90 protein-coding genes and 4 pseudogenes (1 of these 94 running past the window's edge) are annotated in these 115343 nt (G+C 72.7%); 57 read left to right on the top strand and 37 right to left on the bottom strand.

The window, feature by feature from the left end; genetic code table 11:
• From FB157_RS16005 to FB157_RS15985, 5 genes are all read right to left on the bottom strand, one after another.
• A protein-coding gene (locus tag FB157_RS16005) for a B3/4 domain-containing protein (RefSeq protein WP_145880167.1) crosses the window boundary here: on the bottom strand, positions 1-639 show its 5' portion. The gene continues 72 nt to the left of window position 1, outside the view; only the first 639 of its 711 coding nucleotides appear in the window; the start codon lies at positions 637-639; its stop codon lies off the left edge, out of view.
• A gap of 10 nt (positions 640-649) precedes the next feature.
• Positions 650-1243 carry a transglutaminase domain-containing protein gene (locus tag FB157_RS16000; protein ID WP_145880165.1) on the bottom strand — a complete coding sequence of 198 codons (594 nt, stop codon included), beginning with the start codon at positions 1241-1243 and terminating at the stop codon, positions 650-652.
• A gap of 78 nt (positions 1244-1321) precedes the next feature.
• The gene (locus FB157_RS15995; protein ID WP_145880163.1) at positions 1322-2392 is read right to left on the bottom strand and encodes a low specificity L-threonine aldolase; all 1071 of its coding nucleotides are present in this window, start codon (positions 2390-2392) and stop codon (positions 1322-1324) included.
• The gene (locus FB157_RS15990) at positions 2389-3180 is read right to left on the bottom strand and encodes an SDR family NAD(P)-dependent oxidoreductase (protein WP_145880161.1); all 792 of its coding nucleotides are present in this window, start codon (positions 3178-3180) and stop codon (positions 2389-2391) included. Before FB157_RS15990 ends, FB157_RS15995 begins: the two co-directional genes overlap by 4 nt.
• A complete protein-coding gene (locus FB157_RS15985) occupies positions 3177-4574 on the bottom strand; it encodes a DUF6421 family protein (RefSeq protein WP_145880160.1) in 1398 nt (465 codons plus the stop codon). Before FB157_RS15985 ends, FB157_RS15990 begins: the two co-directional genes overlap by 4 nt.
• Positions 4575-4979: 405 nt before the next feature.
• Here FB157_RS15985 and FB157_RS15980 point away from each other — a divergent pair, with 405 nt between their 5' ends.
• On the top strand, positions 4980-5663 hold the full coding sequence (locus FB157_RS15980) for a glycerophosphodiester phosphodiesterase family protein (protein WP_145880158.1): 684 nt from the start codon (positions 4980-4982) through the stop codon (positions 5661-5663).
• Between the two features lie 27 nt (positions 5664-5690).
• Here the strand turns inward: FB157_RS15980 and FB157_RS15975 are convergent, their stop codons facing one another.
• Positions 5691-6230 (bottom strand): GNAT family N-acetyltransferase, encoded by a 540-nt coding sequence (locus tag FB157_RS15975; protein WP_145880427.1) that lies wholly within the window; start codon positions 6228-6230, stop codon positions 5691-5693.
• A gap of 89 nt (positions 6231-6319) precedes the next feature.
• Between FB157_RS15975 and FB157_RS15970 the strand changes: the two genes are divergently transcribed.
• On the top strand, positions 6320-6712 hold the full coding sequence (locus FB157_RS15970) for a VOC family protein (protein WP_145880157.1): 393 nt from the start codon (positions 6320-6322) through the stop codon (positions 6710-6712).
• A gap of 370 nt (positions 6713-7082) precedes the next feature.
• On the opposite strand, the gene FB157_RS15965 is transcribed toward FB157_RS15970, so the two are convergent.
• Complete coding sequence (locus FB157_RS15965) at positions 7083-7913, bottom strand: bifunctional 2-polyprenyl-6-hydroxyphenol methylase/3-demethylubiquinol 3-O-methyltransferase UbiG (RefSeq protein ID WP_145880155.1); 831 nt, start codon at positions 7911-7913, stop codon at positions 7083-7085.
• Between the two features lie 187 nt (positions 7914-8100).
• Between FB157_RS15965 and FB157_RS15960 the strand changes: the two genes are divergently transcribed.
• Entirely contained in the window at positions 8101-8865 is a 765-nt protein-coding gene (locus FB157_RS15960; RefSeq protein WP_145880153.1) for a VOC family protein, read from the top strand.
• Between the two features lie 78 nt (positions 8866-8943).
• On the opposite strand, the gene FB157_RS15955 is transcribed toward FB157_RS15960, so the two are convergent.
• The gene (locus tag FB157_RS15955; RefSeq protein ID WP_145880152.1) at positions 8944-9603 is read right to left on the bottom strand and encodes a MarR family winged helix-turn-helix transcriptional regulator; all 660 of its coding nucleotides are present in this window, start codon (positions 9601-9603) and stop codon (positions 8944-8946) included.
• On the bottom strand, positions 9600-11264 hold the full coding sequence (locus tag FB157_RS15950) for an FUSC family protein (protein WP_145880150.1): 1665 nt from the start codon (positions 11262-11264) through the stop codon (positions 9600-9602). Before FB157_RS15950 ends, FB157_RS15955 begins: the two co-directional genes overlap by 4 nt.
• A 177-nt stretch (positions 11265-11441) precedes the next feature.
• Here FB157_RS15950 and FB157_RS15945 point away from each other — a divergent pair, with 177 nt between their 5' ends.
• From FB157_RS15945 to FB157_RS15925, 5 genes and pseudogenes are all read left to right on the top strand, one after another.
• Positions 11442-12002 (top strand): DUF5134 domain-containing protein, encoded by a 561-nt coding sequence (locus FB157_RS15945; RefSeq protein ID WP_145880148.1) that lies wholly within the window; start codon positions 11442-11444, stop codon positions 12000-12002.
• 100 nt (positions 12003-12102) lie between these two features.
• Positions 12103-13039, top strand: a pseudogene (locus tag FB157_RS15940) (M56 family metallopeptidase).
• Positions 13040-13106: 67 nt separating this feature from the next.
• Positions 13107-13759 (top strand): annotated as a pseudogene (locus FB157_RS15935) (phosphatase PAP2 family protein).
• A gap of 10 nt (positions 13760-13769) precedes the next feature.
• A complete protein-coding gene (locus tag FB157_RS15930; protein WP_145880146.1) occupies positions 13770-14504 on the top strand; it encodes an HAD family hydrolase in 735 nt (244 codons plus the stop codon).
• Positions 14505-14618: 114 nt separating this feature from the next.
• Complete coding sequence (locus FB157_RS15925) at positions 14619-15284, top strand: TetR/AcrR family transcriptional regulator (RefSeq protein ID WP_145880144.1); 666 nt, start codon at positions 14619-14621, stop codon at positions 15282-15284.
• A 37-nt stretch (positions 15285-15321) separates the two neighbouring features.
• Here FB157_RS15925 and FB157_RS15920 read toward each other — a convergent pair whose 3' ends face one another.
• On the bottom strand, positions 15322-15822 hold the full coding sequence (locus tag FB157_RS15920; RefSeq protein ID WP_186581532.1) for a DUF6214 family protein: 501 nt from the start codon (positions 15820-15822) through the stop codon (positions 15322-15324).
• A gap of 195 nt (positions 15823-16017) precedes the next feature.
• Here FB157_RS15920 and FB157_RS15915 point away from each other — a divergent pair, with 195 nt between their 5' ends.
• The 3 genes from FB157_RS15915 (at position 16018) to FB157_RS15905 (ending at position 19353) form a co-directional block, all read left to right on the top strand.
• Positions 16018-17358, top strand: a complete 1341-nt coding sequence (locus FB157_RS15915; protein WP_145880142.1) for an FAD-dependent oxidoreductase — start codon at positions 16018-16020, stop codon at positions 17356-17358.
• Positions 17359-17492: 134 nt separating this feature from the next.
• Complete coding sequence (locus tag FB157_RS15910; RefSeq protein WP_145880141.1) at positions 17493-18854, top strand: nucleobase:cation symporter-2 family protein; 1362 nt, start codon at positions 17493-17495, stop codon at positions 18852-18854.
• A 280-nt stretch (positions 18855-19134) separates the two neighbouring features.
• Entirely contained in the window at positions 19135-19353 is a 219-nt protein-coding gene (locus FB157_RS15905; protein WP_145880139.1) for a hypothetical protein, read from the top strand.
• A gap of 26 nt (positions 19354-19379) precedes the next feature.
• On the opposite strand, the gene FB157_RS15900 is transcribed toward FB157_RS15905, so the two are convergent.
• On the bottom strand, positions 19380-20138 hold the full coding sequence (locus tag FB157_RS15900; protein WP_145880137.1) for a PaaX family transcriptional regulator C-terminal domain-containing protein: 759 nt from the start codon (positions 20136-20138) through the stop codon (positions 19380-19382).
• Between the two features lie 71 nt (positions 20139-20209).
• Here FB157_RS15900 and FB157_RS15895 point away from each other — a divergent pair, with 71 nt between their 5' ends.
• Complete coding sequence (locus FB157_RS15895; RefSeq protein ID WP_145880136.1) at positions 20210-21874, top strand: acyl-CoA dehydrogenase family protein; 1665 nt, start codon at positions 20210-20212, stop codon at positions 21872-21874.
• A gap of 143 nt (positions 21875-22017) precedes the next feature.
• On the top strand, positions 22018-23994 hold the full coding sequence (locus tag FB157_RS15890; RefSeq protein ID WP_145880134.1) for a HEAT repeat domain-containing protein: 1977 nt from the start codon (positions 22018-22020) through the stop codon (positions 23992-23994).
• A gap of 117 nt (positions 23995-24111) precedes the next feature.
• On the opposite strand, the gene FB157_RS15885 is transcribed toward FB157_RS15890, so the two are convergent.
• The gene (locus tag FB157_RS15885) at positions 24112-24699 is read right to left on the bottom strand and encodes a hypothetical protein (RefSeq protein WP_186581531.1); all 588 of its coding nucleotides are present in this window, start codon (positions 24697-24699) and stop codon (positions 24112-24114) included.
• 272 nt (positions 24700-24971) lie between these two features.
• Here FB157_RS15885 and FB157_RS15880 point away from each other — a divergent pair, with 272 nt between their 5' ends.
• The 4 genes from FB157_RS15880 to FB157_RS15865 all read left to right on the top strand — a co-directional run bounded on the left by FB157_RS15880 (position 24972) and on the right by FB157_RS15865 (position 28911).
• Positions 24972-26057: an exo-alpha-sialidase gene (locus FB157_RS15880; RefSeq protein WP_186581530.1), complete on the top strand. Its 1086-nt coding sequence runs from the start codon at positions 24972-24974 to the stop codon at positions 26055-26057.
• A gap of 139 nt (positions 26058-26196) precedes the next feature.
• Entirely contained in the window at positions 26197-26874 is a 678-nt protein-coding gene (locus tag FB157_RS15875; RefSeq protein ID WP_145880130.1) for a uracil-DNA glycosylase, read from the top strand.
• Positions 26871-27845, top strand: coding sequence for an N-acetylglucosamine kinase (locus tag FB157_RS15870; protein WP_145880129.1), 975 nt, complete (start codon positions 26871-26873; stop codon positions 27843-27845). Before FB157_RS15875 ends, FB157_RS15870 begins: the two co-directional genes overlap by 4 nt.
• Before the next feature lie 142 nt (positions 27846-27987).
• Entirely contained in the window at positions 27988-28911 is a 924-nt protein-coding gene (locus FB157_RS15865) for a sirohydrochlorin chelatase (RefSeq protein WP_145880127.1), read from the top strand.
• A 98-nt stretch (positions 28912-29009) separates the two neighbouring features.
• On the opposite strand, the gene FB157_RS15860 is transcribed toward FB157_RS15865, so the two are convergent.
• Positions 29010-30041, bottom strand: coding sequence for a lactonase family protein (locus FB157_RS15860; RefSeq protein ID WP_145880125.1), 1032 nt, complete (start codon positions 30039-30041; stop codon positions 29010-29012).
• Positions 30042-30605: 564 nt separating this feature from the next.
• The gene (locus FB157_RS15855; protein WP_145880123.1) at positions 30606-32096 is read right to left on the bottom strand and encodes an FUSC family protein; all 1491 of its coding nucleotides are present in this window, start codon (positions 32094-32096) and stop codon (positions 30606-30608) included.
• A gap of 249 nt (positions 32097-32345) precedes the next feature.
• On the opposite strand from FB157_RS15855, the gene FB157_RS15850 reads away from it, so the two are divergent.
• From FB157_RS15850 to FB157_RS15835, 4 genes and pseudogenes are all read left to right on the top strand, one after another.
• The gene (locus tag FB157_RS15850; protein ID WP_186581529.1) at positions 32346-32822 is read left to right on the top strand and encodes an Lrp/AsnC family transcriptional regulator; all 477 of its coding nucleotides are present in this window, start codon (positions 32346-32348) and stop codon (positions 32820-32822) included.
• A gap of 20 nt (positions 32823-32842) precedes the next feature.
• Positions 32843-33538, top strand: a complete 696-nt coding sequence (locus FB157_RS15845; RefSeq protein ID WP_145880120.1) for an HAD family phosphatase — start codon at positions 32843-32845, stop codon at positions 33536-33538.
• Positions 33539-33574: 36 nt separating this feature from the next.
• A pseudogene (locus FB157_RS48415) lies at positions 33575-33872 on the top strand (glycosylase); the annotation flags it as partial.
• A 249-nt stretch (positions 33873-34121) separates the two neighbouring features.
• Positions 34122-35624 carry an MFS transporter gene (locus tag FB157_RS15835; RefSeq protein ID WP_145880118.1) on the top strand — a complete coding sequence of 501 codons (1503 nt, stop codon included), beginning with the start codon at positions 34122-34124 and terminating at the stop codon, positions 35622-35624.
• 91 nt (positions 35625-35715) lie between these two features.
• Here FB157_RS15835 and FB157_RS15830 read toward each other — a convergent pair whose 3' ends face one another.
• Positions 35716-36507, bottom strand: coding sequence for a LysR family substrate-binding domain-containing protein (locus FB157_RS15830; protein WP_145880116.1), 792 nt, complete (start codon positions 36505-36507; stop codon positions 35716-35718).
• A gap of 58 nt (positions 36508-36565) precedes the next feature.
• On the opposite strand from FB157_RS15830, the gene FB157_RS47940 reads away from it, so the two are divergent.
• Positions 36566-36967: a DUF5997 family protein gene (locus tag FB157_RS47940; protein ID WP_145880421.1), complete on the top strand. Its 402-nt coding sequence runs from the start codon at positions 36566-36568 to the stop codon at positions 36965-36967.
• Here the strand turns inward: FB157_RS47940 and FB157_RS15820 are convergent.
• Positions 36967-37706, bottom strand: a pseudogene (locus FB157_RS15820) (DUF6519 domain-containing protein); the annotation flags it as partial. The gene FB157_RS47940 and the pseudogene FB157_RS15820 overlap by 1 nt on opposite strands.
• Before the next feature lie 206 nt (positions 37707-37912).
• On the opposite strand from FB157_RS15820, the gene FB157_RS15815 reads away from it, so the two are divergent.
• The 9 genes from FB157_RS15815 (at position 37913) to FB157_RS15780 (ending at position 54305) form a co-directional block, all read left to right on the top strand.
• Positions 37913-38767: a DUF4132 domain-containing protein gene (locus FB157_RS15815; RefSeq protein ID WP_145880114.1), complete on the top strand. Its 855-nt coding sequence runs from the start codon at positions 37913-37915 to the stop codon at positions 38765-38767.
• Positions 38764-43764: a PHP-associated domain-containing protein gene (locus FB157_RS15810; RefSeq protein ID WP_145880112.1), complete on the top strand. Its 5001-nt coding sequence runs from the start codon at positions 38764-38766 to the stop codon at positions 43762-43764. The genes FB157_RS15815 and FB157_RS15810 overlap by 4 nt, the downstream gene beginning before the upstream one ends.
• 49 nt (positions 43765-43813) lie before the next feature.
• Positions 43814-44983 carry an AAA family ATPase gene (locus tag FB157_RS15805; protein WP_145880110.1) on the top strand — a complete coding sequence of 390 codons (1170 nt, stop codon included), beginning with the start codon at positions 43814-43816 and terminating at the stop codon, positions 44981-44983.
• 5 nt (positions 44984-44988) lie between these two features.
• Entirely contained in the window at positions 44989-48504 is a 3516-nt protein-coding gene (locus FB157_RS15800) for a DUF5682 family protein (protein WP_186581528.1), read from the top strand.
• Positions 48501-50396, top strand: coding sequence for a hypothetical protein (locus FB157_RS15795; protein ID WP_145880106.1), 1896 nt, complete (start codon positions 48501-48503; stop codon positions 50394-50396). The genes FB157_RS15800 and FB157_RS15795 overlap by 4 nt, the downstream gene beginning before the upstream one ends.
• A gap of 242 nt (positions 50397-50638) precedes the next feature.
• Positions 50639-51421 carry a LuxR C-terminal-related transcriptional regulator gene (locus FB157_RS15790; RefSeq protein ID WP_145880419.1) on the top strand — a complete coding sequence of 261 codons (783 nt, stop codon included), beginning with the start codon at positions 50639-50641 and terminating at the stop codon, positions 51419-51421.
• 305 nt (positions 51422-51726) lie between these two features.
• Positions 51727-51897: a hypothetical protein gene (locus FB157_RS47305; protein ID WP_222440939.1), complete on the top strand. Its 171-nt coding sequence runs from the start codon at positions 51727-51729 to the stop codon at positions 51895-51897.
• A 135-nt stretch (positions 51898-52032) separates the two neighbouring features.
• Positions 52033-52248 (top strand): DUF4177 domain-containing protein, encoded by a 216-nt coding sequence (locus FB157_RS15785; RefSeq protein ID WP_145880104.1) that lies wholly within the window; start codon positions 52033-52035, stop codon positions 52246-52248.
• Between the two features lie 872 nt (positions 52249-53120).
• Positions 53121-54305 carry a type III polyketide synthase gene (locus FB157_RS15780; RefSeq protein ID WP_145880102.1) on the top strand — a complete coding sequence of 395 codons (1185 nt, stop codon included), beginning with the start codon at positions 53121-53123 and terminating at the stop codon, positions 54303-54305.
• A 183-nt stretch (positions 54306-54488) separates the two neighbouring features.
• Here the strand turns inward: FB157_RS15780 and FB157_RS15775 are convergent, their stop codons facing one another.
• On the bottom strand, positions 54489-56657 hold the full coding sequence (locus tag FB157_RS15775; RefSeq protein WP_145880100.1) for a SpoIIE family protein phosphatase: 2169 nt from the start codon (positions 56655-56657) through the stop codon (positions 54489-54491).
• Between the two features lie 297 nt (positions 56658-56954).
• Positions 56955-57377 (bottom strand): secondary thiamine-phosphate synthase enzyme YjbQ, encoded by a 423-nt coding sequence (locus tag FB157_RS15770; protein WP_145880417.1) that lies wholly within the window; start codon positions 57375-57377, stop codon positions 56955-56957.
• Positions 57378-58180: 803 nt separating this feature from the next.
• Between FB157_RS15770 and FB157_RS15760 the strand changes: the two genes are divergently transcribed.
• Complete coding sequence (locus tag FB157_RS15760; RefSeq protein WP_145880099.1) at positions 58181-59266, top strand: NAD(P)-binding domain-containing protein; 1086 nt, start codon at positions 58181-58183, stop codon at positions 59264-59266.
• Positions 59267-59278: 12 nt separating this feature from the next.
• Here FB157_RS15760 and mltG read toward each other — a convergent pair whose 3' ends face one another.
• Both mltG and FB157_RS15750 read right to left on the bottom strand, forming a co-directional pair.
• Positions 59279-60181, bottom strand: a complete 903-nt coding sequence (gene mltG, locus FB157_RS15755; RefSeq protein ID WP_145880097.1) for an endolytic transglycosylase MltG — start codon at positions 60179-60181, stop codon at positions 59279-59281.
• Between the two features lie 68 nt (positions 60182-60249).
• Entirely contained in the window at positions 60250-62052 is a 1803-nt protein-coding gene (locus FB157_RS15750; RefSeq protein ID WP_145880095.1) for an ABC transporter ATP-binding protein, read from the bottom strand.
• Positions 62053-62167: 115 nt separating this feature from the next.
• On the opposite strand from FB157_RS15750, the gene FB157_RS15745 reads away from it, so the two are divergent.
• Positions 62168-62617 carry a MarR family winged helix-turn-helix transcriptional regulator gene (locus tag FB157_RS15745; RefSeq protein ID WP_145880093.1) on the top strand — a complete coding sequence of 150 codons (450 nt, stop codon included), beginning with the start codon at positions 62168-62170 and terminating at the stop codon, positions 62615-62617.
• A 202-nt stretch (positions 62618-62819) separates the two neighbouring features.
• On the opposite strand, the gene FB157_RS15740 is transcribed toward FB157_RS15745, so the two are convergent.
• Together FB157_RS15740 and FB157_RS15735 are read right to left on the bottom strand one after the other, a co-directional pair.
• Positions 62820-64445: a peptide-N4-asparagine amidase gene (locus tag FB157_RS15740; protein ID WP_261386331.1), complete on the bottom strand. Its 1626-nt coding sequence runs from the start codon at positions 64443-64445 to the stop codon at positions 62820-62822.
• A gap of 173 nt (positions 64446-64618) precedes the next feature.
• Positions 64619-65353: a L,D-transpeptidase family protein gene (locus FB157_RS15735; protein WP_398946752.1), complete on the bottom strand. Its 735-nt coding sequence runs from the start codon at positions 65351-65353 to the stop codon at positions 64619-64621.
• A gap of 232 nt (positions 65354-65585) precedes the next feature.
• Between FB157_RS15735 and FB157_RS15725 the strand changes: the two genes are divergently transcribed.
• The 4 genes from FB157_RS15725 (at position 65586) to FB157_RS15710 (ending at position 70348) form a co-directional block, all read left to right on the top strand.
• Positions 65586-67415, top strand: coding sequence for an ABC transporter ATP-binding protein (locus tag FB157_RS15725; RefSeq protein WP_145880087.1), 1830 nt, complete (start codon positions 65586-65588; stop codon positions 67413-67415).
• On the top strand, positions 67412-69229 hold the full coding sequence (locus tag FB157_RS15720; protein ID WP_145880085.1) for an ABC transporter ATP-binding protein: 1818 nt from the start codon (positions 67412-67414) through the stop codon (positions 69227-69229). Before FB157_RS15725 ends, FB157_RS15720 begins: the two co-directional genes overlap by 4 nt.
• A 345-nt stretch (positions 69230-69574) precedes the next feature.
• The gene (locus tag FB157_RS15715) at positions 69575-70042 is read left to right on the top strand and encodes a DUF5709 domain-containing protein (protein ID WP_145880084.1); all 468 of its coding nucleotides are present in this window, start codon (positions 69575-69577) and stop codon (positions 70040-70042) included.
• 42 nt (positions 70043-70084) lie between these two features.
• Positions 70085-70348 (top strand): type B 50S ribosomal protein L31, encoded by a 264-nt coding sequence (locus FB157_RS15710; protein WP_145880082.1) that lies wholly within the window; start codon positions 70085-70087, stop codon positions 70346-70348.
• Between the two features lie 11 nt (positions 70349-70359).
• Here FB157_RS15710 and FB157_RS15705 read toward each other — a convergent pair whose 3' ends face one another.
• The gene (locus tag FB157_RS15705; RefSeq protein ID WP_145880080.1) at positions 70360-71154 is read right to left on the bottom strand and encodes a metal-dependent hydrolase; all 795 of its coding nucleotides are present in this window, start codon (positions 71152-71154) and stop codon (positions 70360-70362) included.
• A 145-nt stretch (positions 71155-71299) separates the two neighbouring features.
• On the opposite strand from FB157_RS15705, the gene FB157_RS15700 reads away from it, so the two are divergent.
• Both FB157_RS15700 and FB157_RS15695 read left to right on the top strand, forming a co-directional pair.
• Positions 71300-73813 (top strand): RNA helicase, encoded by a 2514-nt coding sequence (locus FB157_RS15700; RefSeq protein WP_186581526.1) that lies wholly within the window; start codon positions 71300-71302, stop codon positions 73811-73813.
• 19 nt (positions 73814-73832) lie between these two features.
• Positions 73833-74699 carry an acyl-CoA thioesterase II gene (locus tag FB157_RS15695; protein WP_145880076.1) on the top strand — a complete coding sequence of 289 codons (867 nt, stop codon included), beginning with the start codon at positions 73833-73835 and terminating at the stop codon, positions 74697-74699.
• Between the two features lie 10 nt (positions 74700-74709).
• Here FB157_RS15695 and FB157_RS15690 read toward each other — a convergent pair whose 3' ends face one another.
• Together FB157_RS15690 and FB157_RS15685 are read right to left on the bottom strand one after the other, a co-directional pair.
• Positions 74710-75639 carry a DUF6397 family protein gene (locus FB157_RS15690; RefSeq protein WP_145880075.1) on the bottom strand — a complete coding sequence of 310 codons (930 nt, stop codon included), beginning with the start codon at positions 75637-75639 and terminating at the stop codon, positions 74710-74712.
• Positions 75640-75761: 122 nt separating this feature from the next.
• The gene (locus FB157_RS15685; RefSeq protein ID WP_145880073.1) at positions 75762-76175 is read right to left on the bottom strand and encodes a roadblock/LC7 domain-containing protein; all 414 of its coding nucleotides are present in this window, start codon (positions 76173-76175) and stop codon (positions 75762-75764) included.
• 92 nt (positions 76176-76267) lie between these two features.
• Here FB157_RS15685 and FB157_RS15680 point away from each other — a divergent pair, with 92 nt between their 5' ends.
• Positions 76268-76696, top strand: a complete 429-nt coding sequence (locus FB157_RS15680) for a PPOX class F420-dependent oxidoreductase (RefSeq protein WP_145880072.1) — start codon at positions 76268-76270, stop codon at positions 76694-76696.
• Positions 76697-76699: 3 nt separating this feature from the next.
• Here the strand turns inward: FB157_RS15680 and FB157_RS15675 are convergent, their stop codons facing one another.
• The 5 genes from FB157_RS15675 to FB157_RS15655 all read right to left on the bottom strand — a co-directional run bounded on the left by FB157_RS15675 (position 76700) and on the right by FB157_RS15655 (position 81708).
• Positions 76700-77302 carry an ATP/GTP-binding protein gene (locus tag FB157_RS15675; RefSeq protein ID WP_145880414.1) on the bottom strand — a complete coding sequence of 201 codons (603 nt, stop codon included), beginning with the start codon at positions 77300-77302 and terminating at the stop codon, positions 76700-76702.
• Between the two features lie 197 nt (positions 77303-77499).
• Positions 77500-77913 (bottom strand): DUF742 domain-containing protein, encoded by a 414-nt coding sequence (locus tag FB157_RS15670; protein ID WP_145880070.1) that lies wholly within the window; start codon positions 77911-77913, stop codon positions 77500-77502.
• 17 nt (positions 77914-77930) lie between these two features.
• Positions 77931-78368 (bottom strand): roadblock/LC7 domain-containing protein, encoded by a 438-nt coding sequence (locus FB157_RS15665; protein WP_145880068.1) that lies wholly within the window; start codon positions 78366-78368, stop codon positions 77931-77933.
• Entirely contained in the window at positions 78365-80887 is a 2523-nt protein-coding gene (locus FB157_RS15660) for a nitrate- and nitrite sensing domain-containing protein (RefSeq protein WP_186581525.1), read from the bottom strand. Before FB157_RS15660 ends, FB157_RS15665 begins: the two co-directional genes overlap by 4 nt.
• 47 nt (positions 80888-80934) lie before the next feature.
• Positions 80935-81708: an MHYT domain-containing protein gene (locus FB157_RS15655; protein WP_145880066.1), complete on the bottom strand. Its 774-nt coding sequence runs from the start codon at positions 81706-81708 to the stop codon at positions 80935-80937.
• Between the two features lie 152 nt (positions 81709-81860).
• Between FB157_RS15655 and FB157_RS15650 the strand changes: the two genes are divergently transcribed.
• The gene (locus FB157_RS15650) at positions 81861-82460 is read left to right on the top strand and encodes a class I SAM-dependent methyltransferase (protein ID WP_145880064.1); all 600 of its coding nucleotides are present in this window, start codon (positions 81861-81863) and stop codon (positions 82458-82460) included.
• Between the two features lie 13 nt (positions 82461-82473).
• On the opposite strand, the gene FB157_RS15645 is transcribed toward FB157_RS15650, so the two are convergent.
• The gene (locus FB157_RS15645) at positions 82474-83229 is read right to left on the bottom strand and encodes an alpha/beta fold hydrolase (RefSeq protein ID WP_145880062.1); all 756 of its coding nucleotides are present in this window, start codon (positions 83227-83229) and stop codon (positions 82474-82476) included.
• 118 nt (positions 83230-83347) lie between these two features.
• Between FB157_RS15645 and FB157_RS15640 the strand changes: the two genes are divergently transcribed.
• A complete protein-coding gene (locus tag FB157_RS15640; RefSeq protein ID WP_145880059.1) occupies positions 83348-83881 on the top strand; it encodes a PadR family transcriptional regulator in 534 nt (177 codons plus the stop codon).
• Here the strand turns inward: FB157_RS15640 and FB157_RS15635 are convergent.
• Positions 83858-84763 (bottom strand): oxygenase MpaB family protein, encoded by a 906-nt coding sequence (locus FB157_RS15635; RefSeq protein ID WP_145880057.1) that lies wholly within the window; start codon positions 84761-84763, stop codon positions 83858-83860. The genes FB157_RS15640 and FB157_RS15635 overlap by 24 nt on opposite strands.
• Before the next feature lie 98 nt (positions 84764-84861).
• On the opposite strand from FB157_RS15635, the gene FB157_RS15630 reads away from it, so the two are divergent.
• Together FB157_RS15630 and FB157_RS15625 are read left to right on the top strand one after the other, a co-directional pair.
• Entirely contained in the window at positions 84862-85158 is a 297-nt protein-coding gene (locus tag FB157_RS15630; RefSeq protein WP_145880055.1) for a hypothetical protein, read from the top strand.
• A 139-nt stretch (positions 85159-85297) separates the two neighbouring features.
• A complete protein-coding gene (locus FB157_RS15625; protein WP_145880053.1) occupies positions 85298-86140 on the top strand; it encodes a hypothetical protein in 843 nt (280 codons plus the stop codon).
• A gap of 100 nt (positions 86141-86240) precedes the next feature.
• Here the strand turns inward: FB157_RS15625 and FB157_RS15620 are convergent, their stop codons facing one another.
• Positions 86241-86423, bottom strand: a complete 183-nt coding sequence (locus tag FB157_RS15620) for a hypothetical protein (protein ID WP_145880051.1) — start codon at positions 86421-86423, stop codon at positions 86241-86243.
• Between the two features lie 209 nt (positions 86424-86632).
• Here FB157_RS15620 and FB157_RS15615 point away from each other — a divergent pair, with 209 nt between their 5' ends.
• The 3 genes from FB157_RS15615 to FB157_RS15605 all read left to right on the top strand — a co-directional run bounded on the left by FB157_RS15615 (position 86633) and on the right by FB157_RS15605 (position 92236).
• Complete coding sequence (locus FB157_RS15615; protein ID WP_145880049.1) at positions 86633-89485, top strand: DEAD/DEAH box helicase; 2853 nt, start codon at positions 86633-86635, stop codon at positions 89483-89485.
• Positions 89482-90765, top strand: coding sequence for an SWF or SNF family helicase (locus tag FB157_RS15610; protein ID WP_145880047.1), 1284 nt, complete (start codon positions 89482-89484; stop codon positions 90763-90765). Before FB157_RS15615 ends, FB157_RS15610 begins: the two co-directional genes overlap by 4 nt.
• Before the next feature lie 130 nt (positions 90766-90895).
• The gene (locus FB157_RS15605; protein ID WP_145880045.1) at positions 90896-92236 is read left to right on the top strand and encodes an esterase-like activity of phytase family protein; all 1341 of its coding nucleotides are present in this window, start codon (positions 90896-90898) and stop codon (positions 92234-92236) included.
• A gap of 9 nt (positions 92237-92245) precedes the next feature.
• Here the strand turns inward: FB157_RS15605 and FB157_RS15600 are convergent, their stop codons facing one another.
• Together FB157_RS15600 and xylA are read right to left on the bottom strand one after the other, a co-directional pair.
• Positions 92246-92518: a hypothetical protein gene (locus FB157_RS15600; protein ID WP_261386330.1), complete on the bottom strand. Its 273-nt coding sequence runs from the start codon at positions 92516-92518 to the stop codon at positions 92246-92248.
• A gap of 332 nt (positions 92519-92850) precedes the next feature.
• On the bottom strand, positions 92851-94017 hold the full coding sequence (gene xylA / locus FB157_RS15595; RefSeq protein ID WP_145880041.1) for a xylose isomerase: 1167 nt from the start codon (positions 94015-94017) through the stop codon (positions 92851-92853).
• A 206-nt stretch (positions 94018-94223) separates the two neighbouring features.
• On the opposite strand from xylA, the gene xylB reads away from it, so the two are divergent.
• From xylB to FB157_RS15540, 10 genes are all read left to right on the top strand, one after another.
• Positions 94224-95669, top strand: a complete 1446-nt coding sequence (xylB, locus tag FB157_RS15590) for a xylulokinase (RefSeq protein ID WP_145880039.1) — start codon at positions 94224-94226, stop codon at positions 95667-95669.
• Positions 95670-95726: 57 nt separating this feature from the next.
• Entirely contained in the window at positions 95727-96935 is a 1209-nt protein-coding gene (locus tag FB157_RS15585) for an ROK family transcriptional regulator (RefSeq protein WP_145880037.1), read from the top strand.
• 249 nt (positions 96936-97184) lie between these two features.
• Positions 97185-98669, top strand: coding sequence for an APC family permease (locus FB157_RS15580; protein WP_145880035.1), 1485 nt, complete (start codon positions 97185-97187; stop codon positions 98667-98669).
• 102 nt (positions 98670-98771) lie between these two features.
• The gene (locus FB157_RS15575) at positions 98772-99785 is read left to right on the top strand and encodes an acetamidase/formamidase family protein (RefSeq protein WP_145880033.1); all 1014 of its coding nucleotides are present in this window, start codon (positions 98772-98774) and stop codon (positions 99783-99785) included.
• Positions 99786-99847: 62 nt separating this feature from the next.
• On the top strand, positions 99848-100450 hold the full coding sequence (locus FB157_RS15570) for an N-acetylmuramoyl-L-alanine amidase (RefSeq protein ID WP_145880031.1): 603 nt from the start codon (positions 99848-99850) through the stop codon (positions 100448-100450).
• A 79-nt stretch (positions 100451-100529) separates the two neighbouring features.
• Positions 100530-101837, top strand: coding sequence for a GAF domain-containing protein (locus FB157_RS15565; protein ID WP_145880029.1), 1308 nt, complete (start codon positions 100530-100532; stop codon positions 101835-101837).
• 56 nt (positions 101838-101893) lie between these two features.
• The gene (locus FB157_RS15560) at positions 101894-103417 is read left to right on the top strand and encodes an aldehyde dehydrogenase family protein (protein WP_145880028.1); all 1524 of its coding nucleotides are present in this window, start codon (positions 101894-101896) and stop codon (positions 103415-103417) included.
• Between the two features lie 484 nt (positions 103418-103901).
• Positions 103902-105122: a metallophosphoesterase gene (locus FB157_RS15555; protein WP_145880026.1), complete on the top strand. Its 1221-nt coding sequence runs from the start codon at positions 103902-103904 to the stop codon at positions 105120-105122.
• Positions 105123-105504: 382 nt separating this feature from the next.
• Positions 105505-106635: an agmatine deiminase family protein gene (locus FB157_RS15545; protein ID WP_186581540.1), complete on the top strand. Its 1131-nt coding sequence runs from the start codon at positions 105505-105507 to the stop codon at positions 106633-106635.
• 149 nt (positions 106636-106784) lie between these two features.
• Positions 106785-107636 (top strand): NmrA/HSCARG family protein, encoded by an 852-nt coding sequence (locus FB157_RS15540; RefSeq protein ID WP_145880024.1) that lies wholly within the window; start codon positions 106785-106787, stop codon positions 107634-107636.
• Positions 107637-107741: 105 nt separating this feature from the next.
• On the opposite strand, the gene FB157_RS15535 is transcribed toward FB157_RS15540, so the two are convergent.
• Together FB157_RS15535 and FB157_RS15530 are read right to left on the bottom strand one after the other, a co-directional pair.
• Positions 107742-108734 (bottom strand): class I SAM-dependent methyltransferase, encoded by a 993-nt coding sequence (locus FB157_RS15535; RefSeq protein WP_145880022.1) that lies wholly within the window; start codon positions 108732-108734, stop codon positions 107742-107744.
• Positions 108735-115265 carry a non-ribosomal peptide synthetase gene (locus FB157_RS15530; RefSeq protein ID WP_222440938.1) on the bottom strand — a complete coding sequence of 2177 codons (6531 nt, stop codon included), beginning with the start codon at positions 115263-115265 and terminating at the stop codon, positions 108735-108737. It lies immediately after the preceding gene.
• Positions 115266-115343: the final 78 nt, after the last annotated feature.

The following is a 115343-nucleotide window of genomic DNA, read 5'->3' as shown; positions in this document are numbered from 1 at the left end:
CTCGGCGAGTTCGGCGGCCGCCGCCTCCGCCTCCGGAACCGGCATCGGGGCGAGGGTCTCCAGCAGGAAGAGGCCGGAGACCGTCTCCTCGGTGAGGCGGGTGCGCGGGCCCTGGCGCCAGTTCCAGCGACGGCAGGTCACACCGGCCTCGTCGCGCCACACGACCTCGCCCGCGTCGGGGTGTTCGACGGTCTCCTCGCCGCCCGCGACTGTCACGAAGTCCTCTTCGCCCGTGGCGCGCACAAGCCGCATCTCGCCCTGGATGCGGTCGATGTCCTCGCCGCCGACGGGGACCAGGTGGGCGACGCTGATGGCGTTGTAGAGGTCCACGAGCAGGTTGATCCGGGGCAGGCCGCCGTCGGCGAGAGCCCGCTTGGCCAGCGCCTCGGCCGAGTTGCGGGTGCGCGACGGCTTGGAGCCGAAGGCGGTGTACGTCTCCCGCCAGGCCACCATGTGCGGGTCCTCGTGCGGCGCTCGTCCGTCCAGGCGGGCGGCCAGTCGACGGGCCGCGTCGTCCAGCAGCGCCGAACTCGCTTCGGTGCTGGGCCCGTTGACCAGGTCGTACGCCTCGATCACGACATGGGTGAAGCCGGGCGCGAGTGCGCGGACCTCGTCGGACACGGTGAGAGTGAGCGTCATCTGCCTCGCCTCAGAGAGTGCTGGGGAGCGTCTTCCACAGGGCCGGCCGGTCCGGGGCCGCTTTCAACGCGCTGAGGACGGCCGGGTGCGGTTCAGCATACAAGGCTGGGTAGTCCACCTCATTGGACGCCGGGTCGGGGATCCAGGCCAGCCGCTCGCCCTCCAGGGAGAACCGGGCGTCCACACCGGGCTTGTTCCCTCGCGGGTCCTGCCGGTGCCACGCCCCGCGAAAGCGTACGGCGATCAGGCCGTGCAGGGCGTGACCGCTGCCGTCGTCGTGCCTGAGCCGCTGATAGCACAGGGCGGTGGGGATGTCCTCGGCCCTCAGCAGGGCCGCCAGCGCGTGCGCCTTGGCGTGGCAGATGCCCGTCCGCTGCTCCAGCACGTCCGAGGCACGCCAGGTGACGCGCGGGTCGTCGGCGTCAGCGGAGTGCGGGACGGTGTCGCGGACGAACTCGTAGGCGGCGCGCGCATAGGCATACGAGTCGGTGACCGTCTCGGCCAGCCGGGCGGCCGTCTCCCGCACCACGGGGTGGTGATGGTCGATGACCTCGTCGGCGGCCAGGTAGGCGGACAGGTCGGCGGTGTTCTGGATCAGCTCCATGGCCGCAGAGCATAGGAATGCGATCACCCGACCGTCAATGACATTTCAGGTGACCGCATACCTATGCATATTCGGGGGCTAGCGCGCCATCTCCTCCTTGAGCGCCGCCACGAACGTGTCGACGTCCTCCTCCGTGGTGTCGAAGGAGCACATCCAGCGCACGACGCCCGCGGTCTCGTCCCAGAAGTAGAACCGGAACCGCTTCTGCAGCCGCTCACTCACGTCGTGCGGGAGCTTCGCGAAGACGCCGTTCGCCTGCACCGGGTAGAGGATCTCCACCCCGTGCACCGCGCGCACGCCCTCGGCCAGCCGCTGGGCCATCTCGTTCGCGTGCCGGGCGTTGCGCAGCCACAGGTCCCTGGCGAGCAGCGCCTCCAGCTGCACCGACACGAAGCGCATCTTGGAGGCGAGCTGCATGGACATCTTGCGCAGGTGCTTCATGCGGCCGACGGCGTCCTGGTTGAGGACGACGACCGCCTCGCCGAACAGGGCGCCGTTCTTCGTCCCGCCGAGCGAGAGGATGTCGACGCCGACCGCGTTGGTGAACGTCCGCATCGGCACGTTCAGGGACGCGGCCGCGTTTGCTATCCGGGAGCCGTCCAGGTGCACCTTCATGCCGTGCGCGTGGGCGCGCTCGCAGATCGCCCGGATCTCCTCGGGCGTGTAGAGCGTGCCCAGCTCCGTGCTCTGGGTGATCGAGACGACCTGCGGCATCGCGCGGTGCTCGTCCTCCCAGCCCCAGGCCTGCCGGTCGATCAGCTCGGGCGTGAGCTTGCCGTCGGGGGTGGGCACGGTGAGCAGCTTCAGGCCGCCCATGCGCTCGGGGGCGCCACCCTCGTCGACGTTGATGTGCGCGCTCTCGGCGCAGATCACCGCACCCCAGCGGTCGGTGACCGCCTGGAGCGCGACGACGTTGGCGCCGGTGCCGTTGAAGACCGGGAAGGCCTCCGCGCCGGCCCCGAAGTGGCTGCGGATGATCCGCTGGAGGTTCTCGGTGTAGTCGTCCTCGCCGTACGCCACCTGGTGGCCGCCGTTGGCCAGGGCCAGGGCGGCCATCACCTCCGGATGCGCCCCGGCGTAGTTGTCACTGGCGAAACCGCGGACCTGCGGGTCGTGGTGGCGACGCGCGTCGGTCTTGGGAGGGTTCACGGCTTCTCGGTCAGCCACAGACGGTTTCCGTTCACTTCGGCGGCGGACTTGCTCCAGACGCCCTCGACGGCCTCGGCCAGGTCCTTGACGTCCGTGAAGCCCGCGAACTTCGCGCTGGGGCGCTCGGCGCGCATCGCGTCGTGCACCAGCGCCTTCACCACCAGGATGGCAGCCGCCGAGCGCGGACCCGCCTCGCCCCCGGCCTTGCGGAAGCCGTCGGCCATGGCGAGCGTCCAGGCCTCGGCGGCGGCCTTGGCCGCGGAGTACGCGGCGTTGCCCGCGGTGGGCTTCGACGCGCCGGCGGCGCTGATCAGCACGTACCGGCCGCGGTCGCTGCGCTGCAGGCCGTCGAAGAAGGCCAGGGAGGTGTGCTGGACGGTGCGGACGAGAAGCTTCTCCAGCAGGTCCCAGTCGGCCAGGTCGGACTCGGCGAAGCTCGCGCTGCCGCGCCAGCCGCCGACCAGGTGGACCAGGCCGTCGACACGGCCGTGGTCCTTCTCGATGCGCGCCGCCCACTCACGGGTCGACTGCAGGCTGAGCAGGTCGACCGTCTCGCCGGTGACCGTGGCACCGCCGCCCGCGTAGCGGGCCGCGTCCACGGCCTCCGCCAGGCGCTCGGGGTTGTTGTCGGCACCGACGACCACCGCGCCGGCCTCGGCGAGCCGGACCAGCGCCGCGTGCCCGGCGGGTCCACCCGCGCCGGCCACCGCGATCACCGCACCGCTGAGAGACCCGTTGTTCCCCACGTTCTTCCCCTCTTGAACAGTGTTCTGGACGCGGCCGCTCACGCGGCGAGCCGCTCGGCGCTGTCCGCCGTGATGCCCTTGGTGGACGCGATCACATTCTTCAGCTTCTTGGACAGAGCCTCAAAGAACATGCTCAGCGGAAACTCGTCCGGAAGCACGTCGTCCACGAGCTTGCGCGGCGGCTGGGTCAGGTCCAGGGCGTCGGGACCCTTGGCCCACTTGGAGCCGGGGTGCGGGGCGAGGTAGGTGGAGACCAGCTCGTAGCCCGCGAACCAGTGCACGAGCTTGGGGCGGTCGATGCCGTCCCGGTACAGCTTCTCGATCTCGGCGCACAGCTGGTTGGTGACCTGCGGCGCGCGCTCCCAGTCGATGGTGAGCTTGTTGTCGGTCCAGCGGATGACGTCGTGCTTGTGCAGGTAGGCGAAGAGCAGCTGGCCGCCGACGCCGTCGTAGTTGCGCACGCGGTCACCGGTGAGCGGGAAGCGGAACATGCGGTCGAAGAGCACCGCGTACTGGACGTCACGGGCCTGCGGGACGCCGTCCGCCTGCAGCTTCACGGCCTCCTTGAAGGCGGTGAGGTCGCAGCGCAGCTCCTCCAGGCCGTACATCCAGAACGGCTGGCGCTGCTTGATCATGAACGGGTCGAACGGCAGGTCGCCGTGGCTGTGGGTGCGGTCGTGGACCATGTCCCACAGCACGAAGGCCTCCTCGCAGCGCTTCTGGTCGTGGACCATCGCGGCGATGTCCTCGGGCAGCTCCAGGCCGAGGATGTCGACGGCCGCGTCGGTGACCCGGCGGAAGCGGGCGGCCTCGCGGTCGCAGAAGATGCCACCCCAGGAGAATCGTTCCGGCGCCTCGCGCACGGCAATGGTCTCCGGGAAGAGCACGGCCGAGTTGGTGTCGTAGCCGGCCGTGAAGTCCTCGAACTTGATACCGCAGAAGAGCGGGTTGTCGTAGCGGGTGCGCTCCAGCTCGGCCAGCCAGTCCGGCCACACCATGCGCAGCACGACCGCCTCGAAGTTGCGGTCCAGGTTGCCGTTCTGCGTGTACATCGGGAAGACGACGAGGTGCTGCAGACCGTCCGCACGGCCCGCCGCGGGCTGGAACTCCAGCAGGGAGTCGAGGAAGTCCGGCACCTGGAAGCCGCCCTCGGCCCAGCGGCGCAGGTCCTTGACCAGGGCCTCGTGGTAGGCGACGTCGTGCGGAACCAGCGGGGAGAGCTGCCGGACCCCCGCGACGACACGCTCGACGGCCGCCTCGGCCTCGGCACGCTGCGGGGCGCCCTCGGCCTCGAAGTCGATCGATCCGTCCTTCGACTGCCATGGCCGGATCTGCTCCACGGCATCCTTGAGCTCGGGCCAGGCCGGGTGCTCAACAACCCTGGTCAGCGAAGGAACCTGTCCCTCGATACCCGCCTGCACAAGAATTTCCGTCATGTCCCATCCTCCACGGGAGAACCTCGCGTCAGGACACCGTATGCATACCCAGTTTCTCCCAGCAAGAGGCAGCTCGGGAAATTATTCTGCCGAGCCGCATGGTCACCGACATTTTTCCTGTCTATAGCCGTGACGACGGTCACTTTCGTCGCGAGCAGGGGAGATGAGTGACCTCTGAGTGACCGATCAGATCCAGCCGGTCAATACCGCCGGGGACTCGCCCACCCTCGGGTGACCGCACAGGCGCGTCCGAGCCAGCCGCCACCTGCGCCGCGCCCCGATCCGCCGCGCAGGTGCGGGTTCATCGCGGGAGCAGGCCATTAGGCTGCGACCTTGCCGCGCGGACACCGACGTCCCGTCGGGTTCGCGGGCGCCGAGCCGCCGTCGACGGAAGCGAGTTGAACCTTGAACTTCCTTACCATCGGTCACCGCGGGGTCATGGGTGTCGAGCCCGAGAACACCCTCCGTTCCTTCGTCGCCGCGCAGCAGGCCGGCCTCGACCTGATCGAACTCGATCTCCATCTGAGCAAGGACGGCGCCCTGGTCGTCATGCACGACGCGGAGGTGGACCGCACGACCGACGGCTCCGGCCCGATCGCCGAGAAGACCCTCGCGGAGCTGCGCGCCCTGGACGCGGGCCGCGGGGAGCGGGTGCCGGTCTTCGAGGAGGTCCTGGACGCGGTGAAGACACCCCTGCAGGCAGAGATCAAGGATGTGGCGGCGGCCAGGGCGCTCGCCGAGATCATGCACCGGCGGGACCTGGTCTCCCGGGTGGAGGTGTCATCGTTCCACGACGAGGCGGTCGCCGAGATCGCCCGGCTGGTGCCGGGCGTGCGCACCGCACTGATCGCGAGCCGCTACGGCACCGACGTCGTGGAGCGCGCCACCGAGGTGGGTGCCGGGACCCTCTGTCTCAACATCCGCCGGCTGACGCTGGAGGTCGTCGAACACGCGCGCGCGGCCGACCTGAGGATCATCGGCTGGGTGGTCAACACACAGGACCACCTGCGCATCGCCCGCGCCCTCCAGCTGGACGGGGCGACGACCGACTACCCGGAGATCAAGCGCACGGGCCGGTTCACCGCCTGACCCGGCGCGCGATCTCCCGGACGAACGTCACACCAGCGGCTTCACCAGCAGCTCGAACTGCAGGTCGTCGCGCTGCGGGATGCCGAAGCGCTCGTCGCCGTACGGGAAGGGCGTCATCTCTCCCGTGCGGCGGTAGCCGCGGCGCTCGTACCAGGCGATCAGGTCGTCACGGACCGAGATCACGGTCATGTGCATCTCGGTCACGCCCCAGGTCTGCCGGGCCAGCCGCTCCGCCTCCGTGATGACGACCTTGCCGAGGCCCGCACCCTGCAGCGTGGGGCTGACCGCGAACATGCCGAAGTAGGCGTGCCGGCCGCGGTGTTCGAGCTGGCAGCAGGCGACGATCCGGCCGTCCTGCTCGACGGTCAGAAGCCGGCTGTCCGGCGACTTGATGACCCCGAGCACACCCTCCGGGTCGGTCCGCTGACCCTCCAGGATGTCCGCCTCGGTGGTCCACCCGGCCCGGCTGGAGTCGCCCCGGTACGCCGACTCGATCAGCGCGACCAGCGCGTCGACGTCGGCGTCGGTGGCGTCTCGGAACGTCGGTCCGGTGGCGGTGGTGTCCATGGGGGCGGTGCTGTCCACGGGGGCGGTCTCCGATCTCGGGCGCGGCTGAGCCAGAGATGAGGGTAACTCTGCCACTAGAGTCCGGATGCATGGTGCACGTACTGAGCAGCCGGACCCTGCTGCGCCCCAGCGACCCCGAGCGGTCCCGCGCCTTCTACGGCGAGCAGTTGGGCCTGGCCGTCTACCGCGAGTTCGGCACGGGTCCGGAGCGCGGGACCGTCTACTTCCTCGGCGGCGGCTTCCTGGAGGTCTCCGGTCGCTCGCCGGCCCCGCCGTCGCCGGCGGTCCAGCTGTGGCTGCAGGTCGAGGACGTGACCGGCGCGCACGAGGAGCTGCTGGGCAAGGGCGTCGAGATCGTACGGCCGCCGGTGCGGGAGCCGTGGGGCCTGGTCGAGATGTGGATCGCCGACCCGGACGGAACAAGGATCGTCGTCGTCGAGGTACCCGAGGATCACCCCATGCGCTACCGCCCCGGCATCTGACGGCCTGCGGACGAGCGAAGCCGCTCTTGACGGCGAGACGTTTCCTCGAAGGCGCAGGCGCACAGCGCGATTTCACCGGTCACCGGAAATCTCCTCCGCTGCGGGGCTGTGTCGCACACCGGGTAACGGGCCCGTCAGGGCGCAGAATCGGAGAATGCAGGGCTTCTGCATCACCAGCCCCTCAGGCGGGGAGGTACACAGATGCCACAGACGACGCGTATCAAGCCCTACTTCGAACTGCGCATCGGCGGCTTCCGCGTCACTTCCGACCGGATTCCCGTGCGGGTCGTAACGCTCCTGTCCAGCGTAGTGACCGGCGCTGCCGCGTTCCTATGGAGACGCTGACCGGCCGGGACGGATTCCGACTTGTTCAGGCCCTGTTGCCCGCGGTGAGCAGGTGGCCGCTGATGCCGAGCAGCGACGGCTCCGACTCGGTCTGCCGCAGTGCGCGCAGGATCAGATCGCGGCGGGCGGGGTCGTCCAGCCGGTCGGAGAGGTCGCCCATCAGCCAGGCGGCCCCCTCCAGGCCGTACTGACCGTGCGGTGTCAGGCCGGCATCCGCGAACTCGGCCGGGACGTCGGCGGGCTCGTGGAAGTAGGCCGTCGTGAACAGGGACTTCGGTCCGCCGGTCGGTCGCATCCGGCCGTCACCGACCGCCGCCTCGATCTGCGGCCGGTGCTCGGGGTCGAAGTACAGCCCCGTGCTCAGGTTGTCGTGCAGGGCCGCGTACCGGTTGATCGTGGCGGCCACCACGAGGCCGCCGGGCCGCACCACCCGGCGGGCCTCGGCGAGTGCCCGGACCCGGTCCTCCCGCTCGGGCAGGTGGTAGAGGGGGCCGAGGAGCAGCACCACGTCCACGGACGCGTCCGGCACCGCCAGGGCCCGGGCGTCGCCGACGCGCGCGCTCACACCGGGCAGGCGGGCCGCGTGTGCGACGTGCAGCGGCACCGGGTCCACGAGTTCCACCGCGTGGCCGTCGGCGGCGAGCCACTGCGCGTGGACACCGCTGCCGCCTCCCACGTCCAGGACCCTGGCCGGAGCGGGCGGCAGGAGGCGGCGCAGGACGTCCTGGGTGCGCCAGAGCTCCAGACGTCCGGCGCCCGAGCGCAGCCTGCCGTCCTCCTGGTCCCGCTCGTAGTACTCCGCGATCTCCTCGGCGAGCGCGGGAGCCGCGGCTCCCGCTGCGTGATCCGTCTCCATCTCCTCAGCCTCGCGTCTCGTGCCGGGACCGGACAACCGATTTCCGCGTCGGCACACTCGACGGCTGCCGCCCGGGAGGGGCGAAGCGGTCTCCGGATGGCCGGTGCCCCTGGCCGCGACTAGCGTGCGAAAGGGAGCCCTCCTCGGTCTCTCGCACAGCGGGCCGGGGCGACCGGAAGGAGCTGTGATGAAGTTCGACAAGCCGGTGATCGGCGGCCCCTGCTGGACCGAGTTGGGGACCAGTGACCTCGAGAGGGCCAAGGGTTTCTACACGGAGCTGTTCGGCTGGCGGCCGGAGACGGATCCGCGGCAGGAGGCGGGCGGGTACACGGTGGCTCACCTGGGAGACGCCGCGATCGCCGCACTCACCCCGCTGTACCAGGAGTCCCAACCGGTCGCCTGGAACGTGTCGTTCGCGGTCACGGACGCCGACGACGCGGCACGGCGTGTGGAGGAGGCCGGCGGGACGGTGATCCTCGGCCCGACGGACGTCTTCGACGTGGGCCGGTTCGCGGTGGCCCTCGACCCGACGGGCGCGGCGTTCCAGCTGTGGCAGGCACGGGCCTTCGCCGGCGCCGGTCTGTTCAACTCGCCCGGCACGCTCGGGTGGGTGGAACTGGCGACCCGGGATACCGACCGGGCCCGGGACTTCTACACCACGGTGTTCGGCTGGAGCGTCAACGCCTCGGAGCGGTACACGCAGTGGGGCATCGACGGGGCTGACTTCGGCGGGATGGCCGACATGGGCGACCGGTTCCCGCCCGAGGTACCGCCGCACTGGCTGCCGTACTTCGCGGTGGACGACGTGGACGCGACGGCCCAGGTCGCCGAGCAGGCGAACGGCACCGTCGTCATGCCTGCCACGTCGGTCCCCGACGGCCCCCGGATCGCGGTGCTGCGGGATCCACAGGGAGCGGCGTTCGGCGTGTACGAGGCAGGCGAGGAGGGCTGAGCGGCGGTCGGCCTCGACGCGCGCGTCGCCGGCCAGGGGCTCTACGGGTCGAACCGCGGCACCGCGTGGAACAGGCGCTCAGGCCCCCGACGGGCCCAGCCGCCCCTCCAGGCCGCTGAGCAGGCCGGCGAGGAGTGTGGCCAGGTCGCCCTGGTCCTCGGGGGCGAGGACGGCCAGTACGGCGGTCTCGTACGAGAGTTGTTCGGGGAGGATGCCGTCGACCAGGTCGCGGCCGGCGTCGGTGAGACGGAGGTGGGCGACTCGGCGGTCGCGGGTGTCGCCGCGCCGCTCGACCAGGCCGCGTCCGGTCAGGTGCTTGAGCCGCTTGGTGACGGCGGCCCCGGAGGAGAAGGTCTCCCGGGCCAGTTCCCCCGGGGTCAGCTCGTGACCGGTGCGGCGCAGCGCGCCGAGCAGGTCGAACTCCGGGCGGCTGAGCCCGGCCCGGCGCAACGGGGCGTCCTCGGCCTGCTGGAGGAGAGCGGCACAGCGGTTGATGCGGCCGATGACCTCCATGGGCCCGGTGTCCAGCCCGGGGTGCACGGCCCGCCACTGCCGGACGACCGCGGCGACGGTGTCCCGCCGCGCCGGACCGGGTCCGGCCTCGCTCCCGTTCCCCGGCCGCCCCTCGCCCCGGGAATCCGCGTCCGGCTGCCTCCCCCCGGCCGTGCCGCCCCCGGCCCCCGCCTGTCCCCCGCCCGCTGCCTCCCCGGCCGGCGGTCGTCCGTTCGTCGGCGTCATGGCCGTACGTCCTCCGTTGTCCTGCCCGTGTCGTGGTCCAGGGGTGCGAGCCCCCGGTGTCGTGCCGTCGCGGCGAGCGTACGGTGTCCGGACTGTTCGGCGAGCACGACCCGCTCCGTGGGCAGGGCGCGCTGCCACCACTCGCCGGAGGCTGCGTCGGCCGTGGCGCGCAGGTCGGCCAGTGCGGCGGTAAGGTCGCGGCCGGCGGTCGTCAGGGCGCGGGGTTGCGGGTGCGGCTCGGCGAGCAGCCGGTCTGCGCGCTCGCGGGCGCGTTCGACCGTGGTCAGCGCGTGCTCGATGCGGTCACCGGCACGCCGGTTGGTGACGGCGACGGCAGCGACGAAGCCGACCAGCGCGCCGACGAGGGTGTCCGCGATCCGCTCGGTGATGAGGCGTCCGGGGTCCTGGCTGCGGGCGAACTCGGTGATGAGCAGGGCCATCGGCGTGACACACACGCTGCCGAGCCAGTAGTTGCGGCTGATCAGTGCCTCGGCGCCGAAGTTGAAGGCGAGGCAGAGCAGCACCAGGGCCGCGGGGTGCAGTTGGGCGAGCGGGGTGACCGCGGCGAAGACGAGGACGCCGACGAGGTTGCCGACGACGCGCTGGACGCCCCGGCTCCAGGTGAGGGTGACGTTGGCCTGGTAGAGGGAGGCCGCGGTGACCAGCGCCCAGTAGGGGCGCCCGACGCCGAGGGCGAGGGAGGCGTATCCGGCGAGGGCGCAGCCGGTCGCGGTGCGGACGGCGATGGGCGCGAGCGGGGCGAGCCGGTGCCGCAACGGCCGGCGCGGCAAGGCGAGTTCGGTGTCCACGCCGAGCAGTTCGCCGGTCGGGTCGTGGGGGGACCCGATCCCGGAGACGGGGCCTGCTCCCCGCAGGTCCCGGGCCCAGGCGCGCAGCCGTTCGGGGTCGGTGTCGGCGGGGGCGGCCAGGGCGACCTCGGCGCGGATCAGGAGCCGTTCGAGGGTGCGCCGGGTGCGGTCGGGGCGGGCGCCCGCGGCGAGCAGGGACTGCCAGGCAGCGTGGACGGCGGTGACACTCGCTGCGCGGGCCCGGGCGTGGCCCTCGGCCGTACCGCCCGTGGCGGCGTAGGCGGCGGCCGCGTCCAGGGCCTGGGCCGTGGCGCGCCGCTCGGGGCCGTGCGGGCGCAGCAGCCCGGGTGCCATGCCGACCAGCCAGGCCCAGGCGCCGGCGGCGAGAGCCAGCCCGGCATGGGCGGGGACCTGGCCGAGGCTCTGCGGTGCGAACAGGGAGGCGGAGCTGATGAAGGTGAGGACCACGTTGCCGGGCGGACCGATGCGGGTGGCGTCGCACACCGCCTTCTGCACGGCCGCCATGAGGGCCCCGACGGTGACCAGCACGACGGCGTCGGTGGTGAGCGACGCCGCGAGCAGGGCGACGGCAAGACCGCCGACCATGCCGAGCACCACCCGGGCGAGAGCCCGGGCCCTGGCGGCGTAGGGCCGGTTGTGGCCGTAGAGCGCGCACAGGGAGCCCGCCATGGTGTACATGGCGAGGTCGAGTCGGCCGAGCGCCAGCAGGGCCAGGTTGGGCGGGGCGACCGCGGCGACCGCGCTCAGCGCGGGCTTGAACCAGATGTCGGAGGGCCGCCCGAGGCGGAGCACGCCGGCAAGGGAGAGGCGGTGGCGGGTCGTACTGCTCATACAATCAATTTAGCATGTGTTTTACTAGTAAAAGATATCGCCCGCGGAATCGTGACCCGCTCCATCACCTGCTGTGCTCCGGCGAATGCTCCCCGTGTACATCCTTGCGCTCGTATGCGCCCCGCGTGCCGTGGGAATCGCATTCCTCGACCGACCGTCGAGCATGGAGGTGGGCGCGTGCACGGACCGGTGTCGGCCGCCTGGCTGCTGGTCGCGCTGTGCGCGGCGACCGGGGCGTACTGCCTGCTGCGGATGCGCAGCGGTGTCGAGGAGCAGCGCCGCTCGGCGGGCGGCGAGGCTCTCATGGGGTTCGGCATGGCCGCGATGGCCGTGCCCGCCGCGGTGTTCACCCCGCCGCGCTGGGCGTGGCCGCTGTACGCGGCCGTGTTCGGTGCGGCGGCGCTGCGCGCCCTGTGGGCCGCGCGCAGCGGCCCGCACCATCTGCACCATCTGGTGGGTACGGCGGCGATGGTCTACATGTCCCTCGTCATGGCGGCCTCACCCGCCTCGCCGGCCTCCCACCACCACCCGCACATCGGCGCCGGGGTACCTCTGGTGACGGGTGCGCTCCTGCTCTACTTCACCGGCTACGTGCTGCTGTCCGGCGCCCGCCTGGTGCCCGCCGCAGCCACGCCGGGCGGCACGAGGGCCGTGCGCTGGGGCGACCGTCCGGAGCTGGCCCGTGCGTGCCGGCTGTCGATGGGGATCGGGATGGTCGCGATGCTGCTGACCACGTGAACCGCCGGTCCTCCAGCGGCGGAAACGCAAACGTTGCCTGCGTCACTTCGGCACCAGCGACCGTACCCGTGAGCGGATCCGCGCTCATAGGGTGCTGCCCATGATGGTCCCCGTGGCACTGCTGCTGCTCGGCGCCGTGACCGCCGTCGTCGCCCCGCGCCTGCTCGTCCGGGCCGACTGGCGGGACCGTGAGCCGGTGGTCGCCCTGTGGGTGTGGCAGTGCGTGGTGGCGGCCGTACTGCTGTGCTGTGCGCTGTCGATGACGCTCAGTGCGGCCGCGGCCTGGAAGGCGGTGCGGGGGCATGTCTTCGGTACGGCCCCGCGCGCGGTGGTGGACGCGTACGCCCTCGGCACCGCCGGGCCGTGGGCGGCGACCGTCGCGGTGACGCTCGCCTGCGGCGGACTGTGGAGCCTCGCGATGCTGGTGCGCGAGGTCGTACGGGCCCGGGCGCGACGGCACCTGCGGCGGACCGAACTCCGCGTCCGGGCGCCGCTGTTGCCGGGTGAGGAGCCGGCGAGCGACCGGCTGGTGGTGCTGGAGGGCGAGCGTCCCGACGCGTGGTGGCTGCCGGGTACGGCACCCCGGCTCGTGGTCACGACGGCTGCCCTGCGCCGGCTGAAAGGGCGTCAGCTCGATGCCCTGCTCGCCCATGAGCAGGGCCACGACCGGGCCCGGCACGACTGGCTGCTGCACTCCTCGGCAGCGCTGGCGGGCGGCTTCCCGCAGGTGCCGGTGTTCGCCGCCTTCCGCGACGAGATGCACCGGCTGGTCGAGTTGGCCGCCGACGACACCGCCTCCCGGCGCTTCGGCCGGCTGACGACCGCGCTGGCCCTGGTCGAACTCAACGAGGACCGGGGCGTGTTCGGCCCCTCCCCCGCCCCGCACGCACACGTCCCGCAGCGCGTGCACCGTCTCCTGACTCCCCCGGACCGCCTCCCGGGCCCTGCACCGCCTGCGCCTGACGGCGGTGGCCACGCTGGTACCGGCGGTCCCGGTCCTGGTGGCGCTCGTGCCGGGGCTTCGGGCCCTGGGGTAGACGGGCGGGCGCGGACCTACGCCGGAGCCCCTGGCCCTCGTCCCGTCCCGTCGACGAAGACCGCCGCATGCGTCACCAGCCCGCAGGCTCTTCGCCCCGTCCGCCGGCCCACCGCACCGCGGCCGCCGTGCTCTCCGGCTGCTGCGTGCTGCTGCTGACGTTCGTCGCGACCCGGTGGCATCCGCTGCTCGGCCTGACCGGCGACGTCTCCCGCGCCAAGCACCGCCGGGCGGTGCGCGAACACGGTCTCACGCAGGTGTTCCGCGTCCCGACGGACTGGGTCCGGGACCCGCGGGCCATGCGCCTGGTGTGCGCGGCCGCCGCCGTCCGACGGCACTGTGACTGACGGTCACCGTCGCCCTGGCCACCGTCGTGCAGCAGTCGGTGAAGGCCGCTGTCGACCGGCCCCGTCCGGTCTGGCCGGATCCCGTCGACAGCGCGCACCACGCGGCGTTCCCGTCCGGGCACGCCATGACGGCCACCGTGGTCTACGGGCTCCTGCTGTGGCTGCTGCACCGCCACGGCGCGGGGCGTGTCCTGTGGCGCACGGCGGTGTCCGTGCCCGTCGTCCCGGTGGCCGGCGTCGGTCCGACCCGGGTGTGGCTGGGCGCCCACCGGCCTTGGGACGTCGTGGGCGGCCGGCTGTTCGGGGGGCTGGTGGTGGCCGTGGCCGTGGTGGTGTACGAGTGGCCGCGGGTCGCGCGACCGTCGCGCGGGTAGAGTCCGGCGCATGGCTGCCGTGCTCTTCGATTTCTCGGGAACCCTGTTCCGCGTCGAGTCCACCGAGTCCTGGCTGCGGGCCGTGCTGGCGGAGACCGGCCTGACGCTGTCCGAGCCCGAACTCGCCGACACCGCCAAGGCCTTGGAGGCGGCCGGTGCGCTGCCGGGCGGGGCGGACCCCGTCGAGGTGCCGGCGGACCTCGCCGGTCTGTGGGCGGTGCGGGACGAGAGCGCCGAGCTGCACCGGGCCGCCTACACCGGACTGTCGCGGTGTGTGCCGCTGCCCGCCCCGGGCCTGCACGACGCGTTGTACGAGCGGCACATGTCCCCCGCCGCCTGGTCGCCGTACCCCGACACCGCCGAGGTGCTGCGCACGCTGCGCGAGCGCGGCACCGGCGTGGGCGTGGTCAGCAACATCGGCTGGGACCTGCGCCCGGTCTTCCGCGCGCACGGGCTCGACGCGTACGTGGACGCGTACGTGCTGTCGTACGAGCACGGCGTGCAGAAGCCGGACCCGCGGCTCTTCTCGGCCGCCTGCGCGGCGCTGGACGTCGATCCGCGGCATGTGCTGATGGTCGGCGACAGCAGGGTGGCGGACGGCGGCGCCGCCGCGCTGGGCTGCCGTGTGCACTTCGTGGACCATCTGCCGGTGACACGGCGGCCCGACGCGCTGCTTGCAGTCCTGGATCTGGTGGACCGACCCGAATCCGCTCGGCGTCCCGGCGGACACACGCCGTCCGTCTGAGACGATCCCCCGCGTCGCCCCAGACGGACGGCAGCCCTGAACAGACATCGCACACGGCGGTGCCACCGCGTTGAGTATAGTTGGCTGGCAGCCAGTCAACGCAGGAGTTACAGGATGTCCCCGCGCAGCGCCTCGGTCAATGAAGAGTTGCGCCGCCGTTCCAGGGAGCGGCTGCTCCAGGCCGCCGTCGAGCTGGTCGACGAGCACGGCTTCGAGGCCACCACGCTGGCCGACATCGCGGACCGGGCGGGTTCGGCACGCGGACTGGTCTCGTACTACTTCCCCGGCAAGCGCCAGTTGGTGCAGTCCGCCGTGCACCGGCTGATGCACCGCACGCTGGAGGAGGCGCTGGAGCGGGAGCCGCACACCGACGACGGCCGCGAGCGGCTGGCCCGGGCCATCGACGCGATCCTGGGCCTCGCCCGCGACCGGCCGGTGCTCATGCGGCAGCACATGGCGGGGCTCCTCCAGGCCGAGGGCTTCGTGCAGTGCCCGGAGCAGCGGCGCCTTTCCGAGCTGCTGGGCGACACGGTCGCCCGGTACGGCTCCCAGGACGTCACGGCCGACTATCCCCTGCTGCGCGCCCTGCTGATGGGGGCGGTGTACGCGGCGCTGGTGCCAGGGGTGCCCATGCCCGTACCCGCACTGCGGGCCGAGCTGTTCCAGCGGTACGGGCTCGACTGGGAACTGGGCGTGCCCCCGGGGAGCGAGCCGGAAGCCGGGGCGGGCCGGACGCAGGACCTCTCACGGTTCTTCGCGACCGGGGAACGGGCCGAGTAGCGGCTCCCGCGGCCGACCTGTCGGCCGGTCTCCCCGGTCAGCGCCTTGCGTGACGAGGCGCCAGAAAGCCGGCGTCCCGCGCCTGGGCGATCAGCCTGAGGGAGCTCCGGCGGCTGTGCCCGGTCGCGCCCATCACCGCGAGGACCGGATCGACGCCGCTCTCCTGGGCCGCCCGGTACTCCCGGGCGATCAGCCGGCACCCCTCGACACCCCGCGGCCAGGCGGGGCGGGCGCGCCGCGGCCCCGCGTACGGAACGGCCTCCCGGCCTGGGCCTCCTTCCCGCTCCCCGACCCCGTCGTACGGCTTCCCCGGCTCCCCGCACGCCTCGGACAGCGGCCCCTCGATCCAGTCGGCGAGCACGGTCAGATCGGCCAGGGACAGCGCGGGCTGCGCCCTGACGTCCTCGACGCGGACGCACCCCTCGTCCACCACGGCCACGGCGTCCACCCGTGCGCCGTCCGGGAAGGCCAGCCGGACCTGGAACCAGGACGTGACGCTCCCGTGCTCCCGCACCTCCCACGCGGCCCGCACGGACACCGCGCCGTCCTCGGCGGGACGATCAGAAAGATTAAGAAGGGATGCTTCTAGCACACACGCAACGTAACCGCATCATCACACTCCATGAGAAGGGACACGCGTCGGGTCACTCTGCCGGCCTCTGCCGTTGCGGGCCCGGCGGTGCCATGCTGGAGCCGTCCGCACACCCTTCTCCTTCGGGCAAGGAGTTCCTCCGTGCTGCGTGTCGCCGTCGTCGGATCCGGGCCGAGCGGGTGCTACACCGCCCAGACCCTGGTCCAGCTGGATCCCGAGGTGCGCGTGGACGTACTGGACCGGCTGCCGTGCCCCTACGGGCTGGTGCGCTACGGCGTCGCCCCGGACCACGAGAAGATCAAGTCCCTGCAGGGCAACCTGCGCACCGTGCTGGAGCACGACCGGGTGCGCTTCCTCGGCGGGGTACGGGTGGGCGGGCCCGGCGGGCTGCCCGTGGCCCGGCTGCGGACGCTGTACCACGCGGTGGTGTACTGCGTGGGCGCCGCCGCCGACCGCCACCTCGGGATCCCCGGCGAGGAGTTGCCGGGGAGCTGGTCGGCGACCGAGTTCGTGTCCTGGTACAGCGCGCACCCGGACGCGACCGACGCGGGGTTCGTGCGCGGGGTACGGTCCGCGGTGGTCATCGGCGTGGGCAACGTGGCCGTGGACGTCACACGGATGCTGGTGCGGGGCGCCGGTGAGCTGCGGCCGACGGACATGCCGCAGGCAGCGCTGGACACGCTGACGGCGAGCGGGGTCGACGAGGTCCACATGGTCGGTCGGCGCGGTCCCTCACAGGCCCGCTTCACCACCAAGGAGCTGCGTGAGCTGGGCGCGCTGCCGGACACCGAAGTGAGCCTGGATCCTGCCGAGTTGGAGATGGACGCCGGATACGTCGACTCCGCCGCGCTGCCCGCCGTGCAGCGGCGCAACGTGGAGGCGCTGCGCGGCTGGGCGACGGCGCCGGCCCGGCAGGCGGCCCGCCGGATAAGGATGCGGTTCTTCCTGCGCCCCGTGGAACTGCTCGCGGACGGCGGCCGGGTGGGCGCCGTGCGCTTCGAGCGGACGGCGCCGGACGGGCGCGGCGGCGTCACGGGCACCGGACGGTACGAGGACGTGGCGGCCCAGTTGGTGCTGCGCTCGGTCGGCTATCGCGGAGTGCCGCTGGAGGGACTGCCGTTCGATGCCGCGAGCGGCACCGTGCCGCACGCGGAGGGCCGCGTTCTGCGCGACGGCGCCGTTTCCCCCGGCGAGTACGTCGCCGGCTGGATCAAGCGCGGCCCCACCGGTGTCATCGGCACCAACCGGCCGTGCGCCAAGGAGACCGCGACCTCCCTGCTCGCGGACGCACCCGCGCTCGCACGCCGGGAAGTGGCGCAGGACCCGCTCGATGCGCTGCGGGCCGCGGGTGTCGAACCGGTGCCGTGGGCGGGCTGGCAGGCGATCGAGCGCGCGGAGGCCGCACTGGGCGCGCGGCTCGGCCGGGGTGTGGTCAAGCTTTCCGACTGGGACGCGCTGCTGGGGGCCGCGCGGTCGGCCTAGGCACGGTCGGGACCGGCGGCTCCCGGAGGGCACGACACACACCGGCAACGCGATCGAAATCAACAAACTGTTCAAGGACCTTACGGTCTCGTGCTGTTCGGATGTCACTGCCCGCCCGCCGCTCTGGAGTCCCCATGGCCACGACCGCAGATGTGCACCCCGTCGACGAGATACCACCGGTACGCCGGCTCACGGCCTTCGGACTGCAGCACGTGCTCGCGATGTACGCGGGCGCCGTCGCGGTGCCGCTGATCGTGGGCGGCGCGATGAAACTGTCGGCCGCCGACCTGGCGTATCTGATCACCGCCGATCTGCTGGTGTCCGGCGTCGCGACGCTGATCCAGTGCGTCGGGTTCTGGCGGTTCGGGGTCCGGCTGCCGATCATGCAGGGCTGCACGTTCGCGGCCGTGTCGCCGATGGTGCTCATCGGGACCACGGGCGGCGGACTGCCCGCGATCTACGGCTCGGTGATCGTCGCGGGGCTCGCGATGGTGCTGCTGGCCCCGGTCTTCGGCCGGTTGCTGCGCTTCTTCCCGCCGCTGGTCACCGGCACGGTGATCCTGATCATCGGGGTCTCACTGCTGCCGGTCGCCGGCAACTGGGCCGCCGGCGGTGCCGGGGCGAAGGACTTCGGGGAACCGGGGAACCTGGCACTGGCGGCATTCGTGCTGGCCGTCGTGCTCGGCGTGCAGCGCTTCGCGCCGGAGTCCTTCGGCCGGATCGCCGTGCTGATCGGCATCGCGGTCGGCCTGGCGGTCGCCGTGCCGTTCGGGTTCACCGACTTCGGCGGGGTCGGGGACGCGGACTGGGTGGGGATCAGCACGCCGTTCCACTTCGGGATGCCGACGTTCAGGGCGTCCGCGATCGTGTCCATGCTGGTGGTGGCACTGGTGACCATGACGGAGACGACCGGTGACCTGATCGCGGTGGGCGAGATGACCGGCCGCCGGGTCGAGCCGCGCTCGCTGGCCGACGGCCTGCGCGCGGACGGCCTGTCGACCGTGCTCGGCGGGGTGTTCAACACCTTCCCGTACACGGCGTACGCCCAGAACGTGGGCCTGGTCGGGATGACCCGGGTGCGCAGCCGCTGGGTGGTCGCGGCGGCCGGCGGCATCCTCGTCCTGCTCGGCCTGCTGCCCAAACTGGGCGCGGTGGTCGCGGCCATCCCCGCGCCGGTGCTCGGCGGGGCCGGTCTGGTGATGTTCGGGACGGTCGCGGCGAGTGGGCTCAGGACACTGGCCGGCGTCGACTTCAAGGGCAACAACAACCTGACGGTGGTCGCCGTTTCGGTGGCGGTGGGCATGCTGCCGGTGGGTGTGCCCACGGTGTACGCGAAGTTCCCCGACTGGTTCCAGACGGTGATGAACAGCGGTATCAGCGCGGGCTGTCTGACGGCGATCGCCCTGAACCTGCTGTTCAACCACCTCCCTGTGAAGGCGGGTTCGGCTGGAGCGGGGGAGGTCGGTGCCGGAGTCGGCGACGAGAACGTCGCCTGAAAACAGCCGACTTGACGCCTCCGCAGTGAGCCCAGCGGCTAGACTCCCCCTGCACGGTCGGCCTCGCCGGCCGCGACGGGAATGGGTCCGGCGTCCCTTTCGGGCGTGCCCGCCGAGGTGTTCGGCGGTCCGTCAATCACGACAACTTCACACGCGGCCTGCACGCCGGCAGGGCCTCAGTTGATCACCGCCATTCGGGGTGGTCGACCTGAGACACCTGCCATCCTGCAAACGGCTCGCGCTCGGTTCGGCCATCCGCCATTCTCCGGAGGGGCCGAGCATGGAGTCACAGATCGTCCTGGGGATCCTGGGTACGGCGAGCGTCGCGTCGGTACTGGTCTACGTCCTGAAGGGACTCCTCGACCAGATCCCGGATCTCATCCGCTCCTGGCGCCGAGTCGTGCGCGAGGCCAGGACCCTTCGTCGCGGCGCTGCGGCCGGACCGGACGAGACCGGCGCGTCCCCCGCCGATCCCGGGAACCGGCGCACCCCGTCCTGACCGGACCCGGGGAACAGCGAACGGGCTCAGTGGTCCCCGCGCAGCCCCACCGAGGCGGCCAGTTCCTCCTCGTAACCCGCATAGGCCGAGCGCAGGGCCTCTCCCGGCCAGTCCGGCGGCAGGAGTGCGGGCGGCAGGACGGGGTCGGTGAGCAGGTGGCGTACGGCCGCGGCGAAGGTGGCGAGGCGGTCGGCCGGGTGGTGGGCGCCGGCCGCGCGGGCGAGCAGGGTGCGCGCGGCGGTGGCCCACGCGGCCAGCGGCCACAGACGGGCTGCCAGGTCGTGCGGGGAGCCGTCGGGGTGCGCGGTGTAGGACTCGGCCAGGCGCGCGAGGTCGTCGGGCAGGGGCCGGGCGAGGTTGGCCGGGCGCAGCCACACGCCCTCGCGGAGTTCGGCCAGGCGCAGGGCGCCCAGCCGGGCGCGCAGGTCGGCCCGCTCGGCGGGGCCGCGGCCGGTGGCCGTGATCACCACCATCTGCCAGTCACCGTTCCACGCGCGTGTGCGGGGATGGAGCGCCTCGTCCTGGCGGCGCTGGCGGGCCAGCAGCCGGTCGCTGAGCCCGTACACGCCGTCCGTGCGGCGCAGGTCCCCGGCGGCCACCATCCGGCTCAGCGCGGCCCGCAGCGTCGAGCCGCCGACGCCGAAGGGCTCCACCAACCGGACCAGGTCCTTGACCGGCAGCTCGGGGGGATGGGCGCCCAGCAGCAGGCTCAGCACCACCGACCGCGCGGACAGCGGCCGCAGACCGGCGGCCTCACCCGCCTCCGCCGACACGTTCATGCGCATGGGCACGTACTGTACGTGCGCCTCCTTGTTGCATCATTGCTACAGTCGCACGAAGAGTGCAACATGGCCGTATGGACTCGACACCCGTGCAGTCGCCGCCGCGGCACCACGCCACCCACGACGTCACCAACCAGGCCCCGCCCCTGGCTCCCTACGACGCTTCTGCCGACCGTGCCCTGCTGGAGGGGCTGCGCCGGGAGGGTGCCGAGTGGGCCGAGGACGGCATCCGGCGGCTGGGGCTGCAGGCCGGCAGCGAGGAGGCCCAGGAGTGGGGCGAGCAGGCGAACCGGCACGAGCCGGAGCTGCGCACCCACGACCGCTACGGCAACCGGATCGACGAGGTCGAGTTCCACCCCAGCTGGCACCACCTGATGCGGACCGCGGTCGCCGAGGGCCTGGCCGGTGCGCCATGGGCGGACGACCGGCCCGGTGCCCACGTGGCCCGCACGGCGGGCGGACTGGTGTGGGGGCACACGGAGGCCGGGCACGGCTGTCCGACGTCGATGACGTACGCGGCCGTCCCCGCGCTGCGCGCCCAGCCGGAGCTGGCCAAGGTGTACGAACCGCTGCTCACCGGCCGCGCGTACGACCCGGGGCTGCGCGTGCCCACCGAGAAGCCCGGACTGCTCGCCGGGATGGGCATGACCGAGAAGCAGGGCGGCTCGGACGTCCGCACGAACACCACCACGGCCACGCCCACGGGTGAGCCGGGCGTGTACACGCTGCGCGGCCACAAGTGGTTCACGTCGGCGCCGATGTGCGACGTGTTCCTGGTGCTGGCGCAGGCGCCGGGCGGCCTGTCCTGCTTCCTCGTGCCCCGGATCCTGCCGGACGGCAGCCGCAACACCTTCCGCATCCAGCGGCTGAAGGACAAGCTCGGCAACCGGTCCAACGCCTCCTCCGAGCCGGAGTTCGAACGGACGGTGGCCTGGCTGGTCGGACCCGAGGGGCGGGGCGTGAAGACCATCATCGAGATGGTCAACTGCACCCGTCTGGACTGTGTGATGTCCTCGGCGACCCTGATGCGCAAGACGCTCGTCGAGGCGGGTCACCACGCGCGCCACCGCAGCGCGTTCGGCGCCCGGCTGTTCGACCAGCCGCTGATGCGCAACGTGCTGGCCGACCTGGCGCTGGAGTCGGAGGCGGCGACGACGCTCACCCTGCGGCTCGCCGGTGCGGCGGACCGGGCGGTACGCGGGGACGCCGGCGAGCGCTCCTTCCGCCGGCTCGCCACCGCCGTCGGCAAGTACTGGGTCACCAAGCGGGGCCCGGCGTTCACCGCGGAGGCCCTGGAGTGCCTGGGCGGCAACGGGTACGTCGAGGAGTCGGGCATGCCCCGCCACTACCGGGAGGCTCCCCTGTTGTCGATCTGGGAGGGCTCGGGGAACGTCAACGCGCTCGACGTGCTGCGCGCCCTGGGTCGGGAACAGGACACGACCGAGGCCCTGTTCACCGAACTCGCCCTCGCGCGCGGGGCGGACGCCCGGCTGGATGCGGCCGTGGTCGGGCTCAAGGAGCAGTTGGCCGAAACCGACCAGGTGGGCGCACGCAGGCTGGTCGAGGGGATGGCGCTGGCCCTTCAGGCATCGCTGCTGGTCCGGCACGCCCCGCACGCCGTCGCGGACGCCTTCTGCGCCACCCGGCTGGGCGGCGACTGGGGGCACGCGTTCGGCACGCTGCCCGCCGGGACCGACCTGGACACGATCCTGGAGCGGGCCTTTCCCGGCCATGACTGATCCGGTCCCCGGGCGGCCGGGGCGGATCCCGCCCCGTGGCCGGTGACAGCCGACGGATCGCACACAGTCAGCGCGCGACTTCGCATCGTTGTCAGTGCCGTGGTGCAGACTCGATCAGGTGGTTCCGGCCTGGGGAGGACAACGTGTTCACGGGGATCGACGAGGTCGACTGGGCCTCGCTGCACCACGCGTACGGCAGCGCGGAGGACGTGCCCGGATGGTTACGGGGGCTGGCCTCCGCGGACGCCGCCGAGCGACAGACCGCGCTCGACGGCATGTACGGCACGGTGCACCACCAGGGGAACGTGTACGACTCGACGCTGGCCTGCGTTCCCTTCCTGTGCTCGCTCGCGGCCCGCGAGGCGGTGCCGGACCGGGGCTGCATCGTCGAACTGCTGGTCAGCATCGGGGCGGAGAGCGGGGACGCGCACGCGCGTGAGGCCGTGCGCGGGGGCTCCGAGGTGTTCGTGTCCCTCCTCGGTGACCCGGACCCGGGAGTGCGCCGGGCGGCGGCCGGTGCCGTCGTACGGTTCCCGGACGGCCCGGAGCGCGTCCTGGACCTGATACGGCAGCGGATCCCGGTCGAGCGGGACGGCAGGGTACTGCTCGCGCTCACCGAGGCCCTCGGCCTGTTCGTACGGCGGCATCCGGCGCACTCCACCGCCGCGCTGGACCTGTTGGCCACGCAGAGCGCCCCGCCCTACGAGCCCGGGCTGCGGCTCGCCGCGCTGGGCCAGCTCGCCCTGGGCGCCCCGGAGCTGCTCCCGGCCGACCTGGTGCCGACGGCGGTCGAGCTGCTGCGGGACAGGTCCGCGCGCCGCGCCCGGGTACCGGAGCCGTCCGGGAACGACACCCTCGTGGGCCGGATACGGCGACTGCGGCCCTCGGACGAGGAGGGCGCCCAGCTGCTGCGCACCCTGCACACCGCGCTCGGCGACCGGACCGCCGACCGGATCGCCCTGCTCACCGGGCAGTTGACCAGCCCGGACCCGATGGACCGGTGCAATGCCGTGTGCATGTCGGCTGCGCTGTTCCGCGGCTGGCGGGCGGACTGCGCCGGGCCGGTGGCCCTGATCGGTGCCCAACTGGACACGGAGCAGGACCGGTTGCGGGACGCGGCGGTCTCGGTCCTGGTGGAGCTGTACGGCCTGGCCACGCCCGCCGCGGACGATCTGTACGCCCTGGTGGCCGCCCGGCCCGACCTGTGGACACACCGCTGGGAGCGCGGCTCGCCCGCCCTCGGCGGACCGCTCAAGGCCCTGGTCCGGACCGGCGATCCACGGGCGGTCCCGGTTCTGGCCCAGGTGCTGGCCGGCCCGTTCGTGCCCGGCGGCCTGGGGCACGAGATCGCACATCTGGGGCCGGCCGCGACTCCCCTCGCCCCCGCGCTGCGACACCATCTGGCCCGTGTCCCCCTGGACTCCCCCGCCTCCGGCACACTGGCCACTTCGCTCCTGGCCGCGCTCAGAGCCGTGGGCGACCGGCATGCGGTGCCCGAGGTGCTGCGGCTCCTGTCCGCGGCGCCGGACGGGCTCGGGGCACGGGAGAGACTCGTCGGACCGGCCATCGAGACGCTGGACGCCCTCGGGGCGGCCGCACAGGCGGCACCCGTCCTGCGGGACCTGCTGCACACCCGGCACGCGGCCGCCGCCGCGGGCGCCCTGTGGTCGGCGGGGGATCCCGTCACAGCCGTACTGCCCGTCCTGCTGCGGGAGTTGACGCAGGGCGAGCCGGGGAGCCGCCGGCTCGCCGCCCGGCAGCTGGGCAGGCTGGGTCCGGCCGCCCGCACGGCCCTGCCTGAACTGCGCCGGACGGCCCGTTCGGCCCAGGTGTGGCAGCGGATGTCGGCCGCCCGCGCACTGTGGCACATCGGCCGGGACCCGGAACCCGTGCTGCCGGTGTTCCGGGCCGCGTGGTCGCAGAACCCCTACACGCGCGGCCCGATCGCCCAGTGCCTTGCGGCCATGGGCCCGGCGGCCGCACCGCTGAGGGACCTGGTGACCGCCGAACTGACCGACCCCCGGCGCCACACGGCCGGTGAGGGCGGGTACGGCAGCCAGCACATCGCCAAGGACGAGGCGTTGCTCAGGACCTGCGGGGAGGTACTGGCCGGGCTGTAGCCGCGCGCCGGAGCGCGCGGTCCGTCATGGCGCGGCGGCCGTCATGGCGCGAAGGCCGTCACGGGCGCAGGGGTACGTCACGGGCGCAGGTGGTCCGTCACGGGCGCAGGGGGTCCGTCACCATTTCATCCGGCTCCACTGCGGCCCCAGTCGGGCCCACTCCGCGTCCCAGCGGTCCATGCGGCGGCGCTCCAGGCGACCGCGCAGGACGCGGCCGCCGACGAAGGGGAGGGCGGCGGCACTCACGCCGACCAGGCCACCCATCAAGGTGGCCCGGAAGGCGGCCTCGGACGCGGTGGTGGGGCGGGTGACCAGGTGGCCCTGCGGGTCGGTCCACACGGTGACCGGGGACCCGGCCTTGCTGCCCGGCGCGACCCGGGCCTGGCCGGTGCGGGCCGAGCCGTCGCCGACGGTCCAGCGGACCTCGGCCCAGACCCGCTCTCCGCCGGTGCCCGCGGCGGTGGCCCTGCCGGGTGCCTGGGCGACGACGCGGGCGACGGCGGGCTGCCAGGCGGCGCGCTCCCGTGCCAGTCCGTGCTCCACCGAACGGGCCGCCGCGAGCCCGGCCAGCACCCCGGCCAGGACGGTCAGCAGCCAGACGGCGAGCACCATCCAGGCCTCCACCACGTCGGCCCGGCGCCGGAGCGGATTGCGCCGCCAGCGCCACAGCCACACCTCGGGACCACGCAACGCCTTCAAAGGCATCCTCCTCACGAGCGCACCGACAGGCCGGACCGACCTCCCATACGGGCAGGGCCGCCCCGTTGCTCACGACGAGCCGTCACGTCGACGGTCGCACGTGACACCCCCTTCGCGCAGGCGCATGCGACAACGCACCTTGCCGATCTCTACGACAGGCCGACGGCACCGTCGTGACCTGCGCGTACGCCCCGACCGGGGCCGACTGTCAGTGGCGGGGTGCAGACTGGCCGGTATCTGACGACTACCTGGACAAAGACGTCCCGGAGGTGATCGGCATGACCGAGGTCCTGCTCGCCGTGGGCACCCGCAAAGGCCTCTTCATCGGGCGGCGGCGCGGCGGCACCTGGGAGTTCGACGACAGCCCCTACTTCAACGCCCAGGCCGTCTACTCGGTCGCCATCGACGTCCGCGGCGGCACCCCGCGGCTGCTGGCGGGCGGCGACAGCGCGCACTGGGGCCCGTCGGTGTTCCACTCCGACGATCTGGGCCGCTCCTGGACCGAACCGGCGCGGCCGGCCGTCAAGTTCCCCAAGGACACCGGGGCTTCGCTGGAGCGGGTGTGGCAGCTGCACCCGGCCGCCGCCGAACCGGACGTGGTGTACGCGGGCACGGAACCGGCCGCGCTGTACCGCTCCGAGGACCGCGGGGAGAGCTTCGAGCTGGTGCGTCCCCTGTGGGAGCACCCGACCCGCTCCCGGTGGGTGCCGGGCGGCGGGGGTGAGGGCCTGCACACGGTGCTCACCGACGCGCGCGACCCGCGGGCGGTGACCGTCGCCGTCTCCACCGCCGGGGTGTTCCGTACCACGGACGGCGGGGCGAGCTGGGCGCCCGCCAACTCCGGTGTCTCCGCGGTGTTCCTGCCGGATCCGAACCCGGAGTTCGGCCAGTGCGTGCACAAGATCGCCAAGGACGCGCACGACCCGGACCGGCTGTACCTGCAGAACCACTGGGGTGTGTACCGCAGCGACGACGCGGGCGCGCGGTGGACCGACATCGGCGCGGGCCTGCCGTCGACGTTCGGGTTCGCGGTGGCCGCCCACCCGCACCGCGGCGACACCGCGTACGTCTTCCCGATCAACGCGGACGCCGACCGGGTACCCGCCGACCACCGCTGCCGGGTCTTCCGCACGGCCGACGCGGGCAAGAGCTGGGAGCCGCTGTCGCACGGGCTGCCGGCGGAGGACCACTACGGCACCGTGCTGCGCGACGCACTGTGGACGGACGACGCGGACCCGGCAGGGGTCTACTTCGGCAACCGCAACGGCGAGGTGTACGCCTCGGCCGACGACGGCGACAGCTGGCGGCAGCTCGCCTCCCATCTGCCGGACGTGCTGTGCGTGCGGGCGGCGGTGATCGACTGACGCGGCGGGCGGTGCCCGAGGGCCGCAGGAAGGGAGGCAGGGGCGGAAACGGTCATTCGAGCCGACGGTCCGATCATCCTCGGTCGGCCTCCGGTCGCAGCTTGATCGCCAACCGGTGTACGGCAGTAGGGTGACGCCCGTGGCACCACGACCCTTGCATGAAATCGTCGAACCGGGCTGGGCGAAGGCCCTCGAACCCGTCGCCGGACAGATCGCCGCGATGGGCGACTTCCTGCGTGCGGAGATCGCCGCGGGACGCACCTACCTCCCGGCCGGACCGAACGTACTGCGCGCCTTCCAGCAACCCTTCGACGACGTACGCGTCCTGATCGTCGGTCAGGACCCGTACCCGACACCGGGGCACGCGGTCGGCCTGTCGTTCTCGGTCGCGCCCGAGGTGCGTCCGCTGCCGCCGAGCCTGATCAACATCTTCCGCGAGCTGAACGCCGACCTGGGGCTGCCCCAGCCGTCGAACGGCGACCTCACCCCGTGGACACAGCAGGGCGTGCTGCTGCTCAACAGGGCGCTCACCACGGCACCGCGCAGCCCGGCCGCCCACCGCGGCAAGGGCTGGGAGGAGGTCACCGAGCAGGCGATCCGCGCCCTGGCGGCGCGCGGCAAGCCGCTGGTGTCCGTGCTGTGGGGACGTGACGCCCGGAACCTGCGTCCGCTGCTGGGCAGTCTGCCGGCCGTGGAGTCCGCGCATCCCTCGCCCATGTCGGCCGACCGCGGCTTCTTCGGGTCGCGTCCGTTCAGCCGGGCCAACGACCTGCTGATCCAGCAGGGCGGACAGCCGGTGGACTGGCGTCTGCCGTGACCGTCCCCGGTTATCTGGCGGTGGACTCCGGGGGCTCCGGTCTCCGGGTCGCCGTCGGCGTTCCGGGGCAGGCACCCTCGGCCCGGCGAGCGTCGGGCGAGCCCGTCCGTACCGGGGCGCGGGGCATCGACCCCGACCACCTGATGGGGCAACTCGTACCCCTCGCCCGCGCGTCGGCGGCGGAGGCCGGGGTGGACGAACTGGCCACGGCCGTGGTCGGCTCCGCCGGGTTCTCCTCTCTGGGCGACGCCCTGCGCGCCGAGCTGCCGGGCGCGCTCGCCCGGGAGCTCGGCGTACGGAACGTGGCGCTGGCCGCCGATGCCGTGACGGCCTACGTGGGCGCCCTCGGGCCGCGGCCGGGTGCCGTGGTGGCCGCGGGCACCGGCCTGATCGCGGTGGGCACCGATCTGACCCGCTGGCGGCGGGCGGACGGCTGGGGCCATCTGCTGGGCGACTGCGGCGGCGGGGCGTGGATCGGGCGGGCCGGGCTGGAGGCGGCGCTGCGCGCCCACGACGGCCGGGACGGCGGCTCCGCCCCGCTGCTGGCGTGCGCCGAGGAACAGTTCGGCCCGGTGCGGGGGCTGCCCGGCCGGCTCTACCCCCGTACCGACCGGCCCGCGCTGCTGGCCTCCTTCGCGCCCCAGGTGGCCGCCTGCGCCCCGCGCGACCCGGTGGCCGCCGGCATCCTGCGTGCGGCGGCCCGGAACATCGCCGAGTCCGCCGCCGCGGTGTGCCCGGCCTCCGGTACGCCCGAAATGGCGTTCACCGGCGGACTGCTCAAGATGGGCGACCCGCTCCTCGTACCCCTGCGGGAGGAGTTGGCCGCGAGACTGCCGCACGCCCGGCAGGTGCCGGCCGAGGGCGACCCGCTGCACGGCTGCGTACGGATCGCGAACGAGCTGGCGGCCGGGGGGCTCACACTGCCGGGTGAACCGTCCATGCTGTACGTGGTCCCTACAAAAGGGGATTGACCCCCTTCGTGGCACATCTGTCCGGCAAGTGCCCGGAACACGTGCCAAGGGTAGGTAACTCATCAGACAAAACCGGACGGATACCGCTCACCTGCACCCTCCCCGAACAAGGGAGCCCAAGAAGTTAGTAACATGCGGCGCCATGAGCTCCCCCACTGGGCCCGCGTCCGGCCTGCCAGTACGAATGCCGCGACCCCGCCAGCCCGGACGGCACCGCCGACCGGAACCGCTGGTGGCTCCCGAGGGCGCGCCCGCGTTCGTCCTCGCGGTGCCCGGCGCGCCCAGCGCCGCCGCGCGCAGCCTCGCCGAGGAGGTCGTGAGCATCGCCCGCTCCGAGCTGCCCGGCCTGGACGCCCGGATCGGATACCTGGACGGGGACGACACCGAGTTCCCGAGCCTGCGGGCCATGCTCGCGCACACCGCCGAGGAGCGCGCCGCCCGCTACGAGCAGGCCGTCGCCGCCGGCCTCGAGGTCAAGGAGCCCGACGGCCCGGTCGCGGTCGTCGTGCCGCTGCTGGCCGGTCCGGACAGCGCGCTGCTGCGCCAGGTCCGCCAGGCCGTGATGGACAGCCGGGTCGCCGCCGACCTGACCGACGCCCTCGGCCCGCACCCGCTGCTCGCCGAGGCGCTGCACGTGCGTCTGTCCGAGGCCGGTCTGGCCCGCGCCGACCGCGCCCGCCTGTTCACCGTGGCCACCGCCGCCGACGGCATCATCCTGGCCTCCGTGGGCGGCGAGGAGGCCGTGCAGGCGGCCGGGATCACCGGCATGCTGCTCGCCGCACGCCTGGCCGTGCCGGTGATGGCCGCGGCCCTGGACCAGGAGGGTTCGATCACCTCCGTCGCCGAGCAGCTGCGTTCCTCGGGCTCGCAGCAGCTGGCCCTGGCGCCGTACCTGATCGGCCCGGAGATCGACCCGGCGCTGCTGACGGCGGCCGCCGAGGAGGCGGGCTGCGCCACGGCCGAGCCGCTCGGCGCCTACCCGGCGATCGGCAAGCTCGCCCTCGCCAAGTACACGACCGCGCTGGGCATCGCCCCGCCGCAGCCGCAGGGCACGCCGGTCCGCTGACGCCGGACCCGGCACCCGTACGACACAGGGCCCGCTCCAGATCACTGGAGCGGGCCCTGCCCGTTGCCGCCCGGCCGCCCGGCTCCCGCCCCGGCCGCTCAGGCGAAGACGATGCAGGAGGCCGCGGCGACCGCGACGGAGCCGTCGTAGCGAGGCAGCCCGGTCCGCTCGTCGACGCCGAACCAGGTCACGTCTCCGGATCGCTCGTTGGCCGCGTAGAGGAAGCCGTCGCGCTCGGCCAGCGCGCGCGGCCAGTGTCCGCCGCAGGGCACCGTGCCGATCAGGCGGAGCCCGTCCCCCTGGACGGCCAGGACGGACAGGACGTCCTCGCCCCGGGTCGCGGTCCACACGAAGCGGCCGTCGGGCGAGACCACGATGCCCGAGGCGTAGGCGTCGCCCGCCGGGGCGCCCGGCAGGACCGGGACCTCGGTCAGCGGCTTCAGGGAGCCGGCGTCGGCGTCCCAGAGGCAGACCGTGACGGTGGGGGTCAGTTCGTTGACCACGTAGGCGTGCTCGCCGTCCGGATGGAAGGCCAGGTGGCGGGGGCCCGATCCGGGGCGCAGCGCGATCTCGCGGTGCAGCGTCGGGATGCCGTCCTCCAGGGTGCACACCCGGACCGAGTCCGTGCCGAGGTCGACGCTGACCGCCCACCTGCCGCTGGGGTCCGGCTGCACCTGGTGGGCGTGCGGGCCGCGCTGTCGCCGGTCGTGCGGGCCGGAGCCGGTGTGCTGGAGCACCCCCGAGAGCGCGGGCGCCAGGCTGCCGTCCGAGCGCACGGGTACGGCCGTGACGCTGCCGGAGCCGTAGTTGGCGGTCAGGACGTGCCCGGCGTGCAGGCTGAGATGGGTCGGTCCGCTGCCGTCCACCGGCACGGGCGGCCCCGCGGGCTCCGGCTTGTCACGGCCGACGCGGAACGCGGCGACGGCGCCGTCGGCGGTCTCGCTGACCGCGTAGAGCATGGTCCCGTCCGGCGACAGGGCCAGGTAGGAGGGGTCGGGCACGGCCCCGAGACGGCCGGTGACGGTCAGTGCCCCGCTGCCCGGGCGTACGTCCGCGGTGACCAGCCCGGGCCCGCCCGCCGCCGTGAACGACCCGATGAACGCCCTGTACCGCCTGCCGCCCTCTGCCACCGCTGTCCCCTCTCGGTCCGAGCCATTGCCGACGGTAGCAGTCGATCAGTGAAGGTCTAGACCAAACGGGTGACGCGGGAGTGTTCCTCCGGCGCCACGCGGGCCCCGACCAGCAGTGATCCCGACAAGGGCCCACAGAGGCGGCTCCAGTCCCTGCGGGTGGGCCGGGGCCGACCCGACCGGACTCCTGGCGGGCCAGGCACGTGCCGGAGCGGGCTCGACCGGGGCCCCCAGGGCCCCGTGGACGCCCTCGGGGCCACCGGCCGTGAATTCCCCCGACCGGGCCTCCGGACCAGCCGCAGGCCGCCGCAGAGGGGCTTGGACGAGCCCGTCCCCAGCCCCTCACCAGCGGTGATCCCGACGGAGCCGACAGAGCGCGCCCCAGACCGCACAGGAGAGCCAGGGCCACCGCAACCGCAGCCCCGACGGGCCGGTGCGCGCCGGAGCCTGCCCGACCGGGGCCCGGGAGCCCGGTGGACACCCTCAGAGCCCCCCCGCCATGACGACCGCACCCCCGAATCAGCCGCAAGGCCGCCCCGGAGGCGCGTCGTCGGCGTCCTGCCCTCAGGCCCCCACCAGCGGTGATCCGGATGGGGTCCGCAGGGGCTCGGCCAGGTCGGCCAGGGCGCGCTCCAGACCGTGCAGGTGGGCCAGGGCCGGCTCGGCCGGGGCATCGGCGGGGCGGTGGACGCGGTCGGAGCCGCCGGTGGTGAGCGCCTCGACCGCGGACTCCACGCGCCAGCAGGCGGTGGCCAGGCGGGCGTCGTGGGAGGCCTCGGGGTCGGCGGCGACGGCGACCAGGCCGCGGATCTCCCGGGCACAGTCGTCCAGGAGAGCGAGGACCCGGCGGGCGCGCCGCTTGCGGCCGAGCATCGGGTTCAGCGGGTGCACCAGCGGCGCGACCGAGAGCCGTACCCGGCCGAGCAGCTGCTCCAGCTCGGCCACGCGCGGCGCCGGGTCGGCCGTGGCCGAGCCCGCGAGGCGCGCGGCGGCCTCCGCGGTGCAGGCGTGGACGCAGCGCAGGGCGCGCTGGATCCAGGCGTCGGTGGTGGCGTGGGTGGTGACGGGCAGCACGAACAGCACGGCCAGCACCGCGCCGAGGGCGCCGACGCCGGTCTCGGTGAGACGCAGCGCCAGCAGACCCGGGCCGAGGACACCGAGCAGGCCGTAGAGCAGCTCGGCGAGCAGGGTCACCCAGAGCATCATCCAGGTGTACGAGACGGCGGCCGTGTAGAAGATGCCGAAGACGGCGACCGCCACGAGGACGGCCGTCGGGACCGGCGCACCGTCCACGGGTACGGCGACGAGGAAGCCCAGACCGATGCCGATGACCGTGCCGAGGACCCGCCGGAAGCCGCGTACCAGCGTCTCGCCGCGCGAGGCGGTGTTGACGAAGACCCACCAGGTGGCGCCTACGGCCCAGTACCAGCGCTGCCCGGACACCAACTGCCCCACGACCAGCGCGAACCCGGCGCCGGCGACCGCCTGGACCGCCTGCCGCGTGGTCACGCGGGCCAGCCCGGACCCGGCCGCCGGCACGGGTACGACGGCCGGGGGAAGCCGGCGCTCGTAGCACCACAGGCCGAAGCGCACGGCGGCCGCGCTGAGCACGGACAGCAGGACGGCCGCGTACAGCTCGGGCAGCCGGCCGGGCGTGGCGTGCAGGAACTGGGCCACGAAGAAGGTCATGAAGGCGAACACGCCGAGGCTGTGCCCGCGCGGGCCCCAGCGGCGGGCGTACACGCCCACACCGACGACGGCGAGGAAGGTCAGGTCCCGCGCCACGGGGTGGTCGTGCAGTTCGGCCGCGGCGGCGAGTACGGGCACGCCGACGACGGGCAGCAGCGCGGTGGTGACGGCCTGCCCGCGCACGGTGGCGTCGGTGACGGTGAACAGGGCGAGCAGCGCGGCGAGACCGCCGGTGACCGCGCCGACGAGCGAGTGCCCGGCCAGCCCGCACACGACGACGGCCAGCCCGATGCCGAGGACGGCCCGCGCGGCGAAACGCAACCGCGCCCGCCCCGGGTCCGGAGCCACGAACACCCTCTTCAGCACTGACGCCCTCCCTCGGGAAACACCTGGAACGCCGGGAACACCGGCATACAAAAGGCGCCGCGGGGATCCGCAGCGCCATCGACGTGTCCATGAGAGCATCGCGGGGGTCGATGGCTCAAGTGTCGACTGAATCACTGGACCATTGGCCCAGCATCCTGCGCGCACGATCGTCCGGCTGAATACCAACGGACCAGGTCGGGCGGCACACCGGGGCGCCGACCGGCTGAGCCATTGGTACAGTCGTAGATCATGACCGTGGACGCACTCGACACCCGCATCCTGCGGCTGCTCCTGGAGCAGCCGCGCACCAGCGTGCGCGAGTACGCCCGCGTCCTCGGTGTCGCCCGTGGCACGCTCCAGGCCCGCCTGGACCGTATGGAACGGGACGGCGTGATCACCGGTACGGGCCCTTCGCTCTCCCCCGCCGCCCTCGGCCACCCGGTGCTGGCTTTCGTGCACATCGAGGTCACCCAGGGGCATCTGGACGACGTCGGGGACGCGCTGGCCGCCGTGCCGGAGATCGTCGAGGCGTTCTCGATCACGGGCGGCGGGGATCTGCTGGCCCGGGTGGTGGGTCGGGACAACGCGCATCTGGAGGACGTGATCCAGAAGCTGATCAGCCTGCCTGGCGTGGTGCGCACCCGTACCGAGGTGGCCCTGCGCGAGCGGGTGCCGTACCGGCTGCTGCCCCTGGTGGAGTCGGTCGGGCGGGCGGCCCGCGCCTGACGCTTGGCATGCTGGACCGCATGAGCAAGCTCGGCGCGCTTTCGGTCATCTTCGATCTCGACGGAACGCTGGTGGACAGCGAGCCGAACTACTACGAGGCGACCCGGCAGACCCTGGCCGAGCACGGCGTCCCCGGCTTCACCTGGGCGGAGCACGAGAACTACGTCGGGATCAGCACCCTGGAGACGGTCGCGGTCCTGCGGGAGCGCTACGGCCTGCACGCCACGGTGGACGAGCTGTTCCACGCGACGAACCGGCGTTATCTGGAGCTGGCCCGGGCCGGCACGCACGCCTACCCCGAGATGCGGAAGTTCGTGGAGCTGCTGGCGGCCGAGGCCGTTCCGACGGCGGTGGCCTCCGGCTCCTCCCCCGAGGCCATCGAGGCCATCCTCGCGGGGACCGGTCTGGACGCCTTCCTGCGCATCGCGGTCTCGGCCGACGAGGTGGCCCACGGCAAGCCCGCCCCCGACGTCTTCCTCGAAGCGGCCCGGCGGCTCGGGGCGGACCCGGTCGACTGCGTGGTCCTGGAGGACGCGGCACCGGGCGCGACCGCCGCGCACGCGGCCGGGATGCGCTGCATCGCCGTCCCGTACGTGGCCGCACAGGCCGGCGCTCCCGAGTTCGCCACGGCCGCGCTGCTGCTGCGGGGCGGCCAGACGGAGTTCACGGCACAGTCGGCGTACACCTGGCTGGCCGATTCGGTCACCTCCGGCTGAGCAACTCCCCCACGGACAATGGGAATCGAGGAGCACGTGACCCCGCCCCTCTCACGACGCACCCTCCTCCGGGCGACCGCACTCACCGCCACGGCGACCGGTCCGACCGTGGCCCCCGCCGGTGCGGCGGCCGCCGCCGAGCCACCCGGGTGGCAGGTGAGGCCGTTCGGGCTGGGTGACGTGGCGCTCGGCCGCGGTCCCTTCGCCGACAAGCGCGCCCTGACGCCCGACCACGCCCGCGGCCACGACGTGAACCGGCTGTTCCATCCAGGTCTTCCGCGCCAACGCGGGCCTGTCCACGCGCGGTGCGATCGCGCCCGGCGGCTGGGAGGGGAGCAGGTACGGGGCTCCTGCCCCCCGGGGGGTCTTCGGCGGCCTCGACGCCGGCGTGGCGAACCTCGCCCGGTCCGACGGCACCACCCTGCCGGACGAGATGTGGGCGGCGGCCGTGCGTAGGGCGCGGAAGGCGTCGTACACGCCCTGACGGTTCCGGCACGCGCGACAGCGTGGCGGCGCGAGGCTCCGACGCGCGCGGAAGCGCTCCTTCCGTGCGTTGGGCGGGGTGGCTGCTTAGCGTGACCCCATGACCACAGAACAGGCCCGGCCCGCCCCCGACGACCGGCGGTGGAAGGCGCTCGGGGTCTGTCTGACGGCGGGGTTCATCTCGCTGCTCGACACCTCGATCGTGAACGTGGCGCTGCCCTCGATGGAGCACGGGCTCGGCGCTTCCGAGGCCGCCCAGTCCTGGGTGGTGTCCGGGTACGCCCTCACCTTCGGGCTCGCGCTCGTCCCGGCGGGCCGGCTGGGCGACATCCGCGGGCGGCGGCAGGCCTTCCTGTTCGGGCTCGCCGTGTTCACGCTCGCCTCGGCGGCGTGCGGGCTCGCGCCCGGCGCCTCCTGGCTGGTGCTGTTCCGGCTGGTCCAGGGCACGGCGGCGGGCATGGTCGCACCACAGACCTCGGGGCTGATCCAGCAGATGTTCCAGGGCGCCGAGCGGGCCAAGGCCTTCGGACTGCTCGGCAGCGTCATCGGGGTCTCGACGGCGGTGGGCCCGCTGGCGGGCGGTCTGCTGATCAACGCCGTCGGCACGGACGACGGCTGGCGCTGGGTGTTCTTCGTCAACCTGCCCATCGGGATCGCCGCGTTCGCCGCGGGGCTGCGGCTGCTTCCCCGGTTCCCCGCCCTGTCGGACAAGCGGGAGGAGTTCGACCTGTTCGGGGTGCTGCTCCTCGGCTCGGGCGTGCTCGCGCTCATGCTGCCCCTGGTGCAGGAGCAGCAGTGGACCGGGCGGCTGAAGTGGGCGCTGATGCCGGTGGCCGCGCTGCTGCTGGCCGCGTTCTGGGCGTGGGAGCGACGCGAGGGACGACACGGGCGGGCGCCCCTGGTCGACCTGAACCTGTTCTCCCTGCGGTCCTTCACGCTCGGCGCGCTGATCAGCCTGATCTACTTCGCGGGCTTCACCACGGTCTTCTTCGTCTACACGCTGTTCCTGCAGAACACGGTCGGATACAGCGCGCTGACGGCGGGGCTCACGGTGCTGCCCTTCGCCGTCGCCTCCGCGATCGGGGCCGCCCTCGGTGGCCGACTCGTGGTGCGCCACGGCCGCAAACTCGTCGTCGTCGGTCTGAGCGGGGTCGCGGCGGGGCTGCTCGGGGTGGTCGTGGCGGTGCAGCTGGTGCCCGGGCAGGCCGTGGGATGGGCCTCGGCGCTGCCGCTGTTCATCGGGGGCATCAGCTCGGGCCTGGCGGTCTCCCCGAACACCACACTCACGCTGACCCGGGTCCCCGTGCACCGTGCCGGTGCGGCCGGCGGGGTGCTGCAGACCGGACAGCGCGTGGGCTCGGCCGCCGGGATCGCCGTGGTCGGCGCGGTGTACTTCGCGCACCTGGCCAACCACGAGCGCTCCGTCACGGCGATTCAGCTCGGGCTGCTCACCGCCGTGGGGATCATCATGATCGCGCTGGTACTGGCGGTGGCTGACCTGCGGGAGCGGCGAGTGCATCCCGAGTCGGAGACCGCGGGCGGGACGGTGCGGCGGGGCTCCGAGGAGGGCGGGGCGGAGGAACCGGTCCGGAGCGGGTCCTGAAGAGTCACGGCCTCCGGCGGGGATCCTGAAGGGTCACGATCTCCGGCGGGGATCCTGAAGGGTCACGGCCTCCGGAGCGGATCGTGAGAGGTCACGACTTCCGGCGTGGCTTGCCCCGCTTGGCCGCCGGCTTGGCGCCTCCGGAGCCCGTGCGGCCCCGCGCGCCACGGCTCGCGGGCTTGCCGCCCGTCGACTTCGCGGCCGCCTGCCTCTGCCGGGTGCCGGTCTGCTCCGGGCGCTTCCGCTTCTGATCCGCCTCGTCCTTCGCCGGCGTACGACCGCGCGTGCTGTTGACGGTCCGGCCGCGGACGATGCCGATGAAGTCCTCCACCAGGTCGGTGGTCGCCTCCTCCGGCCAGGACAGGGCGACGCTCGACCGGGGTGCGTCGACGACCGGGCGGTAGGTGAGGTCCCTGCGGTGGTGGAGGCGGGCGAGGGACTGCGGGACGATCAGGAGGCCCACTCCCGCCGCCACCAGCTCGATGGCGCCCTCCGTCGTCGCGGGGCGTTCGAAGGCGGGCTCGCCGGGCGGGCTGTCCCAGTCGAAGACGTCGTCCAGGGGGTGGAAGAGCACCTCGTCGGCGAGGTCGGCCAGGCTCACCTCGTCCGCCGCCGTGATCAGGTGGTCCTTGGGGACCACGACCACCGTGGTCTCGGTGTAGAGGGGGATCGCGCTGAAGAACGTACGGTCGACCGGCAGCCGTACGAGGCCCGCGTCGGCCTCGCCCGCCCGCAGCACGTCCGCCGCCTCGGTGCTGGGCACCGCGACCAGGGTGAGCGGGACGCCGGGCAGGCGCTCGTTCCAGATCCGCACCCACTTGGCGGGCGTCGCTCCGGGGACGTACGCGAGCCGGAACGACGGTGTTTCCTCCGAGCCTGTCACCAGGCCAGGTTACCGGCCGTGGTCGGCCGTCCGGCACGCGGCCGATACCCTTGGCCTCATGAGTTCGCAGCAGAGCACCCAGACGATGAAGCCCGCGACCGCGGCGAAGAAGCTGGGTGTGTACCTCCCCGCCACCCCCGCCGAGTTCCAGGAGGGTGTGGTCTCGCGCGCCGAGCTGAACGAGCTGCAGGCCAACCCGCCGGAGTGGCTGCGTGTACTGCGGGAGAACGGCCCGCACCCGCGCCCGGTGGTCGCCGCGAAGCTCGGCGTGTCCATCGCGGGCCTCGCCCGCGGCGGGGTCACAGAGGCGCTGACCACCGAGCAGATCGAGGCGCTCAAGGAAGAGCGGCCCGAGTGGCTGGACAAGGAGCGCGCCACCCAGGCCGAGGTCCGCAAGGAAACCGTGCGGATCAAGAAGCTGCACAAGGAGCAGCAGGAGAAGGGCGCCGAGCGGCGCTGACGCCCGGCGTAGGCCGTGTCGGTGAACTCGACGTGGTCGCCGACGTCCAGGTCGAGCTTGTCGTCGAGGCCGAGGGTCGCCAACTGCACCCAGGTGCCGTCCAGTTCGTCGACCGGGAAGACCACGGAGCCGTTCTCCCTCGACCACTTGAAGGTGGCGTCATTCGCGTCGCCGCCCGCGTGGACCTCGACCCGGTACAGCTCGTTCTCCGGGCCCCGGTAGCGGGCGTCGGGCCGGACCAGGCAGGGGTCCTCGTCGGCGTGCTCGGGCCGCTCGCTGCGGGCGGCGAGCCTCGCGGAGGGCTCCGCCTGGGCCTTCGTCCACTTCTCGAACGCGTCACGCACGGCCTGGGCGGACGGTTCGCCGCCCTCGATGTCGAGCGCGGACAGGGACAGCGGCAGCACCTGCCAGACCACCTTGGCGCGGACGGCGGTGTCGGGCAGCGCGGCGCCGAGGGCGACCTCGCGCAGCGCCGGGTCCTCGGCCGCGGAGACCGCCCGCTCCCACACCTTCAGGTAGACGACGAAGGGCGACTGGGCGGGCGAGGGCAGCCGGTCGACGGGGTTCTCCGGGTCGCGGAAGCCGTCGGGCTGGTTCCAGTAGTCCCAGTGGGCGTCGGTCCCGGGAGCCGGCTGCTCCTTGTCGTCCTCGTCCGGTACGGGGATGCCGGGCGGTCGGCGTCGCACAGGATGCCGTCGACGTAGTAGCGGCCGCCGTGGATGAGCAGGGTGTCGATGTCGAGCCCGGACGACCGCGGCCACCCGGGAGGCAGCGCCCCGCCCGCCCGGCACGCGGATCCGGGGTCCCCGAATCCTCCTCGACTCGTACACGGTCCACGGTGGCCGGTTCCGTCGGGATGCGTGCCTCCCGGGCGGCGGACGGCGTTGTCAGTGGCCTCCCCTAGAGTTCCCGTCACTTGATCACTGCGCATGCGGGGAGGCATGTATGGGGTGGGTTGCGGCCGGCGACTATGAGGTCGCTCTCGACGGCGGGAAAGTGGTGTGCCGCAATGCGGCCGGGCGCCGGCTGAAGTCCGTGCCCGCCAAACTCGGTGACGATCCGGCGGTCGTGGGGCTGAGGCAGCTCGCCGAGTGGCTGGAGCGGCACGAGCGGCAGTGCCTGGCCGACGTCGAGCGGTGGATGGTCCGCTCGCTTCCGGTGCCGTTCGCCGTCATCGCCCGCGTGTGGCCGGACCCCGCCTGGCAGGCCGCGCTGCGCGACGTGGTCGTGACCGGGGACGACGGACAGGTCGCCGGTTTCCTGCGGGACGCCGACCCCGAGCGCGGCCTGGGTCTCGTCGACCTCGACGGCGACACCGTCCGTATCTCCCCCGAACTCGTCCGCATCCCTCACCCGGTCCTCCTGGACGACCTGGAGGAACTGCGCGAGTTCGCCGTCGAACTGGGCGTCGAGCAGCGGGCGGGACAGCTCTTCCGCGAGGTCTGGCAGCGCCCGGCCGGCGTGGACGCCGAGGGCACCCAGGTGGAGGAGTACGCGGGCGGCTCGTACAAGGAACTGCGCTTCCTGCACGGCAGGGTCACCCAGCTCGGATACCGGGTGCGCGGCGGACACGCCGTGTGCTCGGTCCTGGAGGGCGGCCGCGGCACCGAGGCCCGTGTCTGGGTCGGCGACTACGACGGCTACGAGGAGACCGAGACCGGGTCGCTGGTGTGGTCCGACCCCGCCGGGCGCGTGCTGAAGCTCGGTCAGGTCGGACCGGTCGCCTGGTCGGAGGGCATGCGCATGGCGGCGGCGCTGTACGCCGGGCGGGACATCCAGGACGAGGAGCAGGCGGCATGACGGTCATCACCGGGTACGACGAGACCACCACGGCCACGCTGCTGGACGCCGGCGCCGTACTGCCCCCGGGCAGCACCGCGCGCGAGGACGCCGACGGCCTCACCGTCCGCACCTACACACACCCCGCCCTGGACGGCCGTCAGGTGGTCCGCCTGGTGCCGGGCACCCTCGGCGAGGCCGAGGACCTGGCGCTGGAGTTCCTGGGCCTCGCCCGCGAGCCGGACGTGCCCGAGGTCGGGCAGGTACGCAAGGAGACGCTGGGCTTCCCGGCCTGGGCGCTGGTGAACGACCCGGCCAACGGGCACCACGCGCTCGCCCTGGTCAAGGACGTCGAGCGGCTCGCCCGGCAGGCCAAGTCCCGCCCCGGCACCGCCAAGGAGGGCTTCGAGGCGCTCGGCGAGCAGCTCGGCCGCGCCGTGCCGCACTTCCTGCCGACCTTCTACGAGCAGGCCGCACGGGCCTTCCTGCAGCACGAGAACACCACCTACGCGGCCGCCTTCTTCGGCAAGGCCCGCGAGGCCGAGCGGGTGCACGCGCTCGCCGTGGACGAGGAGCGGCAGCGGGCCGTCTTCCTGGAGTTCGCCTTCGCCGGAGCGCTGACCGTCAAGGCCCTCAAGGAGCACGTGAAGGACCTCGCCCGGCGCCTCGACCCGGCCGCCGCGTGGGCGCAGTTCCGGCAGCTGACGGTCGAGCGCTGCGCGGCCGGCATGCCGCCGTACGCCTCGCTGCCGCAGGACGCACGCGGGCTGATCAGGGCGGCGGGCCTGGACCGGGCGACCGAGGAGTGCGCCCTGGTCGCCGACCTGCTGGCCTCCCCCGCCGCCGTCCGGGCGCCCGCGTCCTTCTGGAACTCCTTCCGCACGGTCCTGCCGGTCCTCGCGGAGCGGCAGCCGGCCGTGCGGGCGCGCCTGCTGGAGATCATGCCGGCCGGACTGGGCCGGGAGGTCCAGGACGACGAGTTCTGGCTGACGCTGCTCGCCGAGTGCGGGGCCGAGCGGCTGCTGACCGAGCAGGCGGCGGCCGAGGAGTACGGGGTCGATCCCGCGGACTGGCTGAGCCGCTGGGCGCTCTTCCGCAAGCACGGCGGGTCCTGGTCGCGCCGCTCCCCGGGCACGCTGGCCCTCGTCGAGCGGATGGCTGCGGGGCTGCGTGCCGCCGGGCGGCCGGTCGACCTGTTCACCGGCCGCTGGCACGCGGGCGCCGACCTCGACCTGCTGGACCTGTGCGTGGCCGAGGGCGTCCCGCTCACCGTGCCCGGCCCCGACGTGAACGTGTACCTGGCGCTCACCGACTGGCTGAAGGACACCCGGGCCGGCCGCCGGGACCTGGTGGCCGTCGCGGCCGACCCGCGCCTGCGGCGCCTGCTGCACCAGGCCGTCGAGCCGGTGGGCAAGGACTCCCGCAGTTCCGGCCTGCTGAAGACGGCCGCCGCCCATCCCGTGCTGTCCGTGGTGCTGCGCGAGTGGCTGGACGAGGCCGCCGGGGAGTTCACGCGCGCGGTGGGCCTGCCCCGCGCCCGTGCCGCGCTCGACCGGCTGCGCCCCTTCCGCACGGTCGCCTCCGAGGCCGGTCCCGACGCCGTCGCCCGCGTCGCCGGACACGAGGTGGCGCCGCTGCTCGGCCGCACCCTGCGCGCCGGGATCCTGGACGAACTGGGCTGGGCCGCCCTGGACGAGGCGCTGGAGCTGCTCGACGCCGAGACCAGGAAGGACAAGGACAGCACGCTGACGCTGCACGAGGCGTGGCCCGCACTGATCGTGGTGCGCGGGCACAAGGCGATCGTGGTCGGCCCGGACGGGATCCTCCTCGAACACGACCTGCGGCTGCCCCAGGAGCTGGACCGCTGGCAGCGCCCCCGGTTCCGGTACGTGGACGGGGAGCTGCTGGTGATGTGGCGGCAGGGCCGCACGCAGCACGGCTACTGGTCCGCCCGCCCCACCGAGGTGGTGGAGCTGGGCGGCGAACAGCTCTCGTCCTGGTGGTCGGGCAACGAGACGGACACCGCCTCCGTCCCGCTGCCGGACGGCGGCCGCGCGACCGGCGGCCGCACCCTGCACGCGGGCGACACGGTCCTGCCCCCGAGCCGCGCCGTCATCGCCGACGGCACCACGTACTGGCGTCAGGGCAGGCAGGGCCTGGAGACCGTCTGGCTCGAGTACGACCCGGCCACCGGCACGCACGGCCGCGCCTCCCTGCCCGCACTGCTGCGCGCCGGGATCCGGGACGAGACGTCCCTGCTGCCCGGTTTCTGCGAGGTGCTGCCGCTCCGACCGGGGCTGGAGGACAGCCCGTTCGGCACCGACGGGACGGTGCTCGGCCGGTGGGTGCGCGCGGAGGGCAAGGGCGCCGACGCCCGCAGGACCGCCGGTACGCCCGACGGGCGCACGGTCTCCATGCCCGCGTCCTACGGCGGTCGGACCGGCTCGGCGCCGCTCGGCGCCCTGCGGCTGCCCGGCGGGGCCGAGCCCGTGGCCGCGCAGATGATCCGGCAGGTCGGCCTGTTCGCCTCCGACGACACCTCCGCGGACGGCGAACTGGGCCGGGTGACGCCGAACGAGCGCGGCAGCGAGTTCGCCGCCGGAACCCGGCTGGTGCCGCCCCTGCCCTTCTGGCATGCGCTGCGCCCCCGTGACGAGCAGGGCTCGGCCGTGCTGCGCGCCCTGACCGACGAACGGGCGGCCGAGCTGCTGCGGGTCACGGCGCTGGCGCTGGAAGGGCGGCGGCAGGCGCTGGAGCGGGCCGGATCGGACGAGGCCGCCAGGGCCGCCGTGCCGTCCGCGGACCACGTCGCCCTCGGAGCCGTCGCCCTCGCCCTGCCCGGCTGCACCGACGGCCGGCTGCTCACGGGTGTCACCTCCCTGGTGCGGGTGACGCTGCGCCTCACCGATGCGGCCACCACGTTCGCGAATCCGCCCCAGGAGCGGCCGCAGAAGGCCGCCGGGGACGAGGAGATGTTCGCCGACTACCGGCCCCGGCACGGCGACGACCGCACCCTGAACAACGCGCTGTCCGGGGTGGTCGGCCTGCACGGCGGGTGGTACGGGGAGCGGTGGAGCGTGCTGCGCCAGATCCGGGCGGTGAACCACGTGCTGTCCGGCGGGGCCGCCGAGGGCAGGCGACTGCCCGACCGGGAGCAGCTCGCCGCGCTGGGCGACGGCTGGCTCAGCGACGAGCGCACCATCCCCGGCATCGGCACGGTCTGGCCGTCCGCGCTGGGCGTCCTGCGGGCGCTCGCCCACCGGGCCGCCTCGCCCGCCCTGTCCGACGCCCGCCGGGAGCCGTTGCTCCTGCTGCTGGAGGCGGTCGCCGAAGGACCGCTGGCGGCGGCCGGCGGCAACCTGCGCGAGATCGTGCTGAACGAGCCGCACGACAAGCAGCAGCGGGCCGGCCAGGTGCTGCGCCGCGAGGGCCGTACCGTCGTGATCCTCGGCTGCCAGAGCATCGACAGCGAGCGGGACCGGGTGCGCTGGCTGGCCCTGGACCACGACCCGTCCGGTGCGTTCGGCGCGATCGCCCACTTCGCGCTGGAGAGCGAGGTCCGGCACGACACGGGGATCTCCGCCGAAGACCTCGCCACCGTCACCCGGCTGATCCGGGACAAGGGCGCCGCGCCCTGGCGGTCCGAGGCGCCCGAGGCGCTGGTCGCGGCGACGGACGGCGGACTCGGTCCACTGCAGGCCGCCGTGCTGCTGGCCGGCCTGCCGCAGTCGCCCGGCGCGGAGGGACTGGCCGTGCTCGGACTCAAGCCCCGGCAGTGCGAGTTCGCCGTCTCCCGGGTCAACGCCCTGGCGCAGGAGGAACGCAACGCCCTGCTCGGCGCCCTGCTGCCCGCGGACCCCGCCGACCTGTGGACCACCGGACCGGACACCGCGGCCGCCGGCCGGGGCTGGGCCGAGCGTCTCGGCTCGCTCGTCCGCGTTCCGGAGGAACTCGCCGCCGACCTGGCCGGGACGGGCGCCGGATACGCCGAGGACGTGCTCAACCCGTCCCGCACCCCCTGGCTCGCCCGCACCACGGTCCTGCGGCCGGACAAGGACGGCAACCTCGCCTGGGCGGACCCGGGCGCGATCCCCGGCCGGCGCGAGCTGGCTGGCGCCGTGAACGACCTGGCCGCGCTGGCCTACGTCCTGCCGTACGGCCACCCGTTGCGCGCGTACCTGCCCGAGGGGCTGGCCGCCCTGCGCCGCCGGATGGCCGATCCGGAGCTGCTGCTCGACCTGGACGTCGAGTGGACGGAGAAAGGCGGCTCGACCGCCGTCGAACTGCGCAGGACGCACGGCCTCCCGGAGACGGGGGGCTCCGACGCGCACGGTCTCACCCGCGTCGGCGAGGCGCTCGTCCTACGTCCCTGGTACCGCGACACGGAGACGGTCCTGGTGCGCCCGGCCGCGCTCACCGGCCCCGACGACACCGTGTTCGGGCTGCTGGAAGGCCTGGTCGGCGGTGCGCGCGGGCACGGGCTGCGCATGCTGCGCACGCTCCTGGGCGACGACCTGGCCCGGGCGGTCGAGGCCGGCGTGGGCACCGAGGGTCCCTCGGGATACGCGCAGGACCCGACCGTCACCGTGCCCGCGCTCGTCGCCGAGGCCGCCGCGGCGCACGGCCTGGGCGAGGACGCGGCAGCGCTCTACCTCATGCTGCTGGCCCTGCCCGACCCGACGGACCGCAACTGCGCACGCTGGACCGGCTGGAAGCCCGCCCGCATGAAGAAGGCCCGTGCGGAGCTGGCCGCGACGGACCTGGTCGTGGAGGCCAAGCGGCCACGCGCGGGACGGAGCCTGTTCCTGCCCTGCGGCTGGCGCGAGCTGAAGTCGCCCGCGCTGCCGGTGGAGATCTGGAAGGAGGGCCTGTACCCGGTCCTCGACCGCCGGCGCGCCCAGCCCCTGCTGCCGGTGCCCGAGCTGTTCGCCCGTGCCTGGGAGCGCGTCCGCACCGGGGACGCCCCGGCCTACGAGGAGCTGACCACCCGGGCGACGCGCAGGGGGCGGCGCCGATGATCCTCTCCTCACCGACCACCACCCGCACCACCCCGAAGGGCACCTGCCGATGACCACCGTCCTCGTTCCCGACGCGACCCGTCAGATCGTCCCGCCCGAGGACCGGTACGCCACCGAACTGGCCTTCCTCGCCGCCCACGACGCCGGTCCGCGCCCGCCCGCGTGGCGGCTCACGCCCCGGGCCGTCGTCACCTTCGTGATGGGCAGCGGCGGGCAGGCGCTGCGCCTGCCCGAGGACGCCGAGGTGCCGGACGGGGTGCCGCGGCGCCTGGTGGTGGAGGGCAAGTTCGTCGGCGACCGGGCACTGGTGGAGCGGTGTGTCGTCACGCTCGCCGGCGAGCGGGGCCTGCTGCTCGTCGGCGAGCCCGGCACCGCCAAGTCCATGCTGTCCGAGCTGCTGTCCACGGCCGTCTGCGGAACCAGCGGCCTGGTGGTGCAGGGCACGGCGGGGACGACCGAGGACCAGCTCAAGTACGGCTGGAACTACGCCCTGTTGCTCGCTCAGGGCCCCAGCCGGCAGGCGCTGGTGCCGTCGCCGGTGCTGACCGCGATGTCCCGGGGTGCGATCGCCCGGGTCGAGGAGGTCACCCGCTGTCTGCCCGAGGTGCAGGACGCCCTGGTGTCGCTGCTGTCGGAGCGGCGGATCGCGGTACCCGAACTGGCGGGCGGCGAGGACGCCCTGGCGCACGCGGCGCCCGGGTTCAACCTCATCGCCACCGCCAACCTGCGGGACAAGGGCGTCTCGGAGATGTCCGCAGCGCTCAAGCGCCGCTTCAACTTCGAGACCGTGGGCCCCATTCCGGACCTCGACGCCGAGACGGCGCTGGTGCGCAGCCAGGCCAGGGCGTCGGTGGAGCGGGCCGGGGCGCCCTTCCAGGTCGACGACGCCGTGCTGGAGGCTCTGGTCACCGCGTTCCGGGACCTGCGGGAGGGTCGGTCGACGGAGGGGTGGGAGGTGGAGCGGCCCTCCACCGTGATGAGCACCGCGGAGGCCGTGTCCGTCGCCGGCGCGCTCGGGCTGGCCGCGGCGTACTTCCCCGGTGACCGCGACGTCCTCGGCCTGCTCCCGGGCCATCTCCTCGGTGTCGTGCGCAAGGACGACCCGGCGGATGCGGCCCGGCTGCGCGGCTACTGGGACGGTCCCGTCCGGCGCCGTGCCGAGCAGGGCTCCGCCACCTGGCGGACCCTGTGGGACCTGCGCACGGTCCTGGAGGGCTGACGGCCGTGCTCCACCCTTCTCCCGAGGCCGCCGTCCTGGCCCTCACCGACCCGGCGGCGCCGTACCTCATCGGCGTACGGCACCACGCGCCGTCCCTGGCCGCGGCCGTACCGGCGCTGCTGGAGGCGGCGAAGCCGGACGTCCTGCTCGTCGAACTCCCCGCCGAACTGCAGGACTGGCTGCCCTGGCTCGCCCACGAGGAGACCCGGGCACCCGTCGCCCTCGCCGCCGCACCCCGCGACGGAGGCGGGGGCCCGGCGTTCTATCCCTTCGCCGACTTCTCCCCGGAACTGGTGGCGGTGCGGTGGGCGGCACGGCACGGCGTACCGGTCCTCGCCTGCGACCTGCCGCTCGCGGACCGGGCGTGGGGCCGGGAGGAACCCGAGGAGCCCGCCGGCCACGGGAACCCGGCGGTGGAGGGGTCCCTCGCCGGACTGGGCGCCGCCCTGCGCTCCCGCCTCACCGGACGCCCCGGCGACGACCTCTGGGACCGGCTGGTCGAGGCCACCGCCCCGGGTTCGACACCGGAGGCCCTGCGGCGGGCCGCACTGCTCACGGGGTGGGCGCTGCGCGAGGATGCGGCGGGCTCGGGCGGGGTGCCGGAGCTGGACCTGCGGCGGGAGCGGTGGATGCGGTCGTGTCTCGCCGGGGCCACCGCGAACGGAGAGCGGGCCGCCGTGGTGGTGGGCGCCTTCCACGCGCCGGCCCTGCTGGCACCGGCCGACGACGGCACATCCGGCCGGCCCGCCGCCGCGGCATCGCCCTGGACGACCTCCCTCATCCCGTACACCTACCCCCTCCTCGACGAGCGCTCCGGCTATCCCGCCGGGATCCGGGACCCCGAGTGGCAGCACCGGGTGCTCGGCGCCGCCGGCGATCCGGCCGCGCTGGAGGACGTGCTTACCGGTGCGGCCGTGCGGGTGTGCGCCGAGCTGCGGGCGCTCGGGCATCCTTCGGGGCCGCCCGACGCGCGGGAGATCGTGCGGCTCGCCGGCGATCTGGCCCGGCTGCGGGGGCTGCCCGCGGCGGGGCGGGGCGAGTTGGTGGAGGCCGTGCAGACGGTGCTCGCGCAGGGGGAGCCGTACGGGCGGGGACGGGCTGTCGCCCGGGCGATGGAGAAGGTGCTCGTCGGCACGCGCGCGGGCCGGCCGGCACCCGACGCGCCGCGCAGCGGGCTCGCTCCGGCCGTCGAGGCGGAGCTGGCCGCACTGGGCCTGCCCGGCCCGGCGGAATCCGGCCCCGGCACCGCCCGCGATCTACGTCTCGACCCGCTCCGCTCCGAACTGGACCGCGGCCGCGAACTCCTGCTGCGCCGCCTGACGGTGTGCGCGGTGCCGTACGCGGAACCCAAGGAGGTCGCCGGCGTGGGCGGCGCCGAGGCGCTGACGTCCCGCTGGGAGGTGCGCTGGACGCCCGCGACTGCGGCGATGCTGACCGCGGCGGGCGTCCGGGGCGTCACCCCGGCCCAGGCCGCCGAGGGTCTGCTGCGGGAGCGGCGGCGCACGGAGCAGGACGAGGGCGGGCCCACAGCGGCGCAGGCCCTGCACGGCCTGGAGCAGGCGGCGCAGTGCGGACTGCCGGGCCTGACGGACGAACGGCTCGACGACCTGGCCGAGGTGCTGCCGGACTCCGGCACGCTGCCCGAACTCCTCGCCGGACTGGCCCTGCTGGACCGGTTGGGGTCCGGTCACATCGCGGGGCTGCCGGCCGACGAGGACCGTACGGCACGGGCGGCGTCGGTGGCCGAGCTGCTCACCGCCGCCGCCGTGCGCCAGGTGGACGGCCTCACCGGTTCAGAGGACCCGGCCGACGCGCACGCCCTGCTGGAACTCGCCCACCGGGCCGACCTGTTGGGCGGCATCCGGCTCACCGACGCGCTGGCCCGGCTGGCCGCCGACGGTTCCCCGCTGATGCGCGGCGCCGCGGGTGCCGTACGCGTGCTGCTCGGGCACGAGGATCCGCGGGGCTTCGGCGACCGGGTGGCGTCCTGGGTGGACGGCGCCTGCGATCCCGGGTCCCGGTCCGCGCTGACCGCGCGGCTCGCGGGACTGCTGACCGCGGCGGGCCAGTTGCTGGAGTCGGCGGCGCCCGCGCTGGAGCCGCTGCTGGGGCGGGTGTCGGAGCTGTCCGACCGGGACTTCCTGGACCGGCTGCCCGCGCTGCGGGGCGGCTTCGACACGCTGAGCCCGGCCGCCCGCGACCGGCTCCTGTCCGCTGTCGAGGAGCGCCTGGACGAGCGCCGTCTGGCCGACACCGGCGCCGTCGACCCCGGCGCGCTGGCCGCCTGGACCCGTGCCGACCTCGCCGCCCGCGAGGCCCTCGGTGCCTGGGGGCTCCTGCCGCCGCCCCGGCAGCCGGAGGCCGCCCCGGCCACGGCCGACGGACCGGCCGACCCCGCCTCCGGCTCGGATCACCGACTCGCCCCGGCCGACCGCTGGCGCCTTGTACTGGGCCGCCGGACCGACCAACTCCCCGACTCCGCAAGGCCGTTGGCGACCGCGCTCGACGAGCTGTACGGCAGCGGACGCGGCGAGGGCAGCCGGGGCGACCTCACCGGTGCGGGGCGCGGCGGCGGCCGGGAGGCGTCTTATCCCGGGGTGCGGGAATGGTCCGAGGAGCTGGCGGCGCTCTTCGGCCCGGGCATCCGGGAGGAGGTGCTGGCGGCCGCCGCCGCGACGGGCCGGCCGGACGTGTTCGCGGAACTCGACCCCGCCGCCGCACGGCCCTCGGTCGATCTGCTCCGCTCGGTGCTCCGGCACGCGGGCGGGCTGCCGGAGGCTCGGCTGGCCGCCCTGCGTCCGCTCGTCTGCCGCCTGGTGGACGCGCTGACCCGGCAGCTGGCCACGCGGCTGCGCCCGGCGCTGCACGGCACCGCCCTGCCGCGCCCCAGCCGCCGTCCCGGCGGTGGACTCGACCTGCCCCGCACGCTGCGGGCGAACCTGGCGACCGCGCGCCGCACTCCGGACGGCACGGTCCAGGTCATCCCGGAGCATCCGGTCTTCCGCGCCCGGGCCCGAAAGGCCGCCGACTGGCGGCTGGTCCTCGTCACCGACGTGTCGGGGTCCATGGAGGCGTCCACGGTCTGGGCGGCGCTCACGGCGTCCGTGCTCGCCGGGGTGCCCACCCTGTCCACGCACTTCCTGGCCTTCTCCACCGAGGTCATCGACCTGACCGACCATGTCGAGGACCCGTTGTCGCTGCTGCTCGAGGTCAGCGTGGGCGGCGGGACCCACATCGCGGCCGGGCTGCGGCACGCCCGCGAACTGGTCACCGTGCCCTCGCGGACACTCGTCGTGGTCGTCAGCGACTTCGAGGAGGGCTACCCCCTCGGCGGGCTGCTCGGCGAGGTCCGCGCCCTGGTCGGCGCCGGCTGTCATGTCCTCGGATGCGCGAGCCTGGACGACGCCGGCCGGCCCCGGTACTCCACCGGGGTCGCGAGCCGGCTGGTCGCCGCGGGGATGCCGGTGGCCGCCCTCAGTCCGCTCGAACTCGCCCGCTGGGTAGGGGAGAAGATCGCATGAACCAGGATCTCGAGATCGAGCAGCTCGGGAGCACCGCGCTGCCTCCGGTCGCCCCCGCTGTGACCGCCGAACTCGTCGCGGCGCTCTCGCCCCGGCTGCGCAAGCGGCTCGACGCGGGCGTCGCCAAGCTGGCGGAGCGCCCGGTCGTCCGGGACGGCGACACCGTACGGATCGCCGTCGACGACAGCACCGACGTCGAACTCCACGCCCCCGGCGGCGCGGTGACCAGCACCGAGGCCATCCGCTGCGGCTGCCTGCTGGCACCGGACTGCCTGCACCGCGCCGCGGCGGCGTCGGCGGCACCGATCGCGGAACCGGACGTCGAAGGGGGCGCTGAAGCGGAAGCCGAAGGCAACGCTGAACCGGACGTCGAACCGGGCGCGGAACCGTCGCCCGAACCGGGCGCGGAACGGCCCACAGACCCGAACGCGAACGCGGAACCGGCGGCAGAACCGGGCACGGCCGCCGACTCCGGTGCGGCGCGGACCAGTTCGTCAGAGGAACCGGCGGACGGGACGGAAGCCGGACCCGGCCCCGAACGGGCCACACCCGAGCAGTGCGCCGCCGCTCGTGCCGTCCACGCCGCCGCGACCGCCGTGCTCGAAGCCGGTACGGACGGCTCCGGGGCGGTGCTCCAGACGGAACTGCTGCGCGCCGCGCACACGGCACGCCTCGCGGGTCTCCCGAGGGCCGCCGCCACGGCGGTCTCCGTGGTGACCGCGCTGCGCGCCGCCCGCTCCGCCGACCCGGCCCACCGCCTCGCCGACCTCGTCACCGTGCTGCGCGACGCGCTGTCGGCGGCCCACCGCATCCCGCACGCCGTCGGCCCGGAACTGACCGAGCTGCGCGGTACGGTGCGGCAGCCGTACCGCCCGGACGGCTCACTGCGGCTGTACGGCCTGTTCTCCGAGCCGGTTCTCACGGCGAGCGGGTACGCGGGCGCCGTCACCTGGACCGCCGACGCCGCGGGCCGCCTGTACCAGGTGTCGGACGTGGCACCGGGCGGCGCCGGTCGGGCGGTGGGCGCGGCCGACCGGGCCGTACGCGTCGGCGACACGGCTCTGACCCACCGGGAACTGTCCAGGGCCGGACTCGCGGTGTCGGGGGCGACGGTCTCCCCGACGGGCCGGCTCGGCGCGGGCGCGGGGGTACGGGCGGTCCGCGCGTCCGGTGCCGACTGGCGCGCGGAGCCCCTGGACCGGCTCTGGTCGGTGCCGGTCGCCGACCAGGTGTGCAGTGCCCTGAGCGGGGGCCACGACCTGCTCTTCCTGGAGGTCACCCTCACGGGCACGGTCCGGGAGGCGGCGGGTGACAGTCTGCTCGCCGACTGCGGGGGCGTCCCGTTGCGGCTGACCGCCGCGCACGACCACCCGGCGCTCCCGCACCGCGACAACCTCCGCCTGCTCGCCGCCGCCCGCGGCAGCCGGCTCCGGGTCGTGGCCCGGCTCGTCCCGGCCCCGCATCCCAGGGCCCAACTGCTGGCGGCCGAGCACCCCACCGTCTCCGGCACCCGCGTCGACGCCGGTCTGGACCGGCTGCTCCGAGCCGACCTGCCCACCTCCCCGACGCCTGTGGCCGCGGCGCCCACGCCCGACGAGGCTCCGGTGCACCTGCTGCGCCGGCGCGTGCACCAGGCGGCCTCGGGCGGCCGGATCGTGCTGTCCTTCCCCGGGAACACGGCGGCCGACGTCCGGCGGCTTGGCCGACACGGTCTGGCGACGGCGGGGGACCTCGTGGACGAACTCCACGCGGCCGCGGCGGAGCGGTCCCGCGATGTCTTCGGCCGGCTGCTCCCCGCGGACACCGGCCGGTTCGCCCGGGCCTGGCTGGCCGCGGCCCGCTACACCGACGAGGTCGACCGCGCGCTGTGCGCGGCGGCCTGGGGTGCCTGAGGCGGGCGGACCGGGCGAGGGGGGCGGCCATGCCGGACGGGCCGCCGCTCCCCCGCGCCCGCGGCCCGCCCGGCGTCCGTACGAGCAGGTCGTCGCCGCCGGGTTGAAGTCTGCGACAGCTGGGGACGGCTGGGGTATGCGTACAAGTACGTACGCGGCGCCGGGCGGGAGGACGGCGAGCGGGAGACTCACGCGGAGAGAAGCACGTGGTGCAGGGGCTGGGCAAGGCCTACGAACGTCTGATGGCGGTCGCCGTGACGGCGCTGCACGAACGGGAGCCCGGGCGTCTGTGGCCACTGCTGGGCACCGCGCTCACGGACTTGTGCGGCGGCGAGGCGGTCGTCCACAAACTGGACGACTGGAGCGAGGACGAGGGCACCGTCGGGGTGGCCCCCGACGCCGCCGCCACGGAACTGGGCCGTCTCCAGGACTCGGACCTGGCTCTGCTGCGCACCGGCTACCCTCTCGCCGACCACTACACGGCCCGGCCCGACCGGAGCCCGGTGACCGCGTACCGGGCGGCGGGCCGCGACTGGCCGGACAGTCCGACGGCCCGTCTGCTCGGTGACGTCCTCGACGTCGACCACGTGCTCGGCGTACCGCTGCCCGGAAGCAGCGCCCCGATCACGGGCTGCCTCGTCTACCGCTCCGGGACGGACTTCACCGACGACCACCTCACGATGGCCGAGCGCGCGCAGCCGTTGCTGGCCGGCGTGGAGCGGCAGCGGCGGCTGCTGGAGGAGTGGCGGCGGTCGCTGGCCCCGGCCACAGCGCCGGACGAGCTGGCGGCGGAGTGTGCGCTCACGCCCCGTGAGACGACCGTGCTGCTCCTGCTCGCCGACGCACTGACCGCCGACGCCATCGGCCGCCGACTCGGCATCTCGGCCCGCACGGTGCACAAGCACGTGGAGAACATCTACCGGAAGCTGGGCACCCGCGACCGTGTCGGCACGGTCCTGCGCGCTCAGCGACTCGGTCTGATCCCGACCCCGGGCACCCGGGGGTCGGGTGCCGGCCCTGCCTGATCGGCCACCGAGGAGCGGTCCCCCGGAAGCGACCAGATCCGAAGGGCTGTCAGCCGACTTGTCATTGGACAGGCCTCAGTTGCTCTCCTTCACGCAACTCGGCTGCCCGGACGGCGAACGGGACCGCCGACCGCTGGAGAGCGCCGCCGCCGTCGAGCGGACGGATCGTGCCGACAGCGCGGCCGAAGCGCCGCGGTGGATCGCGCCACCGCGGCGGAGCTGCCCGGCAGTCTGCCGGTCGCCTGTGCGGTGCGGGGCGGGGCGGCGGCCATCTGGTGGGGCTGCGCGATGGGCGGGTGGTGGAGGTGACCGTCACCGGTCCGCCGATCGTGCCCGGGCTCGCCGCGGCCGTCGTCCACGCGTTCCTGCGCCAGGGCCGTTCTCTGGCCGACGCGTTGCTGACGCTGCGGATCGGTGAGGTGCGGGACGAGGGCGTGGTGCTGCGACTGCGGTCCGCGCCTCCCGTCGTCGGCTGAGGTCCCGTATCCGTCGGCGAACTTCCGCGCCCGGATTGCCGCTGACCCGCACCCCGCCGTGCGGGGCGACGCCGAACGGTGATTGGCTGTCCCCGAATTCCGTCAGCCAGTCCGTCCACGGGAAGGGTCCCAGCCATGAGCAACCCCTACGCACTCGAGTACAAGGTCGTCACCTTCCGCGAGTCACTGATCGGAGACGCACTGGACAGCGACAAGCTGGAGAAGGTTCTGAACAAGCACGCCGAGGACGGCTGGGCCCTCAAGGCGATCACGTCCGCCGACGTCAAGGGCCGCATAGGGCCGGGTGCGGTCGAGGGCCTGCTGATCACTCTGGAGCGTCCGCGCCGCTGACAACTGCCGCTTCTTCGCGGCACGAAGTACTTCGTCTGCCCGTCCCGGCTGTCCGGCGGCAAGCGCCCAGTCTCTCGCGTCGGTCGCCGGACGTGAGCACTTAACCGTCCGACGCGTCGGACCGTATGAGTACACGAGTTGCCGGGCGAGGCAGCAACTCCACTCCGACCGCGATTCCACGTGCCGCCCGCTCGGGCCGGCCGATCGCATCGCCGGCTCGTCCCGTTCCCGGCGGCGGACAGCCGGACCGCCGCCGGGGCGCTACCCCTGGATGCCACCGCATCCACGAGGCCGAGTGCCTTCTCGACGCGCCCCGTCCTTTGCGGTCACATGACCCCCGGCAGTCCCGTCAACGCTTGCGCCGCCTCGCGAGATCGTCTCCTCCGACGAGGACGTATCGCCCGAGTGCTCGAAGCACAGCCGTAGGGAGTTGCCGAGGCCGGCCAGTACGGCGCCCTGATGACGACCGCCTGCGCCGGAGGCACAGTCCACCGCAGCGTGCTCGAACCCGATGGCCTGTCGCGGGCTGCCCGTGACTCCGCCGCCCGGCAGGACACCATCCACCGTCGCCCAGGTATCGCCCCCTCTGGCGGCAGTGCCCAGGAATCCTCCTGGCTGACGGCAGGTCAGGCATGACCTGTGGATCCGGTCCGGCCCCCCTGCTTCAGCGGTGTGTGCCGTGTCACGCCGCCCAAATGCCACCTAAGTTGTCTGCATCACAGCGGAAATGTCCATTTAGCGTCCATGCTCGAACCGGACAACAGACCCCGAAATGGGGCTTATCCGCAACCCCTTGGGCATGAAGCTCCAAAGTGACCCATGACACAGCACTCATGGCATTCCTGCTTTTTCCCCCGGAAAGGTGCACCATTATGTCCGCTTACCTCTGCCCTCCTGCCGTGATACACGGCGAGCACGCAGTCAAGACCAGCCAGATCGTGGCGGAGGTGCGCGACCGGCACCCGCACGCGGCATGGGCGCCGCGGATCGACGGCATCGCGGCCAGCACCGGCATCGAGACCCGCGGGTGGATGCTGCCGCTGGAGACCGCCGTCGCGCCGGGCAAGGGCAGCGGACTGCAGGCCGTCGGCATCGGGCCGGCCCAAGAGGCGCTGGTACGCGACGGGTTCACGCAGCAGGACGTCGACCGTGTGATAGCCGCCCTCGAGGCGATACCCACGCCGCAGACCGTCCAGGAGCGCACTGCGCCGGCCTGGGAGGCCGTGCAGTCCTACGGGGAGCGTGCGGCGCGCGGGGCCCTGCAGATCGCCGGGCTGGACGCCGCGGACGTCGACTGCCTGATCACCAGCCACTCCACCACTCCGGCGCTGCCGGGTCTGGACGTCGCCCTGTCCAACAGGCTTTCGCTCCGCAACGATGTGATGCTGCTGCCGGCCACGCAGTGGGCCTGCATCGCGGGGACCCGCTCCCTGGCGCTGGCGGCGGACCTCGTGGCCGCGGACCCCGACCGGGTGGTGCTGGTCGTGATCGCGGAGGCGCTGAGCACGACCTACCAGCCCGCGGACGACACCCTCGAGTCCCTGATCGTCCGGTTGCTGTTCGCGGACACCGCGGTCGCCGCGGTGGTCACGGGCCGCCAGAGGCGTGAGTCGGTGCTGCGACTGGACTCCGCCTGGCACCACACCCTGCCCGGCACCCAGGACCTGCACCGCCTGGACACCCGGTCGGACGGCACCCACTTCGTGATGGACCGGCGCGGGCCGCGCGCCGTACAGGAGACGGTCACCGCGATGTGGGAGTGGCTGCGCGTCCGTTACCAGGACGACCCCAGCTCCTGGCACCCCGACGTACTGCTCGCGCACCCCGGCGGGACCCGGGTGCTGGAGTACATGGAGCAGACGATGCCCGACGCGTGGCCGTCGGGGCTGCTGGACTACAGCCGGGACAGTTACACCACCGGCAACCGCGGAGGCGCCGCCGTGTTCGACATCATGCGGCGGGCACACGACGCCGGGCAGAAGCCGGGCAGTCGCGCCGTCCTGTACGCGGCGGCACCGGGCCTCAGCGCCACCGCCCTGGAGGGGGAGTGGCTGTAGTGCGAGCCCACCCCACCCGGACCGGGGAACGGGCCGCCCGCATCACCGGTCACGACACCGGTACTCGACACCGGTCCTGCTGAGGGCGCCGTACGTACCGGCGGTGGCGCCGGCCGACGGGGGGCGCCTCCCGTACCCTCGCCGCGCTCTCCTGCGCCGGCCGTGCCCCCGCCCTCAGCCGCGTCACCTGGCGACTTCCGCCCAGACCACCTTGCCGGTGTCCGTCCACCGCACCCCCCACCGGGTGGTGAGCCTGTGCACGATGTACAGGCCACGACCGCCGTCGTCGAGGAGGCCGCCCCGGCTCAGCCGTGGCCTGCCGTTGCCGGTGTCTCCCACCTCGCACAGCAGTCCGTGACCGGCCCTGATCAGCCGTACCGTGATGGGACCGGTGGCGAAGCGCACCGCGTTCGTGACCAGCTCGCTGATCAGCAGCGACACGTTGTCCTGGGTGTCGCCCCTGGTGCGCCATTGCCGCAGCAGCGCGGAGACCTGCGCGCGGGCACGGGCGGGTGCGTCGTCACGGGCGGGCAGCCGCCAGGTCGCGGTGTCCCCCTTGCGGTAGCCGATCATGCGAGCGAGCAGCAGGGTCACATCGTCGCGGTGGCGCACGGGCGCCATCGCGGAGACGACGTGCCGTGCGGCCTGCTGCAGGGTGTCCCAGGGGTGCACCGTGGACACGACCTGAGCAAGTCTGGCGATGCCCTCGTCGATCGACAGGGCAGGATCCTCCACCAGCCCGTCGGTGTAGAGGGCGAGCAGGGAGCCCGGGGGCACGTCGAACGTGTGCACATCAAACGGCTCCCGGAGCGCGAACTCGGCTCCCAGACCGGGATGGGGGCTGACCGGCAGCGGGCCCGCGTGCCCGTCCGGCGACACCAGGACCGGAGGGAGATGGCCGGCACTGGACAGCGCCACACGGTGGCTGACCGGGTCGTAGAGGACGATGCAGCAGGTCGACCCGAGGGCGCTGTAGCCGGCCGCCAGCCCGGAGTCCGCGTCGTCCAGCAGCGACACGGTCTCGTCCAGGTGCTCCAGCACCTCGTCGGGCGCCAGCCCGGCGGACAGCAGCGCGCGGGCCTCCATGCTCAGCTGGCCCATGGTCGCCGCGGCTCCCAGGCCGTGCCCGACGACGTCACCGACCACCAGCGCGGTACGGCCGTCCGAGAGCGGAAAGCTGTTCACCCAGTCGCCGCCGACGCCCGCGCTGTCGGGGGTGGCGGGCTGGTAGACGCTGGCGATCTCGACGGTGTCGCCGCCGCTGCGGGGCAGCAGCCGGCGCTGCAACGCCAGCACCTGCGTGTGCTCGCGCTGGTGCTGACGGGCCAGGTCGACGTGGTGGACGGTCCTGGCCACCAGTTCCTGCAGGTCGAACAGCTCGCTGTCGCGGAAGGGGGAGTCCGCCCGCCGCCAGACCTCCGCCACGCCCAGCACGACGGGCGGGGCGCCGTCCAGGACCAGCGGTATGCAAGCCACGCCCGCCGACCGGTCACCGGGCACCAGGGCACGCATCACTCGCGGACTGCCGAGTACCCGCTCGACCGCCTCCCGGTCGGGTATGACGATGGCCTGCGGTGCATCGTTCCGCTGTACCGCCTGCGCCAGCAGGCGGCTCGCGTCGCTGGGAAGATCGTCGCCGGTGGTCACGTAGCCCTCGGGCCACGCCCGGTCCGGCACCAGAGCCGCCCGGCGCAGCCGGATGCGCCCCTGCGCACGGTCGGTGACTCCCTCACCCGTCCACACGGCGAAGTCGAGGTCGACGGCGGCCACGTCTCCCCAGGCCAGCAGGGACTCCGCCAGCGACTGCGCGGTCTCGCCGATGTCCAGCGAGGTGCCGATCGCGGTCTCGGCGGCGTACAGGTGCAGCCTGGTGGCCATCGCGATCACGGAGACGGTCAGGCCTTCGTGAGGCACCGCGGCGGGCAGGATGCTGAGCGAGACCACCAGCTCCGACCCGTCGCGGCGCCGCAGGCGCTGGATCCGGGCGACGTGCGCTTCACCGGTTTCCAGGACCTGCCGCAACCGCCGTGTGACCGTCGGTACGTCCCCGGGCGGCAGGAGATCGACGAAAGGGCTCCCGACCACGGCGTCCAGACCCTCGAACACGGGGGCGTCCAGATTGCAGCGGGTGATTCGCAGGTTCCTGTCCAGGTTGACCGCGCCGAGAATCTGATCCTGACCGCCGACCGCCGAATTGTCGGGTACGCGTCGACCTATGGCGTGGTTGCCCTCTGCCTCGGCAGGACCGGCGGCCGCTGCCGCTGCCGCTCCGCCGCTCGGGATGTAGCGCCCCAGGGCGCTGCTCACCAGGTCGAACGGCGAGGAAGACGAAGGCGAGGGTGTGGAGTCCATGCGGCTCTCTCAGCAATCCGGCACACCTCATTGAATAACACTGGGAGTCGCTTCGCCCACATCAGCGGATCACGCGGTGAACGCGGACAGTGAGGAATCCCGCGGCGTCCGCACAGGTGAGGTCCGGGCACGTCCCGTCGTACCGGGTGTTCCGGCTTCATGACGTGCTGATCCGCACCGAGCGGGCGGGAACGCAGGACCGTCCGCGTCACGCCGATTCCGTCACCCACAGCACGACGTTCGACGTGGCCGATCAGCGGCCGACCGGCGAAAGTTGCGCCTCGGGAGGCAGGAAAGTCACCCCAGGAAGCTCAACCGCACCCGACGCTCCGTGTTGTCGGTGTTCGTGTCCACGAGACACACCGACTGCCAGGTGCCCAGCTCCAGTTGGCCGCCGATGACCGGAAGGGTCGCGTGCGGCGGGACGATCGCGGGCAGGACGTGGTCGCGGCCGTGGCCCGGGCTGCCGTGCCGGTGCTGCCAGCGGTCGTCGGCGGGGAGCAGGGTGTGCAGGGCGGCCAGGAGGTCGTCGTCGCTGCCGGCACCCGTCTCGATGACGGCGATGCCGGCAGTTGCATGAGGCACAAAGACATTGAGCAGGCCGTCGCGGCCGCCCGCCACCTCACGCAGGAACTCCGCGCAGTCGGAGGTCAGGTCGACGACCCGCTCCCGGGAACCGGTGGCGACGTGCAGCATCCGAGTGGTGAAGGCATCTGACATACCTCCATCCTGGCCCATAAACCGGGGTTCCCATGGCGTGGCGCGACAGCTTCCCGGTACGTGAGGTCCAGGGGCGGGAGACCGTTGACCGTGGAGCGCGCCGCGGGCCCTGTCTGCATGGTCGGGGACTCGGTCTTCGGGCTGACGAAGTGCCCGGTCCCGGCCGCCCGGCGTCGGCTCGGTCCGCCAACGAGCCCTCAGGACGCCGTCGTTGTCAGGCATGACAGCAGTGCACAGCGGCACACGTTCACCCGCATACAAAGGCAGGAGTGCGGCAGCGCGGGCACCGGACATTCGGGCGGTCAGTTCGGCGGACCCCTACTCGTCGGCGACGGCACTGTGGATGAGGCCGTCGTCGTCCTGCCATACGCCTTCGACAAGGCCGTCAGCGGGCAGGGCTCTCAGGACGGCGCCGACATCGGTGGACAGAGGTGGCCAGACAGCGAGACGGGCCCGGGGAGCCAGTGCGACGCGAACCGAGTCGATGGTGTCGCTCGTGAGGTGGTGCCATCGTGAGGCGCCCAGCCGGTTTCCGCGGCGAACGCCGCGACCGCCTGAAGACAGGCCGCCTCGACCTCGCCGTGGTCGCTGACAGCGTCCTCAGAACCGGTGTAGTGGCCGTGTTCGTCACGGTCAGCGGGGTCGTACCTGGTGACGCGGTACACGTGGGTCAGCACGGCCCCATCCTTCCGCACAGGCCCGTCCGAACCCGCCCGCTCGGCGCGATGTCCTCTGCCACGAGTCGCCGGTTCCCCCACCGAGTGCCCGGGAAGATCCATGACCACCTCACTGTTGGTGGAACCGTGAACGAATTGCGCGAGGTCGAGGTAGTGGTCACAGGCGCTGGTCAGGCCGGTCTGTCCAGCGCCTATCACCTGCGACGCACCGGCTTCGAGCCGGACCGCGACTTCGTGGTGCTGGACCACTCCCCCGGCCCGGGCGGCGCCTGGCAGTTCCGCTGGCCGTCGCTGACGTACGGCAAGGTCCACGGGATGCACTCCCTGCCCGGCATGGAACTGACGGACGCCGATCCGGCCCGGCCCTCGGCGGAGGTGATCCGCGAGTACTTCGACCGGTACGAGCGCACCTTCGACCTGCGGGTACGGCGCCCCGTCGACGTCCGCGCCGTGCGCGAGGGCGACGACCGGCGACTGCTCGTGGAGACCTCGGACGGCAACTGGTCCACCCGGACGCTGATCAACGCGACCGGCACCTGGGACCGGCCGTTCTGGCCGCGCTACCCCGGTCAGGAGACCTTCCGCGGACGGCAGTTGCACACCGCGCAGTACGCCGGCCCCGAGGAGTTCACCGGGAAGCGGGTCCTGGTCGTCGGCGGCGGGGCGTCCGGTACCCAGCACCTGCTGGAGCTGGCCCCGTACGCGGCCGCCACCACCTGGGTCACCCGGCGGCCCCCGGTCTTCCGCGAGGGCCCGTTCGACCAGGAAGCGGGCCGCTCGGCAGTGGCACGGGTGGAGGAGCGGGTACGGCAGGGCCTGCCGCCGAGGAGTGTGGTCTCCGTCACCGGACTTCCGCTCAACGACGCCATCCGGCAGGGACTGGCCGAGGGGGTCCTGGACCGGCAGCCGATGTTCGACCGGATCACCCCGGACGGAGTGGAGTGGAACGACGGCCGGCACGTGGACACCGATGTGATCCTGTGGGCAACCGGCTTCCGGGCCGCGCTGGATCACCTCACGCCTCTTCGGCTGCGCGAACCGGGCGGCGGGATCCGGATCGACGGGACCCGCGCGGTCGCCGATCCGCGCATCCACCTCGTCGGCTACGGCCCCTCGGCCAGCACCATCGGCGCCAATCGGGCCGGACGCGCGGCCGTACGGGACATCGCGCGGCTGCTGGCCGAAAAGCCGGTCGAGCCGGCCGCCGCGTGATGTCCCGCCGGCTCAGCGGGGCGGCTGCGTGGCCGGCAGCCGCTGCGGGCTCCCGCTGGGCTGCTGGGGCTGCTGGGACTGACCCGACGACTGGTGCGCGGCGTTGAACTCGGCCACGTTGCGCACGTGCTCGGAGTAGTCGGCGGTGAAGCGGGTGTCGCCCGGCCTGATCGTGACGAAGTACAGCCAGTCGCCGGGCGGCGGGTTGATCGCCGCACGCATCGCGTCCTCGCCGGGGTTGTCGATCGGTGTGGGCGGCAGCCCCATGCGCTGGTAGGAGTTGTACACGCTCTCCATGCGGGTGTCGTCCAGGCTGGTGTGCACGGTGTTGCGGTTCAGCGCGTAGTTGATGGTGGAGTCCATCTGCAGCGGCATGCCCCGCTGCAGCCGGTTGAAGATGACCCGGGCCACCCTGCCCATGTCGGCCTTGGTGGCTGCCTCGGCCTGGACGATGCTGGCGATGGTGACGGCCTGATAGACGTTCACCGCGTTGAGCTGGGCCCCGGCCGCGACCGGCGCCCCCTTGAACTTCTTGTTGGCGGTGTCGACCATGAACCGCAGCAGCGACTCGGGGGTGGCACCCTTCTCGACGGGATAGGTCGCCGGGAAGAGGTAACCCTCCGGGTTGCCCGCGGCCTCCTTCGGCAGCTTGAGGGCAGCCTTGTCAAGTGACTTGCGGGTACTGCCCTGGGGCAGCCCGAGGGCCCTGTCGACGGCGTCGTAGATCTGGTTCGCGCGCCAGCCCTCCGGGACGACCAGCATGGGGGGCTTCGCCTCCACGTGACCGCTCTCCCGAGTCAGCAGCGGCACCGCCACGGCGGCGGTGCCGGCCAGGGCGGCGCCGGACACGACGAGGAGGAACCTGCCCCGGCGCGTCAGTCGCATCGTGCTCCGTCGCGGAGTGTTCATCTGCATACAGGCACGTTAATACGCATATCGCTTAAAATCCGACATATCGTCAGCTTGTCGGCTACGGTTCCATGTCAGCCCGCAGGCTCCAGCTGGGCATCCCTGCGCACCAGAGCCGCATAGCGGCCGTCCAGCTCCAGCAGCTCCTCGTGCGTACCGCGTTCGGCAACCCTGCCGGAGTCCAGGACGACGATCTGGTCGGCACCGCGGACGGTGGACAGGCGGTGGGCGATGGTGAGGGTCGTCCGGTCGGCCGACAGGGCGTCGATGGCGTCCTGCACCGCGGCCTCGGTGCGGTTGTCCAGGGCGCTGGTGGCCTCGTCGAGTATGAGCACGGGCGGGTCGCGCAGGATGGTACGGGCTATCGCGAGGCGCTGCTTCTCGCCGCCGGAGAAGCGGTGTCCGCGTTCGCCGACGACCGTGTCATAGCCGTCGGGCAGCGCGGCTATGTGGTCGTGTATCTGGGCGGCCCGGGCTGCCGCGTGCAGCTCCTCGTCGGTGGCGTCCGGCTTGGCGAAGCGGAGGTTGTCCGCGACCGAGGCGTGGAAGAGGTACGTCTCCTGCGAAACGACGCCGACCGCGCGGGCGAGGGTGTCGAAGTCGAGGTCGCGCACGTCGACGCCGTCTATGGTCACGCGGCCGCCGGTGACGTCGTAGAGCCGGGGCACCAGATAGCCGAGCGTGGACTTGCCTGCGCCGGTCGGGCCGACCACCGCCAGGCTGCCGCCGGCCGGGACGGTGACGTCGATGCCGTCGATGACGGGGCCGCCCTTGCCGTCGTAGCGGAACTCGACCTGCTCGAAGCGGACCTCACCCTTGATCGTGTCGAGGTGGACCGGCTCCTCGCGCTCGGTGATGTCGATGGGCAGGTCCAGGTACTCGAAGATGCGCTGGAAGAGCGCGAGGGAGGTCTGGATCTGGACGCCGGTCGCCAGCAGGCTCACGGCGGGGCGGAACAGGCCCTGCTGGAGGGAGACGAAGGCGACGATGGTACCGAGCGAGACCTGTGGGCCGCCGAGCTGGAGAGCCAGGCCGGCGGTCCAGTAGATGACGGCGGGCATCGCGGCCATGACGATCGTGATCACGGCCATGCGCCAGCGTCCGGCCATGTTCGACTTCACCTCGAGGTCGACCAGACGCTCGGACTCCTCGGCGAAGGACAAGGTGAGGGAGTCGGAGCGACCCATGGTGCGGCCCAGCAGGATGCCGCTGACGGAGAGCGACTCGGTGACCGTGGCAGCCATCGCGGCCATCTGCTTCTGGCGTTGGGTGGTGATCTTCTTGCGTTCGTTGCCGACGCGGCGGCTGATCCACACGAACACCGGCAGCAGGAGCAGCGAGACGACCGTCAGGCGCCAGTCGAGGGCGACCATCGCGACGATCGTGGCGACCACACTGGTGGCGTTGGAGACGAGAGAGGTCGCCGTGGAGGTGACGGTGGCCTGCATACCGCCGATGTCATTGGCGATGCGGGACTGCACCTCGCCGGTGCGGGTGCGGGTGAAGAAGGCGAGCGACATGCGCTGCAGGCGGCCGTAGACGGCGGTGCGCAGGTCGTGCATCACGCGCTGGCCGACAGTGGTCGAGATCAGCGTCTGGAGCACGCCGAAGACGCTGGACAGGACGGCGCTGAGGATCATGCCGAGCGCGAGCAGGCTCAGCAGGCCGGTGCGGCCGTCGGGGATCGCGACGTCGAGGGTCTCCTTGAGGAGGAACGGCGTGGCCACCGAGACCAGCGAGGATGCACCGACGAGAAGGCCGACGATCGCGAGCCGCCCGCGGTAGGGACGGAAGAGCTTCAGGATGCGGCGCACCTGCCGGGGCTGTTCGTCGGCGTCGGCAGGCGGGGTCCAGGAGGGTTCACGGTCGGGGTGCATGGGCTCCTACGGAGGTGAGCGGGCGCCGGCCCAGGGTGCGGCCGACGATGGCGAACGGATCGTAGCTCATTGTTACCTATACTCACAATGAACGGCATCCTGATATTGTTCCCGCATGACCACCCCCGATCCCGAGGGCCTGCTCGCCGAGCAGCTGCTGCGGCTCACCCGCCGGGTGCACCGCATCCAGAAGCGCCACCTGGAGCGGCGTGACCTGGGCATCACGCCGGCCCAGTCCCGGCTGCTGCGCACCCTCGCGCACTACGGCTCGCCTCCGCGCATGGCCGACCTGGCCGAGCGCCTGGAGGTGGTGCCGCGTGCGGTGACGACACTGGTCGACGGGCTGGAGACGAGCGGCAAGGTGCGGCGGGTGCCGGACCCGACGAACCGGCGGGTGACCCGCATCGAGCTGACGGACGAGGGTCGGGCCACCCTGCGCGAGCTGCGTGGAGCGCGCCGCTCGGCCGCCGCGGAGATCCTGGCTCCGCTGACGGAGAAGGAGCGCGAGGTGCTGGGCGTGCTGCTGGACACCCTGATCGACGGAGAGGCCGCCAAGCCCTGCTGAACGGCCACGACCCCCGCTCCAGGAGGTCGAAGCGGGGGTCGCGTGCGTGTGCGGACGCGGGTCGGCCGGGCCTCGACGGTGAGCGGCAGCCGATCCACCCGGACGCCTTCCGGCCACCTGCCACCTGCCACGGCGATGCCGACGCCGACCACAGAACACCTGCGGCGAGATCAGTCGGGTGACGCAGCCCGCACCGCCGCCTTCAGCAACGGCTGCGGTCCTCCGTCAGCACCCCTTGGACCGAGGTCAGCGAACGGTCGTGGCAACCGTCCGAGCCGGTGAGGCGGTAGCGCTCGCTCGACGTGCCGACCGCATGCCGCTGGTCGCGCGGGACGTTGATCGTGTACGCCGCGTCGCCGCTGTAGGTGTCGTCGAACCGCGACCACCCGGTGCGCCGGCCACCCTGCCGCTCCACGACCGTCGCCCGGTCGCCGAGGTCCAGCACGGTGCGCAGCCGGTCGTTCGCTCCCAGAGTCGTGGCGCCGTTCATGGTGTAGGTCCGGTGCGTGTGCCTCGTTCGCGCCGGGCCCTGCCCGTGCACGTTCACCGTCTCGTCGTCCGTCCAGGTCGCGTCGAGCCCGTCCGTGTTCTCGCCGTCGGTCCAGCGGTGCGCGGAGGTGTTCGCGAGCGTGCGGGTGACGGTGGTGGTCACGCGGCCGTGCGAGGTGTTCAGGTATCCGGAGACGGTGAGCCGGTGGCCCGCCTCGGTGTCGACGCGGTTCTCGGAACCGGGTGTGTAGGTCGAGGAGTTGGCGATGTCGCTCGCCCGGTCCGTGGTGAGGGCACCGGTGACGTGGGCGCGGTTTGCGTCCTGCCAGACCAGGACGTTCACGGGGGCGCTCCAGCCGGACTGCCCCGCGGGCACTCCCACGACGGAGACTTCGACGCGGTGCGGGCGTCCGTCGTTCAGGAGTCCGGCGAAGGGCGTCAGGTCGTACTCGACGGGCCTGACGTCGAAGGCGTGCGGGGCCGGGATGACGTACCAGAGGAAGGGGTTGGACCAGCCGCCGGTCCACACGTTCGGGAACGGCGCGGCGATTCCGGCGAGTTGCCCGTCGACCTTGATCTGCACCTCGCGGTACGGCCCGTGGTCCGCCTTGCAGGAGTACGACGCCGGGTCGGCCACGGTCAGGTACCAGAACTCCTCGCAGCCACCGCCGGATCCGGTGGCGTACACCTCGGCGACGATGCGCTCGCTGTTGCGCGGGGTGGTGAGGGTCGTACCGTCGGGCGTGTCGGCCAGGGTGAGGACGCGGTCGGGCGCGGGTGTCTCGGCGCGGCCCGCGTAGAAGGTGAGCGTCACCTTGACGTCGATGACGCCGGTGTAGGTGTCGTCCACGACGTTTCCGATGAGCATCTCGACCTCGTGCGGGCCGTGGAAGGTGTCGCTGTATCGGGTGACGTCCTTCTCCACGTGCCACTCGATGCCGTCCGGCGACGGCTCGGGCGTGGAGGTGCGCAGTATCTCGACGCCGCCGACGTGCAGATAGCCGAGGCGGTCGTACTGACGTCCCTTCACCTTGCCGTCGAGGCGCAGGACGACCTTGCTCCAGCGGTCACCGCAGCCCTGGGGCGGTGTATAGGCTCCCCGGTAAGGGGTGAAGTCACGGAACTGGGCCTCGGCCAGGGTGACCTGGCAGGACTTGGTGTGCGGACGGTCGACGGGCGGGGCGGCGGTCACCGGGTCGTGCCAGTCTGTGCCGAACTCGGCCGGAACGCCCGTGGTTGCCTGGGGTGCGGCTTGCGCGGCAGTGACCCCGGTGCCGAAGAACGTGCCCGCCAGGAGGGTCGCTCCGGCGAGCATGGACATGACTATCCGTCTTCTCATGGCCGGTGTTCTACGGGCAGTCGGGGCCGTCCCGCAATGAGGCGTCCCGCCATCCGCACCAAGGGCTGTCCCGTAAGTGATCCCTGCCGTGCCGATGATCGCTGATTCAGCCACCCGGCGACGGCGAGGCCGTACAGGCAGACCGTTGCCGACGAACGTCGCCTGATGCGGCACTAGCTCATCAGGTCGGTCCTGTCCCCCATGACCACTACGGGATGCTGATCCGGGTCGAGCGTGCGCAGCAGGTACTCCATGGCCGACTTGGACATGCTGACGCAGCCCGACGTACCGCTGCCGTGGTCCATGTGCAGCCAGATGCTGCCGCCCTTGTCCTCACCCTGGGGGCGCGTCGGATCATTCGGCGGGGTGCCCTTGACCCGGTTGTAGTCGATGGCGATGACGTAGTCGAAGTCGTGCCAGTGCGACTTGGCCCACCAGCGCGGGGCGGTGAAGGAAGCGTCCTGCGTGTAGGGCAGTTCGGCGCCCGGATCCTTGAGTACACCGCCGGCGTCGGTGAGGGTGAACACACCGACAGGGCTGCGCCGGTCACCGGAGTGATGGTCGGTGGTCCAGCCCTTCTTGCCGTTGTGTGCCGACCAACTGCGGATCCGCTGCCATGCCTCGCCGCGCTTGGCGTAGAGCACGACCGTGGAGTCCGCCGAATCCTTGCCGTCGCCGTAGACGGCCACCACCTGCCGGGAGTCGGCCGGAATCCGCCGCTGGAGGCCGGCGCCCACGCCCGGGATGCCGCGCGAGTCACGGCCGGCCGTGCCGGACTGCCGCGCCTGGCCGCCGGGTTCCGGGGCGGCGTGGCCGTGCCCCTCCGCCCCGCACGCGGACAGGGCCGCGAGGAGAGTTCCGAAGGCCGCCATCGCAATGCTCACTCGCCGCACACCGTCTATCCGCACCGGACCATGATGACATCCACGTATCGGCCGACCGAGCGACCCTCCGGGCATTCGCGGCACCGGACCACCGGGCTCTGGGACGTGGGCCGCTCCGGGTGACGGCGCCTGGCCGGAACCCGGTGGATTTCGCAGGCCCCGGGGAAAACCGGTTGAAATTCACCAGTCTGCGACGCGACCCTTTCACGGTTTGTTCCCGCCTCCCGTCCTCCCTGACACGAGCCACTGGGACGTCATGCAGATTCAAGACCTTCCGTATTCCGACCCCGGCGTGCCGGACGCACGTTCGGGGCCCCGCCTCCTGTGGTGGCTCTGGCGCAACCAGATGGGCGGCCAGCTCAAGTCGCTCGCCTGGGGCCTGCTGCACTTCGTCGCCGTCTCAGCCCTGCCCTTCTGCGTCGGTCTCGCCGTCGAGGCCGTCGTCGACCACTCGGGCACCCGGCTCGCCCTGACGGGTGTTCTGATGCTGCTGTGCGGCACTGCGATCGCCGTCGGCGACACCTTCCTGCACCGGACCGCCGTCACCAACTGGATCACCGCCGCCGCCCGGGTCCAGCAGTTGCTGGCCCGCAGGGCGGCCCAGCTCGGCTCCGCGCTGACCCGGCGGGTCGCGGCCGGCGAGGTGGTGGCCGTCTCCACCGGCGACGTGGAGAAGATCGGCTGGTTCGTCGAGGCCGTCTCCCGCTTCACCGCCGCCGCGCTGACCGTCGTGGTGGTCTGCGTGGGTCTGGTCGTCTACCAGCCCGCCCTCGGTATGGTCGTCGCCGTCGGCCTGCCGGTCGTCGCGCTCGCCGTGCTGCCACTGCTGCCGCGGGCCACCCGCCGCGCCGACGTCCAGCGCGAGAAGGCGGGCCGGGCCACCGAACTGGCCTCGGACACCGTCGCCGGACTGCGCGTGCTGCGCGGGATCGGTGGCGAGGAGCTGTTCCTCGACCGCTACCGCCGCGCCTCGCAGGAGGTACGGCACGCGGCCGTGCGCAGCGCCCGGATGTGGTCACTGATCTCCGCCATCCAGGTGTTGCTGCCCGGGCTGCTGCTGATCGTGGTCGTCTGGCACGGCACCCACCTGGCCCGCCAGGGCCGGATCACGGTCGGCGAGCTCGTCACCGTCTACAGCGCTGTCATGGTTCTCAACTACCCGCTGCGGCACTTCGAGGAGATCGCCATGGCGTACTCCTTCTCCCGGCCCTCGGCCAAACGGGCAGCGCGCGTGCTGTCGCTGAAGCGGTCCACGGACGCCGACGGCTCCCGCGCGGCTGCGGTGCCGGCCGGCGACCTGTACGACCCGGCCACCGGTCTGCTCGCGGCCTCCGGCCGGTTCACCGCGGTGGTGTGCGGCGACCCCGACGCGGCCGGGCGACTCGCGGAGCGGCTGGGCGGCCACCCGGCCGAGCCGGGCCCGGCAGTGCTGCTCGGCGGGGTGCCGCTCGACGACCTCCCGCTCGACAGCGCCCGCACCGCCGTCCTCGTCCAGGACAAGGACCCGGTGCTGCTGTCCGGCTCGCTGCGCGAACTGCTCGACGTGCCCTCCTCCGGTGCCGTACGCGCCGAGGACGCGCTGGCGGCCGCGCAGTGCGAGGACGTCCTGGACGCCCTGGTCCAGGGGGCGCTGGACGCCACCGACCCGATGGACGCCCGCATCACCGAGCGCGGCCGCTCCCTGTCGGGCGGCCAGCGCCAACGGCTCGCACTGGCCCGGTCCCTGATCACGGACCCCGAGGTGCTGGTGCTGGACGAGCCCACCTCCGCGGTCGACTCGCACACCGAGGCCCGGATCGCGGACGGGCTGCGACGGCTGCGTTCGGGCCGGACGACGGTGGTGTTCACCTCCTCGCCGCTGCTGCTGGACCGCGCGGACCGGGTCGCCCTCGTCCACCAGGACGAGGTGGTGGCGGTCGGCGGGCACCGCGAACTGATCGACACCGAACCGCGATACCGGGCCGTGGTGACGCGCGAGACCGACGAGGAGCTGGCCGCCGCCGAGGCGGATACGGCCCTGGCCGACCGGGGCGCCGCCCTCCTGGGCACCTTCGACAAGCTGGAAGAGATCGAGGAGAGCGCATGATCGGCGTTGCGCCACCGGCGTACGACCCGGCGGCCCCGACGACCGCCACCACCCTGCCCGTCGGCGCGGCCTCGACCGTGCGCGCGTACGTGTCCGAGCTGTTCCGCAGGCACCGCCGGGCCTTCCTTCTCCTCATCGCGGTCAACACCGTGGCCGTGGTCGCCTCCATGGTGGGCCCGTACCTGCTCGGCAGCCTGGTCGAGCGTGTGTCGGACAGCGCACGTGAACTTCATCTGGGCCTGACCGCCGGGCTGTTCGTGTGCGCCCTTCTCGTGCAGGCCCTGTTCGTCCTGCAGGTGCGGCTGCGCGGTGCGGTGCTCGGCGAGCGGATGCTGGCCGACCTGCGCGAGGACTTCCTCGTCCGCTCGGTGGGGCTGCCGCCGGGCGTGCTGGAGCGGGCGGGCACGGGTGACCTGCTCTCCCGCATCACCACCGACATCGACCGCCTCGCCAACGCCATGCGGGAGGCCGTGCCGCAGCTGGCGATCGGTGTCGTGTGGGCGCTGCTGCTGCTCGGCGGGCTCGTCGTGACGGCCCCGCCGCTGGCGGCCGCCGTGCTGCTCGCGGTACCGGTGCTGGTGGTGGGGTGCCGCTGGTACTTCAAACGGGCGCCCTCCGGCTACCGCTCCGAGTCCGCCGGGTACGCCGCCGTCGCCGCCGCGCTCGCCGAGACCGTGGACGCGGGCCGCACCATCGAGGCGCACCGCCTGGGCGCCCGGCGCATCGCCCTCTCGGAGCGGCGGATCAAGGAGTGGACCGCCTGGGAGCGGTACACCCTCTGGCTGCGGTCCGTGCTCTTCCCGGTGATCAACGCCGTCCACGTGATCGTGCTCGGATCGGTCCTCATGGTCGGCGGTGCGTTCGTGCTGCAGGGCTGGATCGGAGTGGGTCAGCTGACGACGGGCGCGCTCATCGCGCAGATGCTCGTCGACCCGGTGAACCTGATCCTTCGCTGGTACGACGAGGTGCAGGTGGCCCAGGTGTCGCTCGCCCGGCTGGTCGGTGTCCGGGACATCGAGCCGGACGCCGGGGACTCCTCGCTGGCCCCCGGAGGACGGGACGTGCACGCCGACCGCGTGCACTTCGGCTACCGCGAGGGCGTCGACGTGCTGCGCAAGGTCTCCCTGAAGGTCGCCCCGGGCACCCGGCTGGCGCTGGTCGGTCCCTCCGGTGCGGGCAAGTCCACGCTGGGCAGGCTGCTCGCCGGCATCTATGCGCCCCGGGACGGCCGTGTCACCCTCGGCGGCGCGGAACTGTCCCGGATGCCGGCCGAACGCGTCCGTTCGCACGTCGCCCTGGTCAACCAGGAGCACCACGTCTTCGTCGGCTCCCTGCGCGACAACCTCCTGCTGGCCCTCCCCCACGCTCGACTTCGCCCGAGCGGGGGGACCCCCATCGGCAGCCACGACGCCGAGCTGTGGGCGGCGCTGGGTGCGGTCGACGCGGACGGCTGGGCGCGGGCGCTGGACGACGGGCTGGACACCGAGGTCGGCTCCGGGGGACTGGCGCTCACCCCGGCGCAGGCCCAGCAGATCGCTTTGGCCCGGCTGGTGCTGGCCGACCCGCACACCCTGGTCCTGGACGAGGCGACCTCGCTGCTGGACCCCCGCGCGGCACGCCACCTGGAACGCTCCCTGGCCCGCGTCCTCGACGGCCGCACGGTGGTCGCCATCGCCCACCGCCTGCACACCGCCCACGACGCCGATGTGATCGCCGTGGTGGAGAACGGCCGCATCAGCGAGCTGGGCAGCCACGAGGAGCTCGTCTCGGCGGGCGGGGCGTACGCGGCGCTGTGGCGGTCGTGGCACGGCTGAGCGCTCGTGGACAGGGCCTGAGGATCGTGTCGCCGCGTCCGTGGCACCACGGACGGCGGCCAGGCGCGCGGTGTCACGGACAGTGACCGCATGGGCCGGACGGGGGTGGGTGGGTGACCCCGGGGAGAAGCGGAGAGGCGGGGCCTGGCGGGGGTACGCGACCACAGGCCACCGCCCGTGCCGTTGCGCAGTGCCGATCAGGGGTGGAAGGCTGGATAGCGGCACCGGCTCGGGGAACGGCTGGGACCCCTTTGGTTCCGGCCGCGTGAAACCCGTGCCGAGCGTGCCGGCGGCGCCCTGCCCCTCGCCGGGGCACGAGGCCGTCCTCACCACCTGGAGGTGCCCGTGGACAGCGGCGACGGATGGGGGGACGACGTCTACCAGCCCGATGCCTCGGAGGTCCGGGAGGACTCGGGCGTGCTCGACGTCGAGGACACACTGGACTTCGACGGCGTCGACGACCCGCTGGACCGCGGCTGGTCCCCTCCGGAGCGGCCGTGGGCGGTGGAGCACAGCGGGGTGACGGCGAGCGAGCGCCTCTCCGGGGAAACGCTGGACCAGCGGCTCGCCGAGGAACTGCCGGACGCGGTCGCATCCGACAGCGACGGCATCGGCGACTGCGAGGCCGACGGCGAACTCCTCGACAACGAGGTCGGCGCGCGCCGCTCCGGCCGTCTGGTCGCCCCCGACGAAGGTGCCCACGAGGACGAGGAGAGCGCCCTCATCGCCACCGATGTCGGCATCGACGGAGCGGCCGCCTCCGCCGAGGAGGCCGCGATGCACATCGTCGACGAGGACTCCCTCTCCGGCTGAGCAGGATGCCCCCTGCCCGACCGCCCCGCGCGAGGAGCCGCCATGCAGCAGGACAAGCACCCCGAGTACCACGCCGTGGTCTTCCGCGACCGCGCCGCCGGCTACGCCTTCCTCACCCGGTCCACCGCGAGCAGCGAGCAGACCATCGAGTGGGACGACGGCGAGACCTACCCGGTGATCGATGTGGAGATCTCCTCCGAGAGCCACCCCTTCTACACGGGCAAGGCCCGCACGGTGGACACCGAGGGCCGCATCGCCCGGTTCGAGCGCCGGTACGGCGGGGCGGAGCCGGGCGAGGCGGGCTGACGCCGGGAGCGTCAGATCACGTTGAGGGCCGCGGCGCAGCCCACTCCCCCGAGCAGCATGAACACCGGCATCAGCACCTTCAGCTCGACCCAGCTGCCGGCCCGGAACCGCATCGCCTTCGGCGGCCCCAGCGGGTACCAGCGCTTGCGGCCGACCGGAATCGGCCACAGGATCGGACAGCCGGACACCGTCAGCGCGTCCCCGATGTCGTGCACCAGCGCGCCCAGCACGATCGGCAGCCCCAGCCACAGGTACCCCTGCCCCGGCGCGGTGAACAGCCAGTCGGCGCCGTTGCCCGGCTTGTCCAGGATCCCCGCGAGGATCCAGGCGCTCGTCGCCGCGAGCAGCCAGACCAGGACATCGCTGCTGGAGCCCCGGGCCGCCCGCCACAGCAGACCTTCGATCGCCAGGACCATGTGCACGAAGAGGATGGCCAGCACCGCCCACCGGCCACCGGCGATCGCCACCGCGGAGCTGCCTGCGCCGATGAGGACCGCCCACAGCCAGGTGTGTGTGAGTGTGCGGTGGCCGCCGGAGCGCCGTGCGTCGCCCTTCTTCCTGGTCGACTTGTAGACGGTGTAGGACAACTTGTCCACGATCTCGCAGAGCCATCGCGAGATGGGCCCGAAGGCCCGCGAGATGGTGGCCGCCTTGTGGTCGAGGTCCGGGGCGAGCGCCGCACCGGCGCAGATCAGCGCACCGACGAGCAGGACCGGCCAGGGCATCGGGTGCCCGGCCGCGGCGGCCGCCGCTCCTACGCCGAGCCAGGCCGCGGCCCCCGACAGTGAGTGTGCTGGTCCCATCATGGCCGCTTCCCGCCCCATTCCTCGTGTGCCGCTGTCCAGTTGACCCAGCGCACTGACGCGCCGTCGGCGACACAGCGTAGCGGCCATGATCTTCGTACTCGCAGCCGATTCCCCTCTCGGGGAGAAGGCCAGGCAAGATGGGTGCGTGACCCTCATCGATCAGCTGCCGCCGACCGCCGACCCCGACGCCCTGTACGAAGCCTTCGAGTCGTGGGCGCTGGAGCGCGGTCTCACGCTCTACCCCCACCAGGAGGAGGCGCTGATCGAGGCGGTCTCCGGGGCGAACGTGATCGTCTCGACGCCCACCGGCTCCGGCAAGAGCATGATCGCTGCGGGCGCGCACTTCGCCGCGCTGGCCCGGGACGAGGTCACCTTCTACACGGCTCCGATCAAGGCGCTGGTGTCGGAGAAGTTCTTCGAGCTGTGCAAGCTCTTCGGGACCGAGAACGTCGGTATGCTCACCGGCGACGCCTCCGTGAACGCCGACGCGCCCGTGATCTGCTGCACCGCGGAGGTGCTGGCGTCGATCGCGCTGCGCGACGGCAAGAACGCGGACGTCGGCCAGGTCGTGATGGACGAGTTCCACTTCTACGCGGAGGGTGACCGCGGCTGGGCCTGGCAGATCCCGTTGCTGGAGCTCCCGCAGGCGCAGTTCATCCTGATGTCGGCCACTTTGGGTGATGTGTCGTTCTTCGAGAAGGACCTCGCCCGCCGGACCGGCCGGCCCACCGCGGTGGTCCGCTCGGCCACCCGCCCGGTGCCCCTCTCCTACGAGTACCAGCTCACCCCGCTCACCGAGACGCTCACCGACCTGCTGGAGAGCAAGCAGGCCCCCGTGTACATCGTCCACTTCACCCAGGCGCAGGCCGTGGAGCGGGCGCAGGCGCTGATGAGCATCAACATGTGCTCGCGCGAGGAGAAGGACCAGATCGCCGAGCTGATCGGCAACTTCCGTTTCACCACCAAGTTCGGACGCAACCTCTCCCGTTACGTCCGGCACGGCATCGGCGTCCACCACGCCGGCATGCTGCCCAAGTACCGGCGCCTGGTGGAGAAGCTCGCCCAGGCCGGCCTGCTCAAGGTCATCTGCGGCACGGACACGCTCGGCGTGGGTGTCAACGTGCCCATCCGGACGGTGCTGTTCACCGCGCTGACCAAGTACGACGGCAGCCGGGTGCGCACGCTGCGGGCCCGCGAGTTCCACCAGATCGCCGGCCGGGCCGGCCGGGCCGGTTTCGACACGGCGGGACTCGTCGTGGCCCAGGCACCCGAGCACGTCATCGAGAACGAGAAGGCCCTCGCCAAGGCCGGTGACGATCCGAAGAAGCGCCGCAAGGTGGTGCGCAAGAAGGCACCGGAGGGCTTCGTCGGCTGGACGGAGAACACCTTCGAGAAGCTGATCGCGTCCGAACCCGAGCCGCTCACCTCGCGGTTCCGGGTGACCCACACGATGCTGCTGTCCGTGATCGCCCGCCCCGGCAACGCCTTCGAGGCGATGCGCCACCTCCTGGAGGACAACCACGAGCCGCGCAGGCAGCAGCTGCGGCACATCCGGCGGGCGATCGCGATCTATCGCTCGCTGCTGGACGGCGGGATCGTGGAGAAGCTCGACAAGCCGGACGCCGAGGGCCGCATCGTGCGGCTCACGGTCGACCTCCAGCAGGACTTCGCCCTCAACCAGCCGCTGTCCACGTTCGCGCTCGCCTCCTTCGAACTGCTCGACCCCGATTCGCCGTCGTACGCCCTCGACATGGTGTCCGTGGTCGAGTCCACGCTGGACGACCCCCGGCAGATCCTCGTCGCCCAGCAGAACAAGGCGCGCGGCGAGGCCGTGGCCGCGATGAAGGCCGACGGTGTCGAGTACGAGGAGCGCATGGAGCGTCTCCAGGACATCTCGTACCCGAAACCGCTGGAAGAGCTGCTCTTCCACGCGTACAACACCTACCGCAAGAGCCACCCGTGGGTCGGCGACCACCCGCTGTCGCCCAAGTCCGTCATCCGGGACATGTACGAGCGGGCGATGTCCTTCACCGAGCTGGTGTCCTTCTACGAGCTGGCCCGCACCGAGGGCATCGTGCTGCGCTACCTCGCCAGCGCCTACAAGACCCTCGACCACACCATCCCGGACGACCTGAAGTCCGAGGATCTCCAGGACCTGATCGAGTGGCTCGGCGAGATGGTGCGCCAGGTGGACTCCAGCCTGCTCGACGAGTGGGAGCAGCTGGCCAACCCCGAGGAGATGACCGCCGAGCAGGCCCAGGAGAAGGCCGACGAGGTCAAGCCGGTCACGACCAACGCCCGCGCCTTCCGGGTCCTGGTCCGCAACGCCATGTTCCGCCGCGTGGAGCTGGCCGCCCTCGACCAGGTCGACGATCTGGGCGAGATGGACGCCGAGGCCGGCTGGGACGCGGAGGCGTGGGGCGAGGCGATGGACAAGTACTGGGACGAGTACGAGGACCTCGGCACCGGCCCCGACGCCCGCGGCCCCAAGCTCCTGGTCATCAAGGAGGAGCCGGAGAACGGTCTCTGGCGCGTCCGTCAGATCTTCGACGACCCGAACGGCGACCACGACTGGGGCATCAGCGCGAAGATCGACCTGGCCGCCTCCGACGCCGAGGGCCGAGCCGTCGTGCGCGTCACCGATGTCGGCCAGCTCTGACCACAGGAGATTCCCACCGATGACGAACCCGGCCGAGAGACTGGTCGATCTGCTCGACCTGGAGCAGATCGAGGTCAACATCTTCCGTGGCCGAAGCCCGCAGGAGTCCCTGCAGCGGGTCTTCGGCGGCCAGGTGGCGGGCCAGGCGCTGGTAGCCGCCGGGCGCACCACGGACGGCGAACGCCCGGTGCACTCGCTGCACGCGTACTTCCTGCGCCCGGGCCGGCCAGGGGTGCCCATCGTGTACCAGGTGGAACGGGTCCGCGACGGCCGGTCGTTCACGACGCGCCGGGTCACGGCCGTGCAGCAGGGCCGCACGATCTTCAATCTGACCGCCTCCTTTCACAAGCCTGAGGAAGGACCGTTCGAGCACCAGCTGCCACCGGTCCGTGAGGTGCCGGACCCGGAATCCCTGCCGACGGTGACCGAGGAGATCCGCAAGCATCTGGGCGCGCTGCCTGAGCAGTTGGAGCGGATGGCGCGCCGCCAGCCGTTCGACATCCGTTACGTCGACCGGCTGCGCTGGCACGCCGAGGAGATCGAAGGGAGCGAGCCGCGCAGCGCCGTGTGGATGCGCGCGGTCGGCCCGCTCGGTGACGACCCGCTGGTGCACACGTGCGCGCTGACCTACGCCAGCGACATGACCCTTCTGGACGCGGTCCGCATCCCGATCGAACCCCTGTGGGCCGCTCGGCACTTCGACATGGCCTCGCTGGACCACGCCATGTGGTTCCACCGGCCGTTCCGCGCGGACGAGTGGTTCCTGTACGACCAGGAGTCCCCGATCGCCACCGGCGGGCGCGGTCTGGCCCGCGGGCGCATCTACGACCTGCAGGGGCGGCTGCTCGTCTCGGTCGTCCAGGAGGGTCTGTTCCGGGCCCTGTAGCGCGGGCGGATCAGACGCCCGCGGGCCGGGGGTTTCTGCGGCGGAGCCACGCCCGCAGTCCGCGGGTCCGTCGCGGCGGCTCCGGCCGGGAGCCGTGGTCCCCGGGTGTGGTCGGCGGGGCCGAACGTGGCGGGGGCACGGTGGTGTGCCGTGCGGCCGGGCGCGGGGCCGGTGCGTGGGTGCGTGCCTGCTCCACCGCGTGCCCCAGGTCGCTGCGCAGCCAGCCGATCTCGTCCGGGTCCTGCGCCGTCATCAGCTGCTCCGCGAGATGCGCGGAAGGCGATCCCGGCGCTCCGTGGTCGAGCGGGGCGGGCCGGAAGCGGTTCAGCTGGGCGCGCTCGTAGGGGTCCTTGACCACGTCCGCGACGTCGGCGGGCGGAAGGAAGGCCGCCACCACCCCGGCGCGCGCCCAGGAGCCCTCGGACTGCCTCGTCAGAAAACCGAGTTGCCGCCCCCGCCAGTTGCGGGCCCGAAGGTCGACACCGGCCGCCAGTTGGCCCCTCAGGCTCTCGGGCGTACGCCCCCTGAGCAGGTGTGCGTTCTCCGCCCCGGCCGTGAACTGCCGCAGTTCCTCTGCCAGATAGAGCCAGACCACGGCTCGATAGCGGTTCAGATAGAAGCGCACGGGCACCAGCAGCCCCAGTCGGGCGAGACGAGTGAACCTGCCCGCGGGGATGTCCATGAGCGCGGCACCCTCCGCCGTACCCACGAGGCGCAGGCGCTCACGGAGCGTGTCGGGAAAGCCGTCCTGGGTGCGCAGCCGGTCGATCTCGGTCCTCTCGACCCGGCGACCTCCGCCTCCGCCCTCGTCGGGCACGGTCCGGATGCGGCCGAGATGGATGGCGAAGTCGAACTCGCGGCGCCTGAGCCCCAGTTCACGAGCCGCTCGGCTCCGCGTGCAGGTGACGGTGCGGGCGGGGACGAAGGTGCTTCCCGACATGGTCGTACTCCCCCGTGGAGTGGCTCACGCCCTGTGCGTTCGCCGTGCACACACCGTAGCCGGATCGGCGCGCATCGTGGCGGGCCTGTGGACAACTCCACGGCGCGAGACGAAGACGCAGGTCAGAGATCTGACAGTGGGGCGCGATCGGGATGCCGGGCATCCACTCCGAGGTGTTCGCCGACCCGGTTGACGAGCAGGGTCATCTCGTAGGCGATCTGGCCGATGTCGGCCTCGGCACCGCTGAGCACACACAGACAGCTGCCGGTACCGGCGGCGGTCACGAACAGCACGGCGTCGTCGTACTCGATCATCGTCTGCCGCACCCTGCCCGCGCCGAAGTGGCGCCCCGATCCCTTCGCCAGGCTGTGCAGTCCGGACGCGACCGCGGCCAGATGCTCGGCGTCCTCGCGGCGAAGGCCGGTACTCGCTCCCGTGACCAGGCCGTCGTTGGACAGGATCAGCGCGTGCCGCACATGGTCCACCCGCCCGGTCAGATCGTCCAGGAGCCAGCCGAGTCCCTGGTTCTGCGCCATGTTCCGTCTCCCCGTGTGACGTCTCCCCCTGGCTGGAGGAACTGTTCGCCAGCCTTCCCCACGACCGGCCCGCGGGCAAGCAGGATGGGCGTATGGCACAGAAGATGACCGATGAGGAATGGCGGGCGTTCGTCTCGTACGGCACCCGAACCGGCAAGCTGTCCACCGTCAGCGCCGATGGGAGCCCACATGTGGCCCCTGTCTGGTTCCTGCTCGACGGGGACGACGTGGTCTTCAACACCGGTAAGGACACTGTGAAAGGGCGCAATCTCGCCCGTGACGGACGGATCGCCCTCTGCGTGGACGACGAGCGGCCGCCGTTTCACTTCGTGGTGCTGCACGGGCGCGCCCGGCTGTCGGAGGAACTCGACGAGTTGCGTCTTTGGGCCACCCGCATCGCCGCCCGGTACGTGGGTGAGGAGCACGCGGAGGAGTTCGGCGCCCGCAACGGAGTCCCCGGCGAGCTGCTGGTCCGGGTAGCCGTGGAAAAGGTGGTGGCGCTGAAGGATCTGACCGGCTGAGGCTCAGCCCACGGAGTCGAGGAGCCGGGCGGTGTGCATCCGCCCGGCGTACTCGACGAGGCGGATCAGCACCTCCTTGCCGGAGTCCCGGTCGCGCGCGTCGCACAGGACCACGGGGGTTCCCCGGTCCAGGTCCAGCGCCCGGGAGACGTCGTGGGCGCCGTAGCTGCGCGCTCCGGCGAAGCAGTTGACGGCCACGACGAACGGGATGTGCCGGTGCTCGAAGTAGTCGACGGCCGGGAAGCAGTCCTCCAGGCGGCGGGTGTCGGCGAGGACCACGGCACCGAGGGCTCCCTGTGCCAGTTCGTCCCACAGGAACCAGAAGCGGTCCTGCCCCGGTGTGCCGAAGAGGTACAGGGAGAGGCCGGAGCGGATGGTGATGCGCCCGAAGTCCATCGCGACGGTCGTGGTGACCTTCTGGTCCACACCGTCGGTGTCGTCCACGAGCTGGCCGGCTTCGCTGAGCAGTTCCTCGGTGCGCAGTGGGCGGATCTCGCTGACGGCCCCGACGAGGGTCGTCTTGCCGACACCGAAGCCGCCGGCGACCAGTATCTTCAGCGCCAGGGCGGTCATGTCGCCGGCGGCGTCGGAGTGCTCGGAGACCATCATCACTTCTCTCGGGAGGGCCTGCTGCGGTCGGTGTCGGACTGCTCGGGACAGGAAGCCAGCATCATGACAACTCCGGCATCCACCCGGAGGATTGGACCGGAACACGCCTGATGTGACCGTTTGGCGCCCGGTCGGTTCCGGAACGCGAGCGGATCGGGATGCCGTGAGGCGCCCGTCGAGTTCTGAACTTTCATCTACAGCGCCCGCAGCCCCTCGATGACCTCACGGAGAATGCGTTCGTCCGGCAGGTGGGCCGGGGGCACCGGGCGGCTGACGGTGACGCAGCCCAGTTCCAGGAGATCACCGAGGAGCACCCTGACCACGCCCACCGGGAGGTCCGCGTCGGCCGCGAGTTCGGCGACCGACTGTGTCTCGATACGGCACAGGTCGACCAGGGCGCGGTGTTCGGGGCCGAGCAGGGAGTCGTCGTCCACCGCGGGTGCGGCGGGATCGAGGGTGACGAGGGCGATCAGGTCGAAGCGCACCCCGGTGGGGCCGGACTGGGTGCGTCCGCCGGTCATGGCGTAGGGGCGGACCAGGGGCCCGGCCTCGCCGTCGTACCACTGGCTGCCCTGCTCGCGTGGGCCGCCGCTCGGGTTCTCGGTCATGCGTGCCGCCCTCCGGCTCATCCCGCGGCGGGTGGCCGAACGGCGACACGGGGCGCCGTGTAGAGGTGCTCGCCCACGCGCTTGACCAGTCGTGCCATCTCGTAGGCGACCAGGCCGATGTCGGCGGTGACGGCCGTGAGCACCGCGAGGCAGGAGCCTTCGCCGGCGGCGGCCACGAACAGGAAGGCATCGTCCATCTCCACCATGGTCTGGCGCACGCCGCCCGCCCCGAAGTGCCGTCCCGCGCCCTTGGCGAGGCTGTTGAAGCCGGAGGCCACGGCCGCGAGATGCTCCGCGTCCTCCCGCGCGAGGGCGGTGGAGGCGCCGACGGCCAAGCCGTCGTTGGACAGCACGACGGCGTGCCGTACCTCGCTCACCCGCATCACCAGGTCGTCCAGCAGCCAGTCGAGTTCACCGGATCGCTGGGCGGCACTCATGCTCGGGTCCTGGATCATGCCGGGTCTCCTTCAGTGCTGTCACTGCCCGTTTCGGGTTCCGGGGCGGCGCCGCGGCCGGGTTGCCTGCCGCCGCCGCGTGCCCAGCCCGCGCGGTAGGCCGCCATGCGGTCCCGTACGAGCTCGGGGGTGCGCCGGTCGTCACCGCGTGGGTCGGGTTCCGACGCCGTCTCTTCCGAGCGCTGACGGCGCAGTTGCGGCGCGAGACTCGCCTGGCGCACGCGACGTGGAAGGTCGTCGGAGGATTCGGAGTCGTTCGCAGGGCGGTGCAGCCTCAAGGTGGCGACTCCGGGGGGCGGGGGTTCGTGCGCGGGCGGCGCTGGAGCGGGGCCGCCGGCCGCGAGGGCGGGCCGGCCGGTCTGCGCGGTGACCGCGGAGGGCGGCGGGGGCGCGTCGGGCACGGGCGTGTACTCGTGCGACTGCTCCGGTCGTGCCGGTGCCTTCTCCTGGGCGGGGCGTTCGGCGGCGCGGGCGTGCAACAGGGCTGTGGGCACCAGGACGACAGCGGTGGTACCTCCGTAGGGGGAGGTACGCAGGTGCACCTTGATGCCGTGCCGGGCGGCCAGCCTGCTGACCACGAACAGTCCGAGGCGGTCGCTGTCGAAAAGATCCAGGGCCTCCGACTGTTCGATCCGCCGGTTGGCCTCCGCGAGGGTGTCGGCGCCCATGCCGAGGCCCCGGTCCTCGACTTCGAGGGCATAGCCGTTGCCGACGGGTTCTCCGGTGACGCGCACGCGTGTGTGGGGCGGCGAGAACTGGGCGGCGTTCTCGACGAGTTCGGCGAGCAGGTGGGTGACGTCGGCGACCGCCGCGCCGATGACGGACGCCTCGGGGAGCTGGCGCACCTCTACGCGCGCGTAGTCCTCGATCTCGGAGACGGCCGCGCGTACGACGTTCGTGAGCGACACCGGCATGCGCCAGGCCCGCCCGGGTGCGGCTCCGGAGAGAATGATCAGGCTCTCGGCATGGCGCCGCATCCGGGTGGTGAGGTGGTCGAGGCGGAAGAGGTCGCTCAACTCGTCGGGGTCGTCGGAGCGCCGCTCCATGCTGTCGAGGAGGCTGAGCTGGCGGTGGACGAGCACCTGGCTGCGGCGGGCCAGGTTCACGAAGACTCCGGAGATGCCGCTGGCGAGTTCGGCGCGCTCGACCGCTGCGTGCAGGGCGGCGCGGTGGACGCTGGTCAGGGCCTCGGCGACCTGAGCGGTCTCGTCCTCGGCGGGTGGTCCGGCCGGCGTCTCGGCCTGGATGTCGATCTCCTCGCCGGCGCGCAGTCTCCGCATCGCCTCGGGGAGTTTGCGGCGGGCGATCTCCAGAGCGTCGTTGCGCAGACTGACCAGCTCGACCACGAGAGCCCGCCCGATACGGACGGAGATGACGAGCGAGGCGGCGACGGCGGCGAGGCCGAACAGCACCGCGGCGCCGGCCGGGCTGAGGAAGCCGCGTGTGAACGGGTCGGCGCGGCCCGCGACGGCGCGGCCGGTGTCCGCCTGGATGGTCCGCATCGCGTCCTGTACGCGCGTGTGGGCGGTGTTCCAGGCGCTCGCCGGTGCCGTGTCGACCGCCTTGGCACCGGAGCCGGCGGCGATGATCTTGTCCTCGACGGCGGTGAGGCCGGTATAGGCACTGCTGCTGGCCAGCGCGCGCCAGGCGGCGCGCTGGGCCCCGGGCAGGTCGGCCACGGCCGCCTCGGAGAAGCTGCGGTGTATGGCGACGGCCGCGCCGAACAGCCGCAGTCGTTCGCCCTGCAGGCCGGCGGCCGGGCGGGCGCTGCCGAGGATCGCGTCCTCCTGGGCCAGCGCCTCGGCGGCACGGGAGAATTCGAGCAGCACGCGCGCGTCGGAACCCACGTCGGCCTGCTGCACACCGGTGAGGGCGCCGTCCACCGTGAAGGCCGTGCCGATGGTGTTCGTGTACTGCGCGTACACCTGGCTCCAGCCGGCCTCGTGTTCGAGTACGGCGGTGCGCAGTGCGCGCAGATGCCCGGCGCCGGCGACGAAGTCCTCGAGGCGTCCGCGGACTCCGGCGGGCAGTTCCTGGCTGTCGGCGACGGTGTCGTCATGGCCGAGCCGCAGCTTGGCCACCGCACGGTCGCTACGGGCGGCGAGGCCTTCGAGGTCGTCGCCGCGTCCCGCGCCCGGATCGGCGGCGTACCGCACGGCCGCGGCCCGCTCGGTCTGCAGTGCGGCGACGGCTGCGGCCACCGGGGTGCGCAGTTCGGCGTCGACCCGCTGGGCCTGCCGCAGCCGGGCGACGTCCTGGACCGTGCTGACGGTCGCGTACGCCCACAGGGCGAGCAGGGAGACGACGGGCACCATCAGCAGGCAGACCACCTTGGCACGCACCGTACGGGCGCGCATGCGCCAACGGCCGGTGCGCGGGAGTACGTTCTCCGGCAGCGTGTCGAGGGGCCCGCCCGCCTCCTCGTCGGCCGGTGGTCCGGCGTGCGCGCGGCGGCCGCGCGGCGGGGGCGGGGACTGCGCCGGGGTGCCGGCTCTGGGGGTGCTACGGGGTGGGCGCATGGCCTCCTCGCTCGGGACGTGGGTCGGGGCCTCGGGGCCGGGCTCCGCTAGCGGGCGACGCTCTGGACGGGCCGCTGGGCCGAGGCGGACGCCTCGCGCTCGCCGGCCGTGGGCGAGAGGGCGACGAAGGCCGAGGTGAGGAAGAGATAGGACCCGAGGCCGACGGCGAGGGGGAAGATGAACTGCATCGCCGTGGCCCCGGGCAGAACGTCGCCGGAGGGGGTGACGCGCACACTCACCGCGAACATCCCGGTGTAGTGCATGCTGCTGACGGCCGCCCCCATGACGAGGGAGGCGAGGGTGACCGCGAGGGGTGACTTGATGTTGAGCCCCGCCCACAGGGCCGCGGTCGCCGCCACGACGGCGATCAGGACCGAGAGTCCGACGAGGACGGGGTCGTAGCGCACCTGACCGTGCAGCCGTACCGCGGCCATGCCCAGGTAGTGCATGCTGGCGACGCCCAGCCCGGTGGTGAGCCCTCCGAGGAAGAGCGCCCGGTTGCGGTCCTTGCCGTATCCGACGGCGAAGACGCCGGCACAGACGACGACCATGGCGACGACGAGACTCAGGATGGTCAGCGGCACGTCGTACCGGATGTCGGTGCCGCTGACGCGGAAGCCGAGCATGGCCACGAAGTGCATGGTCCAGATGCCCGTCCCGATCGCGGAGGCGGCGGTGACGAGCCAGTTGCGGCGCGACCGGCCGGTGGTGGCCAGCGCGCGCACGGTGCAGCGCAGTCCCAGTGCGGCGCCTATGCAGGCCATCACGTACGACAGCGCGGGGGTCAGCCAGCCGAAGGCTGCGTGGTCCAGGTGTCCCATGGCCCAGGGACGCTAGTCGGAGCAGGGGCGCACGAAGGGGGCGCATTTCGAAAGGTGTTGGAATATGACACAGAGAGGTGATGGAACGATCGCGTCCAGCTCGAACATGCGCGCAGGCACGTCCCCCGTGTCGGTGAGGAATCATGCGGGGCATGAGCGACGACCACACGCATGTCCAGGAGTTCTTCACCGCCCGCGCCGCCGACTGGGACAGCAGGTTCCCCGACGACGGTCCCGCCTACGCGGCCGCCGTGGCGAACCTCGACCTGCGCCAGGGTGACCGCGTGCTCGACGCCGGTTGCGGCACCGGACGCGCCCTTGCGCCCTTGCGTGCCGCCGTGGGGCCGTCCGGAGTGGTGGCCGGGGTCGATCTGACCCCTGCGATGCTCCACGCCGCCGCGCGGGCCGGGCGGCACCACGTGGGGCGGCTGCTGCTCGCGGACGTCGCCGCCCTGCCCCTGCGGTCGGGTTCGATGGACGCCGTGTTCGCGGCGGGCCTGATCGCACACCTGCCCAAGCCCTCCGAGAACCTGCGGGAGCTGGTCCGCGTGGTGCGGCCGGGCGGCGTGCTCGCACTGTTCCATCCCATCGGCCGGGCGGCCCTGGCGGCGCGTCAGGGGCGGCAGATCACCCCCGACGACCTGCGGGCCGAGGACAATCTCGGCCCCCTCCTGGCCCGCTCGGGATGGCGCATGACGTCGTATGTCGACGAGGACGCCCGTTTCCTCGCCCTGGCGGTGCGCGAGGACTGACGGCCGGGGCGGATCAGATCCGCCCCGCCACGGTGGCGACGAAGGCCTCCGGGTTGTCGAACATGATGTTGTGCCCGGCGCCGGGCACCGTCACCACGCGGACCCCGGCGGCTTCCAGGTCCTGCCTGCCCGGGAGTTCACCGCTGTGCTCGCCCTGAAGATAGACGCGGTCGATCGCCAGCCCTTCCAGCAGGGTGCGCATCACGGGGTCCGAGCCGCGCCGCAGGCCGACCGCACTGCGGTGCAGCGCACGCGGATCGGCCAGCCGCATCGTGGCCGCCCACAGCGGCCCCACGGCGTCCAGCACGCGTGCGTACTGCTCCTCGACGAACTCGTCCTCCCCGTATGCGGCGATGCCGCTGCTCGCCGCCGTCTGCGGCGGGAAGGCGTCCAGATTGGCCTCCGTGAGGACCAGCCGGGAGACGAGGCCGGGCCGCCGGTGCGCGAGCACGATGGCGACAGCACCGCCCATGCTGTGCGCGATCAACTCGGCACCGGTGACGCCGGCCTGGTCCAGTGCGGCCGCGACGGCGTCGGCGTTCTCCTCGAGCGTGTAGCCGAAATGCCCGGGCCGGTCGCTGACGCCGTGCCCGGGAAGATCCACGAACAGGCTGCGCCTGCCGACGAGTTCGGGGCTCGCCGCGATGTGCGCGTGGTACACGGAGGAAACCGATCCGAGTCCGTGCAGATACACGCGCGCGGGTTCCTCACCGGGTACCTCCGTCCATCGGATCCGGCTCCCCCTGCCGTCGAATTCGGCCTGCTTCACGGTGCCCCTCCCTGATGCCTGCGACGACTTGCACCTAAGATATACCTCGATGCCGATGTATAGCGCCAACGCAATATTGAGGGCTCGCTGTACAGCGGGTGTACGAGAGAATGCGGGCATGCTGGAACTCGCCATCCTCGGATTCCTGTACGACTCCCCGCTGCACGGCTACGTCCTGCGCAAGCACATCGCCGCGCTCACCGGGCATGTGCGGCCCGTCGCCGAGAGCACGCTCTACCCGGCGATCAAACGACTGGAGAAGGCGGGCCTGCTGGCACGGGCCACCGAGCCCGGTGCCGTGGCCGCGCCCCGTCATGTACTGACGCTCACCGAGGAGGGCAGGCAGGACCTGCGCCGCCGCCTCGCCGATCCCGGGCAGCGCGAGATCACCGACGAGAACCACTGGTTCACGCTGCTCGCGTTCCTGCGTCACCTGGACGACCCGGCAGCCCAGGCGGTCGTGCTACGGCGCCGACTGTCCTTCCTGGAGGAACCGGCGAGCTTCTTCTACGACGGCGACCGGCCGCTGGCCGCCGAGGAACTGGACGACCCGTTCCGGCGCGGGGTGCTCAAGATCGCGCGTGCCACGAGCCGCGCCGAACTCGCCTGGCTGCGCGAGACCCTCGCCTCACTGGAGACCGTCGGCCGCTGAGGTGTCCAGGTGCCGCACCGGGCAGCCACCCACGCCTGGGACCGGACGGGTGCCCAGGTCGGCCGTCCGGTAGCCGTTCGGATAACCCTTGATCTCCCGGTTCTGCCGCGCGAAGTGCGGCGTGCGGCGCGGCGGCAACAGCCGGACCAGCCGGCCACGTGTGCGCACCGCGCGACGCACGAGCGAGGATGTGGACGCGCTCGGCGACCGGTAGTGGAAGGCGCGCAGCAGCGGCTCGTCGAGCAGAGCGAGGGTGGCCGTGCGCAGCAGCGGTGCCAGCGGGCGCGGGTACCAGGACGCCATCAGGTCGAGCGTGGCGTCGGAGACCCGCCGGCCCTGCGCGTCCCAGGCGAAGTGCGCCTCTTCGTAGGAGTCGAGGAGCGCTTCGAACTCCTCGTAGGTCTCGGGGATGCCGGGGATGCCCATGTGCCGGCCGAGGGTGCGGTAGTACTCGGTGGTGGCGACGACCTCGTGCCGGGACAGGCGACGCCAGCCGTAGGTGTCGATCCAGCGCCTGGGCACCACCACGAAGGTGGACAGCACGTAGCGCATGTCGTCGTCGCTGATGTCGTAGCTGCGGTGCATCTGGTTGATGCGGCGGATCGCGGTACGGCCCTCGTCGGCGGTGAAACCGTGCTCCACCACGGCGTCGAGGAGAAGCACGGTGTCGTCGTAACGCTTCTGGGTGCGCTCGGTCAGCTCCGCGGTCTGCGCCAGCAGCCGCCCGATGCCGGGCACGGCGTAGGTGCGGTAGAGAGCCAGCTCCAGGGCGCGCGTGTAGTCCCAGGGGAATTCGAACGCCACGCTGAGCCGGTAGATCTCAAGAGCGTCCGCCACCGGATCCATGCGACGGATCCGCTCGAGCCGCTCGAAGCGCTTCACCGCGCCGTCCCCCTTCTGTCGCCGAAGCTCCAACTCTACGTTGAACATGAGAAAGTGGGAGATCGGTGACGACCCCGTTCAGGGGGAAGGTGGGGCACGTGTTCGACGTGATACGCAAGTACGCCGCCCGATTTGGTTCCTCCTCGCACGTAGGGGCGGTGGACACACGGGATCGGCGTGCACACAACTTGTTCGAAGCGGCGGCCGCCTATGTGGCGGCCTGCGCGGAGGACGATCAGGACCGGATCGACGAGGCTGCGGCATGGGTGTCTCCCGAGGCGCTGTCGTTCGGGGTGAACGAGCTGGCGTGCCGGGCCGTCATCGCGCTCGCCCGGGAGCGCGACGCGTCGCCCGGGGCGGTGGCCCGCGACCTCCTCGGGCTGCCGGCAGCCTGAAAAGGTGGACCCCGACGGTGGTCATTTCGCCCCCGTCCAGGTGGAAACCTGCAGCTCCGCGTGGTGTGCGGAGTCGTGACAAGCGGCTCCCGCTCGCACTAGGGTGCGCGCCGATGGACGAACCACTGGGGAGGCACGGATGGCCGGGACGGACAATGAGGCCGTCGCCGCCGCGGACGAGGCGCTGTACGTGCTCACGGCGGTGCTGCTGACGCCGGCGCAGTTCCCGAGCGTGCTGGGCGACGACTACCCGGAGGCCTGTGCGGCGCTTGATCTCGCACCGCGCGCCGACGGGTACGGCCTGGTGCTCGGGCAGGACGGCGAGGGTGCCCGCTGGACGGTCGTCATCGACGACGTCTCACTGGTCGCCGTGGCGATCGCGTCCTGGGACTGCGGGATGGAGTACGAGCTGTCGCCGGACGAGCGCACGGTCGTGACGGCCCTGCCGGGCTGGCCCCTGGCGGTCGCCGTCGCCGCGCCCGGTGTGCCCGCGCCGCACGACCCCGGCCCCGAGGTCGTGGAGGGGCCTGCCCTGACCCCGCCGGACACCAGTTCCTGGGGTCCGGCCCAGCGGCGTCTGGGCGCCGACGAGATCGCGCTGCAGTGGGCGGTCTGGCGGGAGCAGATCGGCGATGGCTACGTCCCGTCGTCCGGTGAGCGGCCAGAGACGGAGGAGGCCGGGGCGGACGGCGAGGAGACCGCGCCGAAGGGCGGCCACCAGGGCGTCCGACGGGTGCTCGCGGAGGCGCGTGCCTACGTCGGCTCTCCGCCGCCGCTGGGCCGGGTGCGCTCGTCGTTCGCCCCGGGCGGCGCCCGGACGCTCCGCGCCGACGGCCCCGGATGGTCGATGGTGGCGCGCACCGACGACATCGCGTTCGTCCTGCTCGACGACGAGCCGGGGGAAGTCCTGCCGGTGGGCCGGGGTCCCGAACTGCCCGGACTCCTGGAGGCGCTCGACAAGATGGCCGTGCGGCCCAGCTGACCCCGTGGGGGCCGCTCCCTCAGCGGCGGCACGGCCCCCGGCGGACCCGGAAGCGTCTGCGGCCGCCCCGGCGAACGGACCTGGTCCGTTCGCCGGTCTCTCAGCGGCCGAGCTCCTTGCGTCCGACCCTGCGAAGCCTGCGCCGCTGCGAGGGGTCCAGCGCCAGGTACGCCGCAGCCGGAACCCCCACCACGATGAGGAACGCCAGCCACCAGGGCAGCCATATCAGCAGTATGAGACCGACCGCCACACCCCCTGCGGCGATCTTCGCGTTCTTGGACATGTGCGTCGCCTCCTTCGCGGCCACTGCCGCTCTCTGCTCTGAAAACGGCCCCGCGCTCCCGGCGGTTCCGAAGCTCGACCCTGAGACATCCCTGAGACGCACCCCCTAGTGGTCCAGATCACAGCGTAAGCCTTAGAGGTGCGCTCGCCGCGTGCTGTAGCCTCGGCCGCTCCGACCAAGTAGTCAAATTTGAGGAGTGCGGCGGAACTGTGCAGAGGACTCCCACGGAAGCATCCTCCGACCTGTCCGAACTGGCCCGCTGTCGAACGGTGTTCCTACCGTCCGACCCCGCCCGCTCCGGCCTGACGGCCTTCTGGCAACCGGACGGCGCGGCTCTCCCCGGCCTCCCCCAGGGGTGCGTCTCGGAGCTGGACCTTGTGGTGCCCGCGCCGGACCGGGCCGTCGAGCGGGTACGAGTGCCCGCCCTGCTGCTGCCGGTGCACGCCGCCCTGCCGGTGCTCACGCGCGCGCGTGCGGAGGCGGAGGTCCATCGGGCCACCGCATTCTGGGGCACGGCCGGCTTGCTGGCACTGCACTTCCTGGCGCGCGGCCTGCTCCTGCCCGGTCTCTCCGGCGGCGATCACGACGCCTGGCGGGTGGGGCCGCTGACCGCGGGCGATGCGGAGCTGGTCCGCGAACTCGCCGCGGCCATGCCGCCGGAGGCACACGCCGTGCCACTCTCGGCCGGAGAACACCCCCGGCTGCCCGATCCCGAGCGGCTCCTGCGCGCCTTCCTGGACGCGGTCGCCGACACGCTCCCCCGTTCCCCGGCCGCACCACTCGTCACGGGCGGTGCCGCGTTCGCAGCACCGGAGCCGCAGCATCTGCCGGGCCTGCGCGCGTGGGCCGACGACATCGCCGCGGGCCACGACGCCGGCGTCCGTCTGTCGCTGCGCGTGGAAGCGCCCGGTCTGCGGGACGCCGTCAGCGAGGACGACTCCTCCGTGCGGTTCCGCGCCGTGCTCCAAGTGCACGGCGCGAGCGGGGCGGCGGACGTCGCGGACGCCGCCGGCCTGTGGGCCGGCCCGGGACCCGCGCACGACGCGTTCGGTCCGCGCGCGCGGGCCGACACGCTGCTGGCGCTGCGCCGGGCTGCCCGGGCGTGGCCACCGCTGACACCGCTGCTCTCCGCCTCCGTGCCCGACGTGGTGCACCTCGCGGACGACGAGGTCGCCGAACTTCTGGGTGAGGGCGCCCGAGCGCTGGCCGCCGCGGGAATCGACGTGCACTGGCCGAAGGAGCTGTCGCGCGGCCTGACCGCACACGCGGCCGTCGGCCCGCCGGACGGGGAGGCTTCGGCGCTGCCGTCGTTCCTCTCGGCAGACGCCTCGCTCTCCTTGCGCTGGTGGTTCGCGCTGGGCGGGCGCGAGCTGTCGCGCGAGGAACTGGACCGGCTCGCCGAGGCCAAGCGTCCGCTCGTGCGGCTGCGCGACCGATGGGTGCTGGTCGACCCGGGCGAGGCGGACCGCGCCCGCAACCGGCAGGACCGCCCCGTCGCCCCGGTCGAGGCGCTGGCTGCCGCCCTGACGGGCTCGGCCGAGGCCGACGGCCACCGGGTCGACGTACGGCCCACGGGATGGCTCGCGCAGCTGAGGGAGCGGCTCGCGGATCCGGAGGCGGGGCAGCCCGTCGCCCCACCCGCGGCCCTTGCCGCCACCCTGCGGGACTACCAGTTGCGCGGGCTCGGCTGGCTGGCCCGGACGACGGCGCACGGGCTGGGCTGCTGCCTGGCCGACGACATGGGGCTCGGCAAGACGGTCACGCTGATCGCGCTGCACCTGCACCGGCAGGCGGACACCTCGTCGGCCGGCCCCACCCTCGTCGTCTGCCCGGCCTCCCTGCTCGGCAACTGGCAGCGCGAGATCGAGAAGTTCGCACCCGGTGTCCCGGTGCGCCGGTTCCACGGACCCGGCCGCGGTCTCGGCTCCCTGGCGGACGGTGAGTTCGTCCTCACGACCTACGGCACCATGCGCCTGGACGCCGAACGGCTCGCCGAGGTGTCCTGGGGCATGGTCGTCGCCGACGAGGCGCAGCATGTGAAGAACCCGCATGGGGCGACCGCACGTGCGCTGCGGTCCATAGGCGCACGCTCACGCGTGGCGCTCACGGGTACACCGGTGGAGAACAACCTCACCGAACTGTGGGCGATCCTCGACTGGACGACACCGGGACTGCTCGGCCGCCTCGGCGCCTACCGCGCGCGGTACGCACTGCCGGTCGAGGGCGGCCGGGATCCCGCCGCCGCGGAGCATCTCGCGCGGCTCGTGCGGCCGTTCCTGCTGCGGCGCCGGAAGTCCGACCCCGGCATCGCCCCCGAACTGCCGCCGAAGACCGAGACCGATCACCCGGTGACGCTGACGCAGGAACAGGCGGGTCTGTACGAGGCGCTGGTCCGCGAGACCCTGGAGCAGATCGCGGACGCCGACGACATGGCCCGTCGGGGTCTGATCGTGAAACTGCTGACCGGACTGAAGCAGATCTGCAACCACCCGGCACAGTTCCTCAAGGAGGACGGCCCGAGGCTCGCGGGACGCTCGGGGAAGCTGGAGCTGCTGGACGAACTGCTCGACACCGTCCTCGCGGAGAACTCGGGCGTCCTGGTCTTCACGCAGTACGTGCGGATGGCCCGCCTGCTCGAACAGCACCTGACGGCCCGTGGGGTGCCCTCGCAGCTTCTGCACGGCGGCACCCCTGTCGCCGAGCGCGAGGCGCTCGTGCGCCGCTTCCAGGCGGGCGAGGTGCCGGTGTTCCTGCTCTCGCTGAAGGCCGCGGGAACGGGCCTGAACCTCACACGGGCCGAGCACGTCGTGCACTACGACCGCTGGTGGAACCCGGCGGTCGAGGCACAGGCCACCGACCGCGCGTTCCGCATCGGGCAGACCCGCCCGGTGCAGGTGCACCGGCTGATCGCCGAGGGGACCCTCGAGGACCGCATCGCCGAAATGCTGGGTCGCAAGCGGGACCTGGCGGATGCCGTGCTCGGCGCGGGCGAGGCGGCACTGACGGAGCTGACGGACGCGGAACTGGCCGCACTGGTGGAACTGCGCGGGGAGGCACGATGAACCACTACGCCGATGAGCACGACCTTGGCCCGGAGCGCACGTTCGCCGCGCTGCCGCCCGCGCGCGGACGCGGGTTCACGCGGACCTGGTGGGGCCGCGCCTGGCTGGAGGCGTTGGAGGACGCGACACTGGACTCCGCCGCGGTGAAGGCGGGACGCCGAGTCGCGCGCGGGGGCGGTGTCGGCGCGGTGACGGTACGGCCGGGCCGGGTCACCGCCGTCGTCCGTGATCCGAAGGGCGCGGCGCACCGGGCCGACGTCCTGGTGCCGGCACTTTCCGAAGAACAGTGGGTCGGATTTCTGGACCTGGCCGTGGAGCAGGCGGGACACCTGGCCGCGCTCCTGGACGGGGAACTGCCCTCTCATCTGATCGAGGACGCGGCGGTCAGGGGCATCGATCTCCTGCCGGGGCTGGGCGATCTGGAACCGGAGTGCGACTGTGACGCGTGGGACCACTGCGGGCACACCGCCGCCCTGTGCCATCAGGTGGCGCGTCTGCTGGACGAGGATCCGTTCGTGCTCCTGCTCATGCGGGGACGGGCGCGGAGCACGTTCCTGGAGCAGTTGCATCTGCGGACCGCCGCCTCCCCGGAGGAGTCCGCCGAGGTGGAGGGCGTGGACGCGGCGGAGGCCTGGGCGGCCGCGGACACCCTGCCTGCGCTGCCGGCTCTGCCCGGTCTCCTGGAGGGCCCCGGCGAACCGCCGTCCTTCGGGGCCGGGACGGCTCAGGCGCCGCCCGGGATCGACCCCGTGGCGCTGGAGTACCTGGCCGGACGAACGGCCGTCGCGGCCCACCGGATGCTCGGACAGAGCCTCGGCGCGGGTGGGGAGCCGGTCTGGGGACTGACGGCATCTCAGGACGCCGTACGACTCGCCGAAGGCGCCGCTCCCGGTGCTGTCGCGGAACGGCTCGCCGAAGGCGCGGGGCGGGGCGGCGAGGGGCTGGCCACGGCCCTTCGCGCCTGGTGTTTGGGAGGTGCGGCGGCCCTGGCCGTGCTCGACGAGGAGTGGCCGGTGGCGGGCGCGGCGCTCGCACGCGCGCGTTCGGCCCTGGAGGCGGCCTGGGAGGACGACGAGCGGCCGTCGTTCCGGCCGGTCGGCAACCGCTGGACCGTCCCGGCCGAAGGGGTTCAGCTGCGCCTCGGCCAGGAGGGCCACTGGTGGCCCTACCGCGAGGAGGACGGGCACTGGGTTCCGGCGGGCGGCGCGGACCGGGATCCGGCGACGGCACTGGCCGCGGCGCGGCAATGCCCGGAGGACCAGTTGCAAATGGGTACTTGATGATCCGTCAGTCATCAGCGAGGGCGATCCGACGAGTGGTGGACGCCGCTCGTTCATCCTGAGGTCGTGCGACGTTCCTGCTGGGGTCCAAATCTGGCCGCAGTCAACGAACTTGCCCCCAGGAGGCCCGATGTCCCCGCACTCCACCGGCCGGCGCCGTGTCCACCGATCCGTCGCGACGGGCCTGCCCCTGGCCGTGGCCGCCACCCTCGTGGCCGCGGGGACGGCCACGGCGGCGCCGTCCGGGGACGCCCGTGTCGTCCGCGCGGCGACCCTCGGCGAGATCCCCCTCGGCACGTTCAGCAACGCGCTGCTGCCCGGCAGCGTGGGAGACGACCACGGGGTGAACCTCGGGGGCATAGGCAGCGACATCTACCCGGCCGGCCGCAAGGGCGAGTACTGGACCGTGACCGATCGCGGCCCCAACGGCCAGATCAAGGTCGACGGCAAGAAGCGCCGGACGTTCCCGGTGCCGGGATTCGACCCTGCGATCGTGAAGATCCGGGTGACCGGGGACGAGATCAAGGTGATCGACGCGCTCCCGATCACCACGTCCTCCGGGAAGGCCGTCACCGGGCTGCCCGACCAGAAGAACCGCGACGAGGCGCCGTACACCTATGACGCCGCCACCCCGCTGTCGTACGACCCGAACGGTCTGGACACCGAGGGCATCGTGCGGGCCGGGGACGGGTCCTTCTGGCTCGTGGACGAGTACGGCCCCTCGCTCATCCACGTCTCCGCGCGCGGCGAGGTGCTCACTCGATACGTGCCCGAGGGACTGAACCTCACCGGCGCCGACTACCCGGTGGCGGAGGCGCTGCCGTCCGTCCTGCTGCACCGGAAGATCAACCGCGGTTTCGAGGGACTGGCGCAGCTTCCCTGCGGCGACCTGGTGATAGCCCTGCAGAGCCCGCTCTCGCTGCCCGACACGGCCGCCGGGGAGGCCTCGCGCACGACGCGTCTGCTGCGCTTCTCACCGCGGAAGAAGGCCGTCACCGCGGAGTACGCCTACCGCTTCGACCCGGTGAACGTCGTCGACCCCGGCGAGGACGACACCTCCGAGCTGAAGATCTCCTCGGTGGTGGCCGTCGGCGGTGACCGTCTGCTGGTGGAGGAGCGCACCGACAAGGCGGCCCGGCTGCAGCTGGTCAGGCTGGGGCAGAAGGCCGACATCCTCGGCGGCCCCTGGGACGACGACACGACTTCTCCGTCGCTGGAGCAGCTGGACGACCCGGCCGCGGCAGGCGTGCCGGTGCTCGGCAAGCGGCTCGTCGTCGACCTGGGCAAGGTGAGCGGTGTGCCGGGGAAGATCGAGGGCATCGCGCGCGTGGACCACGACACGCTCGCGCTCATCAACGACAACGACTTCGGGATGACCGACGGAACGGGCGCGTTCGACGCCCGGGGCCGCCTCGTGGACAGCGGGATCAAGACGACCCTGACGTACGTCAGGCTGCCCGAAGGCGTGTGAGAGGCGCTTTCACGGCAGCTCGTCGGTGAGCGAGGGCAGGATCGACTCCAGGTCGCTCGGCAGTGCGCTCGGGAGACCCGAGGGCAGCTCGGTGGGCAGCCGCGAAGGCAGCCGGCTGGGCAGCTCGGTGGGAAGACTGAAGGAGGGCCGGGGCGGCCGGCTGGTGCTCGTGCCGCTCTCCTTCGGCGCCTTCCCGTCCCCCGGGCCGTGCTTCCCGGAGCCCATCAGCACCACGACGAGGACAGTCGCGGCGGCTGCCAGGAGGGCCAGGACGGCGAACATCGGGCCGCGGCTCCGCCGCGAAGGCTCCGGAGGCCATGACCGGTCCGGCTCGCCCGGAGGGGGCGGTCCGAAACCGCCGGACGGAGGCGGGGTGCCGCCCGGCGGTCCGGGCGGGACGGGAGGTACAGGCGGCAGGGACATACCCTCCAGGGTCGCCACCACACGGTCATGAGGCCACCCGCGCGCGGAAGCTGATACCGGCTCATGTCACGGACCGCACGATTCCGCCGCACCCCGTCCGGAGGGTGGACGGCCCCCACCGGAGCCTCGAAGTTCGTCACGCACGCGCGCGTGCGGGCCGCTCGGAGACGGCCCGCTGCGCGTGTGCGCACTCAGCCCCGCGCGCCCAGCAGGTGGTCCATCGCCAGCTGGTCGAGCTGTTCGAAGGCCATACCGCGCGCGGCCGCCGCCTCCACGTCGAAGTCCTCGAAGGCCGTGCGGTCGGCGAGCAGGGCCTGCAGGCCGTCCGCGGCGGTCGGCTGGGCCAGCTGGTCCAGGCGGGAGGCACGCAGCGCGTCCCGGACCTCCGGGTCGGCACGGAAGGCGGCCGAACGCTCCTTCAGGATGAGGTAGTTGCGCATGCAGCCGGCCGCCGACGCCCACACGCCGTCGAGGTCCTCGGTCCGCGGCGGCTTGAAGTCGAAGTGGCGGGGCCCCTCGTAACCGGCGCTCTCCAGGAGGTCCACGAGCCAGAAGGCGGCACGCAGGTCCCCGGCGCCGAACCGCAGGTCCTGGTCGTACTTGATGCCGGACTGCCCGTTGAGGTCGATGTGGAAGAGCTTCCCGGCCCACAGGGCCTGCGCGATGCCGTGCGGGAAGTTGAGCCCGGCCATCTGCTCGTGCCCCACCTCGGGGTTGACGCCGTACAGCTCGGGGCGCTCGAGGCGCTCGATGAAGGCAAGCGCGTGACCGACGGTGGGCAGCAGGATGTCGCCGCGCGGCTCGTTCGGCTTGGGCTCGATGGCGAAGCGGATGTCGTAGCCCTGGGAGGTGACGTACTCACCCAGGAGGTCGAACGCCTCCTTCATCCGGTCGAGAGCCGCGCGCACGTCCTTGGCGGCGCCGGACTCGGCGCCCTCACGGCCGCCCCAGGCGACGTACGTCTCGGCGCCCAGCTCGACGGCGAGATCGATGTTCCGGATCGTCTTGCGCAGCGCGTAGCGGCGGACGTCGCGGTCGTTGGCGGTGAACGCTCCGTCCTTGAAGACGGGGTGCGTGAAGAGGTTCGTGGTGGCCATCGGGACGGTCATGCCGGTGGCGTCCAGGGCCTGGCGGAAGCGCTTGATGTGCGACTCGCGCTCGGTGTCGGTGGCCCCGAAGGGGATCAGGTCGTCGTCGTGGAAGGTCACCCCGTGGGCGCCGAGCCCGGCCAGCCGCTGCACCGTCTCGACCGGGTCAAGGGCGCGGCGGGTGGCGTCGCCGAACGGGTCCCTTCCCTGCCAGCCGACGGTCCACAGGCCGAAGGTGAACCTGTCCTCGGGGGTGGGCTGGTAGCTCATGCCGCGACTCCTTGCTGCGTACGACTATTTCGTCATGGCCATTTACAAATTAGTATGCCGACGCACCTATGGGAAGAGACAAGGTGTGTCTTCGGCGACAAGGTGTCTTCGACGATGTCGTCGACCCGTGTCGTCGACCGATGTCGTTGACAGAAGTCTTGCCAGCTCACAGCACATCCCGCACAGCCGCGGAAGAGGAGAACCCGATGTCAGCAGCCGAGGGTCCGCTCGTCGTCGGCGTGGACACATCCACCCAGTCCACGAAGGCGCTGGTCGTCGACGCGGTCACCGGGGAGGTCGTGGCGAGCGGCCAGGCGCCGCACACCGTGTCCTCCGGTGCGGGCCGGGAGAGTGATCCGCGCCAGTGGTGGAACGCCCTGTGCGAGGCGCTGCGCCAGTGCGGCGAGCCCGCGCACGAGGCGGCCGCGGTGTCCGTGGGTGGCCAGCAGCACGGCCTGGTCACCCTGGACGAGCGGGGCGAACCGGTACGTCCGGCGCTGCTCTGGAACGACGTCCGCTCGGCGCCGCAGGCCCGCAGGCTCGTCGAGGAGCTGGGCGGCCCGAAGGGCTGGGCGGAACGCACCGGCAGCGTGCCCGGAGCGTCGTTCACGGTCACGAAGTGGGCGTGGCTGGCCGAGCACGAGCCGGAGGCGGTCCGTGCCACCAGGGCGGTGCGGCTCCCCCACGACTACCTCACCGAGCGCATGACCGGGCAGGGCACGACGGACCGCGGGGACGCCTCCGGCACCGGCTGGTGGGCGTCCGGGACGGGGGCGTACGACGAGGAGACGCTGGCGCACGTGGGCCTCGACCCGGCGCTGCTGCCCCGGGTGGTGCGGCCCGGCGAGGTCGCGGGCACCGTGCGCGAGCACCACGACCTGCCGTTCTCCAAGGGCACCCTGGTGGCGCCGGGCACCGGTGACAACGCGGCCGCGGCACTGGGTCTCGGCCTGCGGCCGGGCACGCCGGTGCTGAGCCTCGGCACGTCTGGCACCGTGTACGCCGTCTCCAAGCACCGCCCCACCGATCCGACGGGCATCGTGGCGGGCTTCGCGGACGCGCACGGCGACTGGCTGCCACTGGCCTGCACCCTGAACTGCACCCTCGCGGTGGACCGCCTCGCGGCGCTGCTGGGCCTGGACCGGGAGGCCGTCGAGCCCGGCACCTCCGTCACCCTGCTGCCGTACCTGGACGGCGAGCGCACTCCGAACCTGCCGAACGCCTCCGGCCTGCTGCACGGGCTGCGGCACGACACCACCGCCGGCCAGCTGCTGCAGGCGGCCTACGACGGCGCGGTGCACGCGCTGCTCGGCGCGCTCGACCTGGTCCTCGATCAGGACGCGGACCGCACCACCCCGCTCATGCTGATCGGCGGCGGAGCCCGGGGCACGGCCTGGCAGCAGACGGTGCGGCGGCTGTCGGGGCGGCCGGTCCAGGTCCCGGAGGCCAGGGAGCTGGTCGCCCTCGGGGCCGCGGCGCAGGCCGCGGGCCTGCTGACCGGCGAGGACCCGGGTGCGGTGGCCCGCCGCTGGAACACGGCCGCGGGCCCGGTGCTGGACGCGGTGGAGCGGGACGAGGAGACGCTGGCCCGGATCAGCGGGGTACTCTCCGACGCGGCCCCACTGCTGGAGCGGGGCCCGGAATCCCGCTGAGCCCAGCCGCCCCGGCCGGGCTGAGCCCGGCCGCAGACACCGAGGATTGACCAGGGCATGACCGCATCGCCGCACGAGGGCCGTCCGCCCGGTACCGGACGTTCTCTGCCGGACACCCAGCAGGGCATGCGCCGGCGCAACCTCGCCCGGGTGATGCACGCCGTCAGCGCGCAGGGCCCACTGTCGCGGGCCGCGGTCGCCTCGCACATCGGCCTGACGCGGGCAGCGGTGTCGACGCTCGTGGACGAGCTGATCCGCTGGGGGCTGCTGGAGGAACTGGGCCCGGAACGGCCGGGCCGGGTGGGCCGCCCCGGATCCGCGCTCGCGGTGAGCGGGCACGGTCCCGCCGGCATCGGGGCCGAGATCGGCGTCGATCACCTCGCGGTGTGCGCGGTCGACCTGCGCGGCGCGGTGCGCGCCCGGGCCGTGCGGCACGGTGCGAACCGGGGCCGCGCCCCGGGGCCGGTGGCCGAGGAGCTGACGGCGCTGGTCCGCCGGGTCGTGGCCGAGACGGAGCGGGAGGGGCTGTGGCCCGCTGGTCTCGCCGTCGCCGTGCCGGGACTGGTGGCGCGGGACGGCCGTACGGTCGTGCGCGCCCCGAACCTCGAGTGGAACGACACGGACCTCGGCCCGCTGCTGCCCGGCGACCTGCCCGTGACCGTGGACAACGAGGCCAACTTCGGTGCTCTGGCCGAGTTGTGGCTCGGCGCCGGCGCCCCTCGCGACTTCCTGCACGTGTCGGCAGAGATCGGCATCGGCGCCGCGGTCGTCGTGGACGGACAGCTGCTGCGCGGCACGCGGGGGTTCGCGGGCGAGCTGGGGCATGTGCCCGTCCGCCCGGACGGACCCGCGTGCCCGTGCGGCGGGCGTGGGTGCCTGGAGCAGTACGCCGGTGAGGAGGCCGTGCTGCGCGCGGCCGGGCTGGAGCCGAAGCAGGACCTGGTCGGCCTGCTCGCGGGACGGGCCGAGGAAGGCGACGAGACCGTACGGCGGGCGCTGCGGGACGCCGGCACGGCGCTCGGCATCGCCCTGACCGGTGCGGTCAATCTGCTCGACCCCGAGACGGTCGTCCTCGGCGGGTCCCTCGCCGGCCTCTCCCCCTGGCTGCTGCCGTCGCTGGAGGCCGAGCTGACGGACCGTACGGCGGGACCGGCCTGCCCGGTGTCGGTGTCCGGACTGGGTCCCGAGGGCCCGCTCCTGGGCGCGGCGCACTCGGTCGTCCGGGCCGTTCTCGACGATCCGGCGGCGGTGGCCGAGCGGCCCTGACGGCCCGCTGACGACTGGGCTCGAATGGCCGGGTGACGACCGGCTCTCACTCGATCGGGTGGCCGAGTTGTCCACAGTCCGCCGGTCGTCCACGGAACCGAGTCGCACCCTTCTGCCCAACTCCCCCGCGCCGTACCGTGATTCACGCGAGGCGCAGCCGTCCTTCCTGTCCGTCCGGCGGAGCGCTCGTGGGACGAGGGGATGCACACGCCTCGGGTGGAATCCGGCTGACAGGGATCGGGGGGAGACATGCACGCGGAGACGACCGGGACGCTGCGGCGGGACGCCATCGGGCTGCGCGAGGTCCTGTTCCAGAGCATCACGGCGATGGCGCCGGCGGCCGCCGTGGCCGCCTCGATCCCCGCGGGCGCAGCCTTCGCCGGCGGCAGTCTGCCGCTGGCCGTGCTGATCGCCCTGGTGGCCTGCCTGTTCACCGCGTCCTGCGTGGCCGAGCTGGCACGGGAGCTGCCCGCGGCAGGTTCGGTGGCCACCTACGCGGCGCGCGGGCTGCGCCCCGCCGTCGGCTTCCTCGTCGGCTGGGGTTACGTGTTCGTGGAGACGCTGGTCCCTCCGCTGCTCCTCCTGCAGCTCGGTTTCACCACGGCGGGCACGCTGCACGAGGAGTGGTCCTCGTATCCGGCGGACCTGTGGTGGCCGTGGTCGGTGGCCGGCGCCGCCGTGATCGCCGTCGCCGGCTACGTCGGCGTCCGCGCCTCGGCCCGCTTCGGCACCGTCCTCGGGATCTTCGAAATCCTGGTCTTCCTGGTGTTCGCGGTCTGGCTCGTGGGCAGGGCGGGCGATGCCAACACCCTCTCGGTCTTCGGCACGTCACACACCGCGCACGGGTACACCGGGGTCGGCGGAGTCTTCGCCGGGTCCGTGTACACGGTCCTCGCGTTCGCCGGGTTCGAGGCCGCGGCGCCGCTCGCCGAGGAGACGCGCGACCCGCGCCGGACCATGCACCGCGCGGTCCTCGGAGCGGCCCTGGGCATCGGACTGTTCTACGTGGTCACGACCTACGCGATGACCGTCTACTTCGGTCCGGACCGCTTCGCGAGGTTCGGCGCGTCGGGAACCGCCTCCTGGGACGGAGTGGCCCGGGCCTCGTTCGGTCTCTTCTGGGTGCTGGTGTTCCTCGCGGTGGTCAACTCGACGATCGCCAACGCCAACGCGTGCGCCAACGTCTCGACCCGTACGGCCTTCGCCCTGGCCCGCATCCGGGTCCTGCCCCATGTGCTCGCCACGCTCCATCCGCGGCATCGCTCCCCCGTGGTGGGCATCGCGGTGCAGACCGTCGTCGCGGTCGGCGCCGTACTGGGACTCGGCCTCGCCTACGACCCGGTGACCGCGTTCCTGCTTCTCGCCACGGTGATCGTCACGGTCGTCGTCGGCGTCTACATCGTCGTGAACCTCGCCTGTGCGGGCTACTTCCTGCGCCGCCGCCGCGAGGCGTTCAAGCCGGTGAGGCATCTGCTCTTCCCGCTGCTGGGCATCGCCGCGTTCGTCCCGGCGCTGCTGACGGCCGCGGGAATCCCGGCGTTCGACTTCGTGACCGAACTCTCGGCGCCGGTCTCGTACGCGGGCCCGGTGGTCGGCGTCTGGATGGCGACCGGCGTGGTGGTGCTGCTGGTGCTGATACGGCGTCACCCCGGGCGAATTGCCGAGACCGCTCGGGTGCACGCCGAGGAACCCGCCCCGGCCGGCCACCGGCAGGACGGAGCAGTGCCTCGCTGACCGTTCCGGCGAGCCGCCCCGCCGGGAGGCCGACGGGGACCGATCCTCACCTCATGAACGCCGCACCGCCCTGACCACCGCACCGAGAGGAACGACGCCGCGATGACCGACCCCCGCATCCTGACCGTGCGCCCGGAACCGGGCGAGTACGCCTGGACGTTCGGCGGTGCTCCCCCGGTGGCCCGGATCGAGCCCGGAACGGTTCTCGACCTCTACACCGAGGACTGCTTCGCCGGCCGGGTGCGGTCGGAGAAGGACCTGGTCTCCGAGGTCTGCGAGTTTCCCTTCCTGAATCCGCAGACCGGCCCCTTCCACATCGAGGGCGCCGAGCCCGGCGACACCGTGGCCGTGCACTTCGTGTCCGTCGAGCCGGCCCGGGACTGGGCAGCTTCGACCACGGTCCCTCTGTTCGGCGCGCTCACCTCGACGCACACCACGGCCACGCTGCAGCCACCCCTGCCGGAGCGGGTCTGGATCTGGCAGCTCGACCGCACCAGGCGCACCGCCCTCTTCCGGGCGCAGGACAGCGACCTCGAGCTGGAGCTGCCCCTCGACCCGATGCACGGCACGGTGGGGGTGGCCCCCGCCAATCTGGAGGTGCGCTCGGCCCTGGTCCCGGACGCGCACGGCGGGAACATGGACACGCCCGAGATGCGGGCCGGCGTCACCTGCTACCTGGGAGTCAATGTCGAGGGAGCGCTGCTCAGTCTCGGTGACGGGCACGCGCGGCAGGGCGAGGGCGAGACCTGCGGGGTCGCCGTGGAGTGCGCGATGAACACCGTGGTGATCGTCGACCTCCTCAAGGGCGTCGCCACGCCCTGGCCCCGGCTGGAATCGGACACGCATCTCATCTCGACCGGCTCGGCGCGCCCGTTGGAGGACGCGTTCCGGATATCACAGCTCGACCTGGTGCAATGGCTGGTGCGCGACTACGGATTCAGTGAGCTGGACGCGTATCAGTTCGCAACCCAGGCGGTCGAATCGCCGTTGGCCAACGTGTGCGACACCAACTACACCTGCGTGGCCAAGCTCCGCAAGGAGTGGTTGCCCGCGCGGGAGACCCACCGCGGCATGCACGCGCGGCTGCGGGAGACTGCGCGGACACTCGGCCGCTGACACCTCATCAGCCCCACAGGCATGCGACGCCCCCCACACCCGTTCCTGAAAGGCAGCCGACGATGGACACGAACCGGCCCGGACCGCAGCTCAGCAGGCGACGGATCCTGAAGGGCGCGGCTCTCGCCGCAGTCCCCTACTCGCTGCTCCCCGACGCCCGCGCCGGTGCGCAGGGAGCCGTCGACTACCCTCCGGCCGAGTGGCAGCCGGCGTCCGCCGGCAACTACACCTCGTCCGACCGCCCCGACGACTACACCGTCGACCGTGTGATCATCCATGTCACGCAGGAGACGTACACGAGCACGCTGGCTATCTTCCAGAACCCGCAAAAACAGGTGTCCGCGCACTATGTGGTCCGCTCGGCCGACGGGCACGTCGCCCAGTGCGTGCGCGAGGCCGACGTCGCCTGGCACGCGGGCAACTGGGACTACAACACCCGCAGCATCGGCATCGAGCACGAGGGCTGGGTGGACCAGCCCGCCTTCTTCACCGACGCCCTCTACGAGCAGTCCGCGCGGCTGACGGCAGCCGTCTGCGCCAGGTACGGCATCCCCAGGGACAGGGAGCACATCATCGGCCACTATCAGGTGCCGGGTACCGACCACATCGATCCGGGGCCCTACTGGGACTGGGTCCGCTACATCAGACTGGTCAATTTCGCGTAGGCGGACGTCGAACCGGTTGTCCGCACGAACACGGCGCGTGACGATGGTCCCAGCCGTTTCACCGTCCGGGGAGGGTGAGTTGACCGATCCGTGGGTGGCCCTGGAACCGGGGGCCGACCCCGCCGAGCGAGTCCGGGTGCTGCGCCGGGCGCACGAGACGTTCACCGCGGGCGGCACGGTGCCGCGCCCGGTGCGGGGCGTGGTGGCCGAGTCCTGGCGGCGCAGCGCGCGAGCCGGTGTGGGACCGGACGGCGCGGCGAGCGTGGAGCTGACCGACGGCGACCTCGGCGCCTATCGGGCCGAGCATCCGCTGGCCCGGGTCATGCCGCTGTTCCGGGAGCTGATGGGCACGTTCGCCGCCGACGGCGAGCATCTGCTGGCGGTGTGCGACGCACACGGCAGGCTGCTGTGGGTCGAGGGGCATCCGGCGACCCGGCGCCTGGCGGACCGGATGAACTTCGTGCCCGGGGCACGCTGGTCGGAGACGGCCGTCGGCACCAACGCGCCGGGTACCGCGGTCGCCCTGGACCGGCCGGTGCAGGTGTTCGCGGCCGAGCACTTCATACGGCGGGTGCAGCCGTGGACGTGCGCGGCGGCGCCGGTGCACGATCCGCACACCGGTCGCGTCCTCGGCGCCGTCGACATCACCGGTGGCGACGGGCTGGCGCATCCGCACAGTCTGGGCTTCGTGCAGGCGGTGGCGCGGGCCGCCGAGTCCCAGCTCGCGCTGCTCGCCCCGCCCCGACGTGCCGATGACACCGCGGTGCTGAGCGCGCTGGGCCGTGACGAGGCCGAGCTCCGGGTGGACGGCCACCGGATCAGGCTCAGCCGCCGGCACAGCGAGATCCTGGTCCTCCTCGCTCGCCGTCCCGAGGGGCTGACCGGCGACGAACTGCTGTGCGCGCTGTACGCGGACGAGTCGGTGACCCCGGTGACTCTGCGCGCGGAACTCGCCCGGCTGAGAAGGCTGCTGGGACCGGGTCTGCTCGCCTCACGGCCGTACCGGCTGACGGCGGCGGTCGAGTCCGACGCAGGCACGGTGGAGCGGCGGCTGGAGACGGGTGCGCTGACGTCCGCGGTGGAGGCGTACGCCGGCCCGCTGCTGCCGGGTTCACAGGCCCCGGCCGTGGTGCGGCTCCGGCGCCGCCTCGCCGACGGTCTGCGGGCGGCCCTGATCACCCACGGCGACCCCGACCTGCTCGCGGACTGGGCGCATGCGCCGTGGGGTGAGGACGACCTGGCGGTGTGGCGGGCGCTCGCGGCGGTACGGCCGTCGGCGCCGGTGCGGGCCCGGCTGGCGGCGCTGGAGGCCGAACTGGCCGTGCCGGCCCGCCGGACACGGCTGCCGAGCGGCGGCGCAACGTACTTGCAACGTCCGCCCGCCTAGCCTCGCGCCGCGAGCTGCCCAACGGCGGGCAGCGCTTCACCGGGAGGCAGACCAGCATGACCCGTTACGCGGCGCCCGGCACCGAGGGCGCGATCGTCTCCTACCAGGCGCGCTACGACCACTTCATCGGCGGAGCGTATGTGCCGCCGTCGCGCGGGCAGTACTTCGAGAATCCGTCGCCGGTCAACGGGCAGCCGTTCACCGAGATCGCGCGCGGTACCGCGGAGGACGTCGAGCGAGCGCTGGACGCGGCGCACGAGGCCGCGCCCGGATGGGGCCGCACGTCGGTGACGGAGCGCGCCGACATCCTGCTGAAGATCGCCGACCGGATGGAGGCCTACCTCGAACCCCTCGCGGTGGCCGAGAGCTGGGAGAACGGCAAGCCGGTGCGCGAGACGCTGGCCGCCGACATCCCGCTCGCGATCGACCACTTCCGCTACTTCGCGGGCGCCATCCGGGCACAGGAGGGCTCGCTCGGCGAGATCGACGACGACACGGTCGCGTACCACTTCCACGAGCCGCTCGGTGTGGTCGCGCAGATCATCCCGTGGAACTTCCCGATCCTGATGGCGGCCTGGAAGCTCGCGCCGGCGCTGGCCGCGGGCAACGCGGTCATCCTCAAGCCCGCCGAGCAGACCCCGGCGTCCATCCACTACTGGATGAGCCTGATCGCCGACCTGCTGCCGCCGGGTGTGGTCAACATCGTCAACGGCTTCGGCGTGGAGGCCGGCAAGCCGCTGGCGTCCAGCCCGCGGGTTGCGAAGGTGGCGTTCACCGGGGAGACCACGACCGGGCGGCTGATCATGCAGTACGCCTCGGAGAACATCAAGCCGGTCACCCTGGAGCTCGGCGGCAAGTCCCCGAACATCTTCTTCGACGACGTGTGGGCCCACGACGACGACTTCCGGGACAAGGCGCTCGAAGGCTTCACCATGTTCGCGCTCAACCAGGGCGAGGTGTGCACCTGCCCCTCACGGGCGCTCGTCCAGCGCGGCAACTACGCGGAGTTCCTCGAGGCGGCCGTGGCCCGTACCCGGCAGATCAAGCCGGGGCACCCTCTCGACACCGAGACGATGATCGGCGCCCAGGCCTCCAACGACCAGCTGGAGAAGATCCTCTCCTACCTGGACATCGGCCGGCAGGAGGGCGCCAAGGTGCTCACCGGCGGCGAACGCGTGGAGTACGACGGCGAGCTGAAGGGCGGCTACTACGTCCAGCCGACGATCTTCGAGGGTGACAACCGTATGCGGATCTTCCAGGAGGAGATCTTCGGGCCGGTCGTCTCGGTGGCGTCGTTCGACGACTTCGACGACGCCATCAAAATCGCGAACGACACTCTGTACGGCCTCGGCGCGGGCGTGTGGACCCGGGACATCAACACCGCGTACCGTGCGGGCCGCGCGATCCAGGCGGGCCGGGTCTGGACGAACTGCTACCACGCCTACCCCGCGCACGCCGCGTTCGGCGGTTACAAGCAGTCCGGTATCGGCCGCGAGACGCACAAGATGATGCTGGAGCACTACCAGCAGACGAAGAACCTGCTGGTGTCGTACTCGCCGAAGAGGCTCGGCTTCTTCTAGGGGAGTGAAGTCGGGTGCCTGGAGGCTTCGTTGCGCTCCAGGCACTCCGGCACCGGAGCTACGCTCCGCAATCATGCAGACACCCGCGATGGTTCGGAGGTTGTCAGGCACCACGCTGTAATCGGCTCGGCCGGCACCCACGACGCCGGACGGCTGCAGATTTCCCGAGGTGCAGACGACGTACTCGAGACTCGCGGTCGTTTTCCCGGCCCTGTGATCTTCCACGGTGAGGGCGAGACCTCGGTCGGGGCGCGGGGCAGGTACACCAGCCGTGACCGGCGCGCGCTCCACCGGCGGCAGTACCAAGCCGGGGCAGTAGCCCCCTGATCGCGGCTCATGCCAGGGGAGGTGTCCGCGGCGGAGCCCTGCCATCAAGCAGAGAACCCTTCGCCCCGAGGGGCCGCGCCCGTGAACGCCGGTCCGGCCGGCCCGAGGGCGACCGGATACAGTGCGCGAGACGGCAGCCTGGTCAGGGAGGGGAAGCGTGACCGACACCAGCAACGCCCGGCCCGCCGAGGGTGAGGCGCAAGCGCCGCGGCAGAGCCGACTGCACCGCCTGATGCGCTACATCCCCCTGATCGCCCCCGTCCTGCTGTGGGCCGTGCCCTGCTGGGTGCTCCTGCACAGCGGCCAGCACTGGCCGCTCCCGGTCGCGCTGGTCGGCACCGCCCTGTTCGTCCTCGGCCTCGTCGGTATGCCGCTCGCGATGGTGCGCGGCCACGGCCGGCGCCAGCAGGACCGGGCGGCGATCGTCGGTGACACTCTGCTGGGCACCAGCTGGGTTCTGTTCACCTGGTCCGTTCTGCTCGGCGTCCTGTTGCGGCTCGGCCTGACCGTGGCCGGCGTCGGCGAGAGTCAGGACCGGGCCCGCATCGTCACCTGGGCCGTCCTCGGTGCAGCCGCCGTGCTGCTCGCCTGGGGGTACGCCGAGGCCCGCCGCGTGCCACGCGTGCGCCGACTCGACGTACAGCTCCCGCGACTGGGTGCCGGGTTGGACGGCATCCGCGTCGTCCTCATCACCGACACCCACTACGGCCCACTCGATCGCGTCCGCTGGTCGGCACGGGTGTGCGAGACGGTGAACACCCTGGAAGCCGACCTGGTCTGCCACACCGGCGACATCGCGGACGGCACGGCCGAACGCCGCCGCGCCCAGGCCGTCCCACTCGGTACTGTGCGGGCCACCCGGGCCCGGGTCTACGTCACCGGCAACCACGAGTACTACAGCGAGGCCCAGGGCTGGGTCGACCTGATGGACGAGCTGGGCTGGGAGCCGCTGCGCAACCGCCATCTGCTGCTCGAACGCGGAGGCGACACCCTCGTGGTCGCCGGCGTGGACGACGTCACCGCCGAGTCCTCCGGCCTGGCGGGCCACCGCGCCCACCTCGCCGGAGCCTTGAACGGCGCCGACCCCGACCTACCCGTCCTGCTCCTGGCACACCAGCCCAAGTTCGTCGACCGGGCGGCAGCCCAGGGCATCGACCTCCAGCTCTCCGGCCACACCCACGGGGGGCAGATCTGGCCCTTCCACCACCTGGTCCGCATCGACCAGCCCGCCGTCGCGGGCCTCAGCCGACACGGCCCCCGCACCCTCCTCTACACCAGCCGCGGCACCGGCTTCTGGGGCCCGCCGTTCCGCGTCTTCGCCCCCAGCGAGATCACCCTGCTCGTGCTCCGCTCCCCGCACCTGCCCACCTCGCCGTAGCACGGGGCGGGCCGGCACAAACGCTGTATCCGCCGAAGAGGCTCGGCTTCTTCCAGGGGAGTGGAGCCGGCTGCCCGGACAGGACGTCGTTCGCTCCGGGCACCCCCGCTCACACGGCGGGCTGCTGCTGGGTGACGCAGTGGATGCCGCCGCCGCCCGTGCCGAGACGGTCGATGTTCAGCTGCTCGATGACACAGTGGCGTCCACGGCCACCCCGCGCACGCCTCCGCTCAGCCGTCCGTACGGCCGCCACACGCGTGAGGCCAAGCCCCGCGATTCCGCCGCCGTGCGTCACCGCGATCCGCCCACCGCCGCCGGACAGTCTCGTCGGCCCCCGATCGGAGCACACCGTGTACCGCCTTCTCTCCTCCCGCCGCACGCCCTGCGCGCCTTGGCCGGAATCGGCGGCGCCCTCGCCCTCGGCGCCACCGCCTGCGGTCCCGGGGAGTCCGTGATCGGTGGCACGAACACCTCCTCCGCCCGCACCCCGGCGCCTGACGGCGAGCGCCGCTTCGGCGCCGAGTGGGAGAGCCACACCCGTACGTTCATGTGCTGGCCGGCCCTCGACTCCGTCTGGGAGGACGACCTGCCCTACGTACGGAAGGACATCGCCCGCATCGCACGAGCCGTCGGGGAGTACGAGGCGGTCGTGCTGCTGGCCCGCCCCGACCAGCAGGCGGCGGCCCAGCGGGCGTGCGGATCACAGGTCGAGGTCATCCCGCTCGCCGTCGACGACCTGTGGGCCCGCGACACCGTCCCCGTCTTCGTCGAGGAGCACGGCGAGGTCGTCGGAGTCGACCTCAACTTCAACGGGTGGGGCAACAAGCAGGAGCACACCGACGACGCCCAGGTGGGCCGCAGGCTGCTCGGCAAGTACGGCATCCCCCGCACACAGGCGCCGCTCGTCGCCGAGGGAGGCTCTTTCGAGACCGACGGCGAGGGCACCCTCCTCGTCACCGAGAGCTCGATCGTCAACGACAACCGCAACCGCGGGAAGAGCCGGGACCAGATCGAGGACGAGCTCATGAAGACCCTGGGTGTGGAGAAGGTGATCTGGCTGGCGGGCGTCCGCGGCGAGGACATCACCGACGCGCACGTGGACAGCCTCGTGCGGTTCACCGCACCGGGCGTGGTCCTCCTCGACCAGGCGTTCCCCGGCACTCCCCCGGACTCCTGGTCCCGCTCCTCCGACCAGGCCCGTTCGGTGCTCGGCAAGGCGACCGACGCACGGGGCCGACGCTTCGAGATCATCGACCTGCCGCAGCCCGGCCTCGACAGGATCACCGGCCGGGGCGACGACTTCGTGTCCACCTACGCCAACTTCCACATCGCCAACGACGCCGTCTTCCTGCCCAGGTTCGGCGACCGGAAGGCGGACGCCCGGGCGAGGGCCATCCTCCAGGAACACTTCCCCGAGCGGGACATCGTCCAGCTGCAGATCGACACCATCGCCTCCGGTGGCGGCGGGATCCACTGCTCCACCCACGACCAGCCCGGCAAGCCCGCCGCCTGACCGCGTCCAGGCTCACGTCCGGGCCACCTCCTCCAGTGCCCTGCTCCCGCCTGCCGGCACCGTGCGCCGTCGTCCGTCGCGGATGATGAACGCCGGGGCCGGCTGCCGATCCGCCGTCGCCCCCCTTCTGCCCGGAAAGGAGTTCTTCGATGGCCGACGAACCAGTCCTGGTGCTTGCGGCGACCGGTGGTCAGGGCGGTGCCGTGACCGATGCGCTGCTGGCCCGCGGGACCCGGATCAGGGCGCTGGTCCGCGATCCCGGCCGCAGTGCCGCGCGGCGACTGGCCGACCGGGGTGTGGACGTGGTGGCGGGCTCCCTGAGCGATCCCGGGTCGCTCGCCGCGGCCATGCGGGGGGTGGCCGGTGTCTTCGCGTTCACCACACCCTTCGAGGCCGGTGTCGAGGCGGAGGTGGAGCAGGGGCGGGCGATCCTCGCCGCCGCGGCGCGGGAGCGCGTCCCGCATCTCGTGTTCAGCTCGGTGGCCGGGGCCGACCAGAACAGCGGGGTACCGCACTTCGAGAGCAAGGCACGCATCGAGGCGGAACTGACCGCGGGAGACGTGCCGTACACGATCCTGGGGCCGACGTACTTCTTCGACAACGCGCTCGGTGGAGCGGAACGCATCCTCGACGGCGTTCTCGACCTGCCGTTGCCACCCGACCGGCCGTTGCAGCAGCTGGCCCGGCCCGACCTCGGCGCGTTCGCCGCGGAAGTGCTGCTCGCCCCCGCCCGGTACGTCGGGCAGCGCATCGAGCTGGCGGGCGACGCGCCCACGCCCACGCAGATGGCGGCCGCGCTCGGCGCCGCGCTGGGACGGGAGGTCCGCCACGAGTACGTGCCGCTCGCGGCCATCGGCGATCCGGACATGCACGCGATGTGGACGTTCCTGAACGGCCCCGGCTACCGCGTCGACATCCGCGCGCTCCGGGCCGCTCACCCGCAGATCCGCTGGACCGACTTCGCCGACTGGGCACGCAACACCTGGGCGGCCGCCGGCTGAGAGGCCGGCCGAGCCGCCCCGGATCTCACGGAGGGCGTGCCGCACCGGTTCCCACCGGCGCGGCGCGGTCCGCCAGGTGCGGGGGCCAGTGCTTCTCCGCGATGATCAGTGCTTCTCCGCGATGAACAGCCGTCCCGTGGGGAACCGGTGGGGCAGACACCGGACGTCCGAGAAGCCCGCCGCCAGCAGCTTGTCGGTCCACTCCTGCTCGTCGAGCAGCCGCCGGCGCATGAACTGCTGGTGGTAGTACGTCACGATCGCGCTGAACCGGCGCTCCCTCGGGTCGGGCACGTACGGCACGGCCTCCGTGAGCGCCATCATGCCGCCCGGCCGCAGCGCGTCCCGGCAGCTGGCCAGGGTCCGGTCGGCGATGTCCTCCTCCTCGGGCATCATGTCGTGGAAGACGAACCCGGCGTGCACCACGTCGGCGTCCTTCACCGGCGTCGGGTCGGTGGCCACCGACTGGATCGACCGCTCGTACACGGTGATCCGGTCGGCCACGCCCGCTCGCTCGGCCGCCAGTTGGGCCTCCCGGCACGCCTCGGCGTCCAGGTCGAGCGCCACGGCCGTGGTGTCCTTCAGCGTCAGCATGATCTCGATGAGCAGCCGGGCGGTGCCCGCACCGAGGTCGACCACGTGCGTGGGACGGGCGTCGAGGATGGTCTTGAGCGCCACGGGATAGAAGCCGAACGACCCCATCCACTGCGAGCTGACGGCGACCTGGCGGCCGTCGCGGCTGTGCCGCTTGCCGGCGGACACGTTGTCGGTGAGGAACTCCACCGCGTTCTCCACGAACGGCCGGTTCGCGTTGAGCGCCCAGGACAGGTAGCCGGACTCGTACAGGATCTGGTCGAAGTCCTCCGCCACCTGGTACGTCCCGTCCGACTCGACGACCAGCGCCGCCGAGGTCAGTGCCTCCAGGTAGTTCGCCACGCCCTGCCTCGGCAGCCCGGTGGCCGACACCAGCTGCTCGACGTCGACCCGCTGGCCCTTGTCGATGTGCGGCAGCACCCCGATCCGGTCGCCGATCTCCAACAGCGCTGCCGCTCCCGCCGCGTCCGCTGCCGTCTCGCGGGCCGGGTTCTGGTTCGCAGTCATCTACTGTGTTCCTTTCGGTAGTTGCCGGATCACTGTCGGAATGTCGTCCCGCTCGGGCTGTCCGTTCATGGCCTCCCGGAGCACGCGGTTGATGACACGGCTGATCTCCGCCGCGTTACGTGGCCAGTACATCTCGTTGTGGGCGCAGGCGACGTCGTAGCGCTGCACGTGACCGTCGACGTACTCGTGCCACAGCACGTCCATCTCCGCGTCCAGATGGCGCTTGTCGTGGGTCTCCGGGTCGAGGAGCGCGTTGAAGAAGACCACGTCGCCGCGGTACCTGGGCGAGGTGTAGCGCCGCATCTGCTCCAGGTGCTCGATGAAGATCTCCGAAGCGGTGCTGACCAGGAACTCGTACTCCTCCATCCCCTTGAGGTGACCCATGTAGTTGACGAGGAACATGCGCACCATGTCCTCATCCAGGAGTTCGAGGTCGGCGAAGTGGCTGGCGGGTGCCGAGTCCAGCAGCGCGAGCAGCGCCACCTCCTCTCCGCGGCGCTGCAGTTCCGCGGCCATCGCGTGGGCCAGCGTGCCACCGAAGGACCAGCCCAGCAGGTAGTACGGCCCGCTCGGCTGGGCGTCCTGCACCTGGTTCACGTAGTCGTCGACCATGTCCTCGATGGAGGTCGCCCGCGGCGTGACCCCGTCGAAGCCGCGCGCCTGGATGCCGTACAGCGGCCAGGCCCGGTCGATGTGCCGGCCGAAGCTGAGATAGGGCCAGCTCAGGCCGCCGCCCGGGTGCAGCCACCACAGCGGGGACTGCTCCCCCTCGGTGCGGATCGGCAGGAGGGCGGCGAACGGGTCCTCGAAGGTCACCTCCGCGTCCGCGGACAGCTGTTCCGCCAGTTCGGCCACCGTGGGGTACTGGAACACCGTCCGGATCGGGACCTCCATGCCCAGTTTCTCGTGGATCTGCCAGACCAGGCGGGTCAGCCGCAGTGAGTGGCCGCCGCAGGCGAAGAAGTCGTCGTCGATCCCGATCCGGTCCAGGCCCAGCACCTCGGCGAAGAGTCCGGCCAGTGCCTCCTCGCGCGGAGTGCGCGGGGCGCGGTACTCACCGCCGGTCGGGTCGGGGTCGGGCAGTGCGGCGCGGTCCACCTTCCCGTTCTTGGTGAGCGGCAGCCGGTCGAGGAGCATGATCTCGCTCGGCACCATGAACGCGGGCAGCTCACGGGTCAGTTCGTCGCGCAGCTGCGACGGCAGCCGGGACGCGCGGCCGGAGACCGCGGGCGTGTTGACGAGCCGCCCGGCCGGCGTCGGTGCCGGCCGGTAGACGCCGTCGCAGACGGGGGCGTCGACGTCGGGCAGCAGGACCGCCTCGAAGTGCTCCGCCGACTCCGGCGACCAGGTGCAGTACACCGCGAGCCCCTGTGCGGTGCCCCAGGCCTCCAGCTCGGCCGGGTCGAGCGTGCCCCGGTCGTCGATCGGGCCGCCCCACTCGCCGGCCTCGGTGGCCAGCCTGGCGTTCGGCACACGGGTGAGGCGGACCCGGCCGTGCCGCGCGAGCGCGGTGGCCACGTCGGACAGCTGGTGGACGTCGCTTCCCCAGGCCGCCACCGGCAGGTCCGCGAGGTCCAGGGCCCGGTTGGGCCCCTTGTGCAGCACGATCTCGTAGCGGTGGCGGGTCAGTTCGTTGTGGTGGCTGCCCTGCTTGAGGCGGATGTCGGTGGCGACCACGTCCGGATGCGCGCCGGCCCACTGCGTGAAGTACTCCGGATCGATGACCAGTTCCTTCTCGTCCACGAGCGCACGGGACACCGCGGCCTGCACGGCGGCGGCCCGGTCGTCCGGATGCCGCGAGCGGTGGACGGCCGCGGTGAACCCCTTCTGGGTGCGGTGGTTGCGGACGTCACCGATGACGATCCGGCCGCCCGGGGCCAGCCTGGCCAGCGCGATGTCGAGCACCCGGGCGAGGTAGTCGGCATCCGGGAAGTACGACACGACCGAGTTGAGGATCACCGTGTCGAAGTGAGCCGTCGGAAGGTCGCCCGCCTCGTCGGCTGGCCCGCAGCGCAGGGTCACCTTGTCCGCCAGCCGCCGGTCGGCGCGGACCTGGGCGCGCAGTCGCTCGACGACGGGGGCGGAGAAGTCGATGCCCCAGTACTCCGTCACCTCCGGCGCGAGCGGCCCCAGCAGCAGACCCGAGCCGACGCCGATCTCCAGCACTCGCCGCGGGCGCAGGGCGCGCACACGACCCACCATGGCATCCCGCCAGGCCCGCATCTCGGGCAGCGGGATGGCCTGTCCGGTGTAGGAGCTGTTCCACCCGGTGAAGTCGTCGCCGAGTCCGCCCAGGTCCACCTCGGTGCCGCCGTACACGGAGTCGTAGATCTCGCGCCACTCCCCCACCTGCCGGTCGGCCTCGTCGTCGGACGACCCCGACGCGTCGGGCACCACGTAGGCGACGAGGTGCCGTTCACCGAGCCGGTCCTCACGGCTGACCACGACGGCCTGGGCCACGCCCTCACGCCTGCGCAGTGCCGCCTCGACCTCGCCCGGCTCCACGCGGAAGCCCTGGATCTTGATCTGGTCGTCCACCCGGCCGACGTATTCCAGGTGCCCGGCGGAGCTCCAGCGCACCAGGTCGCCGGTGCGGTACATGCGCGCCCCGGGCGGCCCGAACGGGTCGGCGACGAACCGGCCACCGGTCAGGCCCGGGCGGCCCGCGTACCCGCGGGCCACGCCGGCGCCCGCGATGTACAGCTCCCCGACCACGCCGGGCGGCACGGGCTGGAGGCGCTCGTCCAGGACATGCAGCACGGTGCCCTGCATGGGGCCGCCGATGGGCACCGGGTCGGTGCAGTCGTCGGCCGAGGCCAGCCGGTACCGGGCGGCGAAGGCCGTCGTCTCCGTCGGCCCGTACCCGTTCACCACGGTGAGGTCCGGGCAGGCGTCGAGAATCCGGCGGACCGCGGCGGGCGGCATGACCTCACCGCCCGCCCACACCTCGGACACGCCCGCGAAGCACTCCGGGTGCTGCTCCGCCATCACGGCGAACAGGCCCGTGGTCAGGCACACGTCGGTGATTCCGCGCTCGGCGATCACGGCGGCCAGCACCGCGGTGTCCAACTGGCCGGCGGCCGCCACCACCGCGGTGCCACCGTTCAGCAGCGGCACCCACAGCTCGTAGGTGGCCGCGTCGAAAGTGTGCGCCGAATGGATCAGGACACGGCGGTACGTCCCGTCCGCCCAGCAGTCGTCGAGCGCGAGGTCGACGACGTTCCGGTGGGTCACCTCCACGCCCTTGGGCTGGCCGGTGGAGCCGGATGTGTACATCACGTAGGCGGTGGTGTGCTCCCCTACGCCGATGTCCGGCGGCGAGTCCGGACACCCGTCGAGGTCCTCGCCGGCCAGGCCCTCGTCCACGGTGACGGCCGGGGCGAGGTCGGCGAGCATGAACTCGATGCGCTCGGGCGGATGGGTGGGGTCGACCGGCACATAGGCGGCGCCGGTCTTCAGCACCCCGAGGATGGCTGCGACCAGCAGCGGTGAGCGGTCGAGCACCAGCGCCACGCGGCTGTGCGGCCGTGCGCCCTTCGCTCGGAGGTGGTGGGCGATGCGGTTGGACCAGTGGTCCAGTTCGGCGTAGGTCCAGCTGTGCGTGCCGTCCGCGGAGACCAGCGCGATCGCGTCCGGGGTCGCGGCGGCCGTGGCGGCGAAGCGCTCGTGGACGGTGCCGGCCTCGAACCCGGTGTCCCGGCCCCGGCCGCCCCAGCGGTCCAGCGTCGCGCGCTCGCTGCCCGCGAGGATGTCCACCGACCCGATGGGCGTGTCCGGAGCGGCCACCACCTGACGCAGGAAGCGGATCCAGCGGTCGAGCATCGTGGTGATGGTGCCGGCGTCGAACAGCTCGGTCGCGTACTCGGCGAAACCCTCGATCCGGGCCCGCGCTCCGTCGTCGTCCTGTTCCCCGAGGTTGATGGACAGATCGAAATGCGCCACACCCGGGCTGAACAGCTCCTCGGTCACGCTCAGGCCCGGCAGGGTGAACTCCGCTGCCGCGTTGTTCTGCAGCACCAGGAGCACCTGGAAGAGCGAGTGGTGCGCGGTCGAGCGCACCGGGTTCAGCACCTCGACCAGGTGCTCGAACGGAATGTCCTGGTGGTCGTAGGCGGCCAGGCTCCGCTCCCGCACCCGGCCGACGAGTTCGGCGAAGCCGGGGTTTCCTGAGGTGTCCGCCCGCAGCACCCAGGTGTTGACGAAGAAGCCGACCAGCCGGCTCAGCGCCTCGTCGGTGCGTCCGGCGATCGGCGAACCGATCGGCACGTCCGTGCCCACGCCCAGCCTGGTGAACAGCGCCGCGAGCCCGGCCTGCAGCACCATCGACACGGTGGCGCCGTTCTCCCGGGCCACCCTCCGGATGCCCTCGGTGAGCCCCTCGTCGAGGGCGATCGGAATCACGTCGCCCTCGAACGACGCCACAGCGGGCCGTGACCGGTCGGCAGGCAGCTCGATGGCCTCCGGCAGCCCGGCCAGGTGGTTCGTCCAGTAGTCCAGCTGTCGCCGGTAGAGACTGTCCGGGGTGTCGCTGTCCCCGAGCAGGTTCCGCTGCCACAGGGTGTAGTCCGCGTACTGCACCGGAAGGGGCTCCCACTCCGGCGTCCGGCCGTCCCGACGGGCCTCGTAGGTGGTGATGAGGTCGTTCGCCAGCGGACGGGCGGACCAGCCGTCGGACGCGATGTGGTGCGCGCCGATCAGGAACACCGACTCCAACTCGCTGATCCGGAACAGCCACGCCCGGATCGGGATCTCACCGGCCAGGTCGAACGGCAGCCGCGCCGCCTCCCGCAGGGCACCGGGGAGTTCGGCCTCGGTGACCTCGCGCTCCTCCCAGGGCACCTGGATCGCGGTCGGCGGGAGGACCTGCTGGTACGGCTGCCCGGCATCCTCACCGAAGACGGTACGCAACGACTCGTGCCGCACGACGACATCGCGCAGGGCTCCACGAAGGGCGACCGCGTCGAGGTCGCCGCGCATCCGCAGTGCCAGGGAGACGTTGTACGTCGCCGAAGGCCCCTCGAACCGGTGGATGAACCACAGCCGCTGCTGCGCGAAGGAGACCGGAAGCCGCTCCGGCCTTGCCTGGGGGACCAGTGGCGGTCGGCCGGTGTTCGCGGTCGTCAGATGTTCCGCCAGCTCCGCCACCGTGGGTGCCTGGAAGACCAGCCGGATCGGGATCTCCACACCGTGCACGGCGCGGATGCGGCTGACCAGCTTGGTCGCGAGCAGTGAATGGCCGCCCACGGAGAAGAAGTTGTCGTCGACGCCGACCCGGTCGAGTCCGAGCACCGCGGCGAAGAGCGCGCACAGCGACTCCTCCTCCGGAGTGGACGGGGCCCGGCCGCTGCTGCCGGCCGAGTAGTCGGGTACGGGCAGCGCGCGCCGGTCCGGCTTGCCGTTGTCCGTCAGCGGCACGCTGCCGATCGGCACGATCGCCGCCGGCACCATGTACTCGGGCAGGGTCTCCCGCAGGTACGCGCGCAGCGTGGGCAGCAGCGCGGTGATGGCCCTCGCGACCACGGGATCGTTGACCGGCACCCGGTCCACTCGGCCGGGCAGATACGCCCCGGTCAGGATCCGGCCCGCCACGGGGCCGTCCCGGAAGACGAGCACGTCCACCTGGTCGACCGCCTGCGCCGACCACGTCACCACCGCGTCCCACCCGTGTCGCTCGGCCCACGCGGGGATCGCGGACGGGTCGAGCGGCGGTGCCGCCGTCGCGCCTGGCTCCTCCAGGGCCAGTTCACGTGCCGCCGTGACCTCCTCGGTCAGGCGCGCGTTCGGGACGCCTGTGATCCGTACGACTGCTTCGTCCCGGCTGCCCACCCGGTCGGCGAGGCGGTCGAGGTCGCCGTCCCACGCGACGGCGGGAACGGTGTCCAGGGGCAGCGGTTCCGCGGTGCCCGGCTTGTGCAGCACCACCTCGTAACGGTGCAGGGTCAGCTCGTTGTGCGCGCTGCCGTCCTTGACCCGGACGTCGACGGCGACGCCCCCCGCACGACCGGCCCAGCGCACGAACCAGTCCGGGTCGACCACGAGTTCCTTCTCCAGAAGCACGGCCTGCTCCACCGCGCTGCGCAGCACGGCCGGCACCGCATCCGGATGCCTCACCCGCTGAACACCCGTCTGCAGCACCCGCAGCGAGCTCGCCCGCCGGATGTCACCGAGCACGATCCGGCCACCCGGCGCCAGCAGTTCCCAGACCCCGTCAAGAACCCGCTCCAGGTACTCGACGTTCGGGAAATACTGCACGACCGAGTTGAGCACCACCGTGTCGAACCGGCCACGCGGAAGCCCCGACAGATCGTCTGCGGCCTGGCACCGCAGCCGGACCCGGTCCGCCAGACCGGCCCCCGCCACCTGCTCCCGCAACCGCCCGATCACCCGCGACGAGAAATCGGTCGCCCAGTACTCCTCCACCCCGCCCGCGATCCGCGCGAGCAGAAGACCCGAACCGACACCGAGCTCAAGAACACACCGCGGCGACCAGCACAAAACCCCCTCCACCGCCGCATCCCGCCACGCACGCATCTCCTCCGACGGGATCGGCTCACCGGTGTACGAACTGTTCCAGCCGACGAAGTCCTCACCGAACCCACCCTCGCCGCC

Origin of the sequence: Streptomyces sp. BK340 (assembly GCF_007827595.1) — a bacterium.
GTDB lineage: Bacteria > Actinomycetota > Actinomycetes > Streptomycetales > Streptomycetaceae > Streptomyces.
The sequence above is the reverse complement of the archived record's forward strand: the minus strand, read 5'-3'. Positions and strand labels throughout refer to the sequence as shown.

Coding starts and splice junctions, on each gene's coding strand:
- FB157_RS15835 (WP_145880118.1), top strand. CDS start 34,122: ATGACCACAGAACAGGCCCGGCCCGCCCCCGACGACCGGCGGTGGAAG.
- FB157_RS15810 (WP_145880112.1), top strand. CDS start 38,764: ATGACGGTCATCACCGGGTACGACGAGACCACCACGGCCACGCTGCTG.
- FB157_RS15910 (WP_145880141.1), top strand. CDS start 17,493: ATGGCCACGACCGCAGATGTGCACCCCGTCGACGAGATACCACCGGTA.
- FB157_RS15575 (WP_145880033.1), top strand. CDS start 98,772: ATGACCGACCCCCGCATCCTGACCGTGCGCCCGGAACCGGGCGAGTAC.
- FB157_RS15705 (WP_145880080.1), bottom strand. CDS start 71,154: ATGATGGGACCAGCACACTCACTGTCGGGGGCCGCGGCCTGGCTCGGC.
- FB157_RS15780 (WP_145880102.1), top strand. CDS start 53,121: ATGTCCGCTTACCTCTGCCCTCCTGCCGTGATACACGGCGAGCACGCA.
- xylB (WP_145880039.1), top strand. CDS start 94,224: ATGTCAGCAGCCGAGGGTCCGCTCGTCGTCGGCGTGGACACATCCACC.
- FB157_RS15950 (WP_145880150.1), bottom strand. CDS start 11,264: ATGAGCAGTACGACCCGCCACCGCCTCTCCCTTGCCGGCGTGCTCCGC.
- FB157_RS15805 (WP_145880110.1), top strand. CDS start 43,814: ATGACCACCGTCCTCGTTCCCGACGCGACCCGTCAGATCGTCCCGCCC.
- FB157_RS15975 (WP_145880427.1), bottom strand. CDS start 6,230: ATGGACACCACCGCCACCGGACCGACGTTCCGAGACGCCACCGACGCC.
- FB157_RS15880 (WP_186581530.1), top strand. CDS start 24,972: ATGACCGAGGTCCTGCTCGCCGTGGGCACCCGCAAAGGCCTCTTCATC.
- FB157_RS15695 (WP_145880076.1), top strand. CDS start 73,833: ATGACGAACCCGGCCGAGAGACTGGTCGATCTGCTCGACCTGGAGCAG.
- FB157_RS15675 (WP_145880414.1), bottom strand. CDS start 77,302: ATGGTCTCCGAGCACTCCGACGCCGCCGGCGACATGACCGCCCTGGCG.
- FB157_RS15815 (WP_145880114.1), top strand. CDS start 37,913: ATGGGGTGGGTTGCGGCCGGCGACTATGAGGTCGCTCTCGACGGCGGG.
- FB157_RS15540 (WP_145880024.1), top strand. CDS start 106,785: ATGGCCGACGAACCAGTCCTGGTGCTTGCGGCGACCGGTGGTCAGGGC.
- FB157_RS15785 (WP_145880104.1), top strand. CDS start 52,033: ATGAGCAACCCCTACGCACTCGAGTACAAGGTCGTCACCTTCCGCGAG.
- FB157_RS15720 (WP_145880085.1), top strand. CDS start 67,412: ATGATCGGCGTTGCGCCACCGGCGTACGACCCGGCGGCCCCGACGACC.
- FB157_RS15965 (WP_145880155.1), bottom strand. CDS start 7,913: ATGGAGACGGATCACGCAGCGGGAGCCGCGGCTCCCGCGCTCGCCGAG.
- FB157_RS15620 (WP_145880051.1), bottom strand. CDS start 86,423: ATGTCCAAGAACGCGAAGATCGCCGCAGGGGGTGTGGCGGTCGGTCTC.
- FB157_RS15530 (WP_222440938.1), bottom strand. CDS start 115,265: ATGCGTGCGTGGCGGGATGCGGCGGTGGAGGGGGTTTTGTGCTGGTCG.
- FB157_RS15905 (WP_145880139.1), top strand. CDS start 19,135: ATGGAGTCACAGATCGTCCTGGGGATCCTGGGTACGGCGAGCGTCGCG.
- FB157_RS15985 (WP_145880160.1), bottom strand. CDS start 4,574: ATGACGGAAATTCTTGTGCAGGCGGGTATCGAGGGACAGGTTCCTTCG.
- FB157_RS16000 (WP_145880165.1), bottom strand. CDS start 1,243: ATGGAGCTGATCCAGAACACCGCCGACCTGTCCGCCTACCTGGCCGCC.
- FB157_RS15580 (WP_145880035.1), top strand. CDS start 97,185: ATGCACGCGGAGACGACCGGGACGCTGCGGCGGGACGCCATCGGGCTG.
- FB157_RS15610 (WP_145880047.1), top strand. CDS start 89,482: ATGAACCACTACGCCGATGAGCACGACCTTGGCCCGGAGCGCACGTTC.
- FB157_RS15955 (WP_145880152.1), bottom strand. CDS start 9,603: ATGACGCCGACGAACGGACGACCGCCGGCCGGGGAGGCAGCGGGCGGG.
- FB157_RS15570 (WP_145880031.1), top strand. CDS start 99,848: ATGGACACGAACCGGCCCGGACCGCAGCTCAGCAGGCGACGGATCCTG.
- FB157_RS15775 (WP_145880100.1), bottom strand. CDS start 56,657: ATGGACTCCACACCCTCGCCTTCGTCTTCCTCGCCGTTCGACCTGGTG.
- FB157_RS15670 (WP_145880070.1), bottom strand. CDS start 77,913: ATGACCGAGAACCCGAGCGGCGGCCCACGCGAGCAGGGCAGCCAGTGG.
- FB157_RS15740 (WP_261386331.1), bottom strand. CDS start 64,445: ATGAGAAGACGGATAGTCATGTCCATGCTCGCCGGAGCGACCCTCCTG.
- mltG (WP_145880097.1), bottom strand. CDS start 60,181: ATGCAGATGAACACTCCGCGACGGAGCACGATGCGACTGACGCGCCGG.
- FB157_RS15745 (WP_145880093.1), top strand. CDS start 62,168: ATGACCACCCCCGATCCCGAGGGCCTGCTCGCCGAGCAGCTGCTGCGG.
- FB157_RS15650 (WP_145880064.1), top strand. CDS start 81,861: ATGAGCGACGACCACACGCATGTCCAGGAGTTCTTCACCGCCCGCGCC.
- FB157_RS15655 (WP_145880066.1), bottom strand. CDS start 81,708: ATGGGACACCTGGACCACGCAGCCTTCGGCTGGCTGACCCCCGCGCTG.
- FB157_RS15770 (WP_145880417.1), bottom strand. CDS start 57,377: ATGTCAGATGCCTTCACCACTCGGATGCTGCACGTCGCCACCGGTTCC.
- FB157_RS15605 (WP_145880045.1), top strand. CDS start 90,896: ATGTCCCCGCACTCCACCGGCCGGCGCCGTGTCCACCGATCCGTCGCG.
- FB157_RS15725 (WP_145880087.1), top strand. CDS start 65,586: ATGCAGATTCAAGACCTTCCGTATTCCGACCCCGGCGTGCCGGACGCA.
- FB157_RS15970 (WP_145880157.1), top strand. CDS start 6,320: ATGGTGCACGTACTGAGCAGCCGGACCCTGCTGCGCCCCAGCGACCCC.
- xylA (WP_145880041.1), bottom strand. CDS start 94,017: ATGAGCTACCAGCCCACCCCCGAGGACAGGTTCACCTTCGGCCTGTGG.
- FB157_RS15865 (WP_145880127.1), top strand. CDS start 27,988: ATGAGCTCCCCCACTGGGCCCGCGTCCGGCCTGCCAGTACGAATGCCG.
- FB157_RS15600 (WP_261386330.1), bottom strand. CDS start 92,518: ATGTTCGCCGTCCTGGCCCTCCTGGCAGCCGCCGCGACTGTCCTCGTC.
- FB157_RS15625 (WP_145880053.1), top strand. CDS start 85,298: ATGGCCGGGACGGACAATGAGGCCGTCGCCGCCGCGGACGAGGCGCTG.
- FB157_RS15845 (WP_145880120.1), top strand. CDS start 32,843: ATGAGCAAGCTCGGCGCGCTTTCGGTCATCTTCGATCTCGACGGAACG.
- FB157_RS15680 (WP_145880072.1), top strand. CDS start 76,268: ATGGCACAGAAGATGACCGATGAGGAATGGCGGGCGTTCGTCTCGTAC.
- FB157_RS15535 (WP_145880022.1), bottom strand. CDS start 108,734: ATGACTGCGAACCAGAACCCGGCCCGCGAGACGGCAGCGGACGCGGCG.
- FB157_RS15930 (WP_145880146.1), top strand. CDS start 13,770: ATGGCTGCCGTGCTCTTCGATTTCTCGGGAACCCTGTTCCGCGTCGAG.
- FB157_RS15850 (WP_186581529.1), top strand. CDS start 32,346: ATGACCGTGGACGCACTCGACACCCGCATCCTGCGGCTGCTCCTGGAG.
- FB157_RS15585 (WP_145880037.1), top strand. CDS start 95,727: ATGACCGCATCGCCGCACGAGGGCCGTCCGCCCGGTACCGGACGTTCT.
- FB157_RS15795 (WP_145880106.1), top strand. CDS start 48,501: ATGAACCAGGATCTCGAGATCGAGCAGCTCGGGAGCACCGCGCTGCCT.
- FB157_RS15960 (WP_145880153.1), top strand. CDS start 8,101: ATGAAGTTCGACAAGCCGGTGATCGGCGGCCCCTGCTGGACCGAGTTG.
- FB157_RS15690 (WP_145880075.1), bottom strand. CDS start 75,639: ATGTCGGGAAGCACCTTCGTCCCCGCCCGCACCGTCACCTGCACGCGG.
- FB157_RS15925 (WP_145880144.1), top strand. CDS start 14,619: ATGTCCCCGCGCAGCGCCTCGGTCAATGAAGAGTTGCGCCGCCGTTCC.
- FB157_RS15560 (WP_145880028.1), top strand. CDS start 101,894: ATGACCCGTTACGCGGCGCCCGGCACCGAGGGCGCGATCGTCTCCTAC.
- FB157_RS15685 (WP_145880073.1), bottom strand. CDS start 76,175: ATGGCGCAGAACCAGGGACTCGGCTGGCTCCTGGACGATCTGACCGGG.
- FB157_RS15640 (WP_145880059.1), top strand. CDS start 83,348: ATGCTGGAACTCGCCATCCTCGGATTCCTGTACGACTCCCCGCTGCAC.
- FB157_RS15710 (WP_145880082.1), top strand. CDS start 70,085: ATGCAGCAGGACAAGCACCCCGAGTACCACGCCGTGGTCTTCCGCGAC.
- FB157_RS15885 (WP_186581531.1), bottom strand. CDS start 24,699: ATGCCTTTGAAGGCGTTGCGTGGTCCCGAGGTGTGGCTGTGGCGCTGG.
- FB157_RS15660 (WP_186581525.1), bottom strand. CDS start 80,887: ATGCGCCCACCCCGTAGCACCCCCAGAGCCGGCACCCCGGCGCAGTCC.
- FB157_RS47940 (WP_145880421.1), top strand. CDS start 36,566: ATGAGTTCGCAGCAGAGCACCCAGACGATGAAGCCCGCGACCGCGGCG.
- FB157_RS15790 (WP_145880419.1), top strand. CDS start 50,639: ATGGCGGTCGCCGTGACGGCGCTGCACGAACGGGAGCCCGGGCGTCTG.
- FB157_RS15665 (WP_145880068.1), bottom strand. CDS start 78,368: ATGATCCAGGACCCGAGCATGAGTGCCGCCCAGCGATCCGGTGAACTC.
- FB157_RS15900 (WP_145880137.1), bottom strand. CDS start 20,138: ATGCGCATGAACGTGTCGGCGGAGGCGGGTGAGGCCGCCGGTCTGCGG.
- FB157_RS15895 (WP_145880136.1), top strand. CDS start 20,210: ATGGACTCGACACCCGTGCAGTCGCCGCCGCGGCACCACGCCACCCAC.
- FB157_RS15750 (WP_145880095.1), bottom strand. CDS start 62,052: ATGCACCCCGACCGTGAACCCTCCTGGACCCCGCCTGCCGACGCCGAC.